This is a genomic window from Marinobacterium mangrovicola (genome assembly GCF_004339595.1).
Lineage (GTDB): Bacteria > Pseudomonadota > Gammaproteobacteria > Pseudomonadales > Balneatricaceae > Marinobacterium_D > Marinobacterium_D mangrovicola.
Map to the genome: position 1 here is coordinate 114799 of NZ_SMFU01000012.1, position 115343 is coordinate 230141.

103 protein-coding genes (2 of these 103 only partly in view) are annotated in these 115343 nt (G+C 57.8%); 71 read left to right on the forward strand and 32 right to left on the reverse strand.

Translation table 11 applies throughout. The annotated features are described in order from the left end of the window. Window positions 1-1135, reverse strand: the 5' portion of a protein-coding gene (prlC, locus tag CLV83_RS19035) for an oligopeptidase A (RefSeq protein WP_132296349.1). 899 nt of this gene lie to the left of the window's left edge; only the first 1135 of its 2034 coding nucleotides appear in the window; its start codon is at window positions 1133-1135; the stop codon falls past the left edge of the window. A gap of 90 nt (window positions 1136-1225) precedes the next feature. Between prlC and CLV83_RS19040 the strand changes: the two genes are divergently transcribed. The 5 genes from CLV83_RS19040 (at window position 1226) to CLV83_RS19060 (ending at window position 7176) form a co-directional block, all read left to right on the forward strand. Then, window positions 1226-1774: a gamma carbonic anhydrase family protein gene (locus CLV83_RS19040; protein WP_132296352.1), complete on the forward strand. Its 549-nt coding sequence runs from the start codon at window positions 1226-1228 to the stop codon at window positions 1772-1774. 400 nt (window positions 1775-2174) lie between these two features. Beyond that, a complete protein-coding gene (locus tag CLV83_RS19045) occupies window positions 2175-3467 on the forward strand; it encodes an imelysin family protein (RefSeq protein ID WP_132296355.1) in 1293 nt (430 codons plus the stop codon). A 4-nt stretch (window positions 3468-3471) separates the two neighbouring features. Further along, the gene (locus tag CLV83_RS19050) at window positions 3472-4923 is read left to right on the forward strand and encodes a di-heme oxidoreductase family protein (RefSeq protein ID WP_132296358.1); all 1452 of its coding nucleotides are present in this window, start codon (window positions 3472-3474) and stop codon (window positions 4921-4923) included. Beyond that, window positions 4920-6059: an imelysin family protein gene (locus tag CLV83_RS19055; protein ID WP_132296361.1), complete on the forward strand. Its 1140-nt coding sequence runs from the start codon at window positions 4920-4922 to the stop codon at window positions 6057-6059. The genes CLV83_RS19050 and CLV83_RS19055 overlap by 4 nt, the downstream gene beginning before the upstream one ends. Continuing rightward, window positions 6049-7176, forward strand: coding sequence for a DUF1513 domain-containing protein (locus CLV83_RS19060; RefSeq protein ID WP_132296716.1), 1128 nt, complete (start codon window positions 6049-6051; stop codon window positions 7174-7176). Before CLV83_RS19055 ends, CLV83_RS19060 begins: the two co-directional genes overlap by 11 nt. A 68-nt stretch (window positions 7177-7244) precedes the next feature. Here the strand turns inward: CLV83_RS19060 and CLV83_RS19065 are convergent, their stop codons facing one another. The 4 genes from CLV83_RS19065 to tsaC form a co-directional block, all read right to left on the reverse strand. Then, window positions 7245-9614, reverse strand: coding sequence for a Lon protease family protein (locus tag CLV83_RS19065; protein ID WP_132296364.1), 2370 nt, complete (start codon window positions 9612-9614; stop codon window positions 7245-7247). 74 nt (window positions 9615-9688) lie between these two features. Then, complete coding sequence (gene aroE, locus CLV83_RS19070) at window positions 9689-10516, reverse strand: shikimate dehydrogenase (RefSeq protein ID WP_132296367.1); 828 nt, start codon at window positions 10514-10516, stop codon at window positions 9689-9691. A 16-nt stretch (window positions 10517-10532) separates the two neighbouring features. After that, entirely contained in the window at window positions 10533-11447 is a 915-nt protein-coding gene (gene hemF / locus CLV83_RS19075; RefSeq protein WP_132296370.1) for an oxygen-dependent coproporphyrinogen oxidase, read from the reverse strand. A 24-nt stretch (window positions 11448-11471) separates the two neighbouring features. Then, window positions 11472-12029, reverse strand: a complete 558-nt coding sequence (tsaC, locus tag CLV83_RS19080; protein ID WP_132296373.1) for an L-threonylcarbamoyladenylate synthase type 1 TsaC — start codon at window positions 12027-12029, stop codon at window positions 11472-11474. Between the two features lie 132 nt (window positions 12030-12161). On the opposite strand from tsaC, the gene CLV83_RS19085 reads away from it, so the two are divergent. Together CLV83_RS19085 and mdoH are read left to right on the forward strand one after the other, a co-directional pair. After that, the gene (locus tag CLV83_RS19085) at window positions 12162-13715 is read left to right on the forward strand and encodes an OpgD/OpgG family glucan biosynthesis protein (protein WP_132296376.1); all 1554 of its coding nucleotides are present in this window, start codon (window positions 12162-12164) and stop codon (window positions 13713-13715) included. After that, window positions 13712-15850 carry a glucans biosynthesis glucosyltransferase MdoH gene (gene mdoH / locus CLV83_RS19090; protein WP_132296379.1) on the forward strand — a complete coding sequence of 713 codons (2139 nt, stop codon included), beginning with the start codon at window positions 13712-13714 and terminating at the stop codon, window positions 15848-15850. Before CLV83_RS19085 ends, mdoH begins: the two co-directional genes overlap by 4 nt. Here mdoH and dprA read toward each other — a convergent pair. Then, a complete protein-coding gene (gene dprA / locus CLV83_RS19095; protein WP_132296382.1) occupies window positions 15847-16944 on the reverse strand; it encodes a DNA-processing protein DprA in 1098 nt (365 codons plus the stop codon). The genes mdoH and dprA overlap by 4 nt on opposite strands. A gap of 22 nt (window positions 16945-16966) precedes the next feature. Continuing rightward, a complete protein-coding gene (locus CLV83_RS19100) occupies window positions 16967-18010 on the reverse strand; it encodes a LysM peptidoglycan-binding domain-containing protein (protein ID WP_132296385.1) in 1044 nt (347 codons plus the stop codon). A gap of 159 nt (window positions 18011-18169) precedes the next feature. Between CLV83_RS19100 and def the strand changes: the two genes are divergently transcribed. The 5 genes from def to CLV83_RS19125 all read left to right on the forward strand — a co-directional run bounded on the left by def (window position 18170) and on the right by CLV83_RS19125 (window position 23916). Continuing rightward, a complete protein-coding gene (gene def / locus CLV83_RS19105; protein ID WP_132296388.1) occupies window positions 18170-18682 on the forward strand; it encodes a peptide deformylase in 513 nt (170 codons plus the stop codon). A gap of 76 nt (window positions 18683-18758) precedes the next feature. Further along, complete coding sequence (gene fmt / locus CLV83_RS19110) at window positions 18759-19709, forward strand: methionyl-tRNA formyltransferase (protein WP_132296391.1); 951 nt, start codon at window positions 18759-18761, stop codon at window positions 19707-19709. A gap of 5 nt (window positions 19710-19714) precedes the next feature. Further along, entirely contained in the window at window positions 19715-21034 is a 1320-nt protein-coding gene (gene rsmB / locus CLV83_RS19115; protein ID WP_132296394.1) for a 16S rRNA (cytosine(967)-C(5))-methyltransferase RsmB, read from the forward strand. Window positions 21035-21046: 12 nt separating this feature from the next. Beyond that, window positions 21047-22423 (forward strand): Trk system potassium transporter TrkA, encoded by a 1377-nt coding sequence (gene trkA, locus CLV83_RS19120; RefSeq protein WP_132296397.1) that lies wholly within the window; start codon window positions 21047-21049, stop codon window positions 22421-22423. 44 nt (window positions 22424-22467) lie between these two features. Next, window positions 22468-23916 carry a TrkH family potassium uptake protein gene (locus CLV83_RS19125; RefSeq protein ID WP_132296400.1) on the forward strand — a complete coding sequence of 483 codons (1449 nt, stop codon included), beginning with the start codon at window positions 22468-22470 and terminating at the stop codon, window positions 23914-23916. A gap of 6 nt (window positions 23917-23922) precedes the next feature. On the opposite strand, the gene CLV83_RS19130 is transcribed toward CLV83_RS19125, so the two are convergent. Next, window positions 23923-24843, reverse strand: coding sequence for a lysophospholipid acyltransferase family protein (locus CLV83_RS19130; RefSeq protein ID WP_132296403.1), 921 nt, complete (start codon window positions 24841-24843; stop codon window positions 23923-23925). Between the two features lie 191 nt (window positions 24844-25034). Between CLV83_RS19130 and glyQ the strand changes: the two genes are divergently transcribed. The 8 genes from glyQ (at window position 25035) to cowN (ending at window position 33575) form a co-directional block, all read left to right on the forward strand. Then, the gene (glyQ, locus tag CLV83_RS19135; protein WP_132296406.1) at window positions 25035-26009 is read left to right on the forward strand and encodes a glycine--tRNA ligase subunit alpha; all 975 of its coding nucleotides are present in this window, start codon (window positions 25035-25037) and stop codon (window positions 26007-26009) included. Next, the gene (glyS, locus tag CLV83_RS19140) at window positions 26009-28081 is read left to right on the forward strand and encodes a glycine--tRNA ligase subunit beta (protein WP_132296409.1); all 2073 of its coding nucleotides are present in this window, start codon (window positions 26009-26011) and stop codon (window positions 28079-28081) included. Before glyQ ends, glyS begins: the two co-directional genes overlap by 1 nt. A gap of 500 nt (window positions 28082-28581) precedes the next feature. Further along, window positions 28582-28719, forward strand: a complete 138-nt coding sequence (locus CLV83_RS22625) for a hypothetical protein (protein ID WP_165900356.1) — start codon at window positions 28582-28584, stop codon at window positions 28717-28719. A gap of 515 nt (window positions 28720-29234) precedes the next feature. After that, window positions 29235-29384: an AraC family transcriptional regulator gene (locus CLV83_RS22935; RefSeq protein ID WP_165900357.1), complete on the forward strand. Its 150-nt coding sequence runs from the start codon at window positions 29235-29237 to the stop codon at window positions 29382-29384. 851 nt (window positions 29385-30235) lie between these two features. After that, entirely contained in the window at window positions 30236-30901 is a 666-nt protein-coding gene (locus CLV83_RS19155; protein ID WP_132296415.1) for an OmpW family outer membrane protein, read from the forward strand. Window positions 30902-32204: 1303 nt separating this feature from the next. Continuing rightward, on the forward strand, window positions 32205-32609 hold the full coding sequence (locus CLV83_RS19160) for a bacteriohemerythrin (protein WP_132296418.1): 405 nt from the start codon (window positions 32205-32207) through the stop codon (window positions 32607-32609). After that, window positions 32609-33217: a Crp/Fnr family transcriptional regulator gene (locus CLV83_RS19165; protein ID WP_132296421.1), complete on the forward strand. Its 609-nt coding sequence runs from the start codon at window positions 32609-32611 to the stop codon at window positions 33215-33217. Before CLV83_RS19160 ends, CLV83_RS19165 begins: the two co-directional genes overlap by 1 nt. 67 nt (window positions 33218-33284) lie before the next feature. Then, on the forward strand, window positions 33285-33575 hold the full coding sequence (cowN, locus tag CLV83_RS19170) for a N(2)-fixation sustaining protein CowN (RefSeq protein ID WP_132296424.1): 291 nt from the start codon (window positions 33285-33287) through the stop codon (window positions 33573-33575). Between the two features lie 54 nt (window positions 33576-33629). Here the strand turns inward: cowN and CLV83_RS19175 are convergent, their stop codons facing one another. Further along, window positions 33630-34181, reverse strand: a complete 552-nt coding sequence (locus CLV83_RS19175; protein ID WP_132296427.1) for a TetR/AcrR family transcriptional regulator — start codon at window positions 34179-34181, stop codon at window positions 33630-33632. Between the two features lie 99 nt (window positions 34182-34280). Between CLV83_RS19175 and CLV83_RS19180 the strand changes: the two genes are divergently transcribed. After that, window positions 34281-34781 (forward strand): HPP family protein, encoded by a 501-nt coding sequence (locus tag CLV83_RS19180; RefSeq protein ID WP_132296430.1) that lies wholly within the window; start codon window positions 34281-34283, stop codon window positions 34779-34781. 82 nt (window positions 34782-34863) lie between these two features. On the opposite strand, the gene gyrB is transcribed toward CLV83_RS19180, so the two are convergent. The 4 genes from gyrB to dnaA form a co-directional block, all read right to left on the reverse strand. Next, entirely contained in the window at window positions 34864-37287 is a 2424-nt protein-coding gene (gene gyrB, locus CLV83_RS19185; protein WP_132296433.1) for a DNA topoisomerase (ATP-hydrolyzing) subunit B, read from the reverse strand. Next, the gene (gene recF, locus CLV83_RS19190; protein ID WP_132296436.1) at window positions 37277-38392 is read right to left on the reverse strand and encodes a DNA replication/repair protein RecF; all 1116 of its coding nucleotides are present in this window, start codon (window positions 38390-38392) and stop codon (window positions 37277-37279) included. Before recF ends, gyrB begins: the two co-directional genes overlap by 11 nt. Window positions 38393-38453: 61 nt before the next feature. Continuing rightward, complete coding sequence (dnaN, locus tag CLV83_RS19195; protein ID WP_104005386.1) at window positions 38454-39557, reverse strand: DNA polymerase III subunit beta; 1104 nt, start codon at window positions 39555-39557, stop codon at window positions 38454-38456. A 28-nt stretch (window positions 39558-39585) separates the two neighbouring features. Then, a complete protein-coding gene (gene dnaA / locus CLV83_RS19200) occupies window positions 39586-41163 on the reverse strand; it encodes a chromosomal replication initiator protein DnaA (protein ID WP_132296439.1) in 1578 nt (525 codons plus the stop codon). Window positions 41164-41704: 541 nt separating this feature from the next. On the opposite strand from dnaA, the gene rpmH reads away from it, so the two are divergent. The 26 genes from rpmH (at window position 41705) to CLV83_RS19325 (ending at window position 66142) form a co-directional block, all read left to right on the forward strand. Further along, a complete protein-coding gene (rpmH, locus tag CLV83_RS19205) occupies window positions 41705-41839 on the forward strand; it encodes a 50S ribosomal protein L34 (RefSeq protein WP_104005388.1) in 135 nt (44 codons plus the stop codon). A 26-nt stretch (window positions 41840-41865) separates the two neighbouring features. Further along, on the forward strand, window positions 41866-42240 hold the full coding sequence (gene rnpA / locus CLV83_RS19210) for a ribonuclease P protein component (RefSeq protein ID WP_132296442.1): 375 nt from the start codon (window positions 41866-41868) through the stop codon (window positions 42238-42240). 13 nt (window positions 42241-42253) lie between these two features. Further along, window positions 42254-43945, forward strand: a complete 1692-nt coding sequence (gene yidC, locus CLV83_RS19215) for a membrane protein insertase YidC (RefSeq protein WP_132296445.1) — start codon at window positions 42254-42256, stop codon at window positions 43943-43945. Between the two features lie 114 nt (window positions 43946-44059). Then, a complete protein-coding gene (mnmE, locus tag CLV83_RS19220; protein WP_132296448.1) occupies window positions 44060-45424 on the forward strand; it encodes a tRNA uridine-5-carboxymethylaminomethyl(34) synthesis GTPase MnmE in 1365 nt (454 codons plus the stop codon). Window positions 45425-45836: 412 nt separating this feature from the next. Then, complete coding sequence (locus CLV83_RS19225) at window positions 45837-46697, forward strand: type II secretion system F family protein (RefSeq protein WP_132296451.1); 861 nt, start codon at window positions 45837-45839, stop codon at window positions 46695-46697. Then, window positions 46690-47610: a type II secretion system F family protein gene (locus CLV83_RS19230; RefSeq protein ID WP_132296454.1), complete on the forward strand. Its 921-nt coding sequence runs from the start codon at window positions 46690-46692 to the stop codon at window positions 47608-47610. Before CLV83_RS19225 ends, CLV83_RS19230 begins: the two co-directional genes overlap by 8 nt. Then, window positions 47607-47930 (forward strand): DUF192 domain-containing protein, encoded by a 324-nt coding sequence (locus CLV83_RS22940; protein WP_132296457.1) that lies wholly within the window; start codon window positions 47607-47609, stop codon window positions 47928-47930. The genes CLV83_RS19230 and CLV83_RS22940 overlap by 4 nt, the downstream gene beginning before the upstream one ends. A 3-nt stretch (window positions 47931-47933) precedes the next feature. Then, window positions 47934-48377 carry a tetratricopeptide repeat protein gene (locus CLV83_RS19240; protein ID WP_132296460.1) on the forward strand — a complete coding sequence of 148 codons (444 nt, stop codon included), beginning with the start codon at window positions 47934-47936 and terminating at the stop codon, window positions 48375-48377. A gap of 12 nt (window positions 48378-48389) precedes the next feature. Continuing rightward, window positions 48390-50030 carry a nitrilase-related carbon-nitrogen hydrolase gene (locus CLV83_RS19245; RefSeq protein ID WP_165900358.1) on the forward strand — a complete coding sequence of 547 codons (1641 nt, stop codon included), beginning with the start codon at window positions 48390-48392 and terminating at the stop codon, window positions 50028-50030. Window positions 50031-50049: 19 nt separating this feature from the next. Then, window positions 50050-50331 carry a Flp family type IVb pilin gene (locus CLV83_RS19250; RefSeq protein WP_207894972.1) on the forward strand — a complete coding sequence of 94 codons (282 nt, stop codon included), beginning with the start codon at window positions 50050-50052 and terminating at the stop codon, window positions 50329-50331. A 30-nt stretch (window positions 50332-50361) separates the two neighbouring features. Beyond that, window positions 50362-51534, forward strand: coding sequence for a pilus assembly protein TadG-related protein (locus tag CLV83_RS19255; protein WP_132296466.1), 1173 nt, complete (start codon window positions 50362-50364; stop codon window positions 51532-51534). Continuing rightward, window positions 51525-52181 (forward strand): hypothetical protein, encoded by a 657-nt coding sequence (locus CLV83_RS19260; RefSeq protein ID WP_132296469.1) that lies wholly within the window; start codon window positions 51525-51527, stop codon window positions 52179-52181. Before CLV83_RS19255 ends, CLV83_RS19260 begins: the two co-directional genes overlap by 10 nt. A 1-nt stretch (window position 52182) precedes the next feature. Beyond that, window positions 52183-52974 carry a hypothetical protein gene (locus CLV83_RS19265; protein ID WP_132296472.1) on the forward strand — a complete coding sequence of 264 codons (792 nt, stop codon included), beginning with the start codon at window positions 52183-52185 and terminating at the stop codon, window positions 52972-52974. Continuing rightward, entirely contained in the window at window positions 52971-53621 is a 651-nt protein-coding gene (locus tag CLV83_RS19270) for a hypothetical protein (RefSeq protein ID WP_132296475.1), read from the forward strand. Before CLV83_RS19265 ends, CLV83_RS19270 begins: the two co-directional genes overlap by 4 nt. Further along, window positions 53618-53773, forward strand: coding sequence for a hypothetical protein (locus CLV83_RS22635; RefSeq protein WP_165900359.1), 156 nt, complete (start codon window positions 53618-53620; stop codon window positions 53771-53773). Before CLV83_RS19270 ends, CLV83_RS22635 begins: the two co-directional genes overlap by 4 nt. A 21-nt stretch (window positions 53774-53794) precedes the next feature. After that, on the forward strand, window positions 53795-54574 hold the full coding sequence (gene cpaB, locus CLV83_RS19275; protein ID WP_132296478.1) for a Flp pilus assembly protein CpaB: 780 nt from the start codon (window positions 53795-53797) through the stop codon (window positions 54572-54574). 10 nt (window positions 54575-54584) lie between these two features. Continuing rightward, on the forward strand, window positions 54585-55907 hold the full coding sequence (locus CLV83_RS19280; RefSeq protein ID WP_132296481.1) for a type II and III secretion system protein family protein: 1323 nt from the start codon (window positions 54585-54587) through the stop codon (window positions 55905-55907). A gap of 7 nt (window positions 55908-55914) precedes the next feature. Next, window positions 55915-57633 carry a TadA family conjugal transfer-associated ATPase gene (locus CLV83_RS19285; RefSeq protein ID WP_207894961.1) on the forward strand — a complete coding sequence of 573 codons (1719 nt, stop codon included), beginning with the start codon at window positions 55915-55917 and terminating at the stop codon, window positions 57631-57633. A gap of 28 nt (window positions 57634-57661) precedes the next feature. Next, window positions 57662-60058, forward strand: coding sequence for a polymorphic toxin-type HINT domain-containing protein (locus CLV83_RS19290; RefSeq protein ID WP_132296484.1), 2397 nt, complete (start codon window positions 57662-57664; stop codon window positions 60056-60058). Window positions 60059-60244: 186 nt separating this feature from the next. Continuing rightward, window positions 60245-61435, forward strand: coding sequence for a DUF6630 family protein (locus tag CLV83_RS19295; RefSeq protein WP_165900360.1), 1191 nt, complete (start codon window positions 60245-60247; stop codon window positions 61433-61435). 42 nt (window positions 61436-61477) lie between these two features. Next, window positions 61478-62827, forward strand: a complete 1350-nt coding sequence (locus CLV83_RS19300; RefSeq protein WP_132296490.1) for a DUF6630 family protein — start codon at window positions 61478-61480, stop codon at window positions 62825-62827. Then, window positions 62817-63380 carry a hypothetical protein gene (locus CLV83_RS19305; RefSeq protein WP_132296493.1) on the forward strand — a complete coding sequence of 188 codons (564 nt, stop codon included), beginning with the start codon at window positions 62817-62819 and terminating at the stop codon, window positions 63378-63380. The genes CLV83_RS19300 and CLV83_RS19305 overlap by 11 nt, the downstream gene beginning before the upstream one ends. 325 nt (window positions 63381-63705) lie before the next feature. After that, on the forward strand, window positions 63706-64149 hold the full coding sequence (locus tag CLV83_RS19310; protein ID WP_132296496.1) for a hypothetical protein: 444 nt from the start codon (window positions 63706-63708) through the stop codon (window positions 64147-64149). Between the two features lie 33 nt (window positions 64150-64182). Further along, entirely contained in the window at window positions 64183-65130 is a 948-nt protein-coding gene (locus tag CLV83_RS19315; RefSeq protein ID WP_132296499.1) for a hypothetical protein, read from the forward strand. Between the two features lie 211 nt (window positions 65131-65341). Then, window positions 65342-65938, forward strand: coding sequence for a hypothetical protein (locus tag CLV83_RS19320; protein ID WP_132296502.1), 597 nt, complete (start codon window positions 65342-65344; stop codon window positions 65936-65938). An 18-nt stretch (window positions 65939-65956) separates the two neighbouring features. After that, on the forward strand, window positions 65957-66142 hold the full coding sequence (locus CLV83_RS19325; RefSeq protein WP_132296506.1) for a hypothetical protein: 186 nt from the start codon (window positions 65957-65959) through the stop codon (window positions 66140-66142). Between the two features lie 267 nt (window positions 66143-66409). On the opposite strand, the gene alkB is transcribed toward CLV83_RS19325, so the two are convergent. After that, on the reverse strand, window positions 66410-67066 hold the full coding sequence (alkB, locus tag CLV83_RS19330) for a DNA oxidative demethylase AlkB (RefSeq protein ID WP_132296509.1): 657 nt from the start codon (window positions 67064-67066) through the stop codon (window positions 66410-66412). An 821-nt stretch (window positions 67067-67887) separates the two neighbouring features. On the opposite strand from alkB, the gene mnmG reads away from it, so the two are divergent. From mnmG to CLV83_RS19405, 15 genes are all read left to right on the forward strand, one after another. Further along, window positions 67888-69774 (forward strand): tRNA uridine-5-carboxymethylaminomethyl(34) synthesis enzyme MnmG, encoded by a 1887-nt coding sequence (gene mnmG / locus CLV83_RS19335; protein ID WP_132296512.1) that lies wholly within the window; start codon window positions 67888-67890, stop codon window positions 69772-69774. Continuing rightward, on the forward strand, window positions 69774-70445 hold the full coding sequence (rsmG, locus tag CLV83_RS19340; protein WP_132296515.1) for a 16S rRNA (guanine(527)-N(7))-methyltransferase RsmG: 672 nt from the start codon (window positions 69774-69776) through the stop codon (window positions 70443-70445). The genes mnmG and rsmG overlap by 1 nt, the downstream gene beginning before the upstream one ends. 2 nt (window positions 70446-70447) lie before the next feature. Continuing rightward, a complete protein-coding gene (locus CLV83_RS19345) occupies window positions 70448-71254 on the forward strand; it encodes a ParA family protein (RefSeq protein ID WP_132296518.1) in 807 nt (268 codons plus the stop codon). Between the two features lie 2 nt (window positions 71255-71256). Then, the gene (locus tag CLV83_RS19350) at window positions 71257-72177 is read left to right on the forward strand and encodes a ParB/RepB/Spo0J family partition protein (RefSeq protein WP_132296521.1); all 921 of its coding nucleotides are present in this window, start codon (window positions 71257-71259) and stop codon (window positions 72175-72177) included. A gap of 309 nt (window positions 72178-72486) precedes the next feature. Further along, a complete protein-coding gene (locus tag CLV83_RS19355; RefSeq protein ID WP_165900361.1) occupies window positions 72487-72933 on the forward strand; it encodes an ATP synthase subunit I in 447 nt (148 codons plus the stop codon). Window positions 72934-72949: 16 nt separating this feature from the next. Continuing rightward, entirely contained in the window at window positions 72950-73771 is an 822-nt protein-coding gene (gene atpB / locus CLV83_RS19360) for a F0F1 ATP synthase subunit A (protein ID WP_132296527.1), read from the forward strand. Between the two features lie 82 nt (window positions 73772-73853). After that, a complete protein-coding gene (gene atpE, locus CLV83_RS19365) occupies window positions 73854-74081 on the forward strand; it encodes a F0F1 ATP synthase subunit C (RefSeq protein WP_027853452.1) in 228 nt (75 codons plus the stop codon). A 70-nt stretch (window positions 74082-74151) separates the two neighbouring features. Then, entirely contained in the window at window positions 74152-74622 is a 471-nt protein-coding gene (locus CLV83_RS19370; RefSeq protein WP_132296530.1) for a F0F1 ATP synthase subunit B, read from the forward strand. A 12-nt stretch (window positions 74623-74634) separates the two neighbouring features. After that, on the forward strand, window positions 74635-75171 hold the full coding sequence (locus CLV83_RS19375; protein ID WP_132296533.1) for a F0F1 ATP synthase subunit delta: 537 nt from the start codon (window positions 74635-74637) through the stop codon (window positions 75169-75171). Between the two features lie 15 nt (window positions 75172-75186). Next, window positions 75187-76731 carry a F0F1 ATP synthase subunit alpha gene (gene atpA / locus CLV83_RS19380; protein WP_132296536.1) on the forward strand — a complete coding sequence of 515 codons (1545 nt, stop codon included), beginning with the start codon at window positions 75187-75189 and terminating at the stop codon, window positions 76729-76731. An 81-nt stretch (window positions 76732-76812) separates the two neighbouring features. Next, window positions 76813-77676, forward strand: a complete 864-nt coding sequence (gene atpG, locus CLV83_RS19385; RefSeq protein ID WP_132296539.1) for a F0F1 ATP synthase subunit gamma — start codon at window positions 76813-76815, stop codon at window positions 77674-77676. A 37-nt stretch (window positions 77677-77713) separates the two neighbouring features. Further along, window positions 77714-79111: a F0F1 ATP synthase subunit beta gene (atpD, locus tag CLV83_RS19390; RefSeq protein ID WP_132296542.1), complete on the forward strand. Its 1398-nt coding sequence runs from the start codon at window positions 77714-77716 to the stop codon at window positions 79109-79111. 34 nt (window positions 79112-79145) lie between these two features. Beyond that, window positions 79146-79571 carry a F0F1 ATP synthase subunit epsilon gene (locus tag CLV83_RS19395; RefSeq protein WP_104005404.1) on the forward strand — a complete coding sequence of 142 codons (426 nt, stop codon included), beginning with the start codon at window positions 79146-79148 and terminating at the stop codon, window positions 79569-79571. Window positions 79572-79722: 151 nt separating this feature from the next. Next, entirely contained in the window at window positions 79723-80820 is a 1098-nt protein-coding gene (locus tag CLV83_RS19400; protein WP_165900362.1) for an efflux RND transporter periplasmic adaptor subunit, read from the forward strand. Further along, entirely contained in the window at window positions 80820-83891 is a 3072-nt protein-coding gene (locus CLV83_RS19405) for an efflux RND transporter permease subunit (protein ID WP_132296548.1), read from the forward strand. Before CLV83_RS19400 ends, CLV83_RS19405 begins: the two co-directional genes overlap by 1 nt. A 12-nt stretch (window positions 83892-83903) precedes the next feature. Here CLV83_RS19405 and CLV83_RS19410 read toward each other — a convergent pair whose 3' ends face one another. Further along, window positions 83904-84515 carry an NAD(P)-dependent oxidoreductase gene (locus CLV83_RS19410; protein WP_132296551.1) on the reverse strand — a complete coding sequence of 204 codons (612 nt, stop codon included), beginning with the start codon at window positions 84513-84515 and terminating at the stop codon, window positions 83904-83906. 205 nt (window positions 84516-84720) lie between these two features. Between CLV83_RS19410 and CLV83_RS19415 the strand changes: the two genes are divergently transcribed. After that, entirely contained in the window at window positions 84721-85107 is a 387-nt protein-coding gene (locus CLV83_RS19415) for a winged helix-turn-helix transcriptional regulator (RefSeq protein WP_104005408.1), read from the forward strand. Between the two features lie 18 nt (window positions 85108-85125). Here the strand turns inward: CLV83_RS19415 and CLV83_RS19420 are convergent, their stop codons facing one another. Then, on the reverse strand, window positions 85126-85866 hold the full coding sequence (locus CLV83_RS19420; protein ID WP_132296554.1) for a TrmB family transcriptional regulator: 741 nt from the start codon (window positions 85864-85866) through the stop codon (window positions 85126-85128). A gap of 135 nt (window positions 85867-86001) precedes the next feature. Here CLV83_RS19420 and glmU point away from each other — a divergent pair, with 135 nt between their 5' ends. Together glmU and glmS are read left to right on the forward strand one after the other, a co-directional pair. Continuing rightward, window positions 86002-87369, forward strand: a complete 1368-nt coding sequence (gene glmU / locus CLV83_RS19425) for a bifunctional UDP-N-acetylglucosamine diphosphorylase/glucosamine-1-phosphate N-acetyltransferase GlmU (protein ID WP_132296557.1) — start codon at window positions 86002-86004, stop codon at window positions 87367-87369. Between the two features lie 12 nt (window positions 87370-87381). Further along, a complete protein-coding gene (gene glmS / locus CLV83_RS19430; RefSeq protein ID WP_132296560.1) occupies window positions 87382-89208 on the forward strand; it encodes a glutamine--fructose-6-phosphate transaminase (isomerizing) in 1827 nt (608 codons plus the stop codon). Between the two features lie 48 nt (window positions 89209-89256). Here the strand turns inward: glmS and CLV83_RS19435 are convergent, their stop codons facing one another. Further along, window positions 89257-90222: a LysR family transcriptional regulator gene (locus CLV83_RS19435; RefSeq protein ID WP_132296563.1), complete on the reverse strand. Its 966-nt coding sequence runs from the start codon at window positions 90220-90222 to the stop codon at window positions 89257-89259. A gap of 240 nt (window positions 90223-90462) precedes the next feature. Between CLV83_RS19435 and CLV83_RS19440 the strand changes: the two genes are divergently transcribed. Beyond that, window positions 90463-91662 carry an MFS transporter gene (locus tag CLV83_RS19440; RefSeq protein WP_132296566.1) on the forward strand — a complete coding sequence of 400 codons (1200 nt, stop codon included), beginning with the start codon at window positions 90463-90465 and terminating at the stop codon, window positions 91660-91662. Between the two features lie 30 nt (window positions 91663-91692). Here the strand turns inward: CLV83_RS19440 and CLV83_RS19445 are convergent, their stop codons facing one another. Beyond that, complete coding sequence (locus tag CLV83_RS19445) at window positions 91693-94170, reverse strand: MHYT domain-containing protein (RefSeq protein ID WP_132296569.1); 2478 nt, start codon at window positions 94168-94170, stop codon at window positions 91693-91695. A 415-nt stretch (window positions 94171-94585) separates the two neighbouring features. Here CLV83_RS19445 and CLV83_RS19450 point away from each other — a divergent pair, with 415 nt between their 5' ends. Then, window positions 94586-95221 carry a MarC family protein gene (locus CLV83_RS19450; protein ID WP_132296572.1) on the forward strand — a complete coding sequence of 212 codons (636 nt, stop codon included), beginning with the start codon at window positions 94586-94588 and terminating at the stop codon, window positions 95219-95221. 52 nt (window positions 95222-95273) lie between these two features. Here the strand turns inward: CLV83_RS19450 and CLV83_RS19455 are convergent, their stop codons facing one another. The 14 genes from CLV83_RS19455 to CLV83_RS19520 form a co-directional block, all read right to left on the reverse strand. Next, window positions 95274-95687 (reverse strand): YbaN family protein, encoded by a 414-nt coding sequence (locus tag CLV83_RS19455; RefSeq protein WP_243642448.1) that lies wholly within the window; start codon window positions 95685-95687, stop codon window positions 95274-95276. A 15-nt stretch (window positions 95688-95702) separates the two neighbouring features. Beyond that, the gene (locus CLV83_RS19460) at window positions 95703-96314 is read right to left on the reverse strand and encodes a biliverdin-producing heme oxygenase (RefSeq protein ID WP_132296575.1); all 612 of its coding nucleotides are present in this window, start codon (window positions 96312-96314) and stop codon (window positions 95703-95705) included. Between the two features lie 78 nt (window positions 96315-96392). Then, window positions 96393-97769, reverse strand: a complete 1377-nt coding sequence (locus CLV83_RS19465) for a tetratricopeptide repeat protein (protein WP_132296578.1) — start codon at window positions 97767-97769, stop codon at window positions 96393-96395. A 2-nt stretch (window positions 97770-97771) separates the two neighbouring features. Then, window positions 97772-99265, reverse strand: coding sequence for a surface lipoprotein assembly modifier (locus CLV83_RS19470; protein ID WP_132296581.1), 1494 nt, complete (start codon window positions 99263-99265; stop codon window positions 97772-97774). A gap of 80 nt (window positions 99266-99345) precedes the next feature. Continuing rightward, window positions 99346-100098: a Slam-dependent surface lipoprotein gene (locus tag CLV83_RS19475; protein ID WP_132296584.1), complete on the reverse strand. Its 753-nt coding sequence runs from the start codon at window positions 100096-100098 to the stop codon at window positions 99346-99348. Between the two features lie 108 nt (window positions 100099-100206). Then, on the reverse strand, window positions 100207-103347 hold the full coding sequence (locus CLV83_RS19480) for a TonB-dependent receptor (RefSeq protein WP_132296587.1): 3141 nt from the start codon (window positions 103345-103347) through the stop codon (window positions 100207-100209). Between the two features lie 263 nt (window positions 103348-103610). Beyond that, entirely contained in the window at window positions 103611-104549 is a 939-nt protein-coding gene (locus CLV83_RS19485) for a FecR domain-containing protein (RefSeq protein ID WP_132296590.1), read from the reverse strand. Then, window positions 104546-105070, reverse strand: coding sequence for a sigma-70 family RNA polymerase sigma factor (locus tag CLV83_RS19490; protein ID WP_207894962.1), 525 nt, complete (start codon window positions 105068-105070; stop codon window positions 104546-104548). The genes CLV83_RS19485 and CLV83_RS19490 overlap by 4 nt, the downstream gene beginning before the upstream one ends. Window positions 105071-105274: 204 nt before the next feature. Then, on the reverse strand, window positions 105275-106093 hold the full coding sequence (locus CLV83_RS19495) for a DUF3325 domain-containing protein (protein ID WP_132296596.1): 819 nt from the start codon (window positions 106091-106093) through the stop codon (window positions 105275-105277). Further along, on the reverse strand, window positions 106090-106419 hold the full coding sequence (locus CLV83_RS19500; RefSeq protein WP_207894963.1) for a hypothetical protein: 330 nt from the start codon (window positions 106417-106419) through the stop codon (window positions 106090-106092). Before CLV83_RS19500 ends, CLV83_RS19495 begins: the two co-directional genes overlap by 4 nt. Next, window positions 106419-108050, reverse strand: coding sequence for a PepSY-associated TM helix domain-containing protein (locus CLV83_RS19505; protein WP_132296599.1), 1632 nt, complete (start codon window positions 108048-108050; stop codon window positions 106419-106421). The genes CLV83_RS19500 and CLV83_RS19505 overlap by 1 nt, the downstream gene beginning before the upstream one ends. A gap of 242 nt (window positions 108051-108292) precedes the next feature. Beyond that, window positions 108293-110734 (reverse strand): TonB-dependent siderophore receptor, encoded by a 2442-nt coding sequence (locus CLV83_RS19510; protein WP_132296602.1) that lies wholly within the window; start codon window positions 110732-110734, stop codon window positions 108293-108295. 108 nt (window positions 110735-110842) lie between these two features. Further along, window positions 110843-111850, reverse strand: a complete 1008-nt coding sequence (locus CLV83_RS19515) for a FecR domain-containing protein (protein WP_132296605.1) — start codon at window positions 111848-111850, stop codon at window positions 110843-110845. Beyond that, complete coding sequence (locus tag CLV83_RS19520) at window positions 111850-112383, reverse strand: sigma-70 family RNA polymerase sigma factor (RefSeq protein ID WP_104005467.1); 534 nt, start codon at window positions 112381-112383, stop codon at window positions 111850-111852. The genes CLV83_RS19515 and CLV83_RS19520 overlap by 1 nt, the downstream gene beginning before the upstream one ends. A 282-nt stretch (window positions 112384-112665) precedes the next feature. On the opposite strand from CLV83_RS19520, the gene CLV83_RS19525 reads away from it, so the two are divergent. The 4 genes from CLV83_RS19525 to CLV83_RS19540 form a co-directional block, all read left to right on the forward strand. Next, the gene (locus CLV83_RS19525) at window positions 112666-113067 is read left to right on the forward strand and encodes a hypothetical protein (RefSeq protein WP_200826870.1); all 402 of its coding nucleotides are present in this window, start codon (window positions 112666-112668) and stop codon (window positions 113065-113067) included. Next, window positions 113067-113702 (forward strand): DUF6162 family protein, encoded by a 636-nt coding sequence (locus tag CLV83_RS19530; RefSeq protein ID WP_132296608.1) that lies wholly within the window; start codon window positions 113067-113069, stop codon window positions 113700-113702. Before CLV83_RS19525 ends, CLV83_RS19530 begins: the two co-directional genes overlap by 1 nt. A 101-nt stretch (window positions 113703-113803) precedes the next feature. Next, window positions 113804-114673 (forward strand): metal ABC transporter solute-binding protein, Zn/Mn family, encoded by an 870-nt coding sequence (locus tag CLV83_RS19535; protein ID WP_243642449.1) that lies wholly within the window; start codon window positions 113804-113806, stop codon window positions 114671-114673. Next, window positions 114670-115343 carry the 5' portion of a metal ABC transporter ATP-binding protein gene (locus CLV83_RS19540; RefSeq protein WP_207894964.1) on the forward strand. The gene runs 133 nt beyond the window's last position, so the window shows 674 of its 807 coding nt (coding positions 1-674); its start codon is at window positions 114670-114672; the stop codon falls past the right edge of the window. Before CLV83_RS19535 ends, CLV83_RS19540 begins: the two co-directional genes overlap by 4 nt.

Below are 115343 nucleotides of genomic sequence, written 5' to 3' on the forward strand. Positions count from 1 at the left end.
CAAACTCGACGTCGAACAGGCGTCCGGCCACGGCAAACAGGCCATCCAGCACTTTCGGCAACGGGAAGTAGGGGCGCAGCTCCTGCTGGGAGATATCGAAACGCGCCTGTTTCAGCTTCTCGCCGTAGTAGGTCATATCCCAGGCACAGAGCTCATCCAGGCCATCGGTTTCCAGCGCAAAGGCTTTCAGTTCACCCAGCTCACGCTCGGCCATGCCGCGACTCTTGGCAGCAAGGTCCTCGATAAAGCCGATCACCTGCGCCGGAGACTGCGCCATCTTGGTGGCCAGGGAGTAATCCGCGTAGGAATCAAAGCCCAAAAGTTTGGCCAGCTCGACACGCAGATCCATGATTTCGCTCATCACGGCGGAGTTGTCCCACTGGCCAGCGGTGGGCCCCTGATCTGAAGCGCGGGTGCTGTAAGCGCGGTACATCTCTTCGCGCAGGCCGCGGTCTTCGGCGTGGGTCATGATGGCGTAGTAGGGCGGGAAATCCAGGGTGAACACCCAGCCTTCCAGCTCGCGCTCTTCGGCGGCTTCTTTTGCCGCGCTGACGGCGTGTTCCGGCAGTCCTTTCAGCTGCGCCTCGTCGGTCACCTGCTTGTACCAGCCCTGGGTGGCATCAAGCACGTTCTCGGAGAACTTGGTGGTCAGCTCGGACAGGCGCTGCTGCAGCTCGGCATAGCGTTTCTGTTCGGCTTCCGGCAGGGCGATGCCGGAGAGACGGAAATCGCGCAGGGCGTGATCAATAACGGTTTTCTGCGCCTGGCTCAGATCGGCATAGGCGTCACTCTCGGCCAGCGCCTTGTAAGCTTCGTACAGCGCCTGGTTCTGCCCCATCTCGGTGTAGTACTGGGACAGCTTGGGCAGGCAGGCGTTGTAGGCTTCGCGCAGTTCGTCGGAGTTCATCACCGAGTTCAGGTGCGATACCGGAGACCAGGCCTGGCTCAGCTCATCGTTCAGCTGATCCAGCACGCCGATCAGGGAATCCCAGTCCCGCGCCTCTGTATCCTGCGTCAGCTGGGCTATGCGGCTGCGGTTGCGCGCCAGCAGCTCATCGATGGCCGGCTCCACATGCTCAGGAAGAATACGGCTAAAAGGGGGCAACAGGTGCTGTTCAAGCAGGGGATTGGACATAGGTGTAAGTCTCCGGAATCGATATCGTTGCTATACCAGTCGTTAAGATACAATGGAGGGCATTCTGAGCCATTTCAACAGGAGTACCCCATGAAGATTCGCAGTTATCAGGGAATGACCCCAAAGCTGGGTGAACGTGTTCTGGTCGACCCCAGCGCCGTGGTGCTGGGCGATGTGGAGATCGGCGATGACTGTTCGATCTGGCCCCTGGTGGTGATCCGCGGCGATATGCACCGTATCCGCATCGGCAAGTCCACCAGCATCCAGGATGGCTCCGTGCTGCATATCACCCACGCAGGGCCCTATAACCCGGACGGTTTCCCGCTGATCATCGGCGATCATGTCACCGTGGGTCACCAGGCGATGCTGCACGGCTGCACCATCGGCAGCCGCGTGCTGGTGGGCATGGGCGCCACCGTCATGGATGGCGTGGTTGTTGAAGATGAGGTGATCATCGGCGCCGGTTCCCTGGTACCGCCGGGCAAGCGCCTGGAAAGCGGCTACCTCTACGTAGGCCGTCCGGCCAAGGCGCAGCGCGAGCTGACCCAGAAAGAGCGCGAGTTCTTCACCTACACCGCCAACAACTACGTGAAACTGAAAGACAAGCACCTGCAGGAAGAGTGGGCACACACCGACTGAGCTTTCTGCGCGCCCCGCGCCAATATCCTTCGGCGCGGGGCCACCTCCAATCTACCTCCAATCTGCGTGGATTGATGGTAGCAGCGCGTCCTGCCGCGATTAACCAGCTTGAGCGGATCCAACTCCGTGCCGGATTCAATCGGCGCGAGGTTGCTATGCCCTTTGGGTGCGCACCTCCTACGACAGCTACCCACATCAGGTACGAAAGCTTCTTCACCCAAGTCACAAATAATCCCTGCTTTTAATAAACCACTGCGCAGCATCACTCCTCAGCCTAAAACCCCGCTCTTTTCAGGGTAAATTTAATTAGGCGTATTGCTATTGATAACAGTTTTCATTTAGATTGCATCAATACTGCGTAAACAATAGTAAAAGACAGTTTAAAAGGAGTTTTGCCAGGATGAACTTTCGACGCGCTCTGGGAGCCGGCCTGATCGGTGCCGCTCTGTTCGCCCCGCTGCCACTGACCACTGCTGTACAGGCGGCTACACCTTCCCAGGAGGCCGTGGTTGACCACTATGCAGATATCGCGCTGGCGATTTTCGAAGATTCCCTGACCACCGCCAAGACGCTGCAGAGCGCCGTCGATGCGCTGATTGCGAATCCCTCTGAAGAAACGCTTCAGGCTGCACGCGAAGCCTGGATCGCAGCCCGTGTGCCGTACCAGCAGTCCGAGGCGTACCGTTTCGGTAACGCCGTCGTTGATGACTGGGAAGGCAAGGTTAACGCCTGGCCGCTGGATGAAGGTCTGATCGACTACGTCAGCACCGACAGCTACGGCACCGAGTCTTACGAAAACCCCTTCTATACCGCCAACGTGATCGCCAATCCTTCTCTGGAGATCAGTGGCCAGACCATCGACGCCAGCGAAATCACGCCGGCACTGCTGGAGCAGCTGCACGAGATCGATGATGTCGCCGCCAACGTGGCCAGCGGCTACCACGCCATCGAATTCCTGCTCTGGGGCCAGGATCTGCACGGCACTAATCCCGGCGCGGGCGAGCGTCCCTACACCGACTACGACAGCGCCAACTGCACCGGCGGCAACTGCGAGCGTCGTGCGGATTACCTGAAGGCCGCTACCGATCTGCTGATCTCCGACCTGGAAGAGATGGTTGGCAACTGGAAAGAGGGCGGCGCCGCCCGTACCGATCTTGAGTCCAAGTCCGCAGCTGAAGGCCTGGCGGTTATCACCACCGGCATGGGTAGCCTGGCTTACGGCGAGCTTGGCGGTGAGCGCACTAAGCTTGGCCTAATGCTGCATGACCCGGAAGAGGAGCACGACTGCTTCTCCGACAATACCCACTGGTCGCACTACTACGATGCCAAGGGCATTCAGAACGTCTACCTGGGCAGCTATACCCGTGTCGATGGCACCGAAGTGACCGGCCCCTCCCTGTCTGACCTGGTAGCGGGCGCCGACAGCGACCTGGACAAGTCGATGCGAGAGCACCTGGACAGCACCATGGATCAGGGCCAGGCGATGGTGGACTCCGCCGCAGCCGGCGCACCCTTCGACGTCATGATCGCTCCGGGTAACACCGAAGGCGGCCAGCTGGTGCAGAACTTCGTCGATGCCCTGGTGGCGCAGACCGGCGTGACCGAACAGATCATCGCCAAGCTGGAACTGGGCGATGTTCAGGTTGAAGGCTCTGACAGTCTGGATAACCCGGACGCCGTACTGAGCGAGTAAATCTATGGCGTTTGCAGTATTCAAACGCCGCGCCCTGAGAACCTGCCTGCTGGCGTTACTGCCGGCGGCAGGTTTCTCTGTTTATGCCGCCGATGAAAATCCAACGCTGAGCGGCGGCGACACCACCTTTACCGGTGCCAATCACCGCTCACCCTTTTCCCAGCCCGCCGCCAACCTGACGCTGGAGCGGCGCATGGACTTTGTCCTGGGCGAGGCGATCTTTGAAAAAATCTGGGTACCCTCTCCCTCATCCACCACCGCCAGTGACGGCCTCGGGCCGCTGCATAACGCCCGTTCCTGCAGCCAGTGCCATATCAACGATGGCCGCGGCCACCCGTTGAATGGCGAGAACGATCGCCTGGCCTCTCTGCTGCGACTCAGCGTGCCGGCCAATACGCCGGAGCGTATGCGCGAAGCCGAAATAAACGGCCTGGCCGGTGACCCGGTCTATGGCGGCCAGCTGCAGCCCTTTGCGGTGGCGGGTCTTCCTCCCGAGGGCCGCGTCGATCTGAGCTACGAAACCCATAGTGTCGAGCTTGCCGATGGCACCGAGTTCGAACTTAGAAAGCCCGTGGTACGGGTTATTCAGCCCGGTTATGGCGAGTTCGATCCGGCGCTGCGCAGTTCGTTTCGCATCGCCCCACCGATGATCGGCCTCGGGCTGCTAGAGCAGATCCCCGCCGAGCGGCTGGAGGCGCTGGCCGACCCCGATGATCAGGACGGCGATGGTATTTCCGGTCGTATCAACCGGGTCTATGACCGCACCAGTGATTCCATGCAGATCGGCCGCTTTGGTTGGAAGGCAGGGCAGCCTACGCTGGCGCAGCAGAACGCCAGCGCCCTGAACAACGATATCGGCATCGGCAATCCGATCTATACCGCCGCCAGCGGTGGCTGTACCGAGCGCCAGCCGGCGTGCCTGAACCAGCTGCACGGCAATACGGCGCAGCAGGGCGGCTTTGAAGCCTCACCGGAGATGGTGCGGGTACTGGAGTTTTATACCGCGATGCTGGCAGTACCGGCCGCGCGGGAGCAGTCGCATCCGGAGGTCCGGAAAGGGCGCCGGTTGTTCAACCAGATCGGATGTGCCGGATGCCATACCCCCTCGCACCGCACCGCCGACGGCGTTGATAGCAACACTGAGTTTCCCGAACTGGCCGCACAGACGATCTTTCCCTACACCGATCTTCTGCTGCACGATATGGGGCCTGGACTTGCCGACGAGCACAGTGAGTTCAGTGCCTCTGGCCCAGAGTGGCGCACGCCGCCACTCTGGGGTCTTGGCCTCACCCAAGCGGTGGGTGGCGCCACCTATTATCTGCATGACGGGCGCGCACGCTCCCTGCCGGAAGCGATTCTCTGGCACGGCGGCGAGGCCGAGCGTGCAAAACAACAATTCAGCCAACTTGATAAAGTCGACCGGAGCGCATTGATCCGGTTCCTGGAGTCACTATGAACCGATCAAACCATCCTGGATCAAACTCGCCCCGATCAAAACAGACCGGCCTGATTCCGGTGATTACCGGCGCCGGCGCCATGTTCCTTCTCTCCGGCGTGCTGCATAGCCAGATCGCCACCGCCAATGATGTGGACTGGTCCTCTTACAATCGCGAAACCATCGAACAGGATATCCTGCCGGCCTACGCTCGTTTTGCAGAGCAGACAGAAACGCTGGAAAGCACAGCAGCCGCATTGTGCAGCAGCACCGATGCCGAGCACCTTCAGCAGGCTCAAGACGCCTTTACCGCCGCCCAGAACGCCTGGCAGGGGATCTCTGCCGTCCAGTTCGGCCCTGTACAGTTCCTGATGCGCAACTACAGCATCCAGTACTGGCCTGACCGCAAAAGTATCGGCCGTCGCCAGTTGCAGAACACCCTGCAGATGCCTGCCGATACCACTTTTGACCAGGAGTTCTTCCACCAGGCCAGCGTATCGATCAAGGGATTCCCCGCCCTGGAACATCTGCTGTTCAGTGAAAATGCACTGGAGAAACTCAATCGTGAAGGCGTCGACTGCCGCCTGACCGCTGCTATCGCCAGCAACGTCAACGAGATGGCACAGGGGATCTACAGCGACTGGCAGAGCTCCAGCGAAGAGATGCTCAGCCAGGAGAGCAGCAGCGATGATGACGAAAGCATGAGCGATGTGCCGGAGCTCAGCGTCAACCTGATGAAATCGCTGGTGGAACCGATCGAACTGATCCGTGACACCAAACTGCTGGCAGTGCTCGGTCGCGGCGCTGAAGCCACCTACCCGCATCGCGCCGAGAGCTGGCTGAGCGAGCAGTCACTGGCCAACATCCGCACCAACCTGGATGCGGCCTATGCACTCTACCAGGGTGAATCCGCTGGCCTCGACCAGATGCTGCGCGCTCAGGGGCATGGCGACATCGCGGACCAGATCGAAGCCGACTTTGCCCAGCTGAACAAAGAGCTCGAGCCTTTGGGTGCTTCGCTTGTAGCAGCGCTGGAAACCCACTACGACGAGCTCAAGACACTGACCGTCTCGCTTAGAAAACTGGATGACTCACTCAACAGCGCCATGCAGGTGCTGGGTGTACAGCTGGGGTTCAATAGTCGTGATGGAGACTAATCGCCGTAAACTGCTGCAGCTGCTAGCCAGCGCACCGCTGCTGGCAGCCCTGCCGACCACAGGCTTTGCCGCCAATAGCGCCGGAGATCAGCTGCTGCTCGCCAGCGCCGCCGATGATGCCCAGGGTAACCACTGGCTGATCGCCATGAATGAGATGGGTGAAGAGAGGCTGCGTCACCGGCTGCTCGATCGCGCCCACCATGTGGCAGCGCATCCTGCCCGACCGCTGCTGGCCGTGGTGGCACGCCGCCCCGGTTACTATATCGACCTGGTCGATTCAGATAGCGGTGAACTGGTTCGCCGTATCGAGCCACAAGAGGGGCGTCACTTTTACGGTCACGCGATCTTCACCCCAGACGGCCAGGGCATCCTCGCCACCGAAATGGACGTCGCCAGCGGACAGGGTAGGGTAACGCTCAGATCAGTGGACCAGGCCGGCGCTCCGTCGCGGGATATGAGCAGTGGCGGCATCGGCCCCCATGAACTGCTGCTGTCACCGGATCAGCGCACGATCATCGTCGCCAACGGCGGCATCCTCACCGATGGCCGCGATAAGCTGAATATCGAGACCATGCAGCCGTCGCTGACCTATATCGATCTGGAATCCGGCGAGATCACGGAGCAGCGCTTCCTGGCAGAGCAGGACCATCAGCTCAGCATTCGGCATATGGACGTGAACGCCCGGGGCGAGGTGATTATCGCCTTGCAGTACCAGGGTGATCTGGCCGACGACAAGGCGCTGGTTGCGCTGCACCGCCCTGGCCAGGCGATCAAGCTGCTGCGGGCTCCGGATGCGGTGAACCGGGAGATGGCACAATACTGCGGCAGCGCCCGCTTCGATAGCAGCGGCCGTATCGCCGCCGTCAGTGCTCCCCGCGGAGACCTGATCACCTTCTGGGATATGGAAACGGACAGTTTTCTGACCAGTATGCGTGCCAGCGACGGTTGCGGGTTAGCGGCCACTCCGGAAGCGGGCAGTTTTATCGCCAGCACCGGCCGTGGCCGTTGCTATGCGCTCTACCCGTTGGAGGATTATCGCGAGCCGATGATGCTGCCTCCCGGACTTAGCAGCCTCTCCTGGGATAACCATATGGCGATCAAGACACTGACCAGCTAACGAACGGTTAGCCGGTCAGCTCAGGTTCAACCCTGAATCACCTCCGGATCGACCCAGCCAGGCGAAGGTCAGGCCTTCGCCTTGGCGATCTCTCGCAAACGTTTGACGATCTCCGCCCCCATACTGCGCTGGGTAAACTGACCATCCGCTTTCACCCGTCCCGCAGGCTTGCCGGTTAGGATCTCCAGACACTCATCCACAGTCGCCACCGAATAGACGTGGAACTCGCCATCCTTCACCGCCTGCACCACCTCACTTTTCAGCATCAGGTTGCGCACGTTGGCTTTGGGGATGATCACGCCCTGTTTTCCGGTCAGGCCGCGGGTTTTGCAGAGGCGGAAGTAACCCTCGATCTTCTCATTCACGCCACCAATCGCCTGCACCTCACCATACTGGTTGATGGAGCCGGTAAGGGCGTACTGCTGACGAATGGGGATGTGGGTCAACGCCGAGATCAGCGTGCAGATCTCCGCCAGTGAGGCGCTGTCGCCATCGATGTAGCCGTAGGACTGTTCCATGGCGATGCTGGCGGAAAGCGTCAGCGGAAAGTCTCGGGCGTACTTATGGCCCAGGTAACCCTGCAGAATCAGCACCCCCTTAGAGTGGATCGGCTGACCGAGCGTCACCTCGCGCTCGATATCGACGATACCGCGGTTGCCCGGATTCACGGTGGCAGTGATACGCGCCGGGGTACCAAAGGAGACATCGCCCACCTGCAGCACGGTCAGACCGTTGGATTTACCCACCGCTTCACCATCGGTATCGATCAGCACGGTTTCGTTCATGATGCCGTCAAGGATCTTCTGCGCCAGGCGCCCGGTGCGTCGCTCCTTGGAAGCGAGGGCGTGTTCCACATGCACCGCGCCGATCATCTCGTCGCCTTTCTCCTTGCGGCGGTAATCCGCCTCGCAGAGCAGATCCACCAGCTCACCGATATGCGCCGAGAGCAGCTCCTGATCTTCCGCCAGCCTTGAGCTGTGCTCGACCAGGCGCGCCACACCCTCGCGGGTCAGATGCGCCAGGCGCTCTTCACTGGCCAGGGTTTTCATCAAACGTGCATATTGGCGAATCGCTTTTGGATTTCGATCCACATCTTCATCGAAGTCGACCACCACGCGGAACATCTTCTCGAAGTCGTGATCCAGCTCCTGCAGCAGGTAGTAGGTATCGCGCCCGCCGATCAGCACAATCTTCACACCCAGGGGCACAGGCTCGGGGGTCAGTGTGATGGTATTCACACCGGTGTATTCGCTGACCGGGTTTTCGATACGGATCTCATGGGACTTGAGCGCCCGCTTCAGCGCACCGTAAACAAACGGCTGCTCCAGCAGTTTCTCCGCCTCAATCACCAGGTAGCCGCCGTTAGCGCGGTGCAGGGCACCGGGACGGATCAGCTGGTAGTTGGTGACCATGGCGCCCATTTCGCTGGTATATTCGATGCGCCCAAACAGGTTGTCGTAGCTCGGGTGCGCTTCGAACACCACCGGCGCGCCCTTGGTCTTCTCGTTATCAACCAGCAGATTGACGCCATAATTCTCTTCCAGCCAGGCACGACGCGTCGCGTCGGTGCGAACCTCCACCGGGCTTTCCGCCACCAGCTCGGCGCCGTTCTTGATCAGATCCTTCTCCACATGCACCAGGTACTCGGGCACACCGGAGAGGTTGGTGTAGTGCTCCTTCATCGCCTGAATCGGCCCGGATACGGCCTGGCGAGCGGTATCATGCTCAAGCTCACGAATCTGCTCCGCCACCTCACGGCGCCATTTTGGAAGCTCCGTCAGGTTGTCGTTAAGCAGGTCTTCCAGCTCGGAGATATTGCGCTGAAACGCATCGCGCTCCTCCTCTGGCAGGGCAGAGAACTGCGCCTCATCCATCGCCTGACCATTGGCCACCGGGGTGAACCCGACCTGACCCGCCTCGCGATAGACAGCGATGCTGTATTCCCGCCCCTGGCGCTCCACCTGTTCCACGGCGGTGTCATAGCGACGGTTGAAGTCACGCTCGATACGGCTTTTCAGACGCTGGTAGCCCGGGCTTTCGAAGGCAGCGGGAAGCTCGCTGAGAATATTGTCGAACAGCCTGTCCATATCACGACGGAAGCGAGCCGCCTTACCAGCGGGCAGTTTCAGAATCGTCGGGTAGCGGTTGTCGCTGAGATTATTGAGATAGCACCAGTCCTGGGGCTTGCGCTGCTTCTTCGCCACATTGCGAAGGCTGACGGTGGCAAAGGAGAAACGACCGGTGTGCGGGTTGCCCATCACAAAGAGGTTATAACCCGGGCGCTGCATACCTACACCGAACTCCATCGCCTCAATGGCGCGCTCCTGACCGAAGAAGCCGCTGAAAGGCTCCAGGGTTTCAGTGGTCTTGAACGGCAGAAGATCGGTGTCGCAGGTACGGTAAAGAGCCTCGGGCGAAAGCGGAGAGTGCTTGTCCATAGGGCGACCCCTGAGCAGAGAGTTTCACCCCGTTATACCGCCCAAGACTTTGATTATGCAAGGCTCTTAGCTGATCAATTAGCGCTCAATTGTCGCCGAATCGTCTCGATAACCGCGCCGGTCTGCGGCTTCACACCACGCCAGATGCGGAAGGATTCCGCTGCCTGCTCCACCAGCATACCCAGACCATCCATCACTTTTCCGGAGCCCGCTGCCGCCGCCCAGGCGCAGAAAGGCGTCTGTTGGGCCCCGTACATCATGTCGTAGCAGGTGGTACGTCGCGCCACCACATCCACCGGGATCGGCGGCAGATCTCCCTGCAGACTGGCGGAGGTGCCGTTAAGCACCAGATCAAAGGGGGCCGGGTCGATCTCCTTGAAGCCACAACCGGAGACCACACCCAGATCACCGAACGCCTGGGCCAGTTCATGGGCCTTGGATGCAGTGCGGTTAGCGATGACAATCTGCGCAGCGCCCGCCGAGAGAAAAGGCTCAAGTACACCGCGGACCGCGCCGCCGGCACCGAGAATCAGGACGCGGGCGCCCTGCAGCCGGGTGCGATTATTTTCCAGATCACAGACCAGGCCTACGCCGTCAGTATTGTCGCCACAGAGCTGACCCTGCTCGTTCATATAGAGCGTGTTCACCGCCCCGGCTCGTTCCGCCGCGGGAGAGCGCCACTGCGCCATCGCCCAGGCGCGCTGTTTGAATGGTACGGTGATGTTCAGACCTTTGCCGCCTTCACGAAAAAAAGCTTCCACGCAGGCCTCAAACTGGTCCTCAGGGATGCACTGAGCGCCATACTCCACCGCTTCTCCGGTCTGCCCGGCAAAGGCCGCATGGATCTGTGGTGACTTGCTGTGGTTGATCGGATTACCGAATACCGCGTAGCGATCGCTCATGCTTACTCTCCAAATATTAGCCGGCCAGCCAGTTGCGCGGTTTCAGGTAGCGCTCATAGAGCACCGCTTCTTCGCTGCCCGACTCGGGCGCCCAGTTATAGTCCCAGCGCACTTCCGGCGGCAGCGACATCAGGATCGATTCGGTACGCCCACCCGACTGCAGACCAAACAGAGTGCCACGGTCATACACCAGGTTGAACTCCACATAGCGCCCGCGACGGTGCAGTTGGAAATCACGCTGGCGTTCGCCGTAGGGAATATCTCGGCGCTTTTCGATAATCGGCACATAGGCGGGCAGGTAGGCGTCGCCGATGGAACGCATCAGCGCGAAGCTGTCATCGAAGCCTTTTTCGTTAAGGTCGTCGAAGAACAGGCCACCGACACCGCGCGGCTCATCGCGATGCTTGAGGTAGAAGTAATCATCGCACCACTGCTTGAAGCGCGGATAAATATCTTCACCGAAGGGCGCACAGGCCTGTTCGGCGGTCTTATGCCAGTGAACGCAGTCTTCATCGAAGCCATAGTAAGGCGTCAGATCGAAGCCGCCGCCAAACCACCAGACCGGCGGCTCACCCTCTTTTTCCGCGATGAAAAAGCGTACATTGGCGTGGGAGGTCGGCACATAGGGGTTGCGCGGATGGATCACCAGCGACACACCCATCGCTTCAAAACTGCGCCCGGCCAACTCCGGCCGATGCGCTGAGGCGGAGGCGGGAAGGCCGGCACCATAAACATGAGAAAAGTTGACGCCGCCTTTCTCGATCAGCGCGCCATCCTTGATCACACGGCTACGACCGCCGCCGCCCTGTTCACGCTCCCAGCTGTCCTCTTCAAAGCCGGCACCGCCATCCACCTGGCCCAGGGTATCGCTAATTCGATCCTGCAGGGATAGCAGATACTCTTTTACCGCCGCCGCGTTTGGTGCCGACATACAACCTCCGAAGTGAATACTAACTTACGATCTAACTACTTTATTATCAGAGATATCTCTGATCGTAGTGGGCTTACTCTGGGAACCCAGTGCACCGTCGACTATATAGTCAACATCAGAGCCGAAGTAAGTCCTTACTTTAAGCTTTGATTTTGCCGGCGGAGCCGCACTGACATTGGCCGAAGTTGAAACAATAGGGCCACCGTAGGCGCTACACAGCGCCTGCACCACAGGGTGCGCGCTAACACGTACAGCCACCCCTGAGTGACTGCCCTTGACCCAGCGCGGGATCAGTTGCGCTGGGTCTGGCAGTAGCCAGGTATTCGGACCGGGCCAGGTGCTGCTCAACAGTTCGCGCTGCTCGTCGTTCAATGGAGCCAGCAGCCCGGAGATCTGGAACTCACTGGCGGCTGCCAGAATCAGTCCCTTATGCTCGGGCCTGCGTTTTATCTCGAGTAGGCGCGCCACGGCCTCAGGATTAAAAGGATCGCACCCCAAACCCCAGACGGCTTCTGTCGGGTAGGCGATGATTCCCCCCTGGCGCAGAACCCTGACGGCTTGATCTATATGCCAGTCGTTCACAGCGTGTTTCCGTTTAAAAGGCGTGAAATTAGCGACTTGCCTGGGCCTTTGCAACCGCCCAGAACGATACCAGTTGGAACTTATACCCGGTTCTGCAAGTCTCGGTACGTATATCTTAAAGGGAATTTTACGATGAATGGATGCTCTGGCTACTCTTCTATCAGGTCTAATCGCCAACGCTTAGTTGCGCTTCTGTTCTGCATGCTGCCGATGGCGGCCTCTGCCGACGCCCAGTTCGCCAAAACCGGCGACTTTAATCGTGATCTGGTGACATCTATAGCCAGAGAACTCGCGGAATCTTCGTTTGAGCCCCTGCCCGAGGCGCCCGAATACCTCAATGAACTGGACTATGACGAGTACCGGGCGATCCGTTTCCGTCCCGACAAGGCGCTCTGGGCCGATAGCAACCGTCCCTACCGCATGCAGTTGTTTCATCCAGGACTCTATTTCAATAACCCGGTTGAAATTGCCGTCGTCGAAGGTAACAAAGCTACACATCTAAGCTACTCGCCAGAACTCTTTACCGTTGAACCACCGGCCAGCATCCAACTGCCCCAGGAAGATATCGGCTTTGCCGGCCTGCGCCTGCATACGCCGCTGAACAAACCCGATATCTGGGACGAACTGGTGGTATTCCAGGGGGCCAGCTACTTCCGCTCCGTCGGCCGCAACCAGAAGTATGGCCTCTCAGCACGAGGCCTCGCCGTTAAGACCGGAGCCCCCGAGGGGGAAGAGTTTCCTGTATTCCGCGCATTCTGGGTCGAAAAGCCCAGCGATAAAGCCAACGCTGTCGTGATCCACGCCCTGCTCGACAGTGAAAGCCTGACCGGCGCCTATCGATTCACGGTCCGCCCCGGCGAGCAGACCAGCATGGATGTGGAGGCCACACTTTTCCCCCGCACAGAGCTAAGCAACGTAGGCTTCGCGCCGGGCACCAGCATGTACTATTTCTCCCAGTCAAACCGCCTGGGCATCGATGATTTCCGCCCGCAGGTGCATGATTCCGATGGATTGCTGATGGTCAACGGCCGCGGCGAACGGATCTGGCGTCCGCTGGCCAACCCCACCGAACTGCAGATCAGCGCCTTTATGGATACCTCACCCATCGGCTTCGGCCTGATGCAGCGTGATCGCGATTTTGCCCATTACCAGGACCTGGAAGCGCATTACGAGAAACGTCCCAGCCTCTGGGTCGAGCCGGTGGGCGACTGGGGCGAAGGCGAGGTGGTGCTCACCGAGATCCCCACCAATTCGGAAATACATGACAATATTGTCGCCTTCTGGAAGCCCGCTGCGCCACTGCAACCGCAGCAGCCGTTCAGCTTTGCCTACAGGCTCAGCTGGGGCACAGGACCCCAGGCTACGCCCGACACCCTCAGGGTAGTCTCTACCCGCCAGGGCAGAGCGGATATAGCCGAACCCACTCCGGAACGTCTGTTCGTGATCGACTACGCGCCAGCCGATCAAAATACACCGTTGCCGGAGCAGCTGCCTGAAGCGATTCTGAACGCCTCCGCAGGCAGCACCAGCAACCTGGTGGTCAGCAAAAACCCAGAGACCCACGGCTATCGCGTCTCGTTTGAGCTGGACCCGCAGGACGCTGAGCTCTCCGAACTGAGCCTCAACCTGAAGTTCGCTGACCAACGCCCGGTCGAATCCTGGGTTTATCGCTGGACCGTCGAATGAGCCCTAACCAAGCCTGCAAACCGGGCATGCCGCCGATAAAAGCGGCACAGATGCAGACTCAGGAGCTGCGTCGCCCGGTGGGCCCCCAGGCCACTCCTGATCCGGCTCCACGTGCCCGCTTGGCGGTCTTCGGCGCCAGCGCAGCGCTGCTCGGATACGGCGGTTTCGAGATGTACGGTGTTCTGTCCCTGGGTGGGACCACGCCACTGGAATGGGCGATGCTCGGTCTGTTCCTGATCACCTTCGCCTGGATCGCCCTGGCCGCTGTCGGTGCCGTTGCCGGTTTTCTGATCCTGCGCTCACGCGACCAAGGCGATGCAGCCACAGGTAGCGGCCCGCTCAAGCTGGAAGCCAAGGGGCACACTGCAGTACTGGTACCCTGTTACAACGAAAACCCCGCATCGGTTGCCACCGCCATCGAGGCGATGGTGCATGAACTGGATCAGTACGGCGCAAATTCGGGGTTCGACTGGTGCCTGTTAAGCGACACCCGGGACCCGGAAACCGCGCTGAAGGAAGAGGAGGCGGTCAGCCTGCTGCGCCAGCGCCTCGGTGACAAAAGCCGGATCTACTACCGCAGGCGCCGGGTCAATACTGACCGTAAATCAGGCAATGTGGCGGAGTTCTGCCGCAACTGGGGCAGTCACTACGATTATCTGCTGGTCCTCGATGCAGACAGTCTGCTCAGCGCCGATGTCATTATCCAGCTGGCTAACCGGATCGACCGGGACCCGAACGCAGGTCTGATTCAGACGGTGCCGCGCCTGGTCGGCGGCACCAGCCTGATCGCGCGGCTGCAGCAGTTTGCCAACGCCGTTTACGGGCCGATCATCGCCGCGGGTCTGGCCCGCTGGGCCGGCTCCGAGGGCAACTTCTGGGGGCACAATGCCATCATCCGCCGTCAGGCCTTTATGGATGCCTGCGGCTTGCCGCAGCTGAAGGGCCGGGCGCCATTTGGCGGCACCATACTCAGCCATGACTTTGTTGAAGCGGCGCTGCTGAGACGCTGTGGCTGGAAGGTGATCATCGCCGACGATCTGGAAGGCTCTTACGAGGAAAGCCCTCCCTCCATCGTTGATCTTGCGGTGCGTGACCGGCGCTGGTGCCAGGGCAACCTGCAGCATTCCAAGGTGATCGGCAGCCGCGGCTTTCACTGGGTCAACCGCTTCCACCTCCTGACCGGCATCTTTTCGTACCTCTGCAGTCCACTCTGGTTCGCACTGATCCTGGTCGGTGTCATGCTGGCCCTGCAGGCGCAGTACATCCGCCCGGAATACTTCGACAGTACCTTCTCGCTGTTCCCATCCTGGCCTCGCCAGGATGCCCCGCGCGCGGTACGGCTATTCCTGCTGACCATGCTGGTACTGCTGATTCCGAAGATCCTTGGCATCGCCAGGGTGTTGATGAACGCTTCACTGCGGCAGCGACTCGGCGGCACCGCGCGCACAATCGGTAGCATGCTGGTCGAGATACTGCTCTCGGCGGCCATCGCTCCGATCATGATGTGTGTTCACTGTGGTGCGGTGTTCTCAACCCTGATGGGCGGTGACAGCGGCTGGAGCCCGCAGCGTCGCGATGATGGCAGCCTGCCGTGGAAACAGCTCTTCTACCGGCATCGCTGGCATACGGTTATCGGCGTGGCGCTGGCTCTGGTCGCGTGGAATAACTCACCGGCTCTGCTGGCCTGGCTCTCGCCGGCGATTTTCGGCCTGCTGCTCGCCGCGCCGCTCTCCGCGCTGACCGCTTCGCTTAAGATCGGCGGCTGGTTTCAGCGTCGGCGGATACTGGCGACGGCTGAAGAGCTGGAAGAACCATCGGTGTTGCGCACCTATCGCCGCCTGCATCCAACGATCGAGGCCAAGCTCGCCTGCATGGCGCCGCTAGAGGAACACTTCAGCAACAGCTATCTGATCAGCCGCCACGAAGCGCTGACACCCAAATACGAGGGCACGCCATTTACCGCTGAAGAAGCGCTGGCACGGGTGAAAATCATGGATGCACCCAACCATCGCCAGGCACTGCAATGGCTGAGTGAAAAGGAGCTCGACAAGGTGCTGCTGACACCCTACCTCTACCGCATGCTGGTCGGTCTGGCGCAAAGTCCAACCCATCAACAGCAGACCAAAGCCGGCTAGCCGACGCGGGTGATCAGGCTGCCACGCAGCTCGATGCGGCCTTCGAGTTCCAGCCGCATCAGCTGCTGCTGCAAACTCGAAGGTTCCAGCGCCAGCCGCTGGGCGAGATCATCAAAACTGATCGGGGCAAAGGGAATCTCTCTCAGCACAGGATCATCCGTATCCGGCACGGAGATATCATCCAGCAACACGTCCTGCGGCAGCAGGCTACCCAGCAACGGCGCCAGCTCCTCAATGACATGTGCGCTGGACTCCACCAGCGTGGCACCTTCGCGAATCAGTCCGTGGCAGCCACGGCTTAACGGATTATGGATCGAGCCGGGCAGGGCGAAGACCTCTCGCCCCTGTTCCAGGGCCTGCCGCGCGGTGATCAGCGAGCCACTGCGCGGCGCCGCTTCCACCACCAGGGTACCAACGCTCAAGCCACTGATAATCCGGTTGCGGCGCGGAAAGTTCTGCGCCAGCGGTCGCGTTCCCGGCGTATATTCGGATACCAGCGCTCCGCCGCTGTCGCGTATCTGCTGCGCCAGTTTCAGGTTTGCTGCCGGGTAGCAGCGATCCAGCCCGGTGCCGATAATCGCCAGCGTCTTTCCGCCTGCATCAACGGCACCCTGGTGAGCTGCCGTATCTATGCCCCGCGCCAGACCACTGTTGATCGCCAGCCCTCCGGCTGCAAGATCCGCGGCAAAGCGTGAGGCCTGGTTAATACCGTCCCGGCTGGCATGACGGCTGCCTACGATCGCGACCTGTGGCAGGCAAAGCAGATCGGGGTCGCCATCGATCCAAAGCAGGATAGGCGGATCGGGGATCTGCTTCAGCAGGTCAGGGTAAGCGGGGGAGTCCAGGTGCAGCAGGGTCCAACCACGCTCTGCGGCGAGATCAGACAGTTCAGAGGCGCGTTGGTATAGATCGCCACCCATACGGTAGCTGAGGATAGCATCCCTCACCGGGCGCTTAAGGCCCAGCGAGGATGCGAGAGTTTCATTGCTAAACAGGTCGGGAGGAGCTACTCCCTCCGCCCTCAGCCGCGCCAGGGTGACGGGACCGATACCGGGCAGAAGGCTTGCAGCGATCCATTCCCTTGGATCGCTCATGGCGTCATTTCCTAATCAGGAATCAGGGAGTGCGAAGTTCGTCACCCACCTTGATTACGTTGGTGGCACGCATCACCAGCCCGTAGCTGAGTTTATCGAAGGCACGGAACACCATCAGCTCACCGGCGCGTTCCGACGGCAGCATGACGGCTTCGTTGGTCACAGGATCCTTGACCACCTCACCCTTGTTGAAGACGGCAAACACGTTGCCGGTTTCAACCCCTTCGCGCTGACCCACGTTGAGCGCAACCACATCGAACTGACCGATCTGCTCGATGCCGCTGAGCACTTCCATGATCACCGCATTATCGAGATCAGGACCGGCAGACGGGTAGAAGACAGAGTCCACACGCTGCTCATCGTTCGGGATAACCCGGTCACGAACACGGACTTCCTTCTCAAAGGAGTCGTAAAGGTCCATGGTCAGCACCTGGGTATCGTCGTCACGCGCCGTGATACGGCCGTCCGCGACCTTGTCGAGCTCATAGCCAAGCAGCTCGTTGGTCATCGGATCATGGTAGGCACGGGCCGGGCGGTAAACGCCCTGCTGGGACACATCCTCAACCGGTACACCACGTGCATACACACGGTCACCTGCACCGGCGACGATACGTTCGTTCTTGCCACCGATCACATAGGGCGCCTTCTCGAGGATATCCTCATCCACCACCAGGTTGCTGTTGAGGAACGCGGAAATATCCTTCAGCGGAATCGCCGGGATTGCACGATCCAGCGGAGATACACGGGCTTGCGGGCTCAGCTTCTTGATGCCGCGCTGCAGGCCAAGTCGTGGCTGACCATCAACCCAGGTCAGATAAATAATATCGCCGGGATAGATCAGGTGGGGGTTATCGATCTGGGGGTTCACATACCAAACGTCAGGCCATTTCCAGGGAGATTTCAGGAAGTGCCCCGAAATATCCCAGAGGGTATCGCCCTTAACGACGACATACTCTGTCGGGTGTCCTTCAGCGAGCTGGATCCGGTCTTCGCGGACCTCTGCCTGTGCCGGGCTGCCAAGCAGCAGAAATGCCGCTGTCAGCGACGCGCAAAGCATTCGGTTCATTCTTCAGTTCCCTTGTAATGCCAACGTCCTTCCGGTTGCGCCGGAATGGCGTATACCCGAGGCGTCTGAGCATGCATTAGACAACATTATCAGTATAATAGGCTGCATCTTACTTTTCTCCATCCGACACGCCCGTCGAACAGCGTTTAAGCAGATACTATGTCCAAACTCAAGATTCTTGAATTTCCTGATCCTCGACTACGCACTATCGCCGAACCCGTCGACGTTGTCGATGACAGTATCAAGCAACTGGTCGATGACATGTTCGAAACGATGTACGACGCACCCGGTATAGGCCTTGCGGCTACCCAGGTCAACGTACACAAGCGCATTGTCGTTATCGATCTGTCGGAAGACCAGTCCGAACCCCTGACTTTGATCAATCCCGAATATACGGTACTGGATCAAACTCTTGAAGAGATGCAGGAAGGTTGTCTGTCGGTTCCCGGCTTTTTCGACAACGTGGTGCGTCCACATAAAATTCAGGTCACCTCACTGAACCAACAGGGCGAAGAGCAGAACTTCGTCGCTGATGGTCTGCTGGCCGTATGTATTCAGCATGAGCTGGACCACCTCAACGGCAAGTTGTTTGTCGATTACCTGTCGGGGCTGAAGCGTAACCGCATCCGCTCCAAGCTGGAAAAGAAACACCGCGCCGAAGCGGCCGGCTGATCCAGCCCGGCACGTAACACTTCAGACAGGTTTGCTTCGGCAAGCCTGTTTTTCTATGCCCGAGACGAAACCGCCCATGACCCGCACGCCACTTCGAATCATCTTTGCAGGCACCCCCGACTTCGCCGCATCCAGCCTGGATGCCGTGCTGAAAACCGATCACCAGGTCATTGCCGTCTATACCCAGCCGGACCGTCGCGCCGGCCGCGGCAAAAAGCTCAAGCCCAGCCCGGTCAAGGCCCTGGCGCTGGAGCACGGCCTGCCGGTCTATCAGCCCCTGAGCCTGCGTAATGAAGATGCCCAGGCGGAGCTGGCAGCCCTTAACGCCGACCTGATGATCGTGGTGGCCTACGGCCTGATTCTGCCGCAGGCGGTACTCGACACGCCGCGCCTGGGCTGTATCAATGTGCACGCCTCGCTGCTACCGCGCTGGCGTGGCGCGGCGCCGATCGAGCGAGCTCTGCTGGCCGGCGATAGCGAAACCGGTATTACCATCATGCAGATGGATGCGGGGCTGGATACCGGCGATATGCTCAGCATCGCGCGCTGCCCGATCAATCTTGAGGACACCGGTGGTGTCCTGCATGACCGCCTGGCACTGCTCGGTGCAGAAACGCTGGTGAATGCGCTCGATCCGCTGTCCGCTGGTGAGCTTAACCCTGAGCCCCAGGACGACGCCGGCGCCTGCTACGCCAGCAAGCTGGACAAAACCGAAGCTGAGCTGGACTGGGGCAAGAGCGCCGCTGAACTGGCCTTGCAGGTACGCGGACTCAACCCCCGGCTGGTGGCCTACACTGAATTTGAAGAGCAGAAACTCAAGGTTTGGCAGGCCAGCGCTGAAGACCAGGCTGCGCAGGCCGAGCCCGGCACTATCCTGGAACAGCGCCGGGATTCTCTGCTGGTAGCGACAGGGCAGGGCTGCCTGTCACTTCAGGAGATGCAACTGCCGGGCGGAAAGCCGCAGCCGGTGTCCGCCTTGCTTAATGCGCACAGGGAGCGCTTTGCCGTCGGCAAGCGTCTGGGTTAACACAGATGAATATTCGGGTCAGGGCGGCAACACTGGTCGCCTCACTGCTGCAACAGCGCGGCTCACTCAAGTCCTTGCTGCCGGAGGCACTGGACGGCTGTGAACCGCGTGACCGGCCACTGCTGCGCCAGCTCTGCTATGGCACCCTGCGTGACCTCTACCGCCTTGATGCCATCGCGACGAAACTGCTTAAGCGTCCATTTCGCGAACAGGACCAGGATCTGCGCGCCCTGCTGCTGATCGGTCTGTATCAGCTGCGTTCACTGCGCATTCCCGCCCATGCTGCAGTCAGCGAAACCGTCGATGGTGCCGAGCTACTGAACAAGGATTGGGCTGGCAAACTGATCAACGCCGTATTGCGCCGCTTTCAGCGGGAGCAGGAGAAGATCGAATCCAGTCTCGCCACTGACGAAGCCTTCCGCTGGAACCATCCGCAGTGGCTGATCGAAAAGCTCAAGCACAACTGGCCCGATCACTGGCAAAGCATTCTCACCGCCAACGATAACCAGGGTCCGATGACACTACGGGTTAATAAGCGCTTACTAACCCGAGATGCAGCATTAGAGAAGCTCGCCGAAGCAGGCATCCAGGCCACGGCCAGTGGACTTGCGCCCGAAGCGATCACCCTGACTGAAGCGCGAGATACGGCGGAAATCCCAGGCTTTGCTGCTGGCTGGTTCAGCGTGCAGGACGAAGCGGCTCAGCTTGCCAACCTGTTGCTCGAAACGGAGCAGGGCGACCGTGTTCTCGACGCCTGCGCGGCCCCCGGCGGCAAACTCTGTCACCTGCTTGAGGCGAATCCAAGCCTCGGTGAAGTGGTCGCTGTGGAGATGGAGCCCGCCCGCATAGAACGTACCCGCGACAACCTTGAGCGCCTGAAGCTCTCACACGAATGCTTATTACACCTGGGCGACGCCAGTGCCGGTGACTGGTGGGACGGTAAACCCTTTGACCGGATTCTGGTCGACGCCCCCTGCAGCGGTACCGGCGTCATCCGCCGCAATCCCGATATCAAGGTATTGCGGCGTAACGAGGAAATCCTTGCGCTCGCCAACCTGCAGCTGAGCATTCTCAGTAACCTCTGGCGCATGCTCAAGCCCGGTGGCCGACTGGTGTACGCGACCTGCTCGGTATTCCCACAGGAAAATGAGCGGATTATGCAACGCTTTGTTAAACTCCACGCCGATGCCCAGGCCGAGCCAGTACCGCTCGCATGCGGTATCGAACGCCCCTTCGGCCGCCAGCTGTTTCCGGTCGATGGCGGGCATGACGGTTTCTTCTACGCGATTCTGACAAAACAGCCCGATGCGGGCACAGACAAGTAACCGAGGCTCTGAGTGAAGATCATTATTCTGGGTGCCGGACAGGTCGGCGGTTCGCTCGCCGATCACCTTGCCAACGAAGCCAACGACATCACCGTAGTGGATACGGATACCGGTCGTCTGCGTGAACTCCAGGATCGCCTGGATATACGCACCATCGAAGGTAAGGCCTCCTACCCCAGCGTACTTGACCAGGCCGGTGCCCAGGATGCCGACATGCTGATTGCTGTGACCAACAGCGATGAGGTCAACATGATCGCCTGCCAGGTCGCGCAGACACTGTTTAACGTACCGACCAAGATCGCCCGTGTCCGCGAACACGACTATCTGCAGCGCAACAAGGCGATCTTCGATAACAAAGCGATCCCCATCGATGTCCTGATCAGCCCGGAAGAGCTGGTCACCATGCATATCAAACGCATGATCCAGCACCCCGGCGCGCTGCAGGTGCTCGACTTTGCCGAAGGCCAGGCCCAGCTGGTGGCGGTAAAGGCCTATTACGGCGGACCGCTGGTGGGTCGCGAAATCGCCTACCTGCGCGCGCACATGCCCAATATCGATACTCGCGTCGCAGCAATTTTCCGCCAGGACCGTCCGATCATCCCCACCGGGGATACGGTGATCGAAGCCGATGACGAGGTGTTCTTTATCGCCGCGCGCAACGATATCCGCGCCGTGATGAGTGAGCTGCGCCGCCTGGACAATCCGTATAAACGCGTCATCATCGCCGGCGGCGGTAACATCGGTGCGCGTCTGGCCAGCACGATTGAAAACCAGATGCAGGTGAAGATCATCGAGCGCGATATCGGCCGCTGTAACCTGCTGGCACGACAGCTCGATAAGACCATCGTGTTGCACGGCAGCGCCTCCGACCGTGATCTGCTGCTGGAAGAGAACATCGAAGATACCGATGTGTTCTGTGCCCTGACCAACGATGACGAAGCCAACATCATGGCCTCCATGCTGGCCAAGCGTCTTGGTGTGCGCACGGTAATGACACTGATCAACAATCCGGCCTACGTGGACCTGGTGCAGGGTGGTGCGATCGATATCGCCATCTCCCCGCAGCAGACCACCATTGGTGCGCTGCTGACCCACGTGCGCCGTGGTGACGTAGCCGCCGTGCACTCGCTGCGCCGCGGCGCCGCAGAAGCGCTGGAAGCGGTTGCCCACGGCGACCCGAAATCGTCCAAGGTGGTCGGTCGTATGATCGAAGAGATCGCGCTGCCCCCGGGCACTACCATCGGCGCCATCATCCGTGGCAATGAAGTACTGATCGCCCATGATGATGTCGTGGTCGAAAATGGTGATCACGTCATTCTGTTCCTGGTCGATAACCGCCGCATCAACGATGTGGAAAGGCTATTCCAGGTCGGTCTGACCTTTTTCTAAACAGCAAGCGTCCAGACGCAGATCAACCACAGCGAGCACGGTAAATGCATTTCAAAGTGATACTGCGCATCCTCGGTATCCTGCTGATGATTTTCAGCATTACCCAGCTTCCGCCCATGGCTGTTTCGCTCTATTTCGATGATGGCGCGGTGCACGCCTTTGCTATCGCGTTCTTTATCACCCTGCTGTCTGGCTTTTTGATCTGGATACCGGTGCACGGCGTGCGCCAGGATCTGCGCACCCGTGACGGCTTCCTGATTACCGTGCTGTTCTGGAGCGTACTGGCCGCGGCCGGTAGCCTGCCGTTGCAGCTGTCGGAGTCGCCGCATCTCAGCTTTACCGATGCGATTTTTGAATCGCTCTCCGGCCTGACAACAACCGGGGCGACGGTGATGACCGGCCTGGATATGTTGCCAAAATCGCTGCTCTACTACCGTCAGCAGCTGCAGTGGCTTGGCGGTATGGGGATCATCGTGCTGGCGGTGGCGATCCTGCCAATGCTGGGGATCGGTGGCATGCAGCTTTACCGTGCCGAGACACCGGGCCCGGTGAAAGACTCCAAGCTGACACCTCGTATCACCGAGACCGCCAAGGCGCTCTGGTATATCTACCTGTCCCTGACCATTGCCTGCGCTCTGGGCTACTGGGCCGCGGGGATGTCCCTGTTTGACGCCATCGGACACAGCTTCGCGACGGTGGCCATCGGCGGCTTCTCAACTCACGATGCCAGCATCGCCTATTTCAACAGCCCGGTAATTGAGGCGATCTGCGTGGTATTCATGATCGTTTCCGGCGTGAACTTCGGTCTACATTTCTTCGCCTGGCGCCAAAAGACCCTGCTGCACTACTTCAAGGATCCGGAGTTCAAGTTCTACCTGACACTGCTTGCCGTGATAACGGCGATCACCTTTGTGGCGTTGATCCTTAACGCCACCTATAAGCCCCTGGAAGGGGTGCGCAGAGCCGTTTTCATGGTGGTCTCGATCGCGACTACCACCGGCTTCAGCACCGCTGATTTCGCCCACTGGCCGGCGATGCTGCCGTTCATGCTGTTTGTCGCCGCCTTCGCCGGTGGCTGCGCTGGCTCCACCGGCGGCGGCATGAAGGTGATCCGCATACTGCTGATCATCAAACAGGGTCACCGCGAACTGCTACGCCTGATCCATCCGAGCGCGGTTATTCCCGTCAAGCTGGGCCGGCGCCCGATCAGTGACAATGTGCTGGAAGCGGTCTGGGGATTCTTCTCGGTCTACCTGCTGGTCTTTGTGATCATGCTGATCGGTCTGCTGGCAACCGGCCTGGACCAGGTGACGGCCTGGTCCGCGGTGGGGGCGACGCTGAACAACCTGGGGCCTGGTCTTGGCGGGGTATCGCTGCACTACGGTGACCTGAACGACACCGCCAAGTGGATTCTCTGCCTGGCGATGCTGCTGGGTCGTTTGGAGGTATTTACCTTCCTGGTACTGCTGTCACCGGCCTTCTGGCGCCGCTAACAGCGCTTAGCGGCGGGGCAGGCGGTAGGGCAGGCGGTAGGGGTTATCCGAACCATCCTCACGGCTGTGGAAGCGTTTATATTCCCACTGATACTGCTCTGGGCATTCATTAACGCAATGCTCAATACTGCGGTTCATCGCCGCCGCTGAGATCTGCACATCCTTGTTATTGATCTCCGCTTCCGCTTTGGCAAAACGCAGCTCAAACCCTTCACCGTTTTCAAGCCTCTTTGCATAGCCGGAAATCACCGTCACCCCGGTCTGAGCCGCCAGTTGCGGAAACAGCTTCATGGTCAGCGCTGGCTGGCCAAAGAAGGGCACAAACACGCCACCCTCGCGATCTGGCTCCTGATCAGGGAGTACCCCAACGATTTCACCGCCTCGCAACGCCTTGATCAGCATGCGCACGCCACGGGTATCCGCCGGTGCCATTTTGGAACCGAGGCGGGCACGGCGTTTCAAAATCAGCTCATCGAACTTTTTCTGTCGTGGCGGTTTGTACATGGCCGTCACCGGATAGCGCCGTGAGAGGTATAGGTTCATCACCTCCCAATTACCCAGGTGCGGGGCTATGAGCAGAATTCCTCGACCGTTGTTAAGTTCATCGGCGATGAGATCTTCGCCAACCACGGATTTGACCTTTTCCAGCACCCGCTCCGGCGACCAGATCCAGGACACGCCCATCTCGGCCAACGAACAGCCGGTATTTTCCAGGCTCTTCTTCGTCAGCTTGTCGCGCTCGGCTTTGGGCATTTCAGGGAAACAGAGTTCCAGGTTGATCCGCGTATTGGTATACAGCCGCTGCTTGTCGCCCTGACGGTAGATCCAGCGCCCCATACACCGGCCCAGCCATTGAGCCATGCTCAGCGGCAGCAAAGCCACCAGGCGCATACAGAAGATCCCCAGAACTGCTTTTAACTCTTTCAAATCAGGCCATCCCGTTGTTGATCCGTAGCCGCATTATAGCGGCACGCGTTTTTGATCCAATGATAAAGCCGGCACCTTTCATCATACCTCGGTGCCAGCCCAGGAAATTAGCGCCTCTGTCGGTACCCGGCACCGCAATAAGCGGTCCAATCATGTATAATTCGCGTCTTATTTTGTCCACTTCGAATTCAATGGTGATTTCCGTGACTGACAAGGTTAAACCAGACGTTAGCACTTTCCAGGGACTGATCCTGGCCCTGCAGCAGTTTTGGGCGGAGCAGGGCTGCGTCGTGATGCAGCCGCTGGATCTCGAGGTTGGCGCCGGCACCTTTCATCCCGCGACCTTTCTGCGCTCCATAGGTCCCGAACGCTGGCGTTCAGCCTATGTCCAACCGAGCCGCCGCCCGACTGACGGTCGCTATGGCGAAAACCCGAACCGCCTGCAGCACTACTACCAGTTCCAGGTGGTTCTCAAGCCTAACCCCGACAATATTCAGGAACTCTTCCTGCAGTCTCTTGAGCATATCGGCGTAGACCCGCTGGTTCACGATGTCCGCTTCGTCGAAGACAACTGGGAATCACCCACACTGGGCGCCTGGGGTCTTGGCTGGGAGATCTGGCTCAACGGTATGGAAGTCACTCAGTTCACCTACTTCCAGCAGGCTGGCGGCCTGGAATGCTACCCGGTCACCGGCGAGCTGACCTACGGCCTTGAGCGTATCGCCATGTACCTGCAGAAAGTGGACAGCGTATACGACCTTATCTGGTCCCGCGCTCCGGATGGCAGTGTTGTCACCTATGGCGATGTGTATCACCAGAACGAAGTAGAGCAGTCCACTTACAACTTCGAACACGCCGACGTAGACACCCTGTTCAACAGCTTTGACTACCACGAGCGCGAGTGCAACAAGCTACTGGCACTGGAAACACCGCTGCCGCTGCCGGCTTACGAGCACGTGCTTAAGGCATCACACACCTTCAACTTGCTCGACGCTCGCCACGCGATCTCCGTTACTGAACGTCAGCGCTATATCCTGCGCGTTCGTACCCTGGCCCGCGAGGTCGCTCACGCTTACTTCAACTCCCGCAAGGCACTTGGCTTCCCGCTCGCTGATCCGGAGATTCGAGATGAAGTCATGGCCGCCAGCCAAGAGGAGAACCACTGATGTCGGCAAAAGATTTTCTGTTTGAACTTGGCACCGAAGAGCTTCCGCCGAAAGCGTTGAAGGCCCTTTCCACTGCACTGGAAAGCGGCATCCGTAGCGGCCTGGAAAGCCTGCTCGGTAAAGAGCAACTGTCCGGTACCACTTTCAAGGCGTACGGCGCTCCGCGCCGCCTGGCCGTTCTGGCTACCGATCTGCCCACCGAGGTTCCTGAAAACCGTATTACCGTTCAGGGCCCGCCGGAAAAGATCGCCTTCGATGCCGACGGCAACCCGTCCAAGGCGCTGCAGGGCTTCGCACGTAAATGCGGTACCGAAGTGGACCAGCTCAGCGTTGTAGGCGGCAAGTACAGCTTCGAGAAAGTCACTCCCGCACAGCCTGTGGCTCCGCTTCTGGCCGAAGTGATCACCCAGGCACTGGATAACCTGCCGATTCCGAAACGGATGCGCTGGGGTTCATCCCGTGCGGAATTCGTGCGTCCGGTAAAATGGGTTGTACTGCTGTTCGGTGATGAAGTCGTTCCCTGCGAGATCATGAGCCACACCGCCGGCCGTCACACCCGCGGTCACCGTTTCCATTACAACGAGCCGATCGAACTGTTCGACGGCCGTCAGTATGCCGAAACGCTGAAAGAGAAGGGCAAAGTACTGGCCGACTTCGAAGAGCGCCAGGAACTGATCCGCGCCCAGCTGCTGGCTGAAGCCGAAAAGGTCGGCGGCAACGTGGTTATCGACGAAGGCCTGCTGGAAGAGGTTTGTGCCCTTAACGAATGGCCGGTGGCACTGACCGGACGCTTCGAGGCACGCTTCCTGGAAGTACCGTCTCAGGCGCTGATCTCCTCCATGGCGGACCACCAGAAGTACTTCCACCTACTGGATAACGACGGCAAGCTGATGCCGTACTTCATCACCGTGGCCAATATCGAGTCCCGTGATCCGCAGCTTGTGATCGAAGGGAACGAGAAGGTGATCCGTCCGCGTCTATCCGATGCGGCATTCTTCTTCGAGACCGACAAGAAGCAGACGCTGGAATCACGTACCGAAGCGCTGAAGAAGATCGTGTTCCAGAACGAGCTGGGCACCGTCTTCGAGAAGAGCACCCGTATCAGCGGTCTCGCCGGCCTGATCGCCGACCAGATCGGTGGCGACAGCGCACAGGCATCCCGCGCAGGGCTGCTGTGTAAGGCGGACCTGGTATCTGAGATGGTATTGGAGTTTCCTGAGCTTCAGGGCCTGATGGGTTACCACTATGCGCTGAACGACGGCGAACCGGAAGAGGTGGCACTCGCTCAGAACGAGCACTACATGCCGCGCTTCCACGGCGACGAACTGCCGCAGACCAAGACCGGTATCGCGGTAGCCATCGCTGACCGCCTCGACACACTTGTCGGCCTGTTCGGTATCAACCAGCCGCCGACCGGCTCCAAGGATCCGTTTGCCCTGCGTCGTGCCACCCTGGGTACACTGCGCATTATCGTTGAGAACGATCTGGCTCTAGACCTGCGCACACTGCTTCAAGCTGCTGCAGACCAGTACGGTCAGCTGCCGGCACAGGACAGTGTGGTTGAGCAGGTGCTTGAGTTCATGCTCGAGCGCTTCCGCGCCTGGTACGAAGAGCGTGGTATCAGCGTCGATAACTACATCGCCGTTCATACCCTGCGTCCGACCAAGCCTCTGGATTTCGACCGCCGCGTACGAGCAGTCTCTCACTTCCGTACACTGCCGGAATCCGCATCCCTGGCGGCCGCTAACAAGCGCGTCAGCAACATCCTCAGCAAGCAGGAAGGCGAGGTCGCAGACAGCGTTGATAGCTCACTGCTGACCGATGCAGCGGAAGTTGAGCTGGCGAAGCAGGTTACTGCACTGGAAGCGGAGCTTGCTCCGGTCTTCGAAAAGGGCGAGTACCAGAATGCGCTTGAAGCTTTGGCTAAACTCCAGGCTCCGGTGGATCGTTTCTTCGACGAAGTAATGGTAATGGCAGACGACGAGAGGGTTCGCGGCAACCGTCTCGCGCTCCTCACCAAGCTCCGCAACCTGTTCCTCGGCGTTGCGGACATCTCCCTGATCGCTGGCTAAGCTAGCTGGCAAAGCCACAGTAAAGGCCCCGCAAGGGGCCTTTTTTTGTTTCACGTGGAACCACGCTCTCTACCACATTTATCCATCCGCCGGTTACAGAGAGTCTCATCCAGAGTGTTTCACGTGAAACACTCTAACCCACAGCACACACCACCCTCATTGATATGAATACCCTCTAATCACCCAATCAATAAAAGCCCGTGTTATGACCAGAACATCGAATCTTCAAACCGAAGCGAACCTGGTATCTCGACCTAATCTGTTACGTACACCGCCAGACTGGAAGGCGCTTTCAACCTGCGTACTGAGCACCCAATAGAAATAAGGACAGGAATTAATTATCGGAAGGATCTCGGCGACCAATACGACCCCAGATAACTAACGACTCGACTATTGGAGAGACTCTGTCTGCGAGGCGTTTCTCGATATGAAAGCTACCTCCGCACTGAAGGCGGCATTCATCGCAGAATTGAAGGCCACCCGCCAGGGCGGATGCGCAGATGCTGAATGAGGTAACCGGCGCCGCCCAGCGGGGCTATCGCAGTAAATTAGATATCTCGCGCACAGATACAAATTATTACTACCTGATCTACAACCAGGTTGAGGTTGCAGAGTGTAGGGTGGAGGGCACAGAGTGAAGGGCGCAACAGAATCACAAAAGCGGAAGACTGCACACCGGTGATATGGCCCTGGTGGACTCGTGGCAAGAGCATACCCTTCTCTCCCTTGAGGAGTTTTCAGTCTTCGCCCCCTAGCCTGGTTTGAGACCTGGACCGACACACCAACCGACCACCTCGGCCAACGGATAGACGGAAGCGACGGCTGGGGGCCGGCACTCTCCAGTTAGCTTATCCAGCTAAAACCGAAAAACGCAGGCTCACAGGCCGTACCAGATCGCCTTATCGCAGATCAGGTTGGCTCACTCCTTTATCTGGCACTGCAAAAGTCTCCTGGATTACCGACAGCGCCTTCTCCGACTTAGACAACCTCGCCAGGTAACTGATAGATCAACGTAGCGCTAAAGCCGGACTGGACGCTATGGATGTTGCCAAGGGCCTCTCAATCTCGATTAGAACACTGCACCGATCACTTACAGCAGGGGCACAAACTTTGCCAAAACACCGAGCGCTGTACGCGTAAAAACGATAAGCGAATGTTACAAACACCTTCCCTGAGACATCTGAAGCTCGCAGAGATTGGCTATCGCTGTGGCTTTCAGGATCCATCCCATTTCGCCCGAGCATTCAAACAGCGAACCGGACTAACACCCAGCCAGTTTCGGAAGGCTGAAACCATAGCCTGACAGCGAGGGCCCATCATCGGGCATAGTCGTTAGTTAAAGTGGATTTAACTCAACCTCAAACAACAAAAACAGAGGATATTCATATGACAGTTAACTATGAACTGGTTCATGGCGGCTGCCATGCGAGCGCATAAATGGAAGCCCCGGCACAATGCATCCGGGACGCCTGACACCAGGCTTTCTGCCCAACACTAGCTGGCAACCGCTCCGGTGACGATCGACGCACTACGACGCTGGAAGAGCCCATCCAGTCACAGTTCGACTTCATCGAGGACAAAGGCTTAACCAATATACGCCTGGCAGGCCATAGCTACGGGGGCGTGGGTTACCGCTCTTATTCTCTGTAACGCCTTCGCCCCCGAACACGGCGAATCGCTTCTGGATCTCGTTTCACCTCCCTATGCTGAACTGTTCACCACACTGGCTGCCGACAAAACCAGTCGATGATGGGCTTCCAATTTCCGCTATTCAGGAAGCGCTTTATGAACAACGCATCCCTGGAGTTCGCTCACAAGTGCCACGCGAAGCTTAACCTCCATCCCTATAGAACCTTCTCGGACCTAGCCCATCTCAGCAGGCCACTGTTAGAACTCCACATGGGCTAGCACTTTGTAAACTGCGCGCAAGATACAGTCCTTCCTCGCAGCCTCCCTTGGCACCCTCGGTTATCCGAACGCCTGGGACTGTTCCGTCTTGTTAAATGCCAGGGCAGTCACGCAGTCCTGTTCACCAATCCTGAACGCTTTGCCGACTCGATTATCCGCGCGGGAAAAGACTGACACACGGCTTGCTTAAACAGTTAAGACAAAACAGGGCGGCGCAGGTAATACATCGCCCCGAGGAGTTTCTATATGCGTAAAGATTACGGTTGGGCATTCTTTGCGCTGCCGGCTATCTTTCTAACACCCACCTCCACGAAGGGAGAAGAGTCGCGCTGGAGCGTCTTCGGCGGTGCTGCCCATATCCGTTTAATCCCTGATGCAAAAGCCTATCCGAACGGATCAGCTGTGCCGGATAGAAACACCACAGCATCAAGCAACAACAGTATCTCGTTCGGCGTTAACTACGATTCGGATCCGTATTGGACCGCGCGACTGGCTTTGGGCTTTCCTCCAATGACACCCCTCAGACGGACAGGTAAGCTTGCAGAGGCGGGGATACTTGGAGAAGTCAGTTATGGGCCAGCCGCGCTTTCAGTGACTCGCTATCAGACTAAGCCTGGAGGCCTACCCCAGTATGCAGGGCCGGGCACTAACTACACACTGATAACAGACACGAAAGACGGCTCCATAGCTGACTTCAAGGTGGATGACGCCTACGGCTCGGTTCTCCAGGCGGGCATCGAAGGGGAGACCGGTAGAGAGTATTCTCTGTTTCCGGATGTGAAGAAGGTCTATGCGGAGACATCTGCGACTGGCTCTCTTCAGGCCATGGGTGATGCGAATGCCTCTGCGGATATCCAGTTTGTTCCGCTAATCATGATCCTAAGAGCTTCCAAACGTTTCTGGGTGCTGTGACAGGGTCGGTCATAGGGAAGTGGTCGAACTCGATCACCTTACCCAAAACAGATTAGCCCCAACTGATTAGCCAACCACGCGCTTAGGCGATTCGGTCATGTTCCACGTGGAACCTGCGACTTGGCTGACTGAGGTTTTGAGCAAGGCTCCGGAGCGCATTACCCGTTTCGAATAACAGCACCCAATCAGTTATCACTTAGCCCTATATAAATTGAACCCTTATAAATTGAAACGAGCGCCTGGCCACCGAACCGGTGTTACTGACGCAGTTAGCGACTTCGACGATTAACCAGGCAAGCGACACAACCAGCGAGAGGTCGGTCTTCACAGGGTTCTAACCAAAACTTAAATAGATTGAGATAGCCTTTTGCGAACCTGATCGCGAAGGAATTTTTTTTGGTGTGTTAACCGAGTAATATGCATACGCGGCCGAAAAACTTATATCGCATTTTTGCAAATGGGTTCCACAAACCAAGCACCCGGCCTGTTAGATACACAGTCTGCTTGGATCATCACTCTAATGCTTTTACAGCCGCTACTCTCTGTGCAGCTTAAAACCTATTATGTTTTAACTCAGGCCGCCAGCTTTATCGCTCTGTGTAAGTTTGTTTAGCTCGCCCGTCAGCTCGGAGCGGGTCTCAATATATTCGCCATTGTGCTAATCCTCTCCGGCAGACCAAGCCGATTCGGCTACTTTGTTGCCTTTACGCTTCTCGCAGCAGAGCTGGTTGACCACACGCTCGCGTGGGGAAGGGTCCCATTTTCTGCGAGCGCTACACTCGATCTCTGAGAATGATGGACACCATGGCCCACCTATACGAACCTCAGGACGAAGCTTTGGTAAGCGGCTTTTTAGAGTTCTAAATCGTTCCTAATCCAGAGGGGTATTGGATACAGGCTGCGGTCGCAAGCCATTATGCGTATCCTTGATCTGCGACCTGGTTGCCTTAATTCTGAGCCTATCTCTATTTACCTGGTAGAAACGACCAAAACAGCCTCAAGCTAAGCAGCTCAGCTACAAGAAGCGCCATCACAGGGGCTTTTTTATCGCCTGATCGACGCCCATTCCTCAGCACTTGTACCCGACACCTTGAGCCTAACTCGAACCGAGTTAGTTTTGTTCCACGTGGAACATTATTTCGTCAGCTTTGCGACGACCTCAGGACACGAAAACTGATAGATGAAGCTGAAAACGTTCAGCAGGCCCGCGCCGCCCGTCATGTCGTAGCGGCAGAACTCTTTCCAGCACTGGTACTGCTTTTGCAATACCTCGAAGTTAAACACCGAAAGAGAGGAAAGGGCGATGCTGTCAGCGAACCAGATGCTTAGCCAGTTTGACAATAACTACCAACTGGGTGACGCCGGCATGGATACCACCCACCAGGAATTTCTACGCCACTGCCAGGAAACCGCTGCGACTACCGGCTCAGAATTCGCCAATAAGTTTAAAAAGCTGCTGGATCACACCCAAGCTCACTTTGACGAAGAGGAGCGGCGAATGATCTCGATTCAGCACGGTGCATACAAGGAGCACCGTGCAGACCATCAACGCATCCTCGGTGATATGACGCGCTTCAACGAGCGGGTCCAGGCAGGGCGAGGAATGATGGCCAAGGCCTGGCTAAACGACAGTCTTCTGGCTTGGTTCGACATCCATGCCAGAACGATGGATAGTGCACTTGCTGCCGATCTTAAGGCCAGTGCGTGATGAATACCTGGACCGGAAACCTGCAGCAGGGAAGGCGGGATCACTACGAAGTGGGCGCGTTGATAAGCGCACCCCACAACTCTAACAACCGTGTATTCGTTATCGAACAGGGCCGCGCCCGAGTCTGCCTTGTTGGCGGAGCCAAGGAGCAGACCCTGCGTTATCTTAAAGCTGGCAGTCTGTTTGTCACTCACACGCCAACCTGGATTGAAGCGGTCGAACCATCAACGATCCTGAGCTGGCCCATGAGTGAGCTGCGTGCCCTGATCACCCGCCAGCCTGATATGGCGATCGTTGCGCTCAGGGAGATCGGCGGGATAGTCAGCACCTGCCTCGAGCTGATCGAAGACCTGGCGTTTCGTTCCGTGGAGAGCCGGCTCGCCCGATATCTCCTCACCAAGCACAAAGAGTCCGGCGCGGTGCCGTTTACCGTGTGCGACAGCACCGAACGCCTGGCGACGTTGCTGGGTACATCACGCCAAACCCTTTCCACCATCATCAACCGTATGGAGCGCGAGCACCTGATTCGTCGCACCGGTCGACGAAGCTACCAGGTTCTTGATAGTGAGACACTGACACTGACCGCAGACGACCTGTCAGCTGGCTGACAGACACCCCGATTAGAGCAACGTACCCTGACCTCCTGGCCAATCATAAGCAAAGGAGGGCAAGAATATGAATGATCTTTCGCTCAAAAAAGACAGGTATGTGAGCTTCTGCGGACTGGACTGTGACCAACGTGCTACCGATTTTATGCGGCGTATCAATCAGCACCTGGAGACAAAAAATGGTGCAACGCCCTGGATCGATTACTTCACCCACAAGCTAAACGAGAAAGCCAAGATGGGGGTTGATGATCTGTTCTTTATCGGCGCTCAAATGAACACGCTGAACGAATACCTCGAGCAGATCGAAGATGAAGAGGGGCTCGAGCTGCTTTGGTACCTGGAACAGGAATGCTGCTGAAACAACAGCAGCAGATGCCTGCAGACCACCGAAAGGGCAAAGCAAAGAACAACGCTAACGGGCCGCATCCCACAGAAGAGTGGCGGCCTTTTTCGCATTCTGAACCAGCGACTCGTTATAGCCCCGCACCTGGCTCGCAACGATCAGACCTTCACCAATGAGAAATAGCGAGTCAGCCACCGACACCGCATCTTTTGCTCCAGCCTCCGTGCATAGATTGACTACCAAGGCCCTAACTTCCTCCTTGTGCTGATCAGCCAGTCTGTGCGGAATCTGCTCCGGAGCGGCATACTCCGCTGCTGCGTTAATAAAAGCGCAGCCACAAAACTCCGCGTCAGCAACCCAGTTACCGATAAAATCGATGTAAGCGAGGGGGCCATCTTCGACAGCCGCCGCAGCAACATGCTGCTTAAGCCACGCCATAAACTGCTCGTGCCGAAGCTGAAGAGCCGATTCGATCAACTCATCCTTACTGGGAAAATATTTGTAGAGCGTACGCTTGGTCACGCCCGCTTCAGCACTCAGCAGATCAACCCCTGAGGCATGAAAGCCGTTTCGATAAAACAGCGCAAGTGCGGCTGTAACGATCCTGTCAGCAGTGGACATTGTTGCTCTCTCTGGAATATACCGTTCTGTTTACCTTTGTACACCGATCGGTATACTTGCGCAACAAATCAGCAGCAATAAGAAGGCAGGAGCCTCAATATGCGTTTCCCCTCAGCGTTAAGGTCCGGCGCGCCGGCCGCACCCTCTCTCCGATTTATCGCGCTCTCATCCCTGGGCGCTGGCCTGGCGATCGCCACCACCGGCTGGTTGAGCCTGATATCCGGAACCCCCTGGCTCATGGCGCCTTTCGGTGCCAGCTGCGTGCTGGCATTTGGTGTACCGGACTCACCCCTGGCCCAGCCACGCGCGATCATAGGTGGTCACCTGATCGCAACGCTGATCGGCCTGATCACGGCACAACTGCTCGGCGACTCCTGGATCGCCCTGGCGGTTGCTGTCGCACTGGCCTTAGCCGCGATGCAGCTGACCCGGACCGTGCACGCGCCCGCGGGGGCCGATCCCATCGTGGTGATCCTGGCCCATGCACCGTTCAGCTACCTGGTGTCACCGGTCCTGGCTGGCTCCCTGGTTATCGTCGCCTTCGCCTGGGCGATCAACCAGCTTCAGCACCCCGGGAAGTATCCACGCTACTGGTTATAAAACAGCCATTGAACTGGATTCAATTCGAAACACCAGACACAAAAAAAGCAGCCGAAGCTGCTTTTTTCATACCTGAAACTGATCAGACGTCCAGGTTGGATACGTTCAGCGCGTTGGCCTCGATAAAGTTACGGCGCGGCTCAACTTCGTCGCCCATGAGCGTGGTGAACAGCTGATCCGCGGCGATCGCATCTTCGATCGATACCTGCAGCATGCGACGGGCATCCGGATCCATGGTGGTTTCCCACAGCTGGTCCGGGTTCATCTCACCCAGACCCTTGTAGCGCTGTATGGCGTTACCACGGCGCGAAAGGTCCATCAGCCAGCGAATACCTGTACCCAGATCATTGAGCTCAAAGCGGCGCTCTCCGCGCTTCAGGAAGGCTCCATCATCCAGTAGAGACTGCAGCTCTTCACCCAGCTGCACGATGTTGGTCACATCCTTGGAGCGGAACAGATCCGAGTCCAGCACATAATCGGTGGCGACACTGTGATGGATACGGCGTACACGCGGGATGTAGATGCTCTTTTCCTTATCCAGCTCAACACTGCAGGTGTAGCTTTCGGCACTGTTGGTGGCGTAGGCGATCAGTGCTTCATCCAGCGCCTTGACCCAGTTTTCAACAGCTTCCTGTGAGGCCATATCCTCAGCCTTCAGCGTCGGCAGATAAAGCAGCTGGTTCAGTACCGCCTGCGGGTAGATACGGCTCAGGCGATCGATGGTCTTCTCGACCTTGCGATAGCGGCTGACCAGATCTTCCAGCGCGGTACCGGATACAGGCGGTGCATCTTCATTGATGTACAGCTCGGCACCGTCCAGAGCGCCCTGAAGCAGGTAGTTTTCCATCGCCTCATCGTCCTTGAGGTACTGCTCCTGCTTACCTTTCTTGACCTTGTACAGCGGCGGCTGAGCGATATAGATGTATCCGCGCTCGATCAGCTCAGGCATCTGACGGAAGAAGAAGGTCAGCAGCAGCGTACGGATGTGCGAGCCATCCACGTCGGCGTCGGTCATGATGATGATGCGGTGGTAACGCAGCTTTTCGATATCGTATTCATCGCGACCGATACCGCAGCCCAGCGCGGTGATCAGCGTGCCCACCTCGGCAGAGGTCAGCATCTTGTCAAAGCGCGCCTTTTCAACGTTAAGGATCTTACCCTTGAGCGGGAGAATGGCCTGGGTACGACGGTCACGACCCTGCTTGGCGGAACCACCTGCGGAGTCACCCTCCACCAGGTAGAGTTCTGAAAGCGCAGGATCCTTCTCCTGACAGTCAGCCAGCTTGCCCGGCAAACCTGCAATATCCAGTGCTCCCTTACGGCGGGTCATCTCACGGGCCTTACGCGCCGCTTCACGGGCACGCGCCGCATCGATCATCTTCTGAACAACTGCCTTGGCGTCCTGCGGGTTCTCCAGCAGGTACTCGCCAAGCTGCTGAGACATCAGCTGCTCAACCGCGGTTTTGACCTCTGAGGAGACCAGCTTGTCCTTGGTCTGGGAGGAGAACTTCGGATCCGGAACCTTCACCGAGATGATCGCGGTCAGACCTTCACGGCTGTCATCACCGCTGGTAGCGACCTTACCGCCCTTGTTGAGCTGCTCGGATTCGATGTAGTTGTTCAGCGAGCGCGTCAGCGCGGCGCGGAAGCCGGACAGGTGGGTACCACCGTCACGCTGCGGGATGTTGTTGGCGAAACAGTGCAGGCTTTCCTGGAAGCTGTCGTTCCACTGCATCGACACCTCAACGCCAACACCGTTTTCGTGCATGGCGTTGAAGTGGAATATCTTGTTAACCGGTGATTTGTTCTGGTTCAGGAACTCAACAAACGCCGCCAGACCACCTTCGTACTCAAACACCTCTTCACGACCGCTACGCTCATCCTTCAGGCGGATACGCACGCCGGAGTTGAGGAACGACAGTTCGCGCAGGCGCTTGGCCAGGATGTCGTACTGGAAGTTGATATTGCTGAAGGTCTCTTCAGAGGGCTTGAAGCGGACGATGGTACCGCTCGATTCGGTTTCACCGATGATCTCGAGAGGCTTGGCCGGAACGCCGTGGTGATACACCTGCTCGTGCACCTTGCCGGCGCGACGGATGGTCAGGCGCAGCTCGCTGGACAGAGCGTTTACAACGGAAACACCTACACCGTGCAAGCCACCGGACACCTTATAAGTGTTGTCATCGAACTTACCGCCGGCATGGAGCACGGTCATGATAACTTCGGCAGCGGATACACCTTCTTCCTTGTGGATATCTGTGGGGATACCACGACCGTTATCGGAAACGGTGACGCTCTCATCCGGGTGGATGATCACACCGATCTCGGAGCAGTAGCCGGCCAGCGCCTCGTCGATACCGTTATCGACCAACTCGAACACCATATGGTGCAAACCGCTGCCGTCGTCCGTGTCCCCGATGTACATCCCGGGCCGCTTGCGGACGGCATCCAGCCCCTTCAGTACCTTGATACTGGACGAATCATAGCTCTGGTTTTCACCGCTCATCTTGTTCTCCTGGTGCAGCAGACTGCGATATTGTTCCCTGATCGACCCTGAACGACGCCAGCGGCGTGTCCGGCTCCCAGACCTGACTCAGCAGGCCCGGATCGACACAGGTGATGAAGCACTGGTTGGCACTGTTTTCCAAAAAACGGCAGAACTGGCGGCAGTGCCTCTCGTCCAGTTCCGACGGCAGGTCATCAATCAGGTAAACGCAGGCTCTCTGGCTCTGGCGATAAAATAACGCTCCCTGAGCCAGCTTGAGTGCACTGACGACCAGTTTTTTCTGTCCCCGTGACAGACGCTCGGCGGCGTCCTGCCCATCAGCGCGGAAACGAAGATCCGCACGTTGAGGGCCGCTACTGCTGAAACCCTGACGCAGATCGCGCTCGAAGCTCTCTTCAAGCACCTCTGCCAGTGATCGCTTGGCATCCCATCCGCGAGAGAAACGCAGCTCCACGCTGACGCCCTTGAGCAACTCACCGAGTATCTCATCGAACACCGGTTTCAGCGCTTCGACATAGGCGGCTCTGAGCTCGCTGAGCGGCTCGGCAAAAGCCACCAACTCGGCATCCCAGAGAGCCCTGACGCGGGCGTCTATTTTACCACATTTCAGTAATGAATTTCGCTGTTTAAGTACACGATGGAAGCCGCGCCAGAGGCGAATAAAACCGGGATCTGAATGGAATCCGCCCCAATCGACAAACTGTCTCCGAATCGATGGCGATCCCTCCAGCAACGCGAAGGTATCCGAGTTGATCACCAGCAGCGGCATCAGGCTGGCGAGCTCGGCAGAGCCGAGACTTTCTCCAGCGTAGCGCACCTTAAGCTCGCCCTCGCGGGCGCGACTGATACCGAGCGGTCGCTGTTCACCGCTGCCCTGGGGATCGATCTGGGCGAACACCAGCAGTTCATCTTCGCCGGATTGAATCACCTGCCTATATTGCTGGGTCCGGAATGAACGCCCAAGACCAAGCAGATGGATCGCTTCAAGGAGACTGGTTTTGCCGCTGCCGTTTTCGCCATGCAGCAGATTGATCCGTCGGGAGGGTGTCAGATTAACATCTGCGAGATTTCGCAGATTCCGGACCTGCAGTTGGGAGATCAGCATAAAAGAGGATCAGAGGAGGAGTAAGCGCTCACATATTTGTAAGTGAGCGCTTACATCAATATCACATGCGCATCGGCATGACGACGTAAGTGGCATCCGGCTCTTCGAAGCCTTCGATCAGCGCACTGCTGTTGGAATCAAACAGGGTGAAACGCACCACGTCGGAGTTCAGAATGGAAAGCACATCCAGCAGGTAGTTCACGTTGAAGCCGATCTCCAGGGTGCTGCCCTCGTAGTCAACCGCTACGGTCTCTTCCGCTTCTTCCTGCTCCGGGTTGTTCGCCATCACCTGCAGCATGCCGTCTGACAGTGACAGGCGTACGCCACGGTACTTCTCGTTGGAAAGGATCGCGATACGGCTGAATACCTGGCGCAGCTCCAGGCGGTCGCCCAGCATCACCTTATCGCCGTTACGCGGGATAACGCGCTGGTAATCCGGGAACTTGCCATCAACGAGCTTGGAGGTGAAGGTGAAGTCACCTACGTTGGCGCGAATATGGTTGGCGCCGATCACCAGGCTTACCGGGTTGTCGCCACCCTGCAGCAGACGGGCCAGTTCCAGGATACCCTTGCGCGGCACGATGATCTGGTGCTGCAGCTCCTTGTCCATCTCCACATCGCTGATAGCGGTAGCAAGACGGTGGCCATCGGTGGATACGGCGCGCAGAGTGCCATCCTTCACCTCAAGCAGCATGCCGTTCAGGTAGTAACGCACATCCTGCTGCGCCATGGAGAAGCCGGTCTGGTCGATCAGGTGACGCAGTGCAGACTGCGGCAGCGTCAGCTGCATCGCCTGCGGGCTGTCTTCCACGTTCGGGAATTCGCTGGCCGGCAGCGTCGAAAGCGAGAAGCGGCTGCGGCCGGCCTTGATGATCATCTTCTGACCGGACAGCTCAAGCTCGATGCGGGCATCGTCCGACAGGGATTTACAGATGTCCATCAGCTTACGCGCCGGAACCGTCACGGAGCCGGCGTCGGCGGGCTCATCCAGTTCGACACGACCGATCAACTCGACCTCCAGATCCGTACCGGTCAGGGAGAGCTGATTGCCCTCAGCGACAAGCAGGATATTGGAAAGCACCGGCAACGTCTGACGACGCTCCACTACGCCGGCTACCAACTGCAGCGGCTTGATAAGTGCTTCACGGGAAATTACGAATCTCATGGCTGTCTACCTTGTCAGGATCCGAGTACTACGCCGTCAGATGACGCAGCAGGTTTTTGTAATCTTCGGCGATGTCCGTATCACTCTCGCGCAATTCTTTGATCTTGCGACAGGCATGGAGCACCGTGGTGTGATCGCGACCACCAAAAGCGTTGCCGATCTCCGGCAGGCTGTGGTTGGTCAGTTCTTTCGCCAGGCTCATCGCCACCTGACGCGGACGTGCCACCGACCGGCTACGCCGCTTGGATAGCAGGTCGGACACTTTAATCTTGTAGTAATCCGCAACAACACGCTGAATGTTGTCAATACTAACCTGTTTGTCCTGCAATGCCAGCAGGTCCTTAAGTGATTCTTTTATAAAGGGAGTATTGATGGCATTGCCGGTGAAATGGGCGTTGGCGATGACGCGTTTAAGCGCGCCTTCGAGTTCACGGACATTGGAACGGATTTTCTGCGCCAGGAAGAAGGCTGAATCGTCCGGCAGATCGACCTTCGCTTCCTGAGCTTTCTTCATCAGGATCGCCACGCGGGTTTCCAGCTCTGGCGGCTCGATCGCCACCGTCAGGCCCCAGCCAAAGCGGGATTTGAGTCGCTCCTCAACGCCGCTGATCTCTTTCGGATAGCGGTCGGAGGTCAGAATCATCTGCTGGCCGCCTTCAAGCAGAGCGTTGAAGGTGTGGAAAAACTCCTCCTGGGAGCGCTCCTTGCCGGCAAAGAACTGGATATCATCGATCAGCAGCGCATCAACGGAGCGGTAGTAGCGCTTGAAGTCGTTGATGGCATTCAGCTGCAGCGCCTTGACCATGTCGGCCACGAAGCGCTCGGAGTGCAGGTAGACGATGCGCGCATTCGGGTTGCGCTTAAGCATCTCGGTACCCACGGCATGCATCAAGTGGGTTTTACCGAGGCCAACGCCGCCATATATAAACAGCGGGTTGTAGGCGCCGCCCGGGTTATCCGCCACCTGCTGTGCAGCCGCCAGCGCAAGCTGGTTGGATTTACCCTGTACGAACGACTGGAAGGTAAACGACGGGTTCAGGTTCGACTGATGGCGCACGCTGCCTTCGACTTCAACCCGGCGCTCGCTGCGCATCGGCATGCGATCGTCGCTGGGCAGCATATCGAGCTCAAGCTGAGGCTCGATGCTGTAGCCCTCATCCACCGGCTGAGTAGACGCTGGCATCGTCTGCGTCGGCGCAGCAGGTGCTGACGTACTTACGCTGGGAGCAGCGGACGCAGGTTCTGGCGCCAGATCGGCGGAGGGCGCCATTTCATTCATGGCACTGGTCTGCTGACGTTTACGGATCGGCGCGGTGCGCCGGCGCGCTGCCATAGAGCTGGCCGCACCTGCGCTCTGACCCGCCTTGCCAGCAATCTCCAGACGCACCTCGGTGCTGATATCACCGGTCACATCGGCGACGACCTGGCGGATACGGGACAGAAACTTGTCGGCAACCCAGTCGCGAACGAAACGGTTCGGCGCCAGAAGCACCAGTGCAGTCTCGGCGTCATCGGCCCGTAATGGACGAATCCAGGTATTGAACTGCTGGGCAGGAAACTCCTGCTGCAGGCTCTTCAGGCACTGCTCCCAAAGTTCGACCGACATTCCTTGACCCCTGAAAATGCACTAAAACGAACGCCAGGAGGTCACTGCCCTAGGGGTAACCCACCCGGTCTTGTTATCGATGGACCGCTATTCTAACCACTCAAACCGAACTTATACACAGCTGTGAGCAAACTTTTTTAGATCGGCTGTTATCGGCCTCTCGCGCGGGATAAACAGCCTCTACGACACTTCTTATCCACGGCCAGGGATACCAACACAGCTTAAAAACAGCCTTTCAAAAGACTTACAAACAAACTATCTGCTTATTTATTAAAGAAAAGATTCAGTTACAAACAAAAATATCCAACCCCCTTGTGAAGAACTCACCAGAATGAGATGAGAGGTCTCTTTCTTCCTTATATATAGGTTGCGAGAATCTGCAGAGTCGACACCGAGACCTGCGGCGCTGGCGAAAAACGTTCAAAAAGCATACAAAAGGTTTGCATCCGCCCAGGGGATTCACTAGAATCTCGCGTCTTAATTTTTTTGACCTATACGTGGATCAGCACCTCACGTACAGAACGTAAGTAGGACTGAGGCAATGAAAAGAACATTCCAACCGAGCGTACTTAAGCGCAAACGCAACCACGGTTTCCGTGCACGCATGGCAACCAAGAACGGCCGTCAGGTTCTGAACCGTCGCCGTGCTAAAGGCCGTAAACGCCTTTCTGCTTGATTCAGCCCGCAGGGTTAAACGACTGCATGGCCGATTTCGATTATCCCCGCCAGTTACGCTTGTTGACTGGCAGGGATTTCAAGCGTGTGTTCGACAATGCAGCCTTCAAGGTCTCTGAGCAGCCGCTGCTCATTCTTTCCTCGCCCAATGACCTTGGACGCCCGAGAATCGGGTTCGTCATTTCCAAAAAAAACATCCGGCGGGCTGTCAAACGCAACCGCGTTCGGCGTATCATTCGCGAGTCTTTTCGCCTGCATCAGCACGAGCTCCCCGCAGTGGATATCGTCATTCTCGCCCGCCGTGGCCTGGATACGCTCGATAATCCCGACTTACACCGGATGATTGAGCGCAGCTGGTCCAGATTGATCAAGAAAGCCCAAAAAGCTCACAAAAAAGGTTGATGGTTTCTTCGCCATGGATGTACAGCGAGTCATACTGATTGCCGCCCTGGCATTAATTTCCTACATGCTGGTTCTGCAGTGGAACGATGATTACGGTCCCGCTCAGCAACAGACTGCCACCACGCAGCAGGCTGAAACCGTATCCGCCTACGCCAACAACAGCGAAGCCGAGCTTCCTGTCGTCGGTGCAGCCTCTGATGCCAGCCCGGATGTGCCCCAGGCAGCCAATGCTGATGCACAGGCCGCTATCGCAGCGACCCAGACCAGCGAAGAGCTGATCAATGTGTCCACCGACGTGCTGCAGGTTGTTATCGACCCGCGCGGTGGTGACATTATCAAGGTTGCTCTGCCGAAGCATGAAGATGCACTCAACTCCGGCAATCCTTTTGTCCTGCTGGAACAGAACTCCAACCGTACCTATGTCGCCCAGAGCGGCCTGGTCGGCCAGGATGGTCCCGATGCGCAGAAGGGCGGCCGCCCGCTGTACAGCGTCGATAGCACCGAGTTCTCCCTCGGTGATAACGACAGCCTGAACGTGGATCTGAAACTGACTCAGGACAACGGCGTCAGCATCACCAAGCGCTTCACCTTCAACAAGGGTGAATACCGCGTCGGTCTCGACTACATCGTCGACAACCAGAGCCAGGAATCCTGGAACGGTGTGCTGTTTGGCCAGATCAAACGCGATGGCAGTGCTGATCCGTCCCAGCAGACATCCATGGGTATGCAGTCTTACCTCGGTGCGGTGTTCTCTACCGAAGAGAACAACTACCAGAAGGTCGACTTCGGCGATATGGATGAGGAGCGCTTCAAGCAGTCCAGCCCCGATGGCTGGGTCGCCATGGTGCAGCACTACTTCCTGAGCGCCTGGGTTCCGGCACCGGGTGCTGAATACACCTACCAGTCACGCAAGCTGAACGGCAACTACATCGTTGGCTTCCTGTCTCCGTCATTTAATGTGGCAGCGGGCGAGAGCCAGAGCGTCAGCGCCACTCTGTACACCGGTCCGAAGGATCAGGAGCAGATGGAAGCGACTGCCCCCAACCTGAAGCTGACCGTCGATTACGGCATCCTCTGGTGGATTGCATCCCCGCTGCACACCATCCTGACCTGGATTCACTCCATCGTCGGTAACTGGGGCCTCGCGATCATCGGTATCACTCTGCTGGTGAAAATCGCCCTGTTCCAGCTGAACGCCAAGGCGTTCAAATCCATGGCCAAGATGCGCAAGTTCGGCCCTGAGATGACTCGCCTGAAAGAGCAGTATGGCGACGACCGTCAGAAGATGTCCCAGGAGATGATGAAGCTCTACCAGAAGGAGAAGATCAATCCTCTGGGTGGCTGTCTGCCGATCCTGGTACAGATGCCGGTCTTCATCGCACTATACTGGGTACTGATGGAATCGATCGAGCTGCGTCACGCGCCGTTCTTCGGTTACATCCAGGATCTGTCGCAGATGGACCCGTACTTCATCCTGCCGATCCTGATGGGCGGTACCATGTTCATTCAGCAGATGCTGAACCCGACACCGCCAGACCCGATGCAGGCGAAGATCATGAAGCTGCTGCCGATCATCTTCACCTTCTTCTTCCTCTGGTTCCCGGCTGGTCTGGTACTGTACTGGCTGTGCAACAACGTACTGTCGATCGCCCAGCAGTGGCTCATCAACCGCCAGATTGAGGCGGGAGACGACAAGAAGGCGTGATCGCCTAAGCTTAAAAGGCTCCCTCGGGAGCCTTTTTTGTATCCGGGAAAAGCTCTCCGGTACGCTGTAGCCAAACAATCAACGCGCTCCATCAAGCAACGAGAACAGAACGCTATGCAGATCGCACAGGACACCATCGTCGCCCAGGCCACGGCTCCCGGACGTGGCGGCGTCGGCATTATTCGTCTCTCCGGCCCCCAGGCGCTGGAACTGGGCAAGCGCATACTGCGCTTCGAACCCCAGCCCCGACACGCGCACTACTGCGGCTTTTACGCCCAGCAGGGCGAAGAGATCGATCAGGGCATCGCGATCTATTTTCCCGGCCCGAACTCGTTCACCGGGGAGGATGTGCTTGAGCTTCAGGGCCACGGCGGCCCCGTGATCCTCGATCTGCTGCTGCAGGAACTGATCGCCCTGGGCGCTAGGCCTGCACGTCCCGGTGAATTCTCCGAGCGCGCCTTCCTCAACGACAAGCTCGACCTGGCCCAGGCGGAAGCGATCGCGGACCTGATCGACAGCTCCTCGGAACAGGCCGCCCGCAGCGCACTGCGTTCACTCCAGGGGGTGTTCTCGAAACGGGTGCATGCTCTAGTGGAAGCACTGATTCAGCTGCGCATCTATGTGGAAGCGGCGATCGACTTCCCCGAAGAGGAGATCGACTTCCTCGCCGACGGCAAGGTGCTTAACGATCTCAAAGAGATCATCGCCCAACTGGCCGAGGTACGTCAGGAAGCACGCCAGGGCAGCCTGTTGCGCGAAGGGATGACGGTGGTAATCGCCGGCCGCCCCAATGCCGGCAAGTCCAGCCTGCTCAACGCCTTGGCCGGGCGTGAGACCGCCATCGTCACCGATATCGAGGGCACCACCCGTGACGTGCTACGCGAGCATATCCATCTCGACGGCATGCCGCTCCATATCATCGATACCGCTGGCCTTCGCGATGCACCCGATGCGGTGGAACAGATCGGCATAGAGCGCGCCTGGGCGGAGATCCGCAAGGCGGATCGCATCCTGATGATGGTCGACAGCACCCGTTCAGAAACCACCGATCCGCTGGCTCTCTGGCCCGAACTGGGCGATCACCTGGATAACCTCAATCACGTAACGTTGATTCGCAATAAAGCGGACCTCAGTGGCGAATCACCCCGTATAGAACAGGCCGGCGAACACACCCTGATCGCACTTTCCGCGAAGGAGGGTGGCGGCGTGGAACTGCTGCGTGAGCATCTAAAATCGGTAATGGGGTTCAGCGCCACCACCGAAGGCGGATTTATGGCCCGCCGCCGTCATATCGATGCGCTGGAAAGGGCGGATGAACTGCTGCATACCGGCCTGGTGCAACTCGAAACCGATAGCGCCGGCGAGCTACTCGCCGAAGATCTGCGCCTCGCGCAGCAGACACTGGGGGAAATTACCGGTGAATTTACCCCCGATGATCTGCTTGGACGGATTTTCAGTTCGTTCTGTATCGGCAAGTAACAAGCCTAAAGACCCGGCTCAGGGAAGGCTGCAACTCGCCCCCTGAGCCCCGCGAACACACCAACGTCTCCTCTAAATTCACCTGTCAGGGAACTCATGGGGCGCATAAAAGCGGCACTCGATGCTCCTGCTACGCTGCGTGGCTATTCAAATAGCCCGCTCAACACAATAATTGGCTAACTACGCTCAGCTCTCTAAATAGCCGCCTATAGCCAATCACCTTGTCGCCAAATTTAGACGCTACTTTCATCGCTTTGAGTAACATTCGCTTTCGAACTTTCCCGTCGCATTAATAAGACCCAGGCTCCGCATAGAGTAACTGTGGGATGAAAACGTTTATTTTATAAACAGCCATTGAATCGGCCAAAACGTTCGTTATCATGGCGGTCTTCATGAAAGAAGGAATATTGCCATGGAATTGGCTACTACCCTGATGACGGGTTCGCTCGTCCTGATTTTTGCCGCCACGCTTTTGCTCTGTTATCTGAGCGTCAAGTACGGCAAGGCGCTGCTCGCCCTCTACCACGTCAAAGTGGTAGACCATGTCGACACCCAGCTCAAACAGAGCTTCATCTCCACCTCATCAGCACAGGTGATCACAACCACTGTGATCACCTGTGCTGCGTGCGTCACTGGCGCTTTCTTTTTAATGGGCTTCTTTGGCCTCATTCTCGGCCTCATAGCGGGCCTGTCGACACCCTGGGTCTATCACTGGCTCATCAAAAGAAAGCGCCGCAAGGAGTTCGTCTATCAGTTACCGGATGCTCTTTCTTCCCTCGCTGCTTCGATGAAGGGGGGCGGGAGTCTAAGCAAAGGGCTGGAGATGCTGGCGGCAAGGCAACCCAAGCCTCTTAGCCAGGAGTTTGCGCTGCTGGTGGCAGAAACCCGCGTAGGCAAAGATGTAGAAGAATCCTTACTTGATATGAAAGAGCGGCTTAAATGCCCTGAGTTGGATCTGCTGAATATTGCCATCTCGGTATCACGCAATGTCGGGGGCAACCTTGCCGATACGCTAGAGATCCTCGCCGATACACTGCGGGAAAAGGCCCAGGTCGAAGGAAAAATCGACGCGCTGACAGCAACAGGAAGGGCACAGGGCTGGGTTATCAGTCTGCTGCCGTTTGGGGTCGGCCTGGCACTTTACTATCAAGAGCCGGAAAAAATGTCTGCACTCTTCCACGAGCCCTGGGGCTGGCTGATGCTTGCCGTCATGTCAGCCATGCTGACCCTCGCCGTCTGGTCAATCTATAAAATAGTCAATATCGATGTCTGAGCTTCTACTTTACATATCATTGGCTGCCGTGCTCGCCACGGTGGTGTCTGCCACTCTAATTCCCATGGTTTTGCTCAAAGCCAATGCCAGGCCGGATATCGACCTGAGCGGCTCGGAAAGCAGCAACCTGGGGCTCCTACTACGCAATATCCGCCCTTTGCTACGCGCGTATACAAACATCTTCGAAAAGAAAACACAGCCAGAAAAACTAGAGATCATGCGGTTAAAGTTACTGAAGGCAGATCTACTTTACTCGCTGAGTCCCTCTGAATTTTTTGCCCTTAGGCGCTTTTCTCTGTTGCTGGCACTGGGCTTCGGTTACTTGATCACTCAGCTTACCGGCATGACCGATCTGCCAAAAACCGTTGCAGTCCTGGGCGGACTCGCAGTGCTGGGGCACACCTATCCGGACATCTGGCTTAACGACAAGATCAAACAGCGCAAGCATGAGATGGAAAAAGCCTTCCCTTTCTTCCTCGACCTGCTGGTACTGATGATGCGAGCCGGATTACCTTTTGCCGGCGCCGTGCAACAGGGTATCAACAGGATACCTGGGGGCGCCCTGCAAAGAGAGTTGGTCAAATATCAACGCGATATTCGAACCGGACTCGCGCGCGCAGAAGCCCTGGAAAACTTTTCCACCCGAATAGATATACCCGCCATTACCAACTTCACGGCGGCAATCATCCAGGCTGAAGAAACAGGCGGCAGCATCACGAATATGCTCGCCAACCAAGCCAAACAGCGCCGAAAAGAACGTTTTCTAAGAGCAGAAAAAAAAGCCAATGAAGCACCTGTAAAAATGCTGTTTCCGTTGGTTGGCCTGCTTTTCCCAATCACTTTTATGATTATAAGCGTTCCTATTATCGTTCAATTCCTGGATTCCGGGCTCGTTGAGAAACTGATGAAATGATCAGCAACTCGGATAGTACGATAGAAGTCGAGTGGATGGACTCCTTTCATAAGCGCCTTACTGGCGCGATAACCCGACCACTAAATCAACAACGCAAGCTATTGGTATTTTCGCCCGGTGGATCCATTCACACCTTTTTTATGCGTTACAAAATCCATGTTTTCTTCCTGGATCAACACCTAAATATCTTGCAGGTGCATACCGATGTGACTCCGTGGAAAGTCGTATTAGCACCCAAGGGCACCCGATATGTTGCAGAGAGTGGAGCAAACATACCTTTGGAAGATGCCCAATTAGCACTTAAGAACCTGAATGGATAACCCATGAGACTTATTCTGATACCAATACTGATTACTTTACTCGCAGGTTGCGCAAGCAGCGGTACAGACCTTTCAGCGAAAGCGGCCGAAGGGCAAACACTGACTGAAACTTGGAAAGCAGCGGATATTGCTTACCAACAGAAGGAGTGGGAGAAAAGTTTTCAGCTTTATAAGCAGATATCCACGCAGATGGAAGATGCCAATGTGGAATTCCGCATGGGTGTATCGGCTTTCCGACTTCACTATATAAACCAGGCGGAAGCTTCTTTCGAACGTACTCTGGTGATTAACCCCTCACACCGAAAGGCACTGTTCAACCTGGCGATTATAAACATGTCCAGAGGTTATGCTTTCCTAAACGAATACACAAAAAATTTACCAGAGGATGAACGCTCAAGTGAAATTTTAGATGTACTTAGCATTCTGGAAAAGTTCAGCAGTCAATAAATAATATTTTTCGTGAATTATCAGATAGGTTTAAAAACGCCGATAATTGTCAGCTTATTGGCATCTGCTGCGATTCCAGGTTTACTTTTCTTCAAGACAGCTGGCCCATATTTCCCTATATATGTTTTTCTGCTAATTACGCATTTTTTATATACGTTATCTATTTTAACGATAACACGGCTAAAGGTCCCAAACATTTTGGTGAATGCCCTGCTTATCCTGGGGCTTCTTTCACTGACGGAGATCGTTCTTTCTTTATTCAGTATTCCACTTTCATACACAATCTTTTTATACGACTACTCTGGCTTCAGCCTACTGCTGCCCTATGTAGGTTCTGAGTTGGCTTTTGCGATTGTCATCGCATTTTTTACATTAATCGGCCGACATTCTCCGGTTTTTGCTGTCGTCCTGTTCACACTGATTGGACTAGCTCCAACCCCATCCACAACCGATGAGAAGACGCCGGGTGCCAGTCTGAAAGTTGCCATTGTCCAAACCGTATTACCACAGCGGATAACAAGCTACCCCGGGATATCTGATGGCCTCGGGTACTGGAAGAGCCACCTGATAGAGGCGTTGAAAAAAGCAAATGCGCAGAATGTAGATATCATCATGCTGCCCGAGTCGGCTATGCCGGGGTTCCATCCGCAACAGACACCGGTAAATAAAGAAATACTCGGTGCTACCCGAGGAACTTCACTGATCGCTCACCGTTACGTGGATATCGCCGCCGGCAAGGGTATGTCGAGCCAAGCAGGCTACTGGAGTCCTGACGGCACACTTGAGAATGTTCATGAAAAACAGTCTCCCTTACCCATCGCCGAAAAATTGATTGTTCCTGGGGAAAATTCCAATTTCGATCATCAAGGGATATTAGTTTCACCTTTTATCTGCTCGGAGAGCCTTAATGTCTATAAAATCAGACAGAGACTTTCACATACCAATATCGGAATGGTTTTGGCTAATGAGGCAGAGATAAAGCATACCTATCTACCCGAACTACATTTAATATCCGACCGTATCAGAGCACGAGAGTCTGGAATTCCCATATTAAGAGCAAGTAATTTTAGGCTCTCTGCCTATATTGACTCAAAGGGTGAGGCTGCACTTAAATCAAGTAATGGCCGCTGGGAAAACCTATATGCAACAGTGTCGCTTTCAGGTCACAGTTTCTTCTCTCGAACCTATATTTGGCAGCATGTTATTATCCTCATTGGCACTCTTTTCCTATTCTCCAGTAATAAAAAAATCATCATTTTTACCCCCTCTAACGCTATTTACATCCTGATTCTATTCTGTATTATTCGGGTACATTTTTCATATGGATATGAAAGAATCTCATCCGATTATCCGGAAATGCTCTCAGGGCTTTATCTAGATGATTTGTTTCCTGTGCGCCAGCTAGGCGTAACCGATGAGTTCGACATGGAGCAAGTCACTCCTTATGTAGATTTAACTCATATTCATATCAGAGATGTGCCCGTCACCCGAGGGGTCGGTATTGTGAACACCGTTCGCGGTAAGCTTTTCATTATGGAAAGACGTGGCGATCAATATACGACTCTGAGTGACAACGGTTTTTCAAAGATCAGCAAGGAACGTCTTGAAGAGATATCGCTAAGCGATGTGTTGTGGTACGCATACAAAATTTAAAGTAAACAATGGAGGTCCCATGAAAAGGAATTTATCTGCTCTACCAATGGCCAAAAAGCAACGCGGCCAGGGCATGTCGGAATATATCATCATCACTGCACTGATTGCCGTGGCCGCTATCGGCGTATTCGCCTCTTTCGGTGACGTTATCAGTAACCAGACCGCCGCCATGGCACAGGAAATGTCGGGTAACGATGGTAGTACCGAAGTAAGCAATGCTGGCACGAATGCCGATACAGCCACCGGATACGCGTCTCAAGATACCAACCTGTCGTCTTACGACTCACAAAACAACCAGTAAACGACATCCCTACGCTGGAAGCTGTAAGACATGGAACGTTCAAAGGGGCAGATACTGCCCCTTATTCTGTTTGCGATCGCAATCGGCGGCGTAATGCTGGTGGTCATGTTCAACGTGACCCAGAAAGTAACCGATAAGACGATCTCCAGTAACGCCGCCGATGCTGCCGCGTATAGCGGCGGTGCGTGGGCGGCGCGCCAGCTCAATTACATGGCCTACACCAACCGGGCCATGATCGCTAACCACGTGGCTACCGGCCACCTGATTGCCTATGTCAGCTGGACACGCTATGTCGAGGATACCTCCTCGAACCTCAACCAGATCGCTCGGTTTATTCCTTACCTCAATGCGGTAATGGCTGCCGTGGAAGAATATTCCACCGTAGTCCGAGAGGCGGCTGAGTTGACAGCTGACGTGATGGTTCCGGCCATTGATGGGGTCAACCGGCTTTATGCTCTCTCCCAGAACCAGGCTCAGTTCGATCTCAACCCGGCACGGGTCGAATCAGTCATGCGCGACGTCGTGGAAGCCCACGACCCGGTACTGAGGTTCAACAACACCTCTAACCTGAACGGTAGCAGCGGCAGTAATTACAAGCCTCTGATCGACGGATCTATCGTCCTATACCGGGCCAAGCTTCTGGGTGCACTGGAAATACTCTCCCCCGGAGAAGACGACGGCGAAATGTCCGACATGGTTGAGCTGAGCTACGCCGGGTCCGAGCGCTGGCTAAACAACCGACGCTGGAGCCAAACTCTCGTCCCGGGTCTGTACAGGTTGAGAAAGGACGGTTCCACCAGTCAGCGATTGAACGAAGACCTCGGCTACTGGGAAGCCGATGATGCCCTCAAGTACGGCCATTGGACCCCAAAAGGCTGGAGTTGGAGCACCATTGGTCGGGGTGACGCCGATACCGATGAATTCCACCAAAACTATCAGGGGATCCCTTCGTACGCCCGCAAACGATCTGATCCCGATGAAGAGCTTTATATCGACCTCGTCGCGTTGGCCACCAAGTTCGATAACGAAACCGTCTCCCGCACAGTGATGGAAATAGACAGCAAAGGCACTGTTATCAGTGGCTACAGCAAGGCCCGGGTGTACTTTGAAAAACCAGCCACAGGCTTCGCCTCGAACGACCCTCAGTACTCGAGTCTGTATAACCCCTTCTGGAAGGTAAAACTGGTAGATCCATGGCTATAACCCGAGCATCGCTGCTATCTATATTGTTTTTTTTCGCACCTGCCGTCCTTGCAGCCAACGCCTGCTCTGGAGACCAGATCGCCGCTGTAAAGCTGGTCACCCATCACGAAACCAGGTTCCTGCCCGGATCCAGTGGGCTCAAGCTCAAGGGCGAAGGCAGGGGAGAAGTAACCCACTACTTCAGTGTAACGGGTGACGAATACATTCACGAAAACAGTGAGCGGCGCATACCTACCGGGATGCTCGAGTCGGGGGATTTTGCCTATCGCTGGGAGCCGTATGAAAAGGAAACCTGGCTGACAGGTGAGCACGTATACCGCTCGTCAAAGGGCAGCAAGCGCAATCAAAACAGGTACAGCCAAACCACGGAAAAAGATCATAATCCGACTATTGCCATCGAAGAGATTTCCCCCAGCACGCCAGAGACCGACTCGGTCGCCGGATACCGCTGCAGACTTTCCCGGCAAACGCTGAACACAGGCGCAACAGTATCCGCCTGCAACCTGCGAATTTATGGTCGTAATACACCACTGGATTGGCAGCAGACCCACCAGAACGGCTCTCAACAGACAAAACGCACACAATCGCTGACGCAAACCTGTGTCGATAGATCCCTGTTCGAAATACCCGAACGCGACTGGAAATAAGATGAAGAGAGCCTGCCCGCCAGCCCAACGACAATCAGGTACTGCCTCGGTCGAACTCATTGTAGGTTGCCTGGCAGCAATCCCCCTGTTCTTTGGTATTTCTCTGCTCGGGAAATACGCAGATATGCGTCACAAAACCGTTGAGGCGGCGCGCTATGTCGCCTGGGAAGAGGTGATATGGCAGGGGAGTAAGGGCGACTATCAGCTTGAAGCAACCGACAGGCTGATGGGCCACCGCAGCGCTTCGGTAGTTGACCGCAGCGTGCTGGCACAGGAGGGCGTTTCGGAAGACCCTCTCTGGCGTGACCAATCCACCCGAACCCTGATGGTGAGCGATGGCAGCACCGTACGTGTCAACGTCACGCAGGAAAACAATTTCGGCTCGACGTCTCATGTCGCGGCCGTCAGGGGGATAGCTTCACAGGCAGGGCTCGAGACCGATACCGTCACCCGGTACCAGGTGGCATTACCCTTCACTAATCGACTGCGCATCCCTGAGCAGGATGAAGCAACCAACCTGTCCAATTTTTTTGATCCGGACCACTACCTGCCACCGGCTGAGATGAACTTCAGGGCCACATCAGCCATTTTGACCGACACCTGGCAGGCAAAAGACCAGTCCACTTATAAGCAACGCATTCAAGACCTGACACTGGAAGACGCGCTCGATGTCGCCGTAACACCAGGAACACAAACCTTTGGCTATTTCCCCCTGTTCAAGGAAGGTCTCTATGGCGCAAACCCCGATATCGTAGCCTCTCCGGACGCACTGCTGCAGGAGTACAAGCCATGAAGCGCTGGGTAGTCATTCTGATTCTGGGTCTTATGCCATCCATATCCTTGGCAAACGAAATACCTGTGCCGGATGCGCCCGCCGAGCTTGAGATGTTTTGGATCGCCAAGTACATGGAATTCAATGATATTCCCATGAGTATCCAGAGCTTTAAAACGCCAGAGGCTAGCGGCACGCTGGTACCCAGGCTAGAAGAATATCTACAGAACCTGGGTGAAGAAGTGCAGATCACCCGGGACCGGAACGGCAGCACAGTGCTCGCGACCGCTGATGACAACAGCTTTTACAGCATCCAGCTCGACGAGCAGCTACGAGAAACCGAAGGTGTGTTTACCATCTCAGCGAAGCAACCCGCCGAAGGCAACAGCCAACAGGCCCTACCGCTGGGCTTCGTCCGCGTTGAAAAACAGAAGTTTTTCGATGGTCCGTCCATTCAGGAATTTACCGTGCTCGCGACCAATGCTGGTCAGTCGGAAGCACTTGCAGTTGTGGAACGCATGCTGAGAAAGCAGGGCTGGAGCACTACACGGAATTATCGCTCCACGCGCTATTTCTCGCGCAGAAACGAACACGCACAGGCCACCGCTCAACCGAACGAAAAGGGCGTAGGCACTCTCATTCTTATCAGCAAAGAACTATCGAAATGAAACCTCGAAAATACTCATCCGGCAGCAGTCTGGTGGAATATCTGGTGATTGCAGGAGTACTGGCAGGACTGTTCTTTAGTCTACCCGTCATACGGGAACTGCTCGAACTACACCACGACCAGGCCGTCGAGACACTATCCATCCCCAACTAAACATAATATCAGGAAGTAATTATGAAGGGACGCATAATTACCGCTGGACTTGTTCTGTTCGCCATTCTGGCGGCCAGCGCAGCGGTCTATCTCTCTAACCAGTACATCCAGAATACGATTAATGCCAAAGAGGCCGCAATCGACCAACAGTACGAGCCGATAGAGGTCGTCGTTGCGAACTTCGATCTGCAGCCGGGCGACGTCGTCTCGTCGCGTACCGTATCGCTGCGAAAAGTCCCCTCCGGCTTCGTTCACAGCAGCGCCATCCGCAAGTCGGACTTCGGCGCCGTCAACGGCTTTGCCCTCTCCGAACCCCTCGGCAAGGGTGAGACCCTGCTGCGTTCTCACATGTCTGAGCGTAAAGGCGGCAAATTTGCGGCCCTGATTGATGAAGGTCGTCGCGCGGTGACCCTGAATATCGACAGCCTTTCCTCCGCCGCAGGCATGCTCTCACCAAACGACGATGTCGATATTCTGCTGACCACCCAGGACAAGGACAAAAACGAGCTCATCACAACCCTGCTGCTGGATAGCATCCGCATTCTGGCAACCGGCGTAGAGACCTCTGAAAACCCAAGCGGCCAGCTGGTTCAGTACAACACCGTAACGCTGGACCTGACACCCGAAGAGTCATCGAAGGTCACCCATGCCCGCAAGATCGGCGAGATCTCATTTGTGCTCAGAGGTGCCGGAGAGAAAGGCAATGGCTATGACGGCATTGTCTCCAAAGAAATAATCCTTGGAAAAAATCAGGCCATCTCCAGCTCGAGATCGGGTGTCGAGATAATTATCGGGGGTTAAGGAAAACCTAATGCTGAACACACTGAATATTCGCCGTTTCCTGGTCCTGTGCTGCCTGTTCGTCGTTTCACCCTGGCTTAGCGCCGCGGAGAGCAGCCAGGAGCCACCTATCCAACAACTGACGGTGGGCCAGACCCACATCATCCCGGCCAAGTCTCTTAAACGTATCGCCGTGGGTAACGGAGAAATCCTGCAGGTCGAAGCTCTGGAAAAAGTCGGCGAAGTACTCGTTATCGCGAAAGAACCCGGCATCTCCGATGTTGTTATCTGGGACAAGCGCGGCAACAAGCAGCGCTATCTCATCAACGTGAAAGGTTATGTCGACGGCCCAACCAAGAACGTGATTGACGCGCTTTTTGCCGACATCAACGGCATCAATATCCGCGAGATCGATAATAACTTCGTCATCGAAGGCACCGTCGGTACGGTGCGCCAGCATGAACGCGTCCAGGCCATTGCGGAAAAATATAGCAACATCCACTCACTGGTGTTTCCACCCGAATTTGAGCACAAGCAGACGGTGCTGATTCACGCCCAGTTCCTGGAAGTCAGCCGCAATGCCATGCAAGAGATCGGTATCAATTGGGGAGACGCCATTAACGGCCCGGTGTTCTCTTTCATCGATGATGTCTCCGTTAATGATTATTTTCGCGGCGCAGGCCTGCCGGATGGAGCGATATTAAACCCGGCGCTATCCGATCTGCCCAACAGCATTCAGGGCAGCCAGAGTTACTTTGGCTTATCCACCTCACTGACATCAGCGATCAATCTGATGAAAACCAACGGCGACGCCAAATTGCTGGCTGAACCGACACTTTCCAGCATTAGCGGCGGAAGTGCCGACTTTCTTGCCGGTGGTGAAGTGCCCATCCCGGTAACGGGCAACGATGGCGAAATCACGGTTATCTTCAAGGAGTTTGGTGTCAGCCTGGAAATCCAACCGCTTGTGGATAAGTCCGGATACATCCAGACTGAAGTGGATATCGAAGTCAGTGCGATCGACAACAGTGTCAGCGTACGCGGGATTCCGGGCTTTACGACTCGCAAGGCATCCACCGAAATGCACGCGGAGAGCGGTCAGACCATCGTGCTGGCAGGACTTTTCAGTCAGGAAGGCTCCAAAACAGTGGATAAATTGCCAGGCCTTGGCGACCTGCCCATTATTGGCGAGCTGTTCAAATCCCGCTCATTCCGTAACAACGAATCCGAACTCATCGTACTGGTGACACCCAGGGTTGTGGACAACAAAGCACAAGCAGAGCAGGGCATGAAGCTCTTCAAGCGCCTGCAGCAAGAGTCTGACGAAGCCCTTAAATTCAGCATCATGGATTGATGATTCTATGTTTACGCTAGAGATCAGAGTCGCCACGGAAGAACCACAAACACGGGAGTTAGACCCGGGCGTATACAAGATCGGCCGCTCCATTTGGTCCGATATCAGAATCAAATCGGGGCAGTTGCTCAAGCACCACATGACACTGGCGGTTCAAGAGGATGGCTTCAAGCTGGTCGCACTTGGCGACCTTGAGGTCAATGGACGCCGAGCCCAGAGCCTGATCACCCCCGAATCCGGTACCTGTTGCCGGATGGGGGATGTGGAGCTGGTGTTTACGCATGCTTTCAAAACCGCTGAAGAGCTCCTTGATGAATCCGACAGCCGTTTCGAGAACACCGAGTCTGCTTCATCCGTAAAGCTTGATATACCGGCGTCTCCAAGTGCTGCGTCACAAGCCTCGGAACCCAGCCCTGACGAAATCGAAGATAGCCGGATCTGGACCGCCACCAAAAAAGCACTTCAGAAAGCGATTCTGGAAAAACTGGATCTCTATAAACGCGGCATCATCGACGGGCTAAATGACGAGGATCTGCGGGCCGAGGCCACCGACACGGCTCAGTCCATTATTGCCGGCAAACAGATAGAGATACCAGCGCACCTCAACAAGCGCCAGCTGATACAGGAAACCGTGGCCGAATCGATTGGTCTGGGCCCGCTGGAGCCGCTGCTGGCGGACAACACGGTATCCGAGGTGATGGTAAACGGGCCGAACCAGATTTACCTGGAACGTAACGGCAAGATCGAGCGTTCCACTACCCGTTTTACGGGCGACAACTCTCTGCTGAGCGTTATCGAACGTATTGTCTCACCGCTGGGCCGCCGCATTGACGAAGGCTCCCCCATGGTGGATGCACGTCTCAAGGACGGCTCCCGTGTGAATGCGATTATTCCACCGCTATCGCTGATCGGCCCGGTGGTAACCATCCGTAAATTTTCCGCCGAGAAATACAACCTCGACAAGCTTGTTGGGTTCGGTTCACTGAACACCGAAATGGCACGTTTTCTGGAAATATGCGTGCGTCACCGGAAAAACATTGTCGTCTGCGGCGGTACCGGCTCGGGTAAAACCACCTTCCTTAACGCCCTGTCGGACTGTATCCCTCACTTCGAGCGCATCATCACCATCGAAGATGCAGCAGAGCTGCAACTGGCTCAGGACCACGTTATCTCGCTGGAGAGCCGTCCGGCCAACGTCGAGAAAACCGGCGAAATCACCATCCGCGACCTGGTTAAAAACTCCCTGCGTATGCGACCTGATCGGATCATCGTCGGCGAGTGCCGAGGCGCCGAAGCACTGGATATGCTGCAGGCGATGAATACCGGTCACGAAGGCTCCATGACCACCGCACACTCCAACTCGCCACGGGACCTGCTCTCACGGCTTGAAGTGATGGTACTGATGAGCGGTATGGATCTGCCTGTACGCGTGATTCGCGAACAGATTGCCTCCGCGGTGGACATCATCGTCCACCAGAGCCGTTTTTCCGACGGCCGCCGCCGCGTGACCTCTATCGTCGAAGTGGATGGCATGGAAGAAGATATCGTCCTGATGCAGAAACTGTTCGAGTTCCGCCAGAGCAGCATCGACTCAGAAGGGCGTCTCCACGGCGAATTCAAGAGCCTGGGTATCGCCCCGCGTTTTTACACAGAGCTGCAGGAAGCCGGTGTAGAACTCGACCGCTCGATCTTCATGTCAGGCAGCAAAGAACCCAGCACCAGTTAATAACCACCAGATTCAGGGATGAAAGGCTATGGGCAAGAGGCTCAGGACACTCACACACCGTTTCCGTGAACGTGGCGCCGCCGCCGTCGAATCACTGATCGCACTGCCCATCGTCGCCCTGCTAATGCTCGGCGGGGCCGAATGGGCACGCATCTACGAGGCCAAAACCACCCTCGATCACGCGGCTGTGCAGGGCGCTCGATACGGTTCCGTGGACCACGCCCAGCCTTCAGCCATTCAGCGTGGCATTGCCCAGGGAATGTTACCTTTTTACGCCCCGGCCTCCGGCGACATCGTCCAAACTCAGGCTGAGCTCACGGCGACACTGGGTACCCAATCCCGCCTGCGTATTCTGAACCCTACACCCGAGGCCTTCGACGACTTTGGTCTCACCGAAAACGGCCGCCGTGTACTACCCAACACAGACCTGCAAACGCGCAGCACGGCCGTCGGCGCCAGCAGTGGGCTCAACATTCAAGATGCGAACCTACTGAAGGTCGAAACCACCTGGGGTGTCGAGCTGCGAATGCCGTTCATCGCTCAGGTCATTAGCTTTGTTGGCCAGAGCAATACCACCCCGGGCACCTTTGAGAATTACCTCTACAGCAACGGCATGATCCCGGTCACGGCCACCACGCTGGTGCGTATGCAAAGCGAGGCCTGGGAAAACAGCCTGATGGTCTCCATTGCCGACCAGAATACGCAACGCCAGCAGGGTGGACCGGAGGAGCAGCTGGTCGACGGCGGCAGCGGCATTCCCTGGGGCTCAAACTCCAGCGGTGGCTACGATGGCAGCCTGGCCTCCAGCTACGTACAAGACGGCACTAACCTGAACAGACCCGGCTGGGCATCGGGCCATGCCCAGGGTGATGCCGGTTTTGATTACGATGCGGCCGGTGGGAACAGCGACACCAGCGACCCAGACAACGGTGACCCCGATACAGGAGACGACAGCCCCGATGTGAGCGTCCCCGAAGAAGGGCCTAGCTGTAAGACAACCTGGGATGACCCCCGGTACGAGGTACAAGAGTGTGACAGCTGGTACTGCGATCTCATCGGTGAGGACTTTGCCGAGCTTACCGAACAAGTAAAAGTCGCACTGAAGATCGTCGGCGACTTCATCGAAGGCTTAATCGACGGCTTGGTGGATCAGGCCCAAGACCTTATAGACCTGATTACAGATCCGAGTGTGCTCCTGGATCTCGCAAAAGCATTTGTCGATGATCCTATGGGCACCATAGAGGCCCTGGTTGAGTCTGTAGCCGACGACGTGGAAACCGTTATGGAGTGCGGTCCCTACGACGTAGGACTCATTCTGGGACAGAACTTCAACCCTGCCGCAGCACTTAAGATTGTCGCCAAACTGGCAGACCTGAGCGGCAACGCGAGACTCGCCAAATACGCCGACGACCTTGAAAAGGATATCGAGTGCGCCAGTTTCCCGGCCGGCACCCTGATATGGACACCGGACGGTCCTGTTCCCATCGAACAGCTTAACGTCGGCGACCGGGTTGAATCCCGCAACACCGCAAGTTTCGCCCTGGCAGCCCAGCCTATTGTTCAGGAACTCAACCGGACCGCTGCGGGCTACCAGCGCATCGACACCGAGTTCGGCACCCTTACCGTCACTCCGGAACATCCTTTCTGGGTACAGGGCAAGGGCTGGACCGAAGCCAAGGAGCTGGAGTGGGAAGACCCCATCGCCACGCTGGAAGGCGATGTGGTGGCCTATGGCAACACCTACGTTGAAGAGCCCACCCAGGTATACAACTTCAGCGTTGCCAACACGCCGAACTACTTCGCCGGTGAAGCGAAGGCGTGGGTGCATAACGCGAATTGCGATATCCCCGGAACAAAACCAGGTGGTCTCGCTCAAGTAGATAACCTTAAAGATCGCCGTCTAGATGAGATTGATGATCCCATCGCTATTGGTGCTGTCGGTGAGGCCAAGGTCAACCGCATTCTGGAACAGGAACACAATATGACCAGAATGGGTGATAAAAACCTGGCATGGGACGAAATTGATAAGCCGGACGGGTGGCAGAGCGAATTCGATAGCTACAAAGGCTCTTCGGGCATTGACAGCATTTACCGGGGCAACGACGGTAAAATTTACATTGTGGAATCCAAGGCAACCGGTGCCAAATACCCTGAGAGCTGTAAAGCAGGCAGCCTGTGCACATCAAATGACGGCCAGCAGATGAGTCAGGATTGGATTAATGATGACCGGTTGGCAGCAGCTGGCCTTGAGCCAGACGAAATCGCTGAGGTTCGTACTGGGTTAAGTAAAAACGATGGAACCGTTGTGCGTCTGTATGGAGGCACCAACGCCGCCGGTAATACAAAATTCTATGAGATTCATGATCAGCCAGGCTCCACATCGAGGGTAAAGGTGGACCGCGCAGGCTCCGAATATCAGTTTTAGCGATAAGGATAGACGATGAGACCCAATCAATTTTTCACTGGCCTGGATACGTCTCACAGCATTCAGTGGCTCACCGATAAATCGCAGACTTACTGTAGCGAGGAGTACATAGCCCAACAAATTGACGAATGTGATGGTCGCCAAGATTTGCGCGTCTTCTACTACCAACAATCGTGCGCTCTCTCCATGAAGCTGCTGCGCTCACTCTATCTCCGAGGTGACAGTATCGAGTCTCTGCGTCCTGTTTACCTGCAGGCCCGTGAGCGTCTGCGTCTTCTGGAGGAGAGTATCAATGCCTGTGGAATGGAAAAGGGCAAAATGGACATTATCAATCCGGTTCAAGTGGGTCTGCTGCTGTCACTTGGCCATGCTCTAGGTGAAAGCCGGGATGAGATTGGACGCAACACCCGCGCCATGTCAGTCGGTTATGATCTCTTTATCGACCGTCTTTTGAGCGTATATGACGCCACGCGTCCGTTAGCTGATGATATCGACCACAAACCTGTCTACAAAAACCTCTATGCGGTGTTCGATGCACCGCCGGAAAAACGCCCCGGCATGATCGCCCGCTACCTAGATCAGTGGGAAAAACTGTTGCTGAAAAATAAAATCCCGGGACAACGCTATCCAGTGACAGAGAAGCTACAGAAATGGTGGGACGGCTTCTGGTGTTACCCCGCCGCCGCCGTGGTTGCCGCACTGAATATCGATGACAGCGGCTTTATCAATCATGAGTTTTACCCCACCGACCTGATGCTGGCCTGCGCCCAATACCGGGGTGAGCCGGTCATCCTAGAGCCGCCGGCAGAGCCCGCCTTACCGGAGCCACCCAAGCGTTCACCCAAGCGCAAGCCCGCGCCCGAGTTGCTCGCCCCCTGGCAGCCAATGTTTGAGCGGATGGCCGCGACTTTGCCCAAAAGCCTGCAGGCCAGTTTGTGGAATGCTCTGGTCGAGTGGTTGAATGAAGAGTGGGAAGAGCAAACCCTTGAGGCCGGCGGTTTTCTCTGCGCCTTCTCCGCTGCGCAGTGGGAGATGGAACTGCTGCAGAACTACCGCCGCCTGGCCCTGCTGCACGTGGACTGGAAGGATGATGAAAGCGCCCTGAGCTTTTGCGAGGCGATCGCGCGCACCCTCGGCATTGAGGAGTCCTTTTCACCAGACCCGGTTACGCTGAACCGCCCCGAACGAGTCTGGGAGGTACTCTATACCTTCCATCAGTGGCTGGCGCCGCACGGATACCGCCTTATCGCTCCGCTCACCGAAGAAGACGCCTACTACGCACTGGCGGTCAAAACAAAAGACGCCGACACGCTCATCACAGCGCTGGAGCAGGCGCGCCTGAAGGTGAAGACCTTTAACGAAAACCAACCGTTTTAATATCAGGAAAGGATTCCGCCAAGCAGCGATAGGGAGAGTTGAATGAGACCGAATCGATTTTTCACCGATCTGGATACTTCTGCCAGTATTCAATGGCTGACTGAAGTGTCAAAAGATAAGTCTAGCGAAGACTACATTATCCAACGTATTGAAAAGTGTGACGGTCGCCAGGAAATGCGCGTCTACAGTTACGAGAGGTCATTTTCTCTTTCCATGGACCTGCTGCGCGCGCTCTATCTCCGTGGGGACAGTATTGAGTCTTTGCGCCCTGTTTACCTGCGAGCTCGCGAGCGGTTATGCCTTCTGGAGCAGAGTATTCACGCCTGCGGGATGGAAAAGGCCAAAATGGACATTATCTATCCAGTTCAAGTGGGTATGCTTCTGTCAGTTGGGCATGCTCTGGGTGAAAGCCGGGATCAAATCGGACGCAACACCCGCGCCATTTCAGCCGGTTATGATCTCTTTATAGACCGTCTTCTGAGTATATATGACCCTGAGCGCCCATTAGGGGATGATATTCATCACAAACCCGTCTACAAAAAACTTTATGCGGTGTTCGATGCACCACCGGAAAAACGCCCCAGTATGATCGCCCGCTACCTGGATCAGTGGGAACAGCTGTTGCTGAAAAATAAAATCCCGCTACAGCTTTATCCTGTGGCAGAACGCCTTCAGGGCGAATGGACAGGCTTCTGGTGTTACCCCGCCGCCGCCGTGGTTGCCGCGCTGAATATCGATGACAGCGGCTTTATCGACCATGAGTTTTATCCCACCGATCTGATGCTCGCCTGCGCTAAGTACCGGGGCGAGCCGGTCATCCTGGAGCCGCCGGCAGAGCCCGCCTTGCCGGAGCCACCCAGGCGTTCACCCAAGCGCAAGCCCGCGCCCGAGCTGCTTGCCCCCTGGCAGCCGCTGTTCGAACTGATGGCAGCCAGTTTGCCCAAAAGCCTGCAGGCCAGTTTGTGGAATGCCCTGGTCGAGTGGCTGAATGAAGAGTGGGAAGAGGAAACCCTTGAGGCCGGCGGTTTTCTCTGCGCCTTTTCCGCTGCGCAGTGGGAGATGGAACTGCTGCAGAACTACCGCCGCCTGGCCCTGCTGCATGTGGACTGGAAGGATGATGAAAGCGCCCTGAGCTTTTGCGAGGCGATCGCGCGCACCCTCGGCATTGAGGAGTCCTTTTCACCTGACCCGGTTACGCTGAACCGCCCCGAGCGAGTCTGGGAGGTACTCTATACCTTCCATCAGTGGCTGGCGCCGCACGGATACCGCCTTATCGCCCCGCTCACAGGAGAAGACGCCTACTACGCACTGGCGGTAAAAACCAAACAGGCCGACACGCTCATCACGGCGCTGGAGCAGGCGGACCTGAAGGTGGATACCTTTGCCGATTAGAATATTATCTATATTAAAAGATAATAAAATAAATCGTGAAAACCAAGAAAAATTAACAGGTAATACAATGAATAAATATTTAAACCTATCATTATTTTTAACGTTATCCGCTTTTTTATGTATCCCTGCTAAATCTGTAGCAGAAACCGAAAATAATACTAAAATCGAAAATAAAACTGAATATTCTATGCGGCATGCTAAGGTCATTCAAAGTAGAGAAGCCGTTAAATACGTAGAAAACTATAATGAAGAAAAGCCTTTAGTCGTATTCCTAAGTCGACCACAATTTGTCCGTGAAAATAAAGCAACAGATATTATTGCCAATGATTTTTCAGATGAAATAAATGTTATCTTTGTTCATGTAAAAGCATGGAATCAACAATCATACGATGATATTAAGCCGTTTGGTGAAAAATTTAAAACTAAAACATTACCGGGCGCTTTCATCACAGATGGTAAAAATCTTCTGGGCAGGGTTCCTTTACTAACACTTAGAAAAAATCCGGAAGCATTCTATCGCTCAAAGATAAATGAAGTTTTGAAAAATCTATAAATATGATCTATGGCCCATTAAAAAACATGCCCGATTATGAGAAGATATATAGAAGTAGGTGCATGAATGAGCAGGGCTCTACGTCAAAGGCAACCAATGAGATCAAATCGATTTTTCACCGATCTGGACACCTCTGCCAGTATTCAATGTCTAACTAATAAGTCTGAAGATTTGTGTAGTCACTGCCGGTGAAACCAAAAATGCCGACACGCTCATCACAGCGCTGGAGCAGGCGGGCCTGAAGGTGAATACCTTTAACGAGGATCACCCATTTTACGGCAGGGGGGTGACCTGTAAGTAATCTTTTTATTCACTGGAGGAACACATGACCGTAGAAACCGTTGGTACTCGCTGGGTCGCCAACCCAGGCAATAATTTTCAAATTTGCATACCGGAACACTGGAAAGCCTCAGGTTACCGGGAGAACCCCGGCCTGTTGATCGTCCAGTCCAACGACACAAGCGTCACCCTGACCATCTCCGCCTATGCCCGTAAACCGGATATGGATGTAGCACGATTTGCCGAGGTCAGGCTTTCACTGGTCGACGACAACCTGACACCGGTGAGTGAACGCAGCGAGCAGGATGGTGTTATTTTCCAGCGCTTCGAAGGGCTGGCGGAAGGTGAAAGTGTGCATGCGCATTATGTGATTGCCATCACGGATATCCCTGGCGGTTACTTTTCGTTCTCGCTGGTGACCGATGCAGATAATTTCGACCGTAATCGCACCTTCTTCCTGCAGATGCTAAAAACCGCGCAGGCAGCCTGATTTAAACCGCAACGGGTACAAAAGGATTTGTACATGAAAATGCCCCAACTGATTCTCCTACTCATAGGCACATTGGCGCTGAGCGGCTGTATTGATGTCAGTCTGGATTTCGATCTAAAAAGCGAGCAGCTGGATATGCGTATCCGGCAAAGTGCCGATGCCGGAAAACCTGGCCCAAACCCGAATAAAAACTGCGAAAAGGAGGGCGGCGAACTCATTACTCAAGCCGATGGCAGCAGTGTTTGCCATCAGTCCACTCAGTTCTCCATCGATACCTGGCTGAACGAAGGCAAGGTGAGTTTTACCGCGATTGGCGGTAACGAAAAATCCCGGCCCATGCCTATTGATGTGGCAACAGCGAGTGAAGGCACCCTCAAACTCACACTTGACGTCAATGCCTTTATCGACGAGTTCAACAAGGATATGTTCCCGTCAGATATGCCCGCTGAGATGCAGCAGGCCATGGTTGATCGCCTTAAAGAGGATGTTGGCGACGATGGCTTTCATATTGCTTTCACCGGCGAACAGGTCGAAGAGACCAACGGCACGCTATCCAACGATGACAAAACGGTCACCTTCAATATCCCCCTGCGCGATATAGTCGACCCCGCGAATAAACAGTCACCAGACAGCTATACCGCAATCATCCGGATCGACGAGCTACCCGGAAAGCTTCTGGCGCCGGTTACCCTCAACGGGCCGGAGGTGGGTGATTTTATCTCCTCAGAACTGCAGAGCAGCCTTCCCTCAGGATGGCAGGCCGTCGTGGTAACGGCTGAAGTCAGCGCTGGCGATGTCAGCATGGTCAGCGATTGCATTATCAATGGCACCGCCCAGCGGCTCACCCTTACCGACACCCGTGCATCCAAAGCGGCACTGCTGAAGCTACACCGCCAAATGGCCGAAGACGGGCTGAACTGGAACAAGGTGAAACTGACACTGAAGCCAGAGGGCAGCCTGAAGATTGAGCCGCTGAACTAGCAGTACAACCTGATATATAGGGGGAAGAACCAGGGATGACAAAGAGCATCCCTGATCAGTGGACGCAGGGCGATGAAACGGCTGGCCACATACAACTTCTCTCTGTTGACGCCCTTATAGCAACCCGTTACGGTGCCACACAGCTGCGCTGGATGCGCTATTCAGGGATCAAAGATTGAGCTCTTATTGAAAGAACGGGAAAGGAATTCCGATGAAGCAACACCACTCTCGTAAACGACGCTTGGCTCCAGAATTAACACTGCTTCTGCTGCTGGCGCAGTTGATTTTCAGCACGTCTCTACATGCAGACGAAGATCGCGCTAAACGTCCCTTCGTTGTCACCGACATTCCCGAAGCAGATCTGCAGGTTTATATCCCGGCCCGTCCGCAGTGGAACTGGGAGGTCCAACCCCGCCGCGATACCCATGCCGTCATGCTCAGCACACCTGAACAGTACTATCCGCCCACCAGTATCGATATCGTCAGCGTTCCCGACCTGTACATAAAAGAGGGCATACTGCCGTTCGCTGCACGGAAATCTCTAGCGACGGTGCGTGAAAGCTCCAGCACGATGAATCCAACGATTAAGCGCAAGATGGAAAAGGTAACCTATGGCGATATCATCGGTTACGAAGAGATACTCTCGCTGAGCGCTGGCGGTAAGGATTACGACGCTCGCAGCTTTTCAGGGAGGATGCCATCGGGACGCTCAGTGGGTTTCTTCGCCGTTACGGCCCAGGGCCAGTCAGAGCATATACTCCCAATGCTCACCAAGATAATCAGTAATCTGAAACCCCTTTCTCAGTAATTGAGTGGAGATATATAGATGGACGCCTATGTCATAGGGAATCTGACGGGACGGCTGCTGATGAGCGTTCTGATCGTTTATCTGGTGGTGCTCTGTTTCAATAAGTTCGATTTCAGAAAGGCCGCTGGCAGACTGAAGGGCATCGCGCCGATTCTATCCATTATCATCGTGTTCATTCTCGGCCTGGCCGCGAATACGGTGTAGCGTTCGAAACATGGATCCATCTACTGTCTTGAAGACAGTTAAGTAACCCGGCCGGGGTGACACAACTATCTAACCTATGAAACCGTTGTAATTCCACGCCCCGGTTTATCTGTCCCTGCGCTGTAGCCGACGCCTGATAGTACCTGCCAGATACGCTCAGGCAGGTGATGATATGGGTAGTTATTCGCTGTGATGCAGACAACTCAGCAGGTTGAAGTCAGCAGCGACATAGATTCCTGGCTCACTCCAGCTGTCCCGGCATCCACATCAGTGCTGGGCCTCTCCGCCAGCCCGACGGAATGTCAGGTTCAGCCGCAACGCTCCAATCTCTGGATGCTCTCCCTGCGCCAGCGGCGCTACACCGTGGTAAACCATTCTCGACGCACCTCCCCAAACCAGCATATCGCCGTGTTCCAGAGGGAAACGCTTCACCGGGTCCCTGCGGTTTAAACCACCGAACATGAAGGTCACAGGCAAGCCGAACGAGAGCGAGACGATCGGAGCACTCCTGTCCTGTTCATCTTTATCCTGGTGCAGCCCCATTTTAGCCCCCGGTCGGTAGCAGTTGATCAGGCAGCTGTCAGGGATAAATCCAGGGTAGTCGGCGGCGGCGGCTCCAGTAGACACCAGATCCAGCAACGCAGCCGGGATCTCAGGCCAGGGTCGGCCAGTCATCGGATCGATCTCGCTGTATCGATAGCCGGAAAGATCACTGATCCAGCCCAGGGATCCACAGCTACTGGTTCTCACCGACATGCGATGCCCACCGGGAACCTGCATCTGCCGTAGCGGTGAATAACGTAGAACTTCACGCAGAGCAGGCAGAATCCAGGCCGTGGACTGAGCCGCATAACCCTTGAATAACCAGCTGTCCTGTTCAATAAACAACCGATCAGGGGTGGTAAATAGGTCATTATTGATCATATGAGCGAAAAAACCGTACCTGTGGATAAAAAAGTCAAAAAACTTACCCACATATTGTCTATTTCATAACCGAATTTTTATCCACCTAACGCCGTTATCGGCCCATGTTGATAACTTTGATGCAGGAATACTTTTCTCCTGAAATCAATTACCTACAGTTTATTCACAAAAATCGACGCAGTTTTAACGATGTAAACATTTGAATATAAAGCAATAATTTATAAACAGGTGTTTTCTACTCTATTTTTACTCACAACCAGAATAGGTCAATGAAATGGTGTGTGTAACTTTGATACTCACTGGCCATCCACAACCTATCACAGAGACTCAGGAAGCTGACAGAGGGATACACACAGGATCCCCAAAAAAAGTGCTATGATCCGTCAACAAGCGAAGAACAGCCGATGTTATTCACAAACCCCTGTGTGTAATGTGTATAAGAATAGCGGATTAACAGGTGGACGCTGTGTTGACAGAAAACGCCTGTGCAAAACTCGCCTTTTTATCAACAAACGGTCCAGAGACTGTGTCCAGCCTGACTGCAGTTGTTTTACAGTTCAGCGCACAGGGGTAAGCTATTGAAATAAAGGATTTTTAAGGGCTTATGCAGAGAAAAATGGCTGCTTAATAGCAACAACCACAACAATCTTTCTTTATTTAAAAAGATATATTTTTCTTTATCTCTATACAGAAAAGCGGAAAAACAGAGCTGTACAAACTTTGATCATTCCTTCCGCAAGGCTAAGAAGCTATAATCTGTTCCCCTTTTTCAGCGGCTCCCTTCTCGAGCCGTGTAACTCCAAATCCTATGAGGTGCTGAAGTGGACTATCCCGACCACTTTGACGTGATCGTTATTGGCGGTGGACATGCCGGTACAGAAGCCGCATTGGCCTCTGCTCGCATGGGTGCAAACACCCTGCTGCTGACTCATAACATCGAAACGCTTGGACAGATGTCCTGTAACCCGGCGATCGGTGGTATCGGGAAAAGTCACCTGGTTAAAGAGATCGATGCCCTCGATGGCGCCATGGCCAGAGCTACCGACCGTGGCGGGATCCAGTTCCGTGTGCTTAATGCCCGTAAAGGACCCGCAGTACGAGCAACCCGTGCTCAGGCAGACCGCATTCTTTACAAGGCAACGATCCGTGAGATCCTGGAAAACCAGGCCAATCTGCAAATCTTCCAGCAGGCTGCTGATGATCTGATGATCGAAGGAGAGCAGGTTGTAGGTGTGGTCACACAGAGTGGCATCCGCTTCCGTGCGCAGAAAGTGATCCTCACCGCGGGTACCTTCCTCGGTGGTGTCATCCATATCGGTATGGAACAGCATTCAGGTGGTCGTGCAGGTGATCCTCCTGCACTGCGTCTGGCACAGCGTTTACGGGAGTTACCCTTACGCGTCGAACGCCTGAAAACCGGAACCCCGCCGCGTATCGATGCGCGTAGCGTTGATTTCTCGGTCATGCAGGTTCAGCCCGGTGATACGCCTACCCCGGTGATGTCCTTCATGGGCAGCCGTGCTGAGCACCCGCAACAGATCAACTGCTTCATTACCCATACCAATGCGCAGACCCACGACATCATCCGCACAGGCCTTGATCGCTCACCGATGTTTACCGGTGTCATCGGTGGTGTAGGTCCGCGTTACTGCCCATCCATTGAAGACAAAATCCACCGCTTTGCCGACAAGGATCAGCATCAGATATTTGTGGAGCCAGAAGGGCTGACTACTCATGAGCTCTATCCCAACGGTATCTCCACCAGCCTGCCATTTGATATTCAGCTGGCGCTGGTGCGCTCGATGCGTGGCTTTGAGAACGCTCATATCACCCGTCCGGGCTATGCCATTGAGTACGATTACTTCAATCCGCAGGATCTGAAACACACACTGGAAACGAAATCGATCAGCGGGCTTTTTTTCGCAGGTCAGATCAATGGCACCACCGGCTACGAAGAAGCGGGTGCCCAGGGGTTGCTGGCTGGCATCAATGCGGCCGCTCAGGCGCTCGGCCGAGAAGGTTGGTATCCGCGTCGTGATGAGGCGTACATCGGCGTTATGATCGACGACCTGATCACCCACGGAACCTCCGAGCCTTACCGCATGTTCACCAGCCGTGCGGAATACCGCCTGCTGCTGCGGGAAGATAACGCCGATCTGCGTCTTACCGAGCAGGGCCGCAAACTGGGTATCGTGGGTGACGAGCGCTGGGCCGCTTTCTGTGCCAAACGTGAGGCGATTGAGCTTGAAGCTCAGCGTCTTAAAGAAACCTGGATTCAGCCCGGCAGTGCAGAAGCAGCAAAGCTCGCCGATAAGCTGACCTCGCCGATGAGCCGTGAATACAGCCTCGCTGATCTGATCAAGCGCCCGGAACTGGGTTATGCCGATGTGGCTGATCTGAAAGGTGAGCCGGTCGATCACGAGCAGGCCGCTGAGCAGGTAGAGATCCAGCTGAAGTATTCCGGCTATATCGATCGCCAGAAAGATGAAATTGCGCAGATGCAGCGCCAGGAAAACACGCCGTTGCCGGCGGATTTCGATTATGACGCCGTGGGCGGTCTGTCCAATGAGCTGAAATCGAAACTGAAAGAGCATCAGCCGGAAACCCTGGCTCAGGCATCACGTATCCAGGGTATGACCCCGGCAGCGATCTCGTTGCTGCTGGTATACCTGAAAAAACGTCAGTTGCAGCAGAAGGTGGCCGGTTAATGCAGGAGTACAGAGCAACACTGCAGTCTCAGCTGGCAGCGATCGAGGTTGAAGTTTCAGAGATCCAGCTTGACCGTCTGCTGCAATACTTGGCGTTGCTGGTGAAGTGGAACAAGGCCTACAACCTGACTGCGGTGCGTGATCCTCAGGAGATGATTACACGTCATCTGGTTGACAGCCTCAGCATTCTGCCCTGGATCCGTACTGGACGCCTGATCGATGTCGGCAGTGGCCCGGGCCTGCCGGGTATCCCGCTGGCGATCATGCGGCCCGAGCTGGATATCACTACCCTGGATAGCAACGGCAAGAAAACCCGTTTTCAGACCCAGGTGAAGATGGAACTGGGGCTGAAAAACCTCAAGGTGATCCATGGCCGCGTCGAGCAGTGCGAAGAGGGTCCCTACGATCAGATCGTCTCAAGGGCCTTTGCCTCCCTCAACGACATGATCAAATGGACAGCGCATCTCTGTTCGGAGCAGGGTGTTTTTCTTGCCATGAAAGGACTGTATCCTGAAGCGGAACTAGAGCAGCTGCCGCCGGGTTTCCAGTTGCGGTCCAGCCACCGGCTCAACCTGCCGGCTACGGATGGTGAGCGGCATCTGCTGATCCTTGGGGGCATTCCCGAATCCTCGGCCAACGCCACTGCCCCTGATGAATTAGGGAGAGCCTGAGCGTGGCGAAAATCCTCACGATCACCAACCAGAAAGGCGGTGTCGGCAAGACGACGACGGCGGTTAACCTGGCCGCGTCACTGGCAGCCACCCGCAAGCGCGTGCTGATGATCGATCTCGATCCCCAGGGCAATGCCACCATGGGAAGCGGGGCCGACAAGCATGAGTTGGAAACCTCCGTTTACGAGCTGCTGACCGATCAGGCCAGTGCTGAAGAGGCGATCCTCAGCGACCTGCCGGTGAAATATGACGTCATCGGTTCCAACGGGGATCTGACCGCCGCCGAGGTGGAACTACTGCAGCTGCCGCGCCGCGAATTTCGCCTGAAAATGGCGCTGCTGCCGGTGATGGATCGTTACGATTTCATCCTGATCGATAACCCGCCGTCGCTGAATCTGCTGACGGTGAACGCCCTGTCCGCCTCCCATGGCGTGATCATCCCGATGCAGTGCGAGTATTACGCGCTGGAGGGGATCAGCGCCCTGGTCGGTACCATCGACAAGATCAATCAGCGTCTCAATCCCAAGCTGAAGATCGAGGGTATACTGCGCACCATGTTCGACCCCCGCATGAGCCTCACCAAGGATGTTTCCGATCATCTGGTCGAGTACTTTGGCGAGAAGGTCTACCGTACCGTGATTCCCCGTAATGTGCGTCTGGCGGAAGCCCCCAGCCACGGTATGCCGGCGTTGCAGTACGACAAAAATTCACGCGGAGCCCTGGCTTATCTGGCACTGGCCGGTGAGCTGATCCGCCGTACCGAGCAGGAGCTGGCCAGCGAAGATCTGGCCACTGAACAGGAAGACTGAACATGGCTGTCAAAAAGCGTGGACTGGGACGTGGTCTGGATGCCCTGCTATCGAGCGTAAGCCCGGAAGCGGAAGAGGTTTCCATTGAGGCGGTGGCCGACACTGGAACCAACGCCGAATTAGAAACTGACTCTCATAAACCGGTCGATGGCGAGCTGATGATGATGTCGGTGCAGCGCATTCAGCGTGGCCGCTATCAGCCGCGCCGCGACCTGGAACCCCAGGCGCTGGAAGACCTGGCCGCCTCGATCAAGCTACAGGGCGTCATGCAGCCCATCGTTATCCGCCCCGTGGATGACGAGATGTATGAGATTATCGCCGGTGAACGTCGCTGGCGCGCCGCGCAGATGGCGGGCCTTGATGCGCTGCCGGTGATTATTCGCGATGTGCCCGATGAAGCCGCCATTGCCATGGCGCTGATCGAGAACATCCAGCGTGAAAACCTGAATCCGATGGAAGAGGCGATCGCCCTGCATCGGCTGCAGACCGAGTTTGAACTGACGCAGCAGCAGGTCGCCGATGCGGTGGGCAAATCCCGCTCCACCATTACCAACCTGCTGCGTCTGATGAACCTGACCGATGAGGTCAAAACCCTGCTTGAGCATGGCGACCTGGAGATGGGCCACGCCCGTGCGCTGCTACCGCTGAATGAAGAGCAGCAGATCGAAGCCGGTAAAGAGGTCGTAGGCAAGGGCCTCTCGGTGCGCCAGACCGAAGCGCTGGTGCGCAAAATCGCCGAGGGTCGTAATCTGCCCAAGCCAAAACCTGAGCCCAGTGAGCGTTGCAAGTCCCTCTCCAGCGAGCTTTCGCGCCGTTTCTCCGTGCCGGTACAGGTTAAGGCCAACGATAAGGGCAAAGGCAGCATCAGCCTGAACTTCAAGACCGAAGAGGAGCTCGAAGCGATCCTGGATCTGCTTCGCTAGCTCAAGACACTTAAATGGTGTTGGTTACATAGAAAAGGAGCCTGGATCGGCTCCTTTTTTACGGTTTTTTGCAAATCGTGGGTAATAGTTAGCTACTAAAAATCCAGAAGGCAGGTAAATTTTTTCCAGATAGAGAACTCGGGTTGAATGCTGCGATAACGGCCTCAGCAGGCGAATGACGCCCTGCTTTAGTGCCCTGTGGTAAGACCTTAGTGCAAAAACTACAACCTTTTATTGAGTGCAGTCCCCTTAGACCCTATAATCTTGCCGCTATTTGAAGGGGACTTTGCGTCCGAAATAGGGTGGCTTTTGCAAAGATCAGAGCCGAGCGAGCAGCCGGAGATTCAACCCGCGATACGCAGCGGGCGGTTGCAAAAACGCAGCAGGCAGGCGTTTCTCAAGGTTTATCTGATCCAGACTGGCGTTTTGGCCGTTGTGGCGGCAGCCTGTCTTGTCAAAGGCCCGGTTGAGGCATATTCAGCATTGCTTGGCGGTATGCTGTATTTGTTGCCCAACCTCTATTTCACCTGGCGCGTACTCTTCAGCAAGCGACCGGCCGAGACAGCTCAGCAGGTCGTGATCAGTCTCTATTCCAGTGAAATAGGGAAAATGGTTTTGGCAGCAGGCCTGTTCAGCGCGACTTTTGTGCTGGTGAAGCCGCTGAGCCCATTTCCCCTATTTCTCACCTTCATACTGCTGCAACTATCGGGGTGGATGCTGCAGTGGAGGCTGAATAACCGTTTCCTGAAACTTTGACTATGAGAGACTGAGAATGGCGAGTGGAACAGTTACATCCTCAGAATATATATCGCACCACTTAACCAACCTGACCTTCGGTAACCACCCGGAGCACGGCTGGGGATTCGCACACAGTGCCGCTGAAGCTGCAGAAATGGGCTTCTGGGCGATCAACGTGGACACCATGTTCTGGTCCGTGGCTCTGGGTGTGCTTTTCGTATGGTTCTTCAACAAGGTCGCCAAGAAAGTGACCTCTGACGTGCCGGGCGGCGCGCAGAACTTCGTCGAATCGATCATCGAATTCGTCGACGACAACGTGAAGAGCATCTTCTCCCATAAAAATGCCGTGATCGCTCCGCTGGCGCTGACCATCTTCGTCTGGGTTTTCCTGATGAACCTGATGGACCTGGTGCCGGTCGACTGGATTCCGTTCGTGGCCGGTGAAATGGGCATCCACTTCATGAAAGTGGTTCCGACCACCGACGTAAACGCCACCGGCGGCATGGCTATCAGCGTGCTGTTCCTGATCGTTTACTACAGCATCAAAATGAAGGGCATTGGCGGCTTCATCGGTGAGCTGGCGTTCCAGCCGCTGCCGAAGATCTTCGCGCCTTTCAACCTGTTCCTCGAGCTGGTAGGCCTGCTGGCCAAGCCGGTCTCTCTTGCCCTGCGACTGTTCGGTAACATGTACGCTGGCGAGATGATTTTCATCCTGATCGCTCTGCTGCCTTTCTGGGCGCAGTGGATCCTGTCCGTTCCCTGGGCGATCTTCCACATCCTGGTTATTACGCTGCAGGCGTTCATCTTCATGGTGTTGACGATCGTGTACCTGGCGATGGCTCACGATCATCACTAAGCGTAGTGACGGATAGATAAAAACCGAGTTCGATTTAAAACTTTAACTTCAACTTAAACCTTGAAATTGCTGGAGAAAAAAAATGGCTGAACTGCTGTATATCGCTGCTGCTCTGATGATGGGTCTGGCTGCAATCGGTGCCGCTATTGGTATCGGTATCCTCGGTGGTAAGTTCCTGGAAGGCGCTGCGCGTCAGCCGGAACTGGTACCGCTGCTGCGCACCCAGTTCTTCATCGTAATGGGCCTGGTCGACGCGATCCCGATGATCGGTGTTGGTCTGGGTCTGTACGTCCTGTTCGCTGTTGCTTAATAAGTAGAAATGGCGTTTTACCCAATGTCGGGTACCAACTACTTAATCAACAACCGCGAGAGGTAATGGCGTGAATATCAATCTCACCATCATTGGTCAGGCCATTGCATTCTTCCTCTTCGTCGTATTTTGCATGAAATACGTCTGGCCGCCGATCACCGGCGCGCTGGCTGAGCGTAAGAAGAAGATTGCCGAAGGTCTTGATGCGGCCGACCGTGCAGAGCGCGACCTGCGACTGGCTCAAGAAAAAGCCGCCGCAGACATGCGTAAAAGCAAGGAAGAGGCAGCCGCCATCATTGAACAGGCCAACAAGCGGGCTAACCAGATCGTCGATGAAGCCAAGGACAAAGCGCGCGAAGAAGCTGATCGCGTAAAAGCTTCTGCCCAGGCTGAAATCGAGCAGGAAGTTAACCGGGCGAAGGAAGTACTCCGCGCTCAGGTGGCTACGCTGGCAATTGCCGGTGCTGAAAAGATCCTGGAAGCCTCTGTTGACGAGAAAGCGCACGCACAGCTGGTTGAGAAACTGGCCGCGGAGCTTTAAGCGAGGTTAACGATGGCTGAACTCAATACAGTCGCTCGGCCCTACACCAAAGCCGCGTTCGAGTACGCGCGCGAGAAGGGTAGCCTCGATCAGTGGTCTACGATGCTGTCCACCGCCGCACTGGTGGTTAAGGACAGCGCAATGGCCCAGGTGCTGAACAATCCGGCCCTGACATCCGGTCAGAAAGCCGAGGTGCTGATTTCTGTCTGCGAATCGCAGATGGATGACGCCGGCAAGAACTTCGTGTTCCTGCTGGCGGAAAAACAGCGTCTCGCGCTGCTTCCGGAGATTTCTCTGCAGTTCGAACAGCTCAAGGCAGCACAGGAAAAGTCGGTCGACATCGACTTGACCACCGCCTTCGAACTGGACGATGCCCAGCAGCAGAAACTGGCTCAGGCGCTCAGCACCAAGTTGGGTCGCGAAGTGAAGATCTCCTCCCAGGTGGACAAGTCCATCCTTGGCGGTGTTGTCATTCGCTCTGATGACCTTGTGATCGACGGTTCCGTTCGTGCACGACTGGCGAAACTGGCCGAAGCGATGAATTCCTGAGTGTGAGGAATAACAATGCAGCAACTGAATCCATCTGAGATCAGCGAGATTCTCAAGAAGCGTATCGAAAGCCTCGATGTGACTTCTGAAGCCCGTAACGAGGGCACGATCGTCAGCGTTTCCGACGGTATCATCCTGATCCACGGTCTCGCCGACGTTATGTACGGTGAAATGATCGAATTCCCGGGCGGTGTCTACGGTATGGCACTGAACCTGGAGCGTGACTCTGTTGGCGCCGTAGTACTGGGCGACTACCAGACTCTGGTCGAGGGCATGACTGCCCGTTGTACCGGTCGTATCCTTGAAGTACCGGTTGGTCCGGAGCTGCTCGGTCGCGTTGTAGACGCGCTGGGTAACCCGATCGACGGCAAGGGTCCGGTCGAAGCAAAACTGACCGACGCTGTCGAAAAAGTAGCACCGGGCGTTATCGCCCGTCAGTCGGTTGATCAGCCGGTTCAGATCGGTCTGAAAGCGATCGACGCCATGGTCCCGGTTGGCCGCGGTCAGCGTGAGCTGATCATCGGTGACCGTCAGATCGGTAAGACCGCTATCGCGATCGACGCGATCATCAACCAGAAAGACACTGGCATCAAATGTATCTACGTTGCCATCGGTCAGAAGCAGTCCACTATCGCCAACGTCGTGCGTAAGCTCGAAGAACATGGCGCTATGGACCACACCATCGTGATCGCGGCTGGCGCGGCTGATCCTGCAGCGATGCAGTATCTGGCTCCGTACGCGGGTGCGACCATGGGTGAATACTTCCGTGACCGCGGTGAAGATGCTCTGATCATCTATGATGACCTGACCAAGCAGGCGTGGGCGTATCGTCAGATCTCCCTGCTGCTGCGTCGTCCGCCGGGCCGTGAAGCCTACCCGGGTGACGTCTTCTACTTGCACTCCCGTCTGCTCGAGCGTGCTGCGCGCGTTAACGCCGACTACGTAGAAGAGTTCACCAAGGGTGAAGTGAAAGGCAAAACCGGTTCTCTGACCGCTCTGCCGATCATCGAAACCCAGGGTGGCGACGTTTCCGCATTCGTTCCGACCAACGTAATCTCCATTACCGACGGTCAGATCTTCCTGGAAACCAGCCTGTTCAACTCCGGTGTACGTCCGGCGATCAACGCGGGCCTTTCCGTATCCCGAGTTGGTGGTTCCGCCCAGACCAAGATCATCAAGAAGCTTGGTGGTGGTGTACGTCTGGCACTGGCACAGTACCGTGAGCTGGCGGCATTCGCTCAGTTCGCTTCTGACCTCGATGAAGCTACCCGCGCTCAGCTCGAGCACGGTCAGTCTGTTACCGAGCTGATGAAGCAGAAGCAGTACTCGCCGATGTCCGTCGCTGAGATGGGCCTGAGCCTGTACGCGGCGAACGAAGGTTTCCTGAAAGGCGTGGAACTGGACAAAATCGGTGCTTTCGAAGCGGCTCTGATCTCCTACTTCAACAGCGAACACGCTGATCTGATGGCGAAGGTCAACGAGAAGGGCGATTACAACGACGAAATCGCTGCGTCCTTCAAAGCCGGCATCGAGAAGTTCAAGTCTACCCAAACTTGGTAAGTGCTCTGACAGAACCTTATGTCAGAGTCGGGGGCCGGTCACTGACCGGCCTGTACTGAGACAAGTTTAATAGGCGGAACTATGGCAGTCGGAAAAGAGATTAAGACGCAAATCGCGAGCATCGGCAGCACGCGCAAGATCACCAGCGCCATGGAAATGGTTGCTGCGTCGAAAATGCGCAAGGCCCAGGATCGCATGCAGTCTTCACGTCCGTACGCCCAAAGCATCCGTGGTGTGGTTCAGCATCTGGCCAAAGCCAATCCTGAATACCGTCACCTCTACATGCAGGAGCGTGAGGTCAAGCGCGTCGGTTTCATTATCGTCGCTTCTGACCGCGGCCTCTGTGGCGGCCTGAACGTAAACATGTTCAAGGCAGCCATTGCCAAGATGAAGGAGTTCAAAGAGCAGAACGTCGAGATCGACATCTGTGCACTGGGCTCCAAGGCGATCAGCTTCTTCCGGAACTACGGCGGCAACGTCGTGGCAGCGAAAGGCGGCCTGGGTGATGCACCCGAGCTAGGCCAGCTGCTGGGCTCCGTGAAGGTGATGCTGGACAGCTTTGACGAAGGCAAACTGGATAAGTTGTACGTCGTGTCCAACGATTTTGTGAACACGATGACCCAGAAGCCCGCTGTCGAGCAGCTGTTGCCGCTTCAGGCAGGTGAAGACGAAGAGAAGCTCAGCCACCACTGGGACTATCTGTATGAACCGGACGCGAAAGAGCTGCTGAATGGCCTGCTCAAACGTTATATCGAGTCTCTGGTTTACCAGGCAGTGGTTGAGAATAACGCCTGTGAACAGGCAGCACGTATGCTGGCGATGAAGAACGCAACAGACAACGCCGGCAACCTGATCGATGAGCTGCAATTGGTATACAACAAAGCCCGTCAGGCGGCGATCACTCAGGAAATCTCCGAGATCGTCGGTGGTGCTGCTGCTGTTTGATGCAGTGAACAGGTTTAAATGTTAAGAGGATCCGAACATGAGTAGCGGACGTATTGTTCAGATTATCGGTGCGGTAGTCGACGTGGAATTCCCGCGTGACAGCGTACCGAAGGTTTACGACGCACTGGTCGTCGGTAAAACCGGCCTGACACTGGAAGTTCAGCAGCAGCTGGGCGACGGTGTCGTACGAGGCATTGCAATGGGTCAGACCGAAGGCGTAGCCCGTGGTCTGGAAGTGTCCAATACTGGCGCACCGGTTTCCGTACCTGTAGGTACTGAAACTCTGGGCCGTATCATGGACGTACTGGGTAACCCGATCGACGAGTGTGGCCCGATCGGTGAACAGGAGCGTTATCCTATTCACCGTAAAGCGCCGTCTTACGCTGATCAGTCATCCTCCAACGAACTGCTGGAAACCGGCATCAAGGTTATCGACCTGGTTTGCCCGTTCGCCAAGGGTGGTAAGGTTGGTCTGTTCGGTGGTGCCGGTGTAGGTAAGACCGTAAACATGATGGAGCTGATCAACAACATCGCTCGTCAGCACTCCGGTCTGTCTGTATTCGCAGGTGTAGGTGAGCGTACTCGTGAGGGTAACGACTTCTACCACGAGATGCAGGAAGCTGGCGTTGTTAACGTCGAGCAGTTCGATCAGTCCAAGGTAGCGATGGTCTACGGTCAGATGAACGAGCCGCCTGGCAACCGTCTGCGTGTAGCCCTGACCGGCCTGACCATGGCTGAGAAGTTCCGTGACGAAGGTCGTGACGTACTGTTGTTCGTCGACAACATCTACCGTTACACCCTGGCGGGTACCGAGGTATCTGCACTGCTGGGTCGTATGCCTTCTGCGGTAGGTTACCAGCCGACTCTGGCGGAAGAGATGGGCGTTCTGCAGGAACGTATCACCTCCACCAAGACCGGTTCTATCACTTCTATCCAGGCGGTATACGTACCGGCGGATGACTTGACTGACCCGTCTCCGGCGACCACCTTCTCCCACCTTGACGCGACCGTCGTACTGTCCCGTCAGATCGCGGAGCTGGGTATCTACCCGGCGATCGACCCGCTGGATTCCACCTCTCGTCAGCTGGATCCGCTGGTTATCGGTCAGGAACACTATGAGATCGCTCGTGGCGTGCAGTCTACTCTGCAGCGTTACAAGGAGCTGAAGGACATCATCGCGATCCTGGGTATGGACGAGCTGTCTGAAGAAGACAAGCAGATCGTATCCCGTGCGCGTAAGATCCAGCGCTTCCTGTCTCAGCCGTTCTTTGTAGCGGAAGTCTTCACCGGTTCTCCGGGTAAGTACGTATCGCTGAAAGACACCATTAGCGGCTTCAAAGGCATCCTCGAAGGTCAGTACGACGAGCTGCCGGAGCAGGCGTTCTACATGGTCGGTACTATCGACGAAGCTGTAGAGAAAGCTAAGAGCCTGTAAGCGGTTCCGTAGAAACCTTTAAGAGGTAACCAAGATGGCTATGACTGTTCATTGCGATATCGTGAGTGCCGAAGAAGAGATCTTCTCAGGCCTGATCGAATTCGTCTCCGCAACAGGTAGCCTGGGTGACCTGGGTATTTTCCCGGGTCACGCTCCGCTTCTGACGGAACTGAAACCAGGCCCTGTCGAGCTGCGCAAGCAGGGCGGTGAGGAAGACGTGTTCTACGTGTCCGGTGGTTTCCTTGAAGTGCAGCCGCACAAGATTACGGTACTGGCAGATACTGCTGCCCACGCCGCTGATCTGAGTGAGGCCGCTGCTATCGAGGCCAAGAAACACGCAGAGCATGCAATGGCTGACAAGTCTGGCGAGTTTGAATACTCCCGGGCCGCCGCTCAGCTGGCGGAAGCTGCCGCGCAGCTCCGCACACTGCAGCAGATTCGTCGCAAATCGGGCAAATAAGCCCTTGCAGCGATCAGGAAAGGCAGCTTCGGCTGCCTTTTTTATTTTTCCCTTCCGTTAAAGTTTCCCCAGCACATGAAAGGGATTACCCAGTTGAGGTAATCTGCACCTGAGGCTCCTCCGTTCGTTACCGGGTCAGGGAATTGTCGCCGTGCCAGCAAAAGGGAAACTGCTCAAATTACTCACCTATGCCGTTATCGCCATCGTTGCGCTGGTGTGGGTGCTTCGCTTCGATATCAAAGCCGCGCGGGACGATGCCCCGCCTCAGGCCGAGACTGAAGCCGCCAGTCTGATCTCCGTGCAGTTCAGCGAAAGTCGCGCGCTCCCCTACACCAAAACCCTGGAGATACAGGGCCAAGTTGAACCGAACTACGCCGTTGATCTGCGTGCCGAAGTGGCCGCGCGCGTGCTGTCGCTGCCGGTAAGCAAGGGGGACCGCGTTGCCGAGGGTGATCTGCTGCTGGAGTTGGATCAGGACGCACGCAAGGCCCAGTTGGCTCAGGCCGAAGCGGACCTGCACTACAAACAGCAGGACCTGAGCGCCAATCAGCGTCTGGTGGATGCCGGTGGCAGTACGCGCAGTGATGTGCTGCGCCTGGCCAGCGAAGTAGCCGATGCAAAGCTGGTGCTGGAGGAGGCTCGTCTGGGCCTCTCCCGGACCCGTCCCGTAGCGCCGTTCGACGGTGTTGTCGACCGTCTCGATGTGGATCCCGGCGATTACCTGAGTATCGGTGATAGCTGGGGACGCTTGGTGGACATCAGCACTCTGAAGGTTCGCGCCTGGGTCGCGCAGCAGGATGTGGCCGAGCTGGCGCTGGGTCAGAAGGTCAGGGTGCGTCTGCTCGATGGCAGCCTTCTTGAGGGCGAGCTGAACTTTATCGCCTTCAGCGCCGACGAGGAGACCCGCAGCTACCAGATCGAAGCAATCGTGCAGAACCCGGATGCCCGCCGTATCGCCGGTGCCAGTGCCTCGATGACCATCGATACCGGTGAGGTTCAGGCGCACCGGCTATCGGCGGCACTGCTGACGCTGGATGATCATAACCAGGTCGGTGTACGTGTACTGGATGCCGATAACCGTGTTCATTTCCGCCCCGTGAAACTGCTCAGTGGCGAGATGACTCAGGCCTGGGTGTCCGGGCTTGAGGAAGAGGAACGCCTGATTACCCTGGGCGCCGGTTTTGCCGAAGAGGGCCAGCAGGTGCATCCGGTCCCGCTTGAAGAGAGAGTGGAGCAGGGAAGCCGCTGATGAAAGCCCTGATAGAAGCCGCAATCGCCCGGGCCCGGGCGTCGGTACTGCTGCTGGTACTGATTATCGCCGGCGGTCTGGTTGCCTTTCAGACCCTGCCGCGTGAGGCCAACCCCGATGTCACCATCCCCTATATCTATGTTTCGGTAACCCTGGACGGCGTCAGTCCCGAGGACGCGGAGCGTCTGCTGGTGCGGCCGCTGGAGCAGGAGCTGCGTTCGCTGGAGGGGATCAAGGAGATGACCTCCTTTGCCGCCGAGGGCCACGCCTCGGTGCTGCTGGAGTTCGATGCAGGTTTTGATCCGGACCTGGCGCTGCAGGATGTGCGCGACAAGGTCGACACGGTGAAAAGTGATCTGCCCTCGGAAGCGGACGAACCCAGTGTCGATGAGATCAATATTTCCGAATTTCCGGTACTGACCCTGGGGCTGTCGGGGCCGATCGCGCCGGAGCAGATGGTCTACATCGCCCGGCAGCTGCGCGACCATATCGAGGCGATTCCTGAGGTGCTCGAGGTCGATATCGGCGGTGACCGCGAGGATCTTCTGGAGATCACTGTGGATCCGCAGGTGCTGGCCGGGTACGGCGTGGATTACTCGAGCCTCTATTCGCTGGTGAGCAACAACAACCGCCTGGTGGCGGCCGGCAGCATCGACACCGGCTCGGGGCGGCTGACGCTGAAGGTACCCGGCGTGATCAGCGATCTTGATGACCTGATGAGCATGCCGGTGAAGGTGGATGGCGATTCGGTGGTGACCTTTAGTGAGGTGGCCAGCGTGCGCCGTACCTTCAAGGATCCCACCGGTTTCGCCCGCCTCAACGGCGATCCGGCGCTGGTACTGGAGGTATCAAAACGTGCCGGCGCCAATATTGTCGAGACCATCGACCAGGTCAAAGCCTTGCTTGCGGAGGCCGAACCGTCGCTGCCGCAGGCGCTGAAGATCACCACGATCACCGATCAGTCCACCGAGGTGCAGGATCTGCTCACCGACCTGCTCAACAACGTGCTGACGGCGGTGATTCTGGTGCTGCTGGTGATGCTGATCGCGATGGGGCCAAGGCCTGCGCTGCTGGTGGGGCTGACGATCCCTGGAGCCTTCCTGGCGGGGCTGCTGATGATCCAGCTGCTCGGTTTCACGCTGAACATTATCGTGCTGTTCTCGCTGATTCTCGTGGCGGGGATGCTGGTGGATGGCGCCATCGTCGTCTCCGAACTGGCGGACAGGAACCGGGAGCAGGGGCTTAACCCCAGCGCTGCCTGGAGCCAGGCCGCGATCCGCATGTCCTGGCCGGTGATCGCCTCCACTGCCACCACGCTGATGGTGTTCCTGCCGCTGCTGTTCTGGCCGGGTATCGTCGGTGAGTTTATGAAATACCTGCCGGCCACTGTGATCGTCTGCCTGCTGGCCTCGCTGGCGATGGCGCTGGTGTTTCTGCCGGTGCTGGGCAGTCTCGCCGGCGGCAAGGGCGCGTCGAAGCCACCGCAGCAGAACAGCCTGTCGCGTCGCTACCGCGCCTTTCTCGCCGCTCTGCTAAAGCGTCCCGCGCTGGCACTGGCGGCCAGCCTGGTTGTGATGTTGCTGGTGTACCTCACCTATGCCCGTTTCAATCACGGCGTGGAGTTCTTCCCGGAAACCGAGCCGGAATCCGCCCAAGTGCTGGTGCATGCCCGTGGGGATCTGTCGGTTTATGAGCGTGATGAACTGGTGCAACGCGTGGAGCAGCGACTGATGGGGATGCCGGAGATCGAGGCGCTTTACGCCCGCTCTCAGGTCAGCGCCGACAGCCAGCAGCAGGAGGATGTGATCGGTGTGCTGCAGTTCCAGTTTATCGACTGGGAGCAGCGCCGCCCGGCCACCCTGATTCTGCAGGATATGCAGCAGAGAACCGCGGATATGGCCGGTCTCAGTCTGGAATTTCGCAAGCAGGAGGATGGCCCCACCGAGGGCAAGCCGGTGCAGCTGCATTTTGTCTCCAACGACAGCGAAGCCAGCTCCCGAGCCGTGGACCAGGTGCGCTCGCAGATGCAGCAGCTGGGTGGCTTTATCGATATTGAGGATGACCGCACCCTGCCGGGCATCGAGTGGCGCCTGAACGTGGACCGCGAGGCGGCGGCGCGTTTCGGTGCCGATGTGGCCAGTATCGGTAACGCTATCCAGTTGGTAACCCAGGGACTGTTGCTGACCACCTACCGCCCGGCGGACGCCGATGATGAGGTGGATATCCGCGTGCGCCTGCCGCGAGATAAACGCACCCTGGATCAACTGCGGCAGCTGACGCTGAACACCAGCCGAGGCCAGGTGCCCCTGTCGCTGTTTGTCACCCTGGAAACGGCGCAGAAAACCGGTGTCATCAATCACCGCGACGGCTCCCGTACACTGACCCTGGAAGCCGATCTGGCCGAGGGCTACCGCCTGGATGAACGCCTGGCGGCGCTGTCAGCGGCGGTGGATGATCTGCCGGAAGGTGTTGAGCTGGAGGTAGCTGGTGAGCAGGAGGATCAGCAGGAGGCGGCCACTTTCCTTGTTGGCGCTTTCCTGGTGGCGCTGCTGCTGATGACGCTGATCCTGGTGGTGCAGTTCAACAGCTTTTACCAGACGCTGCTGGTGCTCTCGGCGATCCTGTTCTCTACCGCCGGCGTGCTGATCGGGCTGCTGGTGAACCAGCAGTCCTTCGGCATCGTCATGGTGGGGATGGGCGTCATCGCCCTGGCGGGGATCGTGGTGAACAACAATATCGTCCTGATCGATACCTACAACCAGCATATCAACGACGGTTATTCACCCTTTGATGCGGCGCTGGAGACCGGCTGCCTGCGTCTGAGGCCTGTGCTGCTGACTGCACTGACCACGGTGCTCGGTTTGATGCCGATGGTGCTGGGCATCAACGTGAACCTGCTGGAGCCCAGCCTGGGGCTGGGCGCTCCCTCAACCCAGTGGTGGACCCAGCTTTCCAGCGCTATCGCCGGTGGTCTCGCCTTTGCGACCTTCCTGACGCTGCTGCTGACTCCCTGCATGCTGGTGTTGGAGTCCAACCTGCGCCAGTGGCTGCGCCGTCGTCTGGCGGGTTAGTAAAACCTGCGATCAGTAGCCAACGGTAAAGCGAGACTTCAGGTGAGCCGGTTTTTCCAGCTCATCCACCAGAGCGATGGCGAAGTCCTCGAAGGAGATGCTGGAGCCGTTCTCGTTGACCAGCAACTCGTCTTTACCGAGGCGGAAGCTGCCGGTGCGTTCACCGGGCACGAACATCGCTGACGGCGACAGGAAGGTCCACTCCAGATCGTCCACCTGCTTCAGCTGATCGAAGAAGACGGCGCCGGCGCTGGCTTCGGGTTTGTATTCTTCCGGGAAATCCGGCTGATCGATAACGCGTTCACCGTTGGGTACCAGCAGGGAACCTGCACCGCCGACCACCAGGTAACGCTTTACGCCGGATCCGCGCACCGCTGCAAACAGGGTGTCAAAGTCGGCATCGAGAAAACGTACGGCGCTGATCACCGCATCCTGGCCGCGCAGAATCTCTGCCAGGGCGGCGCTGTCATTGAGGTCAGCGGCCACGCTGCTGACGCCTGCAAGCGCCGGGATTTTGTCGATATGGCGGGCAATGGCAGTGACCTTATGGTGACGGTCGCTGAGTTCTTTGAGCAGGCGGCTGCCGACATTGCCGGAGGCGCCGATAAGAGCAACATTAGACATGGTATTTCTCCACAAAGGGCTAGGTTTTTTGATAGTCTATTTTGTAGACCTATGGCTAACCTTAGGCCTGTAGAGATCAGCAAACAAGAAGTCACCCGAGCCTGACCAGGTCACTGCGCGCTGACCTGCTGTGTCGCTGGGATAAACCGCAATCGCGCGCAGGCCAGAGTAAGCCGTCAATAAACCTTTCTGAGGAGGTAGACGCATGCCCCTTTCCAAAAGTCTGAACTTTGAGCAGCCCTGCCCGATACGCGATGTACTCGACCGTATCGGCGATCAATGGAGCCTGCTGGTGCTGCACTCGCTGCAGGGAGAGCCGCGCCGCTTTAACGAGTTGCTGCGCGAGATCGGCGATATCTCCAAGCAGATGCTGTCGAAAACGCTGAAACGGCTGGAGCAGGATGGTTTTGTCACCCGCACACTCTATGCCGAGGTGCCGCCCAGGGTGGAATACGCACTGACCGAGCTGGGCAGTTCTTTTCTGGTGCCTATGCAGCAGTTGGTGGACTGGGCGAAAGCGAACCACGGCGGCATCGTCGAGGCGCGCCAGACCTACACGCCCGCCGACAACAGCTGGCAGCAGCCGCGCTGAGACAGTCGCTGCGAAGTGCTAGAGCAGGCGCCAGAGGGTATCGAAGACGATCTGCTGGGCCGCGGCCACCTCCCGTGAGTCGATCACCACGGCGGTGGGGTAGTTGTCCGAGGCCAGCGAGATGATTGCGCAGCGGGGCGGGTAGATAGCGATATAGGCGGCATCCACCGGCCCCTCGGTGCGGATCCATTTACGCTCCGACAGTTCGGCACTTTCACCGCCATCGCCGATGGCGATAACGCGCACCCGGATATTGCGGGCGATCCGCTGGGCGGTAAAGGTGGGAAAGGGGCGGTAGAGGTGCGGCCGGATCGGCTTTGATGAGAAGACCGAGTAGACCGGATTCTCTTGTGCGCTGACACGATTGAGGATATCGCGCAGCACCTGCTCGATACCGGCGTCGCCCTCGAAAAACTGTACGTTGGCGGCGCTGAAGTCGGGTTTGAGGTGATGCAGATCGGGAATGATCCGGCTTTTCAGCTGTCCCATCGCCAGCTCGAGCCGCTTCTGTTTCTCTTCGGCCAGCTGCAGCAGCACCTCCGGTTCGCGGGCGCTGAAGTAACGTCGCCGTCCTTTCGGTAGATAAGTGACAACACCCTGCTGCTGCATCGCTTTCAGGCACTCGTAAGTGGTGCCGCGATTGACGCCAGCGCGTTCGGCTATAGTACGTATGGCGCTTGGCCCGAGGGCCAGCAGTGCACGGTAGATGGCGACGGAGCGCGCGTCGAGGCCGAGCTGGGCGAAGATCTCCTGATCCATTTTGTCAATTTTCCTATGACAAAAGCTATTGGAACGATTCTGCGCATTCTGTAAATTGCGGTCAAACTGAGAATACTGGGTCGAAGCTTGGATTTTTGAGTGAATGTGGAGATCGACCCACGAAAAGGAAAACCGATGAAAATTGATGTTGTGATTCTGGCGGCGGGCCAGGGCAGTCGAATGAAATCCTCCCTGCCGAAGGTGATGCACCCGGTCGGCGGTAAGCCGATGGTGCAGCACGTGATCGATGCCGCCCGCGCTCTGGAAGGCGATGTACACCATCATGTGGTCGTCGGTCATGGCGCCGACCGGGTGCGTGAAGCCCTGGCGGGCCAGCCACTTCACTTTGCCCTGCAGGCCGAGCAGCTCGGTACCGGCCATGCGGTGGCCCAGGCGATGCCTGAGATCGATGAAGAGAGCCAGGTATTGGTGCTGTACGGCGATGTGCCGCTGATCGCCGCCGAAACCCTGGATGCGCTGGCGCACATCTCCGCCCGTGGGCATCTCGGGCTGCTCACCGTCACCCTGGGCGATCCCACCGGCTACGGCCGTATCCTGCGTAATGATGTGGGTGAGGTCACCTCCATTGTCGAGCACAAGGACGCCAGCGAAGCACAGCGCGCGGTGCGCGAGGTGAACACCGGTATCCTGTCGCTGCCAGCGCGTTACCTGCACGAATGGCTGCCGCTGCTCTCCTCCGATAACGCCCAGGGCGAGTACTACCTCACCGACGTGATCGCCATGGCGGCGGAAAGCGGCGTGCGCATCGAGGCGATCCAGCCGCAGCATGAGCAGGAGGTGCAGGGCGTCAACAACCGCTCCCAGCTGGCTGCTCTGGAGCGCTGGTACCAGCGCAACCAGGCTGAAAACCTGATGGCTGACGGCGCGACCCTGGCCGATCCCGCCCGTGTCGATATCCGCGGCTCAGTGACAGTGGGGCCGGACTGCTTTATCGATATTAATACCCTGTTCCAGGGCAAGGTCGAGCTGGCCGAGAACGTTCATATCGGCCCCAACTGCGTGATCATCGACAGCCGTATCGGCCCGGGCACCCGGATCGAGGCGAACTCCATTGTCGAGGGCGCCATTGTCAGTGCCGAGGCGAGCGTAGGGCCCTTTGCCCGTCTGCGTCCCGGCACAGAGCTGGCCGAGCGTACCAAGGTCGGCAACTTCGTCGAAACCAAGAAAGCGGTGATCGGCGAGGGCAGCAAGATCAACCACCTCAGCTATGTCGGCGATGCCAGGGTCGGCAGGGACGTGAATGTGGGTGCGGGCACCATTACCTGCAACTACGATGGCGTCAATAAATCCCTGACAGAGATCGGCGATGGGGCCTTTATCGGCTCCAACACCGCGCTGGTGGCGCCGGTCAGCGTCGGCAAAGGCGCCACCGTGGGCGCTGGTTCAACGGTCACCCGGCCGGTGGATGACGAGGAGCTGGCCGTGGCCCGTGGCAAACAGAAGAATATTCAGGGCTGGAAACGGCCGCAGAAGCGCAGCTAAGGAGCAGATCAGATGTGTGGAATCGTAGGCGCCGTTGCTGCGCGCCAGGTATCGGGAATCCTGCTGGAAGGACTGCGCCGCCTTGAGTATCGCGGTTATGACTCCGCCGGTATGGCGCTCTGGGATCAGGGCCATATCGAGCGGGTACGCCGTATCGGCAAGGTACAGGCGCTGGCCGAGGGGCTGGAACAGCATCCGCTCAAAGGCACCCTGGGCATCGCCCACACCCGCTGGGCCACCCACGGTGCCCCCGCTGAGCGTAACGCCCATCCGCATATGTCCGGCGAGCGTCTGGCGGTGGTGCATAACGGCATTATCGAGAACTTCGAGCTCCTCAAGGAGGAGCTGATCGACTCGGGTTACCAGTTCAGCTCCGAAACCGATACCGAAGTCGTTGCGCACCTGATCGACCGCGAGGTGCGCTCCGGCGAGACGCTGCTGGATGCCATGCGCAACGCCATGGCGCGGCTTGAGGGTGCCTTCGCCCTGGGCGTTATCCATATGGATTATCCGGATCAGCTGCTCACCGCCCGCAAGGGCAGCCCGTTGGTGATCGGCGTGGGTATCGGCGAGAACTTTATTGCCTCGGATCAGCTGGCGCTGCTGCCGGTGACCGACCGTTTCATGTTCCTGGAAGATGGCGATATCGCCTGCCTGACACCGGAAAAGATCAGCGTCTGGGATAGCGCCAACCATCCGGTGGAGCGCCCCGTCAGCCGTTTCGAGCACGGTGCCGGCAGCGCCGAGAAGGGCGAGTTCAAGCACTTCATGCTCAAGGAAATCTACGAGCAGCCCGCCGTGATGAAGGCGGTGCTCGAAGGCCGTATCAACAAGGGACACCTGCTGGAGCAGGCGTTCGGCAGCGAGGCCGGCGCGCTGTTTGACCAGGTGAAACAGGTGCAGATCATCGCCTGCGGCACCAGTTACCACGCCGGTATGATCGCCAGCTACTGGATCGAGCAGCTGGTGGGCATTCCCTGTCGCGTCGAGGTGGCCAGCGAATTCCGCTACCGCCCGGTGGTGATGCCTCAGGGGACGCTGCTGCTGACCCTGTCCCAGTCCGGCGAAACCGCCGATACCCTGGCGGCCCTGCGTGAAGTGAAGGACCGGGTGATCGGCACCCTGGCGATCTGCAACGTGCCGGGCAGCTCCCTGGTGCGCGAGTCCGACCTGTCGCTGATGACCAATGCAGGCCCCGAGATCGGCGTGGCGTCCACCAAGGCGTTTACTTCCCAGTTGGTGGCGCTGATGCTGACCACCCTGGCGCTGGGGCGTCGTAACGGCCTCAGCGCCGAGCGTGAGCAGCAGATCCTGGTCGAGCTGCAGCAGCTGCCCGAGCTGCTGGAAAAGCTGCTGGCGCTGGACTCTGAGATCGAAGCGATGTCTGCGGCCTTTGCCGAGAAACACAACGCCCTGTTCCTGGGCCGTGGCACCCTATATCCGGTAGCGATGGAGGGCGCGCTGAAGCTCAAGGAGATCTCCTACATCCACGCCGAGGCCTACCCGGCCGGCGAGCTCAAGCATGGGCCGCTGGCGCTGGTGGACAAGGATATGCCGGTGGTCACCGTGGCGCCGAACAACGCCATGCTGGACAAGCTCAAGGCGAACCTGCAGGAGGTGCGCGCCCGCGGTGGCGAGCTGTTCGTCTTTGCCGGACAGGATCAGAGCCTCAAGCAGCAGGATGGCATCTCGGTGATCCGCCTGCCGGCAATCCCGACGCTGCTGGAGCCGATCGCCTATACGCTGCCGCTGCAGTTGCTCTCCTACCACGTGGCGGTGCTCAAGGGCACCGATGTGGATCAGCCGCGTAACCTGGCCAAGTCCGTTACCGTGGAGTGATCCAGCGCGCAGCTCTCCTGGACAGCACTGCCTTGAAATGCAGGTTGTTCAGGAGGGCTGTGTGGCTTCCTGTGTAGTTTCCTGTGTAGCTTCCTGTGTAGTTTCTGGCCGGATTCTCAGGCTGGCCTCCAGGTGAGTAATTAACGCCTGCACTTTCACCGAATGTTCTCGGTTTTTCTGCCAGACGATATGCAGCGGCAATCCCTCGATGGCCAGCTGCGGCATAATCGGTACCAGGCTGCCGCTGCTGATCTGCGGCTCCACCAGCCAGGTGGCCAGTTGCGCAACTCCCATACCCGCCTCGACGGCCGCCACCTGCGCCTCGGCCTCGCCGACGATTAAACGCCCTTCCACCTGTTGCCGCGATACCCGCGAATGCTCACCCCTGATCCGCCAGGGACCGACGCTGCCATCGCCCCGGGCGTAAAGCACGGCATCGAGCTCAAGCAGCTGCTCGAGAGTCTCGGGCGTGCCATTGCGCGCAAGAAAGCCGGGCGATGCGCAGAAGATCAGCTCCTCATGGCCGAGATAGCTGTGTCCGACGGAGCTGGGCCAGGAATCGCTGCCGCCGATTCTTACCGCCAGGTCCAGACCATCCTCGGCCAGATCGACAAAGCGATCGGTAAAGGAGATCTGCGGCCTGACCTGGGGGAGCTGTTCGGCGAACTCCAGCAGTGCCGGCAGTGCCTGCAGCCGTCCGAAGGTGGAGGGGAGGCCGATGCTGAGGCGTCCCGAGGGGATCGGCTCTGCGGCTGCCAGACGGTGCTCTATCTCTTCGACCTCATCCAGCACTCGCCGGCAGACCTGGTAAAAGGCATGGCCGGCATCGGTCAGCTCCAGGCGACGTGTGGTTCTGTCGAACAGCTGCTTTTGCAGCCGCTCCTCGAGTCTTGCCACCGCTTTGCCCACCGCGGAGTTGGTTAGGCTCAGCCTTTCAGCCGCAGCGGTGAAGCTGCCGGCATCCGCCACGGTGACAAAGGTATCCAGGCCTTTCAGGCGTTCAGAAGATCTCATGATCGGTATGGGTGGAATTAAATTCCAGAATAGTCAGGAAATAACATCGAAGAGTAGACGGTATATCCAATATAGAATAGGCGCAAATTTTTTAGTCATCACGCAGCTAAGCCTTCAAAACACTCAGCTTTAAATCATTCAGCCCGCAAATCAGCTAGCTATGTCGTTTCAGACGCCAGGCATTAAGCGTCTCGTTTAAGACCTCTCGTGTAAGGCCGCTCAATTAAGGAGTTTCGTACCATGTCTACAAGTCGTGCGCTGGAGGGCGAAGTCCCGGCGCAGGGTGATGCGTCCCACGGCAATGCGTTATCTATCGTTATTCTTGCGGTGGCGGCGTTCGTTATTGTCACCACGGAGTTTTTGATTGTCGGTCTGCTGCCGGCGCTGTCCCGGGATCTGGGTATCTCCGTGGCCACTGCCGGGCAGCTGGTGACGCTGTTTGCCGTTGTGGTGATGCTCTGCGGCCCCTTTTTGACCGCCGCTCTGGCGCACGTGAACCGCAAGAAGCTGTTTATCGCCATCCTGTTGCTGTTTACCGGCGCCAATGCGCTGGCGGCAGTCGCGCCCAATATCTGGGTGCTCTCTCTGGCGCGTCTGATCCCGGCGATGGCACTGCCGCTGTTCTGGGGGACGGCCAGCGAGACTGCGGCGCAGATCGCCGGCCCCGAGCGGGCGGGCAGGGCGGTATCCCAGGTGTATCTCGGTATCTCCGCGGCCATGCTGCTGGGTATTCCTCTGGGCACCCTGGCCGCCGATGCCATCGGTTGGCGCGGTGCCTTTGCACTGCTTGCGGTGCTGTCGCTGCTGATTGCGCTGCTGATCTACCTGAGCATGCCGGCGGTGAAGGCCAACGAGCGCGTGGCGGCCTCGCATCAGGCGCGTATTCTTAAAGATCCCTATTTCCTCGGTAACGTGGCGCTGTCGGTGCTGGTGTTTACCGCGATGTTTGCCGGTTACACCTATCTGGCCGAGGTGCTCGAATCCTCCGCCGGCATCGCTTCTGGCCAGGTGGGCTGGTGGCTGATGGGGTTTGGCGCTGTGGGTCTGTTTGGTAACTGGCTGGGTGGTCTCTGGGTGGACCAGAAGCCACTGCTGAGTACCGCGCTATTCTGCCTGCTGCTGGCGCTGGGAATGGCCGGGAGCATGGCGCTGGTGGAAGCTCCCTTGTGGTTCGCCCTGGCGCTGGGTGTCTGGGGGATCGCCAACACGGCGCTTTATCCGCTCTGTCAGGTTCGGGTGATGAAAGCGGCTTCGGGGGCCCAGGCCCTGGCGGGCACTATCAATGTTTCCGCGGCGAATGCCGGGATAGCGCTCGGCGCGATGATCGGTGGCGTCGCCATCTCTGTCTGGGGTGTGGCCAATATCGGTTACCTGTCCGCAGCGCTTGCTCTCGCCAGTGCCGTCGTCGCTCTGCTGGTATCCCGGCTTAAGCCGGTCTGATCTTGATGCCGCGGGTTCTGGCCCGCGGCATCAGGGTGGTGGCGGTAGCTCGAGCCACAGATTCAGGGCTTCGCTGATACGTTGCACTGACAATGGCTTGGTCAGGAAGTCGTTCATTCCGGCGTCCATGCAGGCCTGGCGGTCCTCCTCCATGGCGTTGGCGGTCATGGCGACAATCGGGATCTGGCAGTAGGCCTTGTCCCGCGCCGCCCGGATCGCCCGGGTGGCTTCGACCCCGCTCATCACCGGCATCTGCATATCCATAAACACCAGGTCGTAGTGCTTCTGCTCCAGCGCCTCGACCCCTTCCTGGCCGTTGTTCGCCACATCCACCTGGCAGCCCAGTTTTTTTAGCAGGCCAACGGCAACCTTCTGGTTGATCAGGTTATCCTCCACCAGCAGTAGCTGTGGCGGCGATATCTGCTCTCCGGCCTCCGATATAGGACCGGTCTGCACGGCAGCACTTCCCTGTGTGGGCCCTGATTGTGGTTCTGGATCGGGCTCTAAGTGCGGTTCTGCAGGCCGTTGAGGCGCTGTATCCAGGGTATCGACAACAACCTGCTGGCTCAGGGTGAAGCGGGCGGTAAACCAGAAACGGGAGCCCTTGCCCTGCTCACTCTCAACGCCGATATCGCCCCCCATCATGTCGCTGAGTCGCTTGCAGATCGCAAGGCCCAGTCCGGTACCGCCGTGGGTGCGCGTGGTCGATGAGTCCACCTGGGAAAACTGCTGGAACAGGCGGTCGAACTTTGACTCGGGAATGCCGATACCGCTGTCGCTGACGATAAACTTCAGCAGGATGCTGTCGTTGTCAGTTTGCAGCGATTCAACATCTATCTGCACCTGTCCCGCTTCGGTGAATTTGATGGCGTTGCCGGCCAGGTTGTTGAGTATCTGGCGCAGCCGGCCCGGGTCTCCGCACAGGTGCTGCGGGACCTTGGCGGAGACCGACAGGTTAAACGCCAGCCCTTTTTGATCGGCCGCCAGGGTCAGTGTTTGTGCAAAGGTATCAAGCAGTGTGTAGAGGTCAAAATCGATCTGCTCGATATCCAGCTTGCCCGCCTCGATCTTGGAGATATCGAGAATATCGTTGAGTAGCACCAGCAGCGCGTCGGCACTGTGCTGAATCGTGTGCGCAAACTCCTGCTGTTCCTTGCTCAGGCTGCTTTGCAGCAGCATCGTATTCATGCCGATGATGCCGTTCATCGGCGTGCGCAGCTCGTGGCTCATGGTGGCGAGAAACTCGCTTTTCACCCGGCTTGACTGCTCGGCCGCCAGTTTGGCGTTAACCAGCTCACGCTCCACCAGCTTGCGCTCGGTGATATCGCGCAGGATGGCGATGCACATCAGCCCGTCGGCGGTTTCATAGGGCGATAGCGCCACCTCGATAGGAAACTCGCGCCCCTGTTTGTCCTCAGCAAACAGCGAGGAGGTCTGGCTGCCCATTTGCCGCGCCTTGGGAGCTTCAAAAAAGCTGGTCAGGTGGGTGGCGTGTCCGCTGCGCAGACGTTCGGGCAGCAACATGCTGATATCCCGACCGATAAACTCTTCCTTGGTGTAGCCGAACAGCTCGCTGGCGCGGCGGTTAGCCACCTGTATGCGACCGCTTTTGTCCACCGTGAACAGGGCATCGGGGGTCGATTCCACCAGGCCGGTCAGCAGCACCTCACGGCCTTTTATCTCATCCAGCAGCTCACTGATCCGACCGGCGCTCTCGAAGCGCGCCTGACTCTCACGGTGCACGGTAATCAGCATCATGCCGATCATGATGAACACGGCCAGACCGATCACCAGCGACAGGGTAACCGGATCGAAGCCGTTGCTTACCGTCTGGCTCAGGTCGCCGATCTCGAAATAGGCCGCGGTCATCGCGGTGTAGTGCATCCCCGATACGGCCAGGCCCAGTACCAGGGCGGAGAGCAGCAGGCTGATCTGCCCCGGCAAACGCAGCTGCCCGAGTACCCCGGTACGCAGCCAGAAAGCGGAAATTGAGAGCAGCACTGCGACGAGGATGGAGAGCGCAAAGAGACCTGGGTCGTAGCGCAGATAGGCGTCCATGCGCATCGCTGCCATGCCGGTAAAGTGCATCAGGCCGATACCGCCGCCGAACAGGGTACCGCCCAGCAGCAGGTCGCGCTTTCTTGAATGTCCTGAGGTGATGAAGCGCAGCGCGTAAATACCGGCGAGGACACCGGGCACCATCGACAGGGCTGTAGTCCAGGGTCCGTAACTGATATTGCAGGGCAGGGAGAACCCCAGCATGCCGATAAAATGCATCGACCAGATACCGACGCCAAAACCAACACCGCCCAGAATCAGCAGCATTCTTCGGCTGCGGCCGGGAGCGGCCTGTTCGGAAAGCTGCACCACCAGCAGTGACATATAGGCGGCAAACACCGCGATGGCGATGGAAAGCGCCACCAGGCTCGGATCGTACTGACCGATATAGAGACGGTTGGGGTCGGGTGCCTCGGTCAAGAAAGACAGCGGCTGAAAATATATGTCCATGATGGTGTATTCCGGCGAATCAGACGGCCCTGGCTGCAGGTTTGGCGCATACGGTGTTAAACATGGATGCAGCAGGCTGGTTTAAAAAGTTCGCTTGGTTCATCATGTGGGTTCAGCGGATCCGAGCATTTTCTGGTTATTCCCCGCGCTGTTATGACTGACATCTTGTCAGTTCAAGATAGCCCTGTTCGGGCGAAGCTGAGTCTTCCGCTAAAAATATATAAATTATCTTATAAAGTGTATCTGAATAGTAACGTTGGTGATGAATCTTTCATCGTGCGGTATCATTCAGAGCCTCCCACCGCGGCGGTTTAGTCGTTTTGGCGGGGAACTTGCCTCTCTCTGTACCGCTCTTAATTAGAACGGGTCTCCACCGGGTTAGTCTCCGGCTCATCTTCTGTAAAAGGTTTTTTTCATGACGGAAAAGTTTATTCGCGACGGGCTGATTCTCTGGACCACCATCGATCCGATCGGCACGCTGGCGATCTTTTCCGCGCTGACAGCCCATATGACGGCCACCGCACGGCGCCGTACCGCCATCAAGGCGACGATTTACGCGACTGCGATCCTGTTCTTCTCCATCGTCGTGGGTCAGCTGCTGCTGTCCGCCATGGGTATCCGCCTGATCTCGCTGCAGCTAGCGGGTGGCCTGATCCTGTTCCTGTTCGGTCTGAAGATGATCTTTGGCGATATGAACAAGGATGCGCGCAAGGTGGAGGATGCGGGGCACGATATCGCGGTGTTCCCGCTGGCGGTGCCCTCCATCGCTACGCCGGGCGCGATCATGGCGGTGATCCTGATGACCGATAACCATGTCTACTCCATCCCCACCCAGATCGGCACCACGCTGATCATGCTGGCAATCATGCTGGTGACCTTCCTGCTGATGCTGGCGGCGGGGCCGATTATCCGGGTGATCGGTAATAATGGTTCGGCGATTCTGGTGAAGGTGATGGGGATGATTTTGACCGCGCTCTCCATCGAGTTCGTGATGGAGGCGCTGAAAATCTCCCAGTGGATCGGCGGCGACTCCATTACAGCCGCCGGTTGAGCCAATGGAGCGACACGCAAAGCTTTCGTGTCGTTCAGCCGGGTATCCGGGTTTACTCCGGGGTGAGGGTGGTGAACTTGGGCTCAGGGCGGCTCCAGAGCCAGCCGGCGACCAGCATCATGCTACTCATTGCCAGGCAGACCCAGAGACCGAAGCCCAGCGTCAGGGCCAGAATCAGACCGCTGATCGCCATGCTCAGGCTGGCGAGCCATTTGGCCCGGCGCGGTACTGCGCGCTGTTCCTGCCAGTTTCTCAGGTGTGAGCCGTAAACCGGGTGGTTCAGCAGCCAGTCGTGCAGCTGTGGCCAGCCCCGGCCGGCGGCCCAGAGGGCCAGCAGCAGGAAAACGGTGGTGGGCATGCCGGGCAGTACCGCCCCGATCATGCCCAGGGCCACAAACAGCAGGGCGAGCAGTCGCCACGCCAGCCTGATCAGCATCGACTCAGGCGCCGGCCGTTTTAGCGGCATTCTGTTCCAGAGGCATCAGAGTTCCAGAGGCATTAAAGTTTCGGCGTTGGCGAATACAAAGGCGAACGCATTTTCCGCTCCCTTCATCGCTTCACCGCGCTGTTTGTCGCTCAATGGCAGGGCGTCCAGCTGCTGCTTGAAGTTCAACCAGTGGCGACCGCGGCCGTCGGCGTGACCGGCCAGATGTCGTGCACCCTTTTCTTCCGACAGTCCCAGATCCTTCTTGGCGTGACGCAGCAGGATAGCAGCGCCCAGGGATGAACCCTGGTGGGCGTAAAGCCAGCCGATCGCCTCTGCATCGCTAATCGGATGAGAGTCGGCCGCCTGCTGACGGTCGCTCTCGATCTGCTCGTCGGGTAGGGAGAGATCGGCGCAGTCCTGCAGAATCGGCTCCAGCCTGCCGCGCTGCGCAAGATCCGGCAGCCACTGCTTGAGTTGCTCGCGTTGATAGAGCGAAGCGGTGGCGTAGTTCAGCCGCAGCTGCATACGCAGGAAGGGCAGATAGCGCTCGATAGCGCCAAAGGGCTCAAACGCCATGATGCGGCGGTCCAGCCGTTCATGGGTACTGGATGTGTGCGATTTTAGTGCCTCGCTGAGCGGTGCCTGGGCGGTTTGTGTCTGTTCCATCGGATGATCCTCAGTCCGTATCCTTGTGGTCTATATCTGATTAACGAACGAGGCGGGCCATATCCGTAATCAGCCGGCTCAGTTTTCATCACGAAGCGTCCGCAGCTGCTTGCGGTAGCGCGATTTTTCACTGGCCTTGCCCCAGGCGTCATAGAGCGTTATCAGGTTATTCAGCACCGTCTCCAGCGCGGTCGTATCGGCGTCTGCCCGGCGCAGCAGCTGCAGGGATTGGACGAAGTGAGGTTCGGCGTCGCTGTAGGCTTTCTGCTGATAGAGCAGGGCGCCGATACGGCCCTCGGTATTGCCGCGCTGGATAAGATCGACGTTGCCTGACGCCTGCTCAGAGTCCTGCTCAGAGTGCTGCTCAGGCCCCGGCATCAGCGCCAGGCTCTGGCGGAAGTAGTCCAGCGCCTCGTCCCGCTGCTTTCTCATCTCACTGACAACCCCCAGGTTACCGAGGATCGCGGCCCGGGCGCTTTGGCTTTGCGCCGTCTCGCTGGCCCCGTTTTCGCCCAGCCGCTCCAGCCGGGCCAGAGCGTCTTGCAGCAGTTGCTCGGCCTTGTCGATTTCATCCTCTTTGGCTTCACCGCCCTGCAACATCGATTGCGCCTGAACATAGAGGTTGATCACGCCGGCCAGCGACGGCTCGCCGGAGCGTTCGCGGATCTGCTGGGCCTCGGCACGTAGCACGACGCTGTCCTGCTGCGGCAACTGATCTTCGATGAGCTGGGCCATCCGCTCCAGGGTCTCGGCGCGGCGAATATCCTCTTTCGGCAGGGTGTGGGACTCCCTGTCGCGCTGCTGCCCCAGCACCGCGAGCGCCTCACTGGCCGCGGCTTGTGCGCTGTAAAGCTGCGCCAACTGGTAGTTCAGCTGGCGCCGGTTTTCCTGAAAAGAGTCATAGAAGTCGCCCTCTGCCGAGGCCTCCAGAGTGCTGCGTGCGACCTCGATGGCTGCCTCGGGTTGACCCTGTTGCTGCAGCAGCGCGCTTAACCCCAGTGCGCCCTGTAGCCGGGCTGCCATCTGCTCCGGGTGTTGCCGGTAGATCGCCAGCGCCTGGCGGTAGGCATCGATCGCTTTGCCCGTCTGGCCCGCGCTTTCAGCCAGGCCCGCCAGGTTCAGCAGTAGCCGGGCCTGGGCCACACTATCGCTGCCGCGGGCGCGGCCGTTCAGTGCGAGTGCCCGCTGTTGGGTTTCCAGGGCGCTGTCGCTTTGGCCCTGCGCCATCTGCACATAGGCCAGCAGGCTCAGGCTTGCGGCCTCAAAGGCGGCGCCATTATCGGCCCTGCGTGCCCGGGCGATGGCGCGTTGCAGCAGCGATTCGGCCTTGGCGTAGTCGCCGCCCTGGTAGGCGGCCTGCGCCTGCTGCTGCAGTGGCTGCCAGTTATCCGCAGCGTCGGCGTTGAGGCACAGCAGTATCAGCAATGCGGCGAAAAAAGAGGTGCGAATCATCATGGTCAGAAGCGTTTTTCCAGTTTCAGGCTGACGCGGTTCTGGTCGTAGTTGTAGAGCCAGTCCACGTTGCTGTCGTTACTGCGGTGGGTGAGGTTCAGGCTGGGGTAGAAGCCGGCCAACTCAAGCCGTGGCGCTTTCAGGATCAGGGTGTAGTTCTGCTCTGTGTCGCTGCGTTTCTCGCCGAGGATGGGGCTGTAGCTGGCGTACTCGCGCTGGCGCCTTGAAACCAGCAGGGTGGCATCGATACCGGCGTCAAACTGCTTGGAGGCACCGACCCTGAGCCCCGGCTGGCGGTAGGCGTAGATCGATTCACTGGCCTGGCGATAGAGCCAGTCGACCCCGGCGAACAGCACCCAGTTGTCCGGCAGTTGATGCCAGTAGGTGGCGTTGGCCGAATAGGAGGGGCCGTTGTAATGGCGGTAGCGCTCGCTGCGGTAGTCCAGGTATTGGTACTCGCCCTCCAGCTTGAAAAACTGCGTCGGCGAGAGGTGGCGCATCCACTCCGCATGCAGGCCCCAGGCGCCGTAAAGGCTGTCGTTGGCGTAGCGCGAAAACTCGAACGAGGGGGCGAGGCGGATCTGGTCATCCAGGTCCTGGTAGCGGTAGCCGAACTCTGCGGTCAGGGTGCTCTCATCGTAGTCGGGCGTTTCCTCGTAGCTCTGGCCGTAAAGCAGCGAGCGGAAATAGACGCCGTGGTGGCCCGACAGCGGCATCTGTTTGTTGAGCGTGGCCTCGTAATCGAGCCCTGTCGATGAGACCGCATCCGGTATCCGGCGCTCGTAGAAACACTGGCCGGCGTAGGAGAGCAGGCAGGTGCGGCTCTCGGATGACTGGTTGAGGTTATCGTTCCAGGTGGGTCCGAACGCGATGGAACCGTTCCAGGCACGGCGCTGCGCCAGCGCGGCGCGAAAGTGCCCGACGGTGCTGCGTACACCGTCCTGGCGCCGGTCCAGCGGATCCAGGCTGAGCTCTATCTGTTTGAACAGCGTCTCGGCCTCTGCATCCTTGTGGTTTTCAAACAGTACCCGTGCCAGTTCCAGGCGGGCGGGCAGAAAGCCGGGGTTCAGCTCCAGCAGGCGGCGATACTGCTGCTCGGACTCTTCCATAGCGCCGCGTATCCGCGCCAGGGCGCCACGAGCGTAGGCCAGCAGCAGCGGGTCGGCATTGGGCAGGGTTTCATACTCCTGCAGAAAGGCGAGCACGGTGCTCCACTGCTTGTGCTGCAGCGACAGGTAGATGGCGCGGCCCAGGTCGTTGGCGTTTTTACCCACGGAGTAGCGCTTGCCATCGATCACAAGCTGGGGCCGTTTGCCGGGCAGGTAGTCCTCATCGGCCAGCAGCGCACGTTCGCTTTCGCGGTTCTGGCGTTCGATGGACTGGTTCAGCCGCAGCTGGGTATCGAGATCGTCGGCCCAGACCGGAGTCAGGGGACAAACGGCGATAAGGGCGGCGAGAGCGGCCGATTTCAGGCTGCGGCAGATTGAAACTGGGAGCATGTTGATCATCTATGCCATAACGCGGAAAAAGCCGGGCAGCAACGCTGCCCGGCCCGGGACACTGCGGTATTCAGCCGCGGTTACTGCTGGGAGCCACCGAAGGCGGTGTCAAAGTCGGTACCGGCAAAGTCGACGATGCCGGCGAGGTCCGCCTGGCCGTTGTAGAACTGGGCGGAGACTTCGCCGCCAGTCACCAGGCTGCCGTTGAAGTTACCGAAGGCACCATTGCCGCTGACGGACGCATCGTTGTTGATTGTGGCCGTTCCAATGGAAACCTGGGTGTTAGCGTTGGCCAGGGTTCCGCTCAGGGTGCTGGCGCCGAAATCGGCGGTGAACTGGCCCGACAGCGCGTTGCTACCGCTGAAGTTGTTAAGGCCGGTTACGGCATAGGTAGCGGTACCGGCGCTCGGTACGGCGGTATCCGCATTGGCGCCGGAGTAGTAGACGGTACGGGTGGCGTCGCTGTCGCCGTAGGCGGACCACTCACCGAACCAGACATCGCTGCTGCCCACCTGGGCGAAGTTGAATACGCCGAGGCTGTCATGATCTTCCGGAGCGCCGGAGTAGGGGAAGTTCAGAGTATAGACGCCGTTGGCTGGAGCGCCGCCATAGCCCGAGAGCCCTTCAAAATCGACAGGAACTTCGATCCCCGTAGCATTTACGGCTATACCCGCCATACCTGCCGTATGAGGCCCACCGTTTACGACTGATGCACCGATATTCACATTATCCGGATTGGTCGATCCCCCAACCACATCCGCCTGAACGGCACCGGCCAGTGCCAGGGAACCCAGGGTCAGTGCAACTGCGTTTGCCAGTTTTAGCTTGTGCATGGTGTTACTCCTTTCAATTCCATTTAAGGTGTTGGATTACCACGATTGATGAGCATCCCTGCTCGTTGCGGGCACCCTTGCCGAGGCCCGCTCCCTGTCGAGCGGTCGTCAGAAACGGCCGGTCAAACTCAGTTTGATATTGCGTCCCGGGGCGGCCATGGCGGAGCGGGTGGCCGGGTCGACGTAGTACTGGTCGGTCAGGTTGGTGCCGGTCAGCTCTATATCCAGGTGTTTGTTCAGGTTAAAGCGGGCGTAGGCATCGAGAATCAGCGTTTCGCCCCAGCTGAACGGGATATTGTAGAAATAGACATAGCCGTGTTGGTCGGCGGCCAAAACTGCATGGTCGGTGTACCACTCCAGGTCTTCGTTCTCGTACCCTTTGTAGTAGGTGGCGCGGCCGCCCAGCTCCAGGCGTCGGTCCAGGAAGCGCCCGCCCAGCTCCCAGTTGGCGGAGAACTCCGGCGTGGCCTGGGCCAGCAGGTAACCGTTGGGGAAGCCGTAGTCAAAGCAGCGCGGCACCAGGTCGTTATTACCCCACCAGTTCATACTGCCTGATGCCGATGCGGCGCTGTCCTCGTCGCAGACCTTATTTTCCAGGTTGTAGTTAAGCCCCAGGCTGGTAAAGAAGCGGCCGTTGTCGTAGCGGCCGCTCAGCTCGATACCGCGGATCAGCTGCTTGTCGATATTGTTGAACCGGAAGCGGTCGTCCCGCTCGATCACGTCGCGGGTCAGGTTGTGGTAGTAGGCCAGCTTGATATCGGCGTACTCGGCGCTGGGCAGCCACTGGGTCAGGTCGTGCACATAGGCCAGCTCCCAGTTGTAGGCGTGTTCCGGCTCCACCCCCCAGGGGGTGAGCGAGGCGGAAAACGCCATGGTGCTCTCGAACATGCTGGGAAAGCGCAGGGTCTCGCTGTATTTCAGGTAGGCGCGGCTGTAATCGTTAAAGCGGTAGCTGACGCCCCAGTGCGGCACCCAGCCGTGGTCCTTGCGCTTCTTGTCTTCGGCGGTCACGATTTCGCTTACTGCTTCGGTTCGGCAAGAGACCACATGCTCGCCGCTGACCTGGCCGTTCAGGCAGGGGTTACCGGCGTAGCTGTAGTTGCCGTCGGAATCGGGCTCCCAGGTGCCACCGTCGCTGGTGACCGTTCGTGAGGTTTCGATAGTTTCGGCGACTCTAGCCGCCTCCTGGTCGAACTGCTCCTGCGTAATCCAGCCCAGGTCTAGCATTTGTTGGAGGCCGGTAAGGCCGTTATCGATCGCGCTTTGAATCTCCTCCTGACTGAGCGGAATCTCCTCCCGGTAGGTCACATTGGAGTATTTACTGTATATCGAATTAAATTCGCCCGGGTTGTTGGCGATCAGATCATCGCGGGCCCAGTAGCCGGAGAAGGTCAGGCCGCCATTGAGGCGTAGCCTATCCGTGGGGCGCCAGGCGAAGTCGAAGTTGGTTTGCCACTCTTCGCGCCGGCCGGCGCGGGGCAGCATGCGCCAGTTGTCGTTGGCGTCGGGGTTATAGCGGTCATCGGAGCCCAGATCCTCATGCTGGAAGCGTCCGCCCAGGGTCAGGTCCAGGCTGTCGCTGAGCGCGATCTTGTTGCTGACCGTAACGCCGTCGCGGGTATGCTGGGCGTTAATCAGTGCGGTGTTTCTCAGCAGCGGGTCGCCGTCATACTCAAAACTGGTGTAGTTGGGGTAGCCACCGGCGCTGTAGGTGTCGCTTACGGTGTCGGTGCGCCAGAGGTTCAGGTGAAAGTCGAGCCAGTCGTTATCCTGGGGTTTGTAGCGGTACTCCAGGTTGTAGGCCTTGGCGTCCACCTTGCTCTCCGGCCATTGGATGGCGCCCTTCTCTTCTGAACGACTGATCCGCGAGGGCATGATTTCGCCGTAGTGGCTGGTGCTGTCGCGGTAGTTGAAGCTTAGCTCTTCATCATCGGCAATATGCCAGGTGGTCTTGAACAGCCAGGACTCCATGGTGCTGGAGGTGTTCGCGACCTCATCGCCCGGCTTCCAGTACCGCGCCAGGTTGACGATGTAGTCCTTGTCTTCGGTTCGCTCGGGGTTGTCGTAGTAATCGGCGTTGTTGCGCCCGGAAAAGTAGTTGCCGCGTTCGCGGTAGGCGTAGGCGGCGAGCACGTCGAACTGCTCTCCCTTGCGGGCGGCGGCAAAGCGGTAGGCGTAATCCTCACCGTTAAGAGGGTTGGCATCGCGGGAGGACTTGGACTCCGGGTTGATCACCAGTGTCTGGTCATTGTAAGGGTTTGCCATGTCCCCCCATTCCTGCGGGTAGCCCTCCACGGTGCGGTAATCCTCGCCGGTATGCAGGTTCGGCAGCCGCGGTGAGGTGGCGTTGCCGCTGCCCTCTACCATCAGCTCCACGCCAAACTCTTCGCCCTCCCGAATAATGTCGTCCGGCTGCAGGGTGGTCACCGTCATGGCGCCGCCGACGCCGCTTTTCACATCACGCTCGTTGACGGCGCCCTGGTAGATGGTCATGCCGCCGATCAGGCTGGGGTCGATGTAGTTACGGTTGGTGGCGCCGTTGTAGCCTCGGGAGACGGTGATCGCCTGTTCTGTACCGTCGATGGTGACCGGCACCCGGCCAGGGCCCTGGATACCGCGGATGTTCAGGTCGATGGCGCCGCTGTTGCGTGCCTCGCCACTGAAGACGCCGGGCACGCCCTGCAGCAGATCCGAGGGGTTGGTGCCCTTGTAACGCTCGACTTCAACCTTGCCGAGGTAGCTGGTGGAGGTGTCCTTGTCATAAACATCGTTATGCCCCTGTACGTCGCGGCTGAAGCCGTTGGCGCCATAGTCGGTGATATTGATGGTGGAGAGGTTGGCGGTGCCTTCGCTGAGCTGGGCGGTGACCATGTAGCTGCCATCCGGCTGGCGCTGGGCGATCAGAGCGGTATCGGCAAGCAGCTGGTTGAGGCCGCTGTCGATGCTGTAGTGCCCCTGCAGTGCGCCGCTTCTCAGCCCCTGGGTGGTGCTGGCGTCAAAGTAGATTTCGATGCCGGTTTGCAGGGCAAAGCGGTTCAGCGCCTCATCGAGGGCTCCCGCCGGGATATCGATCTCGCGCTGCTGCACCGAAACAGGCTGGCTTGCGCCTTCGTCGGCGGCGAAAGCCGGGCCCGCCAGGCTCAGGGTGGCCAGGTGCACCGCCAGGATCAGCGGCTTGATCGCCGGCTGGCGGGTTGAAGACGGCGTCACAACGGTTTGTGGCTGAGAAACTCTGTTTACCGACTGCATGGGAAGCCCTTATCTTTTCGTCGCTGTTATCAGGTCTATACCCTTCACACCGAACGAGGCGATAAGAACCGTAATCTAAATGATAATTATTTTTAAATGGGCGCTGAGTTAGAGGGAAATAGAACGAGAAATAGAGAGCGGAGCAGATAGCGAAAGAGAGCGTAAAGCCGGTGCCGGCGCTGTTATTGCGGCTGTTGCAGAAAGGGTAGATAGCGCTGTAGCTGTGAGCTCAGAGACCCCAGCCTACGCCACCTGCAGGGGCGTCAGGCGTGGGAAACGTTGACCAGAAAAGGGGTCAGGTAGGTGATGCTGACCGGCAAAATACGGCTTAGCTGATCCAGGGCGCGGTCGGTATCCCGAACCGAGAAAACGCCACTGACCTTGAGCTGGTTCAGCGCCGGGTCTGCCCGCAGTATGCCGCTACGATAGCGCGCCAGTTCATGGATAAACCGGTCTACCGGCATCTGCTCGGCCACCAGCCGGCCCTCTGTCCAGGCGCTGGTGTCGGCGTTGGCGGCAACAGGCGCAGCAATGCTGGTGCCGATCAGCCGGGTGCTCTGCCCGGGGGACAGCGCCAGGCTGCTGCCGGACGCGGAAATCAGCCGGGCGGAGCCCTGATAAAGCTCGATCCGGGTCTGCTGTTCGCTGCGGTAAAGATCAAGCCGCGCCGGCCCCGCGGTTTCCAGGGAGCCCTCGGCGGTGAGAATCCGGAACGGGGTCTGCGCCTGGTTGGCTGAGAGCATAATCTGCCCCTGTTGCAGCCGGATCAGGCGTTGCCGGGCATCGATATCGAGATCCAGTTCGGTGGCGGTGTTGATATTCAGCTCGCTGCCATCGCTGAGGAAGAGGTGGCGGATCTCGCCGGTGGCGGTGGCCAGATGGTTATCGCCTGCCGAACGCGGCAGGTGACCGGTTCCGCCCAGGCCGAGTACGCCGGCGCCGAGCCCGAGCCCCACCAGGCTGAGAAACTTGCGCCGCGACAGCTGGCGGCTGCGGCCCAGCACCCGAGCCCCGGCACCTGCCGGCAGGCCGTCAAACCGGGCCTGTGCCTGCTGCAGGCACTGCCAGGCGCGTTCGTTCTCGGCGCTGGCCTGGCGCCATCGCTGGCAGGCCTGTTCGTCGGCGTCGGTGGCATCTTCCGACCAGAGTCGTGCCATCCAGTCGGCGGCCTGGGCGATCTGATCCCGGGAGAGACGGCTCATGGCTCCTCCCTCAGGCTGGCAGTGAGGCACACCTGCAGCGCCCGGGCGACATACTTCTCCACCGATGAGACGGAGACACCCAGCTGTTCGGAGATCTCCCGGTAACTCAGGCCATCGACCCGGCGCAGCAGAAAGGCGCGACGCGCCTTCTCGGGAAGGCTGTGCAGCAGGGTGTCGGCTTCAATCAGCGCATCGATCAGCTGCAGCTGCTCTTCCGGTGACTGCACGAACTCCTCGGGCCTCAGCGCCAGTTCCTCGAGATAGGCCTGTTCGATCCGCTTGCGGCGGAAATGATCCACCACCAGCCCCTTGGCGATGCGGGTCAGGTAGGGGCGGGCGAAGTCGGAATCGGGCAGCCTGCCGCTGACCAGCAGACGCAGATAGGTATCCTGCAGCAGATCCGCCGCCTGCTGGGAGCAGCCGAGGCGTTTGCGCAGGAAGCTCGACAGCCAGCCCTGGTGCTCCCGGTAGAGGTGCTCCAGCTGCTGTTCCTGGCGAAGGGTCAGTGTCGAAGAACTCATAGCATCCATGCGAGCAGTTAAATGATAATGGTTATTATTACATTCTGTGACTCTCGATGTTGGCTTGTCAATGCATCGCTGCAAACTGGGAACAGTTTTTAATCAAGTTTAATGGGGGGCGGAGGCTGGCCGAAAACGCCAGCACCCGGCGGTTGGCCGGGTGGGCGTTGGCTGAAGGGTAGGGGGCGGGCGGGGGAGCAGACGCTACATGTTTTTAATATACGTTGCCATTTCAGGGGAGATGCGTTCCATATCCAGCTTTTTCTTTACGATTTCGCCGGTCTTGGTTTCCACCGTCAGCCACAGTCCATCGTCCAGCTTGGCCGAGGGGGGAATCATGATATCCACCTCTTTCTCCGGGCCACGGCGGCCGAGGAAGACGTTACCGGCGGCCCTCAGTGAGCGCGGCTTGCGGATCTTCAGGTAGGCGTTACGGATCTCCGAGTCACATTCGGCACAGAAGCGGATGACGAACTTTTTCATCGGCACATCGATGATATCGGTGCGCGGCGGTTCCTGGTAACGCTGCGCCAGGGTGAAACTCCAGGGCCCGATACGGTCGTGCAGCGCATCCGCCCGCAGCAGCGGCCGGGTCGGCGTATCGAGCATCTGAACGGCGAACGCCGCCACCGGAACCAGCAGCAGGATCGCGGCGACCAGTGCTTTCACCGGACTGCGCTTGTCCGCGCCGGCAGACTGGGATTCTCTGGCGGGCGCTTTAATGCCCGGGCGCGGCTCGCGCCTTGGCAGTGCCTCTCGTCTTGGCAGATAAAACGCCAGCAGCAGGCCGGCGACCATCAACCAGGCGACCCAGGTAACGGCACCCACATCGGCGCGCCACTGCCAGGCGCAGAAAGCGAACGCCAGCAGCAGGGTGATCCAGCCGCCACTGCGCACCAGTCGACTGGCTTTGCTGGACAGCGCGCGTCCAAACAGCTGGCGCTGGTGGTTCGGCATCGATGCAGCCAGCAGGGTAAAGGCGAGAATAACCAATAATGCGGTGATCAGATGGCCCCAGGTCATGCGATGCCTCCCAGCAGCCAGATCAGGCCGGCGCAGAGCAATGTTGAGATCAGCAGGCCGGCGCAGACATTTCGCAGGCGCCTAACGCTGAAGATCCAGATAACCACGGCGACATAGACCAGAAAGCTCAGCATGGTCGATGCCGCCAGCGCCTGGGCCTTGGGCAGCGGCCAGATCAGCGCCAGCAGTATCAGAATGGCAGAGGTCAGAATATAGCCGCCCACCAGGGCCAGCAGCACCCGGGCGGTAACCGCCAGCCGGTAACGGATACCACTGCTTGCCGTGGTGCCGGCAGCGGCAGAGCGTTGAGGGATTGAGTTCTGCATCAGTGCGCCTCCCTGGCAGCGGCTGCCACCCGCGGTTGCTGTTCGACGGCGGTTGCCTTCTGCGGGCTTGGTAGCCAGCGCCTGCGTACCTTGATGCCCATGTAGGCAAACAGGGCGCCGAGGCCCAAGAAGGTCAGATCGACACCGGCCAGGGCCCAGTCGCCCCGGGCCAGGGTGTTACCCAGGTGAATGTCGGTGGTGAGCAGGTTCAGCAGCGGCAGCAGCGTGAAGGCGGCGCTGGCAAAAAACAGCAGCTCGACCCAGGCGCGGCGGGTATCGCGCAGCAGTCCGTAGAGCAGCGCCTCGCCAAAGATCAGGAACAGGCAGTGAACCTCCCAGGCACTGCGATCCGCCATATCCAGCGGCAGCAGACGGTTGGCCCAGAAGTAGCCGGCAACCCCGGCGGGCAGGCCGACGATGGTGGCCAGGTTCAGCGCTTCGACGAGGCGATGACCCAGGTTGCTGTCGCTGTGGTTGCGCTTGCGCCGCTTCACGCTCCACAACACCATGCCGGTACCGATCATGGCGCAGCCGAGCAGGCCGGAGAAGAAATAGAGCCAGCGCAGCCAGGGACCGGCGAAGATCCCCTCATGCAGGGCACGCAGGGTTTCGTTGGTGAGGATGGTGGCGTTCAGGGGCGGATCGCTCGGCAGCGGCGTGCCATCGGCAGCATCGAAGCGCAGGATCTGGCGCTCGTAACGCACCTTGTCGCCGGCTACCCGCTCGATATCCACGTGCTGGGGCTGGCCCTGCAGATGCTCGACACGGATAGAGGCGACCTGGCCTTCACCCCAGCGCTCTTCCGCGGTGCTGAGCAGGGTTTCGATATTGGCGGCGGGACGGGTGACCGCCAGGTAGACATCGCCCTCGCGCTCGGTCAGCTCATCAAAGAAGGCGCGGGCGGCGGGACGGTCGGTGCCGTAGAGGGTGGCGATGCCGGCCGGCATGTACTGGGCGGCGAAGAACACCAGGCCGCTGTAGGTGATCATCAGAAAGAACGGCAGCGCCATGACGCCACAGAGGTTGTGCGCGTCGAGCCAGCTGCGCCGGTTCTTGTTGGGCCTGAAGGTGAAGAAGTCCTTGAAGATCTTTTTGTGAATCACCACCCCGGTGATCAGGGCCAGCAGCATCAGCAGGGTGCAGAGCCCGACCAGGCGGATCCCCACCGGGTAGGGCATGTAGCTGAGTGCGTAGTGCATGCGGTAAAGCTGCATGCCGCCGCCGGTCTGGCGCACCTCCACCGGCGGCAGCGGCGCGGCGGTTTCGGTGCTGAGGGTTTCACGCCCGCGCAGACCAAATGCCTGGCCACGCTTGGGCAGGTCCTGCCAACCCAGGGTGAAGTCGTGCCAGCCGCGCGGTGTCAGCGAGGCGTGGGGCAGGGTGACTACCCAGTTTTGCGCCTCGGGCGCCACCTTTTGCAGCCGGTCCAGAGCGGTGTTTATCAGCTGTTCGCGGTCGCCGCTGAGGCTCTGCTGCAGCGGCAGCGGGCGTTCCGGCTCCATCCAGCGGGTGATTTCGTCATCGAAATAGCCGGAGGTGCCGGTCACGAAGACGAAAAAGAGGATCCAGCCAGCGATGAGGCCGGTCCAGGTGTGAAGCCAGGCCATGCTCTGTCGAAAGCTCTCTTTCATGATCTGAATGACCGTCCTGGTTGGTTGATGAGTCTGAATATGAGCCTGAAACAGACGCAGACCAGCCGCCCGTGGGCAGGCCCGGGCGGCTGGTCTGGATCCTTTTTTATCAGTCCTGGGGAGATCGTTGCGCGGCCATAGCCGGGCAAAGATTCCGCTGTTCTCTATCTATGACGAACGAGGGGGACAAAAGGGGAAAGCCCGACGGCAGTTTTTTATCCCCTTTTGCTTATGTCTGCCGATTAGAAGTCGATCTGGGCTCCCAGCTTGATGGTGCGCGGCGTGCCCTGGGCGATATAGCCGCTGCCGGCGGAGGTGAGCCAGTAGTCTTCATCGGTCAGGTTGTCGATATTCAGGCGCAGGGTCAGCGGCAGATCGTTAACCGAGCCCTCGTAGCGGGCGCCCAGGTCATAGAGGGTGACCGAACCTACGTGAATGTCGTTGTTGGCATCCAGCGGTCGTTTGCCGGTGTACTGGGCGCCGCCGGTGATGACGAACGGGGAGTTCTTGACGTCATATTCGCCGTAGAGACGGAACTGCTTACGCGCCACGCCCTGCACATGCTTGCCCTTGAGGCTGGCATCGCTGATCTTCTCGTTAGTTGGGTCCAGCCACATGGCGCTGGCCGCCAGCATCCACTGGCTGCCGAGGCGCGCCTTGCCGGACAGTTCCAGGCCTTCGTAAAGTGCTTCGCCATCCTGGCTGTAGACGTTGTTGCTGTCGGTGTAGCCCTGACCGCGGTTGAGCTGGAAAACTGCCAGGTTGGCTGACCAGCGCTCGCGATCCAGCTTCAGGCCCAGCTCGCGCTGTTCGCTGATCATCGGCTCGAACACCTCGCCGGCGTTGGCGGCGGTGTTCGGTGCGGTATTGCCCTGCACAAAGGCTTCCACGTAGCTGGCGTAGAGCGACAGCCCATCGATGGGGCGGTATACCGCGGCCAGGGTCGGGGTGGTGGCGCTTTCATCGTAGTCGCCGTATTCATCCTCCAGCTGGCCGTGGCGCAGGCCCAGAATCAGGTCCAGGTTGTCGCCCAGGTGGGCCACATCGGAGGCGAAGAGTTCGCGGCGTTTCACCCGCGAGTACTCGGTGGCATCCGCATCTGAGCGGTGCACGGCGCTGCCGATCTCGTCGAACATGGTCGGGTTGGAGAAGTTGCCGGGGCCGTACATGCCGTCGCTGCCGATGCCGCGGCTGTTGGAGGAGACGGTCTCCAGCAGCGAGGTGCCGAGGGTAACCTCATGGTCGATAAAGCCGGTCTGCAGCTTACCTGCCAGCTTGATCTGTGCCTGGTCGCTCTCGAACTTGTTGACGTAGTTGTAGACGTAGGCGGAGTAGTCGCCATCGGCATTGGTAAACAGGTAGGGCGAGTAGAGCAGGCGGTAGTTGTTGGAGTAACGGTAGGCCAGGTCCAGATCCCAGTCCTCGTTGATCTGCCAGTTAACACGGGTGCCGACGATCTCGTGGCGCGAGCCGTAGTAAGACCAGTCCGGGAACAGCGCCTTGCTGCCATCGATCGGCTTGAGCGGTTCGGCGATGGTGAAGTCGCCGATCATGCCGCTGGCGTTGGGAACGATGCCGCCTACGGCGGCGGTGCGCTCGCTGTGCGCGGTGAGGGCGTCGAACTCCCAGGTGACCGCCGGCGTAATGCGCCAGTCCAGCGCGATGGAGGCGGAGGAGCGCTCGGCGCTGCCGTTGTCCAGGTAGCTGTCGCCATCTTCACCCACCAGGTTGATGCGGTAACCGAAGCGGTCGTCGCTGCCAAAGCGTCCGCCCAGATCGGTATGCACCAGCAGCAGACCTGTATCCATCAGCTGGGTGCTGACGCTGCGCACCGGCTCGTCGGTGGGGCGTTTCAGGCGGTAGCTGATGATGCCGCCGGGTTCACCGAAACCATACAGGAAGCCGCTGGCGCCCTTGAGGATCTCGACCTGTTCCATGTGCTCCAGCGGCAGATCCTTGGCGCGACTGCGCAGGTTGAGCCCATCGAGTTTCTGCCCGGTATCGAAGTCCGGCGAGATGCCGCGGATCATAAAGGCGTTGTTCTCGGCACCTAGGTCACCGGCGGAGAGGCCCACGGAGGCGTCCGTCTTGGTGATATCGGCCAGGGAGCGTGCCTGCATGTTGTCCATCTGGTCACGGGAGTAGACCTCGATGCTGTACGGGGTGTTCTGCAGGCTGACGTTGCCCAGACTGCCGATGGAGGCGGCTTCGACGCGGTAGGCGTTGGCGGCGGAGCCGGCCAGGACGTCGGTATCGACAAACAGGGTTGGCAGGGTGGTTTCGGCGCTGCTGGTGCTCTGGCGGAGCAGCGTCACCGTGCGATCGTCACTGAAGCGGTAGCTGATGCCGGTGCCCTGCAGCAGCAGGTTGAGGCCTTCGCGCACCGAGTAGCTGCCATTCAGGCCGCTGCTGTTCAGGTTGGCGGTGAGCTCGCCATTGCCGGTCAGGTACAGCCCCGCCTGCTCCGAGAAGCGGTTAAGAGCGCTGGATAACTTACCGGCCGGTACGTTGAAGGCGATCTGTTCGATGGCGGCTTGAGCGGTCAGCGGCATTACCATCGAGCTGGTGGCGGCAAGGGCGATCCCTTTTATGGCCAGGTGCATCGCCAGAACAAGCGGCGCTTTGCGCGGGCGGATTTTGTGCGAGCGGATAGCACCGGCGTTGGTATGAAATGATTGCAGCATGACTACTCCTGAGCTGTCACCGTTAGGTTTCTGGCAGACTTTGAAATCTGCTTTACAGCCTTAAACGGACAGCCGCCGGAAAGGGGAAGGCGTTCGGTAAAAAAATCGTCAGTGAGTGTTTGCTTCGAGCGTAACCCACCAGGACATGTGTCTGTTGATGCGCAGCGGCAGGCTGTCCGCCAGCATGGCCAGGGCGTGATCCGGGTTTTCCGCCGGGAAGGAACCAACTACGCGCAGATCGGCGATGGCGGGATCGAGGCCCAGGTGGCCGTGACGATAGCGGCGCAGCTCTGCCACCAGCCGTGACAGCGGAATATTGTCCGCCAGGATCAGACCCGAGGCCCAGGCACGGTGAGCGGGGTTGGCTGCCTTGGGAGGGTCGATCTGCTGCGCTGAAAAGCGAGTCTGCTGGCCGGCATCGATGCGCTGCCGCTCGCCTTGCTCGGTAGTGATCTCAACCGCGCCTTCAAACACCGCCACATAGGTTTCATCCTCATTGCGGCGCACGCTGAAGCGGGTGCCCAGCGCCCGCAACTGGCCCTGCTCGGTGGTGATCAGGAAAGGACGGTTCAGGGTGTCGTGGTAGCCGGTCTGTACCTGGAGTTCGCCGCGCTGCAGATGGATCCTGCGAACCTCGGCCTGGTAGTCGATCTTCAGAGCGCTGTCGGTATTGATCCAGAGAGTGCCGCCGTCGGTTAGCGCGAGTTTGCGGATCTCGCCGACGCCGGTGCTTTCATCGCTGTTGATCCGGGCGTAAAGCCGCTCGCTGTAGTCGGAGAGCGGCGAGTAGCGCCAGGCCAGCAGGGCGCCAAAAACCGCCAGCCCGGAGCCCAGTACCCGACGCCGGCCGCTGCTCTTAGAGCGAGAGGCACCGAGGATGCGGCGGGATTCTTCACTGCTGGTCTGCTCGGCAACCTGATGGAAGCGCTTACTAACCTGCTCTACATACTGCCATGCGATGCGGTGCTGAGGGCTGCTATCGAACCATTGCTGCCAGGCCTGACGATCGCCGTTGCTGCACTGGTCATCACTGAGCAGCGCGAACCACTCGGCCGCCTCCTCCAGGGTTTGATGATCGGGCTTGGCGGTGCTGGGCGAGGGGGAATGTGCCGGCATCAGCAGAGCGCCGCATCGTTAAAGTTGGCTTCGATCAGCACGCATTCAAGCATGGCGCGCGCCATGTAGGATTTGACGCTGCGTTCGGATACGCCCAGATGCATGGCGATCTGGCGGTAGGTCAGCCCCTCAAGTTGGGACATCAGGAACGCCTGGCCCACCCGCTCCGGCAGGCGCTGCAGCATTGCATCGATCTCACAGAAGGTTTCCACGATCACCGCGTGCTCTTCCGGCGAGATATCGGTGGCTTCCGGGCGTGCGGACAGCACATCGAGCCAGGCCTGTTCCACTGCCTGACGACGCCACATGTCGGTACAGAGATTTTCCGCCACCACCTTGAGATAGCTGCGCGCCTGCCCCGGCGTCTGCAGATCCCGGGGTTTGCGCAGCAGGCGGATAAAGGTGTCGTGGGCCAGATCCGCCGCCAGCTCGCTGCAGCTGACGCGGCGGCTCAGCCAGGCGTGCAGCCAGCCGTGGTGGCTGCGATAGATCTGCTCCTGCGCGCTTCTCTGTTCGGTGGTGAGTGTAGTCATGATCGGTCTGGTCGCCTGGGGCGAGTTATTATTGTTTAAAGATACGAAATGATAACCATTATCATAATCGTTATCAAATGGTTGATAATGTTATAAGTTGTTGATTGTTTTGAATATTTATTCAGGCGCTAAATTTTCTTGTTGTCGATCTTCCCTTTTTGTCCTGCTCGTTCGTCTTTAGAGGTAACAGCCTGTTGCCTGTTCTGCGGATACGTTCCGCGGATAAGGGCCAGGGATTGCACACAGATCAACCGGCGAGATCCGGTGAAGCGAGGAGGCGTAATGCAGCTGACAGTTCAGGGACCGGGGAACCGGAGGGCGCAGAAAAACGGAATGGGTAGACGGGGGCTGTCGCGGATTTACCAGCTGGGGCTTCTTAAACTGGCTGTCGGAAGTATCGCGCTGCTGGCGGCGTCCCAGGCCAGTGCGCATTACCCGTTTTGCAGCTGTGAGCTTAACGAGGGCGAAATTCACTGCACCGGCGGTTTTTCCGATGGTAGCAGCGCCAGCGGTGTGACCGTGGATATGATCTCCTACGACGAGGAGATTCTGGCCAACGCTGAGTTCGACGGCGATTCTCGCATCCGCTTTGAACGCCCGGATGGGGAATTTTACATCCTGCTCGATGCGGGCCCCGGGCATGTGGTTGAGGTGGACTGGCACGACGTTGAAGGCCTGATGTAATGGCCTCGGTTGTTGTCCGCCCTGCCGGAGCCCGGCAGGAGACCGCCTGGCTGCTGTTACTTTGTGCGCTGATTCTGCTGGTATCTGCGGCGATCGTCGCCTGGCGGGTGGTGCCGGATGAGAGTCGCCAGATCGAAATCTGGCAGCTCGATGCCCGCGTCGATCTCAATGCGGCGGAGCAGGGCGTGAATGCCGACCTTCAGGCCGCGGCCGATGAGATTCTCTGGGCGCTGGAAGAGGGCAGTACGCCGACGCCGGAGCAGCTGGCTGCCGACTGGATTCCGCCGTTTATCGAGGATGTGGCCAGTGCCGAGCGCGGCGGTCACCATTGGCAGTTGCAAAGCCTTGGCCATGAGCTGGCTTACATCGGCCTGAGCGAACAGACCGCTACCGCCGGTCACTTTCTGCTGCGTGTTGAGGCACCCGACGCCGGGCACAGCCATGAAGGTGCGGCGCCGACGAGCGTCTGGATCAAGCGTGATGGATCGGCTGCCGAGTCAGAGCGGGTGGCACTGAACAATATGGAACTGAGCAATCTAGAGCTGAGCAATAACGCGTTGATCGCCGCGGGTTGGCAGCAGGTGGTCAGCCACTTCGACGCCAGCGTGACCCGTGGCACGGGAGGTGGCTTATGAAGGCGTTTGTTTCTAATCTCCTGCGTTTTAAGTCTCTGCGTTTTAAACCCCTCCGTTTCGCTCTATCGGCGCTGCTCAGTTGCTTCAGTCTGGCTCTGTTCGTGAGCAGCGCCCAGGCCGATCCCCTGCGTATCGGCGTCACCCTGCATCCTTACTACAGCTATGTAGCGAATATCGTCGGCGATAAAGCCGAGGTTGTGCCGCTGATTCCCCAGGGCTTTAACCCCCATGCCTATGAACCCCGCGCCGAAGAGATCAAGCGGGTCGGCAGTCTGGATGTGGTGGTGCTTAACGGCATCGGCCATGACGATTTCGCCGAGCGGATGATCGCGGCATCGGAGAACCCCTCGCTGCCGGTGATCGAAGCGAACCGTAACGTACCGCTGTTGCCGGCGGTGGGCAGCATGTCCCAGGGGCGCAACGGCAGCGGCAAGGTGGTCAATGCGCACACCTTCCTGGCGGTGACCGGGGCGATCCGCCAGATCCAGACCATCGCTCGCGAGCTGGGTCAGCTCGACCCGGACAATGCCGACAGCTATCGCCGCAACGCCCGCGAATACTCACGCAAGCTGCGCCGGATCCGTGCCGAGGCGCTGTCCCAGCTGGCCAGCATCGATAACGTGGAGCTGCGTGTGGCCACTATCCACGGCGCCTATGACTATCTGCTGCGCGAATTCGGTCTGGAAGTCACCGCTGTGGTCGAGCCTGCCCACGGCATAGAGCCAAGCCCTGCGCAGCTGGCGCGCACCATCGATGATATCCGTCGCCTCGATGTGCAGGTGATCTTCTCCGAGCTGCATTTCCCCTCCACCTACGTCGATACCATCCGCCGCGAGACCGGCGTGCGGCTCTATCCGCTCTCTCACGTGATCTCCGGTGATTACCGTGCCGAGAAGTTCGAGCAGGAGATGGCGGAAAACTTCGCTACCGTGGTACGGGCGATTCTGGACACACGGGAGGCCGGCCAATGAATGCGATGAACGGATGGTTCAAGCGCGGTGCTGAGGCCATCGCCGCCGCTGGGCCGCAGGTGCAGTTCGATCAGGTATCGCTGCAGTACGGCCAGACCCGCGTACTTGAAAGGATCGACCTGACCCTGAGCAGCGCCGAAGTACATGCCCTGGTGGGCCCCAATGGCGGCGGTAAATCCTCGCTGGTGCGCGGCCTGCTGGGACTGGCGCCGCACCGCGGCACGATAAAGCTAGAGTGGCCGGGCAGCCCGGGCCAGATCGGCTATGTGCCCCAGGCGCTGGAGTTCGATCGCTCACTGCCGATGAGCGTGATCGACTTTCTCGCCGCGATGCAGACCCGCCGCCCGGCGTTCCTGCGCCCGGCTCGCCGTCAGCGCCAGCAGATTGTCGATGCGCTGGAGCGTGTCGGACTTGGCAGCAAGGCGGAGCGGCGCATGGGTGATCTCTCCGGCGGCGAGCGCCAGCGGGTGATGATGGCGCAGGGGCTGATGCCTGAGCCGAAACTTCTGATTCTGGATGAGCCGATGGCGGCGCTCGATGAAGCCGGTGTTGCTATCTTCGAGGCGCTGATCGGCGAGCTTAAGGCCGAGGGCGTAACCCTGCTCTGGGTCGAGCACGATCTGGCCGCGGTACGCCGGCTGGCCGATCGGGTTACCGGGCTGAATCGGCG

Coding starts and splice junctions, on each gene's coding strand:
- mnmE (WP_132296448.1), top strand. CDS start 44,060: ATGCAGATCGCACAGGACACCATCGTCGCCCAGGCCACGGCTCCCGGA.
- CLV83_RS22625 (WP_165900356.1), top strand. CDS start 28,582: ATGCTGAATGAGGTAACCGGCGCCGCCCAGCGGGGCTATCGCAGTAAA.
- CLV83_RS19500 (WP_207894963.1), bottom strand. CDS start 106,419: ATGCAGAACTCAATCCCTCAACGCTCTGCCGCTGCCGGCACCACGGCA.
- mdoH (WP_132296379.1), top strand. CDS start 13,712: ATGAGCCCTAACCAAGCCTGCAAACCGGGCATGCCGCCGATAAAAGCG.
- CLV83_RS19510 (WP_132296602.1), bottom strand. CDS start 110,734: ATGCTGCAATCATTTCATACCAACGCCGGTGCTATCCGCTCGCACAAA.
- alkB (WP_132296509.1), bottom strand. CDS start 67,066: ATGATCAATAATGACCTATTTACCACCCCTGATCGGTTGTTTATTGAA.
- glyQ (WP_132296406.1), top strand. CDS start 25,035: ATGGTGATTTCCGTGACTGACAAGGTTAAACCAGACGTTAGCACTTTC.
- recF (WP_132296436.1), bottom strand. CDS start 38,392: ATGCTGATCTCCCAACTGCAGGTCCGGAATCTGCGAAATCTCGCAGAT.
- CLV83_RS19460 (WP_132296575.1), bottom strand. CDS start 96,314: ATGGAACAGACACAAACCGCCCAGGCACCGCTCAGCGAGGCACTAAAA.
- CLV83_RS19325 (WP_132296506.1), top strand. CDS start 65,957: ATGGACGCCTATGTCATAGGGAATCTGACGGGACGGCTGCTGATGAGC.
- CLV83_RS19180 (WP_132296430.1), top strand. CDS start 34,281: ATGCGTTTCCCCTCAGCGTTAAGGTCCGGCGCGCCGGCCGCACCCTCT.
- atpE (WP_027853452.1), top strand. CDS start 73,854: ATGGCTGAACTGCTGTATATCGCTGCTGCTCTGATGATGGGTCTGGCT.
- CLV83_RS19250 (WP_207894972.1), top strand. CDS start 50,050: ATGAAAAGGAATTTATCTGCTCTACCAATGGCCAAAAAGCAACGCGGC.
- CLV83_RS19455 (WP_243642448.1), bottom strand. CDS start 95,687: ATGCCGCTAAAACGGCCGGCGCCTGAGTCGATGCTGATCAGGCTGGCG.
- CLV83_RS19490 (WP_207894962.1), bottom strand. CDS start 105,070: ATGAGTTCTTCGACACTGACCCTTCGCCAGGAACAGCAGCTGGAGCAC.
- CLV83_RS19265 (WP_132296472.1), top strand. CDS start 52,183: ATGAAGAGAGCCTGCCCGCCAGCCCAACGACAATCAGGTACTGCCTCG.
- CLV83_RS19440 (WP_132296566.1), top strand. CDS start 90,463: ATGTCTACAAGTCGTGCGCTGGAGGGCGAAGTCCCGGCGCAGGGTGAT.
- CLV83_RS19230 (WP_132296454.1), top strand. CDS start 46,690: ATGTCTGAGCTTCTACTTTACATATCATTGGCTGCCGTGCTCGCCACG.
- fmt (WP_132296391.1), top strand. CDS start 18,759: ATGACCCGCACGCCACTTCGAATCATCTTTGCAGGCACCCCCGACTTC.
- CLV83_RS19445 (WP_132296569.1), bottom strand. CDS start 94,170: ATGGACATATATTTTCAGCCGCTGTCTTTCTTGACCGAGGCACCCGAC.
- CLV83_RS19280 (WP_132296481.1), top strand. CDS start 54,585: ATGCTGAACACACTGAATATTCGCCGTTTCCTGGTCCTGTGCTGCCTG.
- gyrB (WP_132296433.1), bottom strand. CDS start 37,287: ATGAGCGGTGAAAACCAGAGCTATGATTCGTCCAGTATCAAGGTACTG.
- CLV83_RS19315 (WP_132296499.1), top strand. CDS start 64,183: ATGAAAATGCCCCAACTGATTCTCCTACTCATAGGCACATTGGCGCTG.
- CLV83_RS19045 (WP_132296355.1), top strand. CDS start 2,175: ATGAACTTTCGACGCGCTCTGGGAGCCGGCCTGATCGGTGCCGCTCTG.
- glmS (WP_132296560.1), top strand. CDS start 87,382: ATGTGTGGAATCGTAGGCGCCGTTGCTGCGCGCCAGGTATCGGGAATC.
- CLV83_RS19240 (WP_132296460.1), top strand. CDS start 47,934: ATGAGACTTATTCTGATACCAATACTGATTACTTTACTCGCAGGTTGC.
- CLV83_RS19100 (WP_132296385.1), bottom strand. CDS start 18,010: ATGAACCGAATGCTTTGCGCGTCGCTGACAGCGGCATTTCTGCTGCTT.
- CLV83_RS19465 (WP_132296578.1), bottom strand. CDS start 97,769: ATGATGATTCGCACCTCTTTTTTCGCCGCATTGCTGATACTGCTGTGC.
- CLV83_RS19450 (WP_132296572.1), top strand. CDS start 94,586: ATGACGGAAAAGTTTATTCGCGACGGGCTGATTCTCTGGACCACCATC.
- dprA (WP_132296382.1), bottom strand. CDS start 16,944: ATGAGCGATCCAAGGGAATGGATCGCTGCAAGCCTTCTGCCCGGTATC.
- CLV83_RS19040 (WP_132296352.1), top strand. CDS start 1,226: ATGAAGATTCGCAGTTATCAGGGAATGACCCCAAAGCTGGGTGAACGT.
- CLV83_RS19505 (WP_132296599.1), bottom strand. CDS start 108,050: ATGAAAGAGAGCTTTCGACAGAGCATGGCCTGGCTTCACACCTGGACC.
- CLV83_RS19050 (WP_132296358.1), top strand. CDS start 3,472: ATGGCGTTTGCAGTATTCAAACGCCGCGCCCTGAGAACCTGCCTGCTG.
- CLV83_RS19285 (WP_207894961.1), top strand. CDS start 55,915: ATGTTTACGCTAGAGATCAGAGTCGCCACGGAAGAACCACAAACACGG.
- rsmG (WP_132296515.1), top strand. CDS start 69,774: ATGCAGGAGTACAGAGCAACACTGCAGTCTCAGCTGGCAGCGATCGAG.
- CLV83_RS19085 (WP_132296376.1), top strand. CDS start 12,162: ATGAATGGATGCTCTGGCTACTCTTCTATCAGGTCTAATCGCCAACGC.
- CLV83_RS19310 (WP_132296496.1), top strand. CDS start 63,706: ATGACCGTAGAAACCGTTGGTACTCGCTGGGTCGCCAACCCAGGCAAT.
- CLV83_RS22940 (WP_132296457.1), top strand. CDS start 47,607: ATGATCAGCAACTCGGATAGTACGATAGAAGTCGAGTGGATGGACTCC.
- CLV83_RS22635 (WP_165900359.1), top strand. CDS start 53,618: ATGAAACCTCGAAAATACTCATCCGGCAGCAGTCTGGTGGAATATCTG.
- CLV83_RS19520 (WP_104005467.1), bottom strand. CDS start 112,383: ATGACTACACTCACCACCGAACAGAGAAGCGCGCAGGAGCAGATCTAT.
- CLV83_RS19350 (WP_132296521.1), top strand. CDS start 71,257: ATGGCTGTCAAAAAGCGTGGACTGGGACGTGGTCTGGATGCCCTGCTA.
- CLV83_RS19435 (WP_132296563.1), bottom strand. CDS start 90,222: ATGAGATCTTCTGAACGCCTGAAAGGCCTGGATACCTTTGTCACCGTG.
- CLV83_RS19470 (WP_132296581.1), bottom strand. CDS start 99,265: ATGCTCCCAGTTTCAATCTGCCGCAGCCTGAAATCGGCCGCTCTCGCC.
- CLV83_RS19320 (WP_132296502.1), top strand. CDS start 65,342: ATGAAGCAACACCACTCTCGTAAACGACGCTTGGCTCCAGAATTAACA.
- CLV83_RS19175 (WP_132296427.1), bottom strand. CDS start 34,181: ATGTCCACTGCTGACAGGATCGTTACAGCCGCACTTGCGCTGTTTTAT.
- CLV83_RS19065 (WP_132296364.1), bottom strand. CDS start 9,614: ATGGACAAGCACTCTCCGCTTTCGCCCGAGGCTCTTTACCGTACCTGC.
- CLV83_RS19480 (WP_132296587.1), bottom strand. CDS start 103,347: ATGCAGTCGGTAAACAGAGTTTCTCAGCCACAAACCGTTGTGACGCCG.
- CLV83_RS19525 (WP_200826870.1), top strand. CDS start 112,666: ATGCAGCTGACAGTTCAGGGACCGGGGAACCGGAGGGCGCAGAAAAAC.
- dnaN (WP_104005386.1), bottom strand. CDS start 39,557: ATGAGATTCGTAATTTCCCGTGAAGCACTTATCAAGCCGCTGCAGTTG.
- rpmH (WP_104005388.1), top strand. CDS start 41,705: ATGAAAAGAACATTCCAACCGAGCGTACTTAAGCGCAAACGCAACCAC.
- cpaB (WP_132296478.1), top strand. CDS start 53,795: ATGAAGGGACGCATAATTACCGCTGGACTTGTTCTGTTCGCCATTCTG.
- CLV83_RS19055 (WP_132296361.1), top strand. CDS start 4,920: ATGAACCGATCAAACCATCCTGGATCAAACTCGCCCCGATCAAAACAG.
- CLV83_RS22935 (WP_165900357.1), top strand. CDS start 29,235: ATGTTACAAACACCTTCCCTGAGACATCTGAAGCTCGCAGAGATTGGC.
- dnaA (WP_132296439.1), bottom strand. CDS start 41,163: ATGTCGGTCGAACTTTGGGAGCAGTGCCTGAAGAGCCTGCAGCAGGAG.
- CLV83_RS19420 (WP_132296554.1), bottom strand. CDS start 85,866: ATGGATCAGGAGATCTTCGCCCAGCTCGGCCTCGACGCGCGCTCCGTC.
- CLV83_RS19155 (WP_132296415.1), top strand. CDS start 30,236: ATGCGTAAAGATTACGGTTGGGCATTCTTTGCGCTGCCGGCTATCTTT.
- CLV83_RS19485 (WP_132296590.1), bottom strand. CDS start 104,549: ATGAGCCGTCTCTCCCGGGATCAGATCGCCCAGGCCGCCGACTGGATG.
- CLV83_RS19290 (WP_132296484.1), top strand. CDS start 57,662: ATGGGCAAGAGGCTCAGGACACTCACACACCGTTTCCGTGAACGTGGC.
- rsmB (WP_132296394.1), top strand. CDS start 19,715: ATGAATATTCGGGTCAGGGCGGCAACACTGGTCGCCTCACTGCTGCAA.
- CLV83_RS19225 (WP_132296451.1), top strand. CDS start 45,837: ATGGAATTGGCTACTACCCTGATGACGGGTTCGCTCGTCCTGATTTTT.
- atpG (WP_132296539.1), top strand. CDS start 76,813: ATGGCAGTCGGAAAAGAGATTAAGACGCAAATCGCGAGCATCGGCAGC.
- CLV83_RS19295 (WP_165900360.1), top strand. CDS start 60,245: ATGAAGCTGCTGCGCTCACTCTATCTCCGAGGTGACAGTATCGAGTCT.
- atpD (WP_132296542.1), top strand. CDS start 77,714: ATGAGTAGCGGACGTATTGTTCAGATTATCGGTGCGGTAGTCGACGTG.
- CLV83_RS19125 (WP_132296400.1), top strand. CDS start 22,468: ATGCATTTCAAAGTGATACTGCGCATCCTCGGTATCCTGCTGATGATT.
- CLV83_RS19410 (WP_132296551.1), bottom strand. CDS start 84,515: ATGTCTAATGTTGCTCTTATCGGCGCCTCCGGCAATGTCGGCAGCCGC.
- cowN (WP_132296424.1), top strand. CDS start 33,285: ATGAATGATCTTTCGCTCAAAAAAGACAGGTATGTGAGCTTCTGCGGA.
- aroE (WP_132296367.1), bottom strand. CDS start 10,516: ATGAGCGATCGCTACGCGGTATTCGGTAATCCGATCAACCACAGCAAG.
- CLV83_RS19375 (WP_132296533.1), top strand. CDS start 74,635: ATGGCTGAACTCAATACAGTCGCTCGGCCCTACACCAAAGCCGCGTTC.
- def (WP_132296388.1), top strand. CDS start 18,170: ATGTCCAAACTCAAGATTCTTGAATTTCCTGATCCTCGACTACGCACT.
- CLV83_RS19255 (WP_132296466.1), top strand. CDS start 50,362: ATGGAACGTTCAAAGGGGCAGATACTGCCCCTTATTCTGTTTGCGATC.
- CLV83_RS19165 (WP_132296421.1), top strand. CDS start 32,609: ATGAATACCTGGACCGGAAACCTGCAGCAGGGAAGGCGGGATCACTAC.
- hemF (WP_132296370.1), bottom strand. CDS start 11,447: ATGTCGGCACCAAACGCGGCGGCGGTAAAAGAGTATCTGCTATCCCTG.
- yidC (WP_132296445.1), top strand. CDS start 42,254: ATGGATGTACAGCGAGTCATACTGATTGCCGCCCTGGCATTAATTTCC.
- glyS (WP_132296409.1), top strand. CDS start 26,009: ATGTCGGCAAAAGATTTTCTGTTTGAACTTGGCACCGAAGAGCTTCCG.
- CLV83_RS19260 (WP_132296469.1), top strand. CDS start 51,525: ATGGCTATAACCCGAGCATCGCTGCTATCTATATTGTTTTTTTTCGCA.
- CLV83_RS19495 (WP_132296596.1), bottom strand. CDS start 106,093: ATGACCTGGGGCCATCTGATCACCGCATTATTGGTTATTCTCGCCTTT.
- CLV83_RS19530 (WP_132296608.1), top strand. CDS start 113,067: ATGGCCTCGGTTGTTGTCCGCCCTGCCGGAGCCCGGCAGGAGACCGCC.
- atpB (WP_132296527.1), top strand. CDS start 72,950: ATGGCGAGTGGAACAGTTACATCCTCAGAATATATATCGCACCACTTA.
- glmU (WP_132296557.1), top strand. CDS start 86,002: ATGAAAATTGATGTTGTGATTCTGGCGGCGGGCCAGGGCAGTCGAATG.
- CLV83_RS19475 (WP_132296584.1), bottom strand. CDS start 100,098: ATGCACAAGCTAAAACTGGCAAACGCAGTTGCACTGACCCTGGGTTCC.
- CLV83_RS19395 (WP_104005404.1), top strand. CDS start 79,146: ATGGCTATGACTGTTCATTGCGATATCGTGAGTGCCGAAGAAGAGATC.
- CLV83_RS19515 (WP_132296605.1), bottom strand. CDS start 111,850: ATGCCGGCACATTCCCCCTCGCCCAGCACCGCCAAGCCCGATCATCAA.
- CLV83_RS19300 (WP_132296490.1), top strand. CDS start 61,478: ATGAGACCGAATCGATTTTTCACCGATCTGGATACTTCTGCCAGTATT.
- CLV83_RS19160 (WP_132296418.1), top strand. CDS start 32,205: ATGCTGTCAGCGAACCAGATGCTTAGCCAGTTTGACAATAACTACCAA.
- CLV83_RS19415 (WP_104005408.1), top strand. CDS start 84,721: ATGCCCCTTTCCAAAAGTCTGAACTTTGAGCAGCCCTGCCCGATACGC.
- atpA (WP_132296536.1), top strand. CDS start 75,187: ATGCAGCAACTGAATCCATCTGAGATCAGCGAGATTCTCAAGAAGCGT.
- rnpA (WP_132296442.1), top strand. CDS start 41,866: ATGGCCGATTTCGATTATCCCCGCCAGTTACGCTTGTTGACTGGCAGG.
- CLV83_RS19270 (WP_132296475.1), top strand. CDS start 52,971: ATGAAGCGCTGGGTAGTCATTCTGATTCTGGGTCTTATGCCATCCATA.
- CLV83_RS19405 (WP_132296548.1), top strand. CDS start 80,820: ATGAAAGCCCTGATAGAAGCCGCAATCGCCCGGGCCCGGGCGTCGGTA.
- CLV83_RS19060 (WP_132296716.1), top strand. CDS start 6,049: ATGGAGACTAATCGCCGTAAACTGCTGCAGCTGCTAGCCAGCGCACCG.